General features: G+C 56.6%; 107 protein-coding genes, 3 tRNA genes and 2 riboswitches (1 of these 112 cut by a window edge). Of the genes, 58 read left to right on the top strand and 52 right to left on the bottom strand.

All coding sequences use genetic code 11. The features are described from left to right. Both AC2FLG_RS17845 and AC2FLG_RS17840 read right to left on the bottom strand, forming a co-directional pair. Positions 1 to 469, bottom strand: partial view of a YjgN family protein gene (locus AC2FLG_RS17845; RefSeq protein ID WP_496707359.1) — the 5' portion only. It extends 506 nt beyond the left edge of the window; 469 of the gene's 975 nt are visible here — the first part of the coding sequence; its start codon is at positions 467 to 469; its stop codon lies beyond the left edge, outside the window. A gap of 227 nt (positions 470 to 696) precedes the next feature. Beyond that, positions 697 to 1,923 carry an argininosuccinate synthase gene (locus tag AC2FLG_RS17840; protein ID WP_496707357.1) on the bottom strand — a complete coding sequence of 409 codons (1,227 nt, stop codon included), beginning with the start codon at positions 1,921 to 1,923 and terminating at the stop codon, positions 697 to 699. A 141-nt stretch (positions 1,924 to 2,064) separates the two neighbouring features. On the opposite strand from AC2FLG_RS17840, the gene AC2FLG_RS17835 reads away from it, so the two are divergent. Next, the gene (locus tag AC2FLG_RS17835; protein ID WP_496703245.1) at positions 2,065 to 2,826 is read left to right on the top strand and encodes a hypothetical protein; all 762 of its coding nucleotides are present in this window, start codon (positions 2,065 to 2,067) and stop codon (positions 2,824 to 2,826) included. 57 nt (positions 2,827 to 2,883) lie between these two features. Then, positions 2,884 to 4,110: a threonine ammonia-lyase IlvA gene (gene ilvA, locus AC2FLG_RS17830; protein WP_496707356.1), complete on the top strand. Its 1,227-nt coding sequence runs from the start codon at positions 2,884 to 2,886 to the stop codon at positions 4,108 to 4,110. 125 nt (positions 4,111 to 4,235) lie between these two features. Here ilvA and AC2FLG_RS17825 read toward each other — a convergent pair whose 3' ends face one another. Then, on the bottom strand, positions 4,236 to 4,559 hold the full coding sequence (locus AC2FLG_RS17825; RefSeq protein ID WP_496702884.1) for an Hpt domain-containing protein: 324 nt from the start codon (positions 4,557 to 4,559) through the stop codon (positions 4,236 to 4,238). A 156-nt stretch (positions 4,560 to 4,715) separates the two neighbouring features. Here AC2FLG_RS17825 and AC2FLG_RS17820 point away from each other — a divergent pair, with 156 nt between their 5' ends. Then, positions 4,716 to 5,987: a PP2C family protein-serine/threonine phosphatase gene (locus AC2FLG_RS17820; protein ID WP_496690215.1), complete on the top strand. Its 1,272-nt coding sequence runs from the start codon at positions 4,716 to 4,718 to the stop codon at positions 5,985 to 5,987. Here AC2FLG_RS17820 and AC2FLG_RS17815 read toward each other — a convergent pair. Beyond that, complete coding sequence (locus AC2FLG_RS17815; protein ID WP_271950593.1) at positions 5,984 to 6,427, bottom strand: NUDIX hydrolase; 444 nt, start codon at positions 6,425 to 6,427, stop codon at positions 5,984 to 5,986. The two genes, AC2FLG_RS17820 and AC2FLG_RS17815, sit on opposite strands and share 4 nt — an antisense overlap. Before the next feature lie 76 nt (positions 6,428 to 6,503). Between AC2FLG_RS17815 and hslO the strand changes: the two genes are divergently transcribed. From hslO to AC2FLG_RS17775, 8 genes are all read left to right on the top strand, one after another. Next, entirely contained in the window at positions 6,504 to 7,481 is a 978-nt protein-coding gene (gene hslO, locus AC2FLG_RS17810) for an Hsp33 family molecular chaperone HslO (protein ID WP_496692610.1), read from the top strand. Beyond that, complete coding sequence (locus tag AC2FLG_RS17805; RefSeq protein WP_496707354.1) at positions 7,465 to 8,070, top strand: CoA pyrophosphatase; 606 nt, start codon at positions 7,465 to 7,467, stop codon at positions 8,068 to 8,070. Before hslO ends, AC2FLG_RS17805 begins: the two co-directional genes overlap by 17 nt. After that, entirely contained in the window at positions 8,070 to 9,221 is a 1,152-nt protein-coding gene (locus AC2FLG_RS17800; protein ID WP_496707406.1) for a CCA tRNA nucleotidyltransferase, read from the top strand. The genes AC2FLG_RS17805 and AC2FLG_RS17800 overlap by 1 nt, the downstream gene beginning before the upstream one ends. A gap of 190 nt (positions 9,222 to 9,411) precedes the next feature. Next, positions 9,412 to 11,250 carry an ABC transporter ATP-binding protein gene (locus AC2FLG_RS17795; protein WP_496707352.1) on the top strand — a complete coding sequence of 613 codons (1,839 nt, stop codon included), beginning with the start codon at positions 9,412 to 9,414 and terminating at the stop codon, positions 11,248 to 11,250. Further along, entirely contained in the window at positions 11,247 to 13,079 is a 1,833-nt protein-coding gene (locus tag AC2FLG_RS17790) for an ABC transporter ATP-binding protein (RefSeq protein ID WP_496707350.1), read from the top strand. The genes AC2FLG_RS17795 and AC2FLG_RS17790 overlap by 4 nt, the downstream gene beginning before the upstream one ends. Before the next feature lie 38 nt (positions 13,080 to 13,117). Further along, a complete protein-coding gene (locus tag AC2FLG_RS17785) occupies positions 13,118 to 14,347 on the top strand; it encodes a class I SAM-dependent RNA methyltransferase (RefSeq protein ID WP_496707348.1) in 1,230 nt (409 codons plus the stop codon). A 20-nt stretch (positions 14,348 to 14,367) separates the two neighbouring features. After that, positions 14,368 to 15,153, top strand: a complete 786-nt coding sequence (locus AC2FLG_RS17780) for an ion transporter (RefSeq protein ID WP_271950705.1) — start codon at positions 14,368 to 14,370, stop codon at positions 15,151 to 15,153. Between the two features lie 58 nt (positions 15,154 to 15,211). Continuing rightward, the gene (locus AC2FLG_RS17775) at positions 15,212 to 15,730 is read left to right on the top strand and encodes a L,D-transpeptidase family protein (protein WP_142637369.1); all 519 of its coding nucleotides are present in this window, start codon (positions 15,212 to 15,214) and stop codon (positions 15,728 to 15,730) included. On the opposite strand, the gene AC2FLG_RS17770 is transcribed toward AC2FLG_RS17775, so the two are convergent. From AC2FLG_RS17770 to cysQ, 7 genes are all read right to left on the bottom strand, one after another. Then, positions 15,714 to 17,159 (bottom strand): nodulation protein NodH, encoded by a 1,446-nt coding sequence (locus AC2FLG_RS17770; protein WP_496707346.1) that lies wholly within the window; start codon positions 17,157 to 17,159, stop codon positions 15,714 to 15,716. The genes AC2FLG_RS17775 and AC2FLG_RS17770 overlap by 17 nt on opposite strands. A gap of 6 nt (positions 17,160 to 17,165) precedes the next feature. Beyond that, complete coding sequence (locus AC2FLG_RS17765; RefSeq protein WP_496690220.1) at positions 17,166 to 18,866, bottom strand: DUF5927 domain-containing protein; 1,701 nt, start codon at positions 18,864 to 18,866, stop codon at positions 17,166 to 17,168. Next, the gene (locus AC2FLG_RS17760) at positions 18,863 to 19,849 is read right to left on the bottom strand and encodes a glycosyltransferase family 2 protein (protein WP_496692617.1); all 987 of its coding nucleotides are present in this window, start codon (positions 19,847 to 19,849) and stop codon (positions 18,863 to 18,865) included. Before AC2FLG_RS17760 ends, AC2FLG_RS17765 begins: the two co-directional genes overlap by 4 nt. A 146-nt stretch (positions 19,850 to 19,995) precedes the next feature. Next, positions 19,996 to 21,090, bottom strand: a complete 1,095-nt coding sequence (locus tag AC2FLG_RS17755) for a glycosyltransferase family 2 protein (RefSeq protein ID WP_496707345.1) — start codon at positions 21,088 to 21,090, stop codon at positions 19,996 to 19,998. Next, complete coding sequence (gene galE, locus AC2FLG_RS17750) at positions 21,050 to 22,033, bottom strand: UDP-glucose 4-epimerase GalE (protein ID WP_496707343.1); 984 nt, start codon at positions 22,031 to 22,033, stop codon at positions 21,050 to 21,052. The genes AC2FLG_RS17755 and galE overlap by 41 nt, the downstream gene beginning before the upstream one ends. 48 nt (positions 22,034 to 22,081) lie before the next feature. Further along, positions 22,082 to 22,882, bottom strand: coding sequence for a 3-deoxy-manno-octulosonate cytidylyltransferase family protein (locus AC2FLG_RS17745; protein WP_496692620.1), 801 nt, complete (start codon positions 22,880 to 22,882; stop codon positions 22,082 to 22,084). Continuing rightward, positions 22,882 to 23,679, bottom strand: a complete 798-nt coding sequence (gene cysQ / locus AC2FLG_RS17740) for a 3'(2'),5'-bisphosphate nucleotidase CysQ (RefSeq protein ID WP_496702870.1) — start codon at positions 23,677 to 23,679, stop codon at positions 22,882 to 22,884. Before cysQ ends, AC2FLG_RS17745 begins: the two co-directional genes overlap by 1 nt. 122 nt (positions 23,680 to 23,801) lie before the next feature. On the opposite strand from cysQ, the gene AC2FLG_RS17735 reads away from it, so the two are divergent. Next, positions 23,802 to 24,623: an ABC transporter permease gene (locus AC2FLG_RS17735; protein ID WP_496707342.1), complete on the top strand. Its 822-nt coding sequence runs from the start codon at positions 23,802 to 23,804 to the stop codon at positions 24,621 to 24,623. On the opposite strand, the gene AC2FLG_RS17730 is transcribed toward AC2FLG_RS17735, so the two are convergent. Then, on the bottom strand, positions 24,620 to 25,222 hold the full coding sequence (locus AC2FLG_RS17730) for an alpha-ketoglutarate-dependent dioxygenase AlkB family protein (protein WP_142637351.1): 603 nt from the start codon (positions 25,220 to 25,222) through the stop codon (positions 24,620 to 24,622). The genes AC2FLG_RS17735 and AC2FLG_RS17730 overlap by 4 nt on opposite strands. 211 nt (positions 25,223 to 25,433) lie before the next feature. Between AC2FLG_RS17730 and dnaK the strand changes: the two genes are divergently transcribed. From dnaK to radC, 13 genes are all read left to right on the top strand, one after another. Continuing rightward, positions 25,434 to 27,341, top strand: a complete 1,908-nt coding sequence (gene dnaK / locus AC2FLG_RS17725; RefSeq protein WP_281973405.1) for a molecular chaperone DnaK — start codon at positions 25,434 to 25,436, stop codon at positions 27,339 to 27,341. A 74-nt stretch (positions 27,342 to 27,415) separates the two neighbouring features. After that, positions 27,416 to 28,564, top strand: a complete 1,149-nt coding sequence (dnaJ, locus tag AC2FLG_RS17720; RefSeq protein ID WP_142637347.1) for a molecular chaperone DnaJ — start codon at positions 27,416 to 27,418, stop codon at positions 28,562 to 28,564. A gap of 165 nt (positions 28,565 to 28,729) precedes the next feature. Beyond that, positions 28,730 to 28,836: riboswitch (TPP riboswitch) on the top strand. A gap of 47 nt (positions 28,837 to 28,883) precedes the next feature. Next, the gene (thiD, locus tag AC2FLG_RS17715) at positions 28,884 to 29,687 is read left to right on the top strand and encodes a bifunctional hydroxymethylpyrimidine kinase/phosphomethylpyrimidine kinase (RefSeq protein WP_281973406.1); all 804 of its coding nucleotides are present in this window, start codon (positions 28,884 to 28,886) and stop codon (positions 29,685 to 29,687) included. Continuing rightward, complete coding sequence (locus AC2FLG_RS17710) at positions 29,684 to 30,661, top strand: FAD-dependent oxidoreductase (RefSeq protein ID WP_496707404.1); 978 nt, start codon at positions 29,684 to 29,686, stop codon at positions 30,659 to 30,661. The genes thiD and AC2FLG_RS17710 overlap by 4 nt, the downstream gene beginning before the upstream one ends. Then, complete coding sequence (thiS, locus tag AC2FLG_RS17705; RefSeq protein ID WP_496707339.1) at positions 30,645 to 30,839, top strand: sulfur carrier protein ThiS; 195 nt, start codon at positions 30,645 to 30,647, stop codon at positions 30,837 to 30,839. The genes AC2FLG_RS17710 and thiS overlap by 17 nt, the downstream gene beginning before the upstream one ends. A gap of 2 nt (positions 30,840 to 30,841) precedes the next feature. Then, complete coding sequence (locus AC2FLG_RS17700; protein ID WP_496707336.1) at positions 30,842 to 31,606, top strand: thiazole synthase; 765 nt, start codon at positions 30,842 to 30,844, stop codon at positions 31,604 to 31,606. After that, on the top strand, positions 31,603 to 32,199 hold the full coding sequence (locus tag AC2FLG_RS17695; RefSeq protein WP_496707334.1) for a thiamine phosphate synthase: 597 nt from the start codon (positions 31,603 to 31,605) through the stop codon (positions 32,197 to 32,199). The genes AC2FLG_RS17700 and AC2FLG_RS17695 overlap by 4 nt, the downstream gene beginning before the upstream one ends. Continuing rightward, on the top strand, positions 32,196 to 33,161 hold the full coding sequence (locus AC2FLG_RS17690; RefSeq protein ID WP_496707331.1) for a ThiF family adenylyltransferase: 966 nt from the start codon (positions 32,196 to 32,198) through the stop codon (positions 33,159 to 33,161). The genes AC2FLG_RS17695 and AC2FLG_RS17690 overlap by 4 nt, the downstream gene beginning before the upstream one ends. Before the next feature lie 19 nt (positions 33,162 to 33,180). After that, the gene (locus AC2FLG_RS17685) at positions 33,181 to 34,116 is read left to right on the top strand and encodes an ABC transporter substrate-binding protein (RefSeq protein ID WP_496707330.1); all 936 of its coding nucleotides are present in this window, start codon (positions 33,181 to 33,183) and stop codon (positions 34,114 to 34,116) included. Further along, entirely contained in the window at positions 34,113 to 34,787 is a 675-nt protein-coding gene (tenA, locus tag AC2FLG_RS17680; RefSeq protein ID WP_496702861.1) for a thiaminase II, read from the top strand. Before AC2FLG_RS17685 ends, tenA begins: the two co-directional genes overlap by 4 nt. After that, entirely contained in the window at positions 34,784 to 35,512 is a 729-nt protein-coding gene (locus AC2FLG_RS17675) for an ABC transporter ATP-binding protein (protein WP_496702859.1), read from the top strand. Before tenA ends, AC2FLG_RS17675 begins: the two co-directional genes overlap by 4 nt. After that, positions 35,509 to 36,243 (top strand): ABC transporter permease, encoded by a 735-nt coding sequence (locus AC2FLG_RS17670; RefSeq protein WP_271950546.1) that lies wholly within the window; start codon positions 35,509 to 35,511, stop codon positions 36,241 to 36,243. The genes AC2FLG_RS17675 and AC2FLG_RS17670 overlap by 4 nt, the downstream gene beginning before the upstream one ends. 35 nt (positions 36,244 to 36,278) lie before the next feature. Continuing rightward, positions 36,279 to 37,034, top strand: a complete 756-nt coding sequence (radC, locus tag AC2FLG_RS17665) for a RadC family protein (protein WP_282022167.1) — start codon at positions 36,279 to 36,281, stop codon at positions 37,032 to 37,034. Positions 37,035 to 37,037: 3 nt separating this feature from the next. On the opposite strand, the gene AC2FLG_RS17660 is transcribed toward radC, so the two are convergent. The 3 genes from AC2FLG_RS17660 to secA all read right to left on the bottom strand — a co-directional run bounded on the left by AC2FLG_RS17660 (position 37,038) and on the right by secA (position 42,364). Continuing rightward, on the bottom strand, positions 37,038 to 38,594 hold the full coding sequence (locus AC2FLG_RS17660) for a phosphate ABC transporter substrate-binding/OmpA family protein (protein WP_496703210.1): 1,557 nt from the start codon (positions 38,592 to 38,594) through the stop codon (positions 37,038 to 37,040). Between the two features lie 25 nt (positions 38,595 to 38,619). Next, positions 38,620 to 39,546 (bottom strand): hypothetical protein, encoded by a 927-nt coding sequence (locus AC2FLG_RS17655; protein WP_496707328.1) that lies wholly within the window; start codon positions 39,544 to 39,546, stop codon positions 38,620 to 38,622. 100 nt (positions 39,547 to 39,646) lie between these two features. Then, on the bottom strand, positions 39,647 to 42,364 hold the full coding sequence (gene secA / locus AC2FLG_RS17650; protein WP_496692629.1) for a preprotein translocase subunit SecA: 2,718 nt from the start codon (positions 42,362 to 42,364) through the stop codon (positions 39,647 to 39,649). Positions 42,365 to 42,540: 176 nt separating this feature from the next. Between secA and AC2FLG_RS17645 the strand changes: the two genes are divergently transcribed. The 3 genes from AC2FLG_RS17645 to AC2FLG_RS17635 are packed head-to-tail and all read left to right on the top strand — an operon-like array spanning position 42,541 to position 45,015. Next, complete coding sequence (locus AC2FLG_RS17645) at positions 42,541 to 43,389, top strand: peptidylprolyl isomerase (protein ID WP_496707326.1); 849 nt, start codon at positions 42,541 to 42,543, stop codon at positions 43,387 to 43,389. A 4-nt stretch (positions 43,390 to 43,393) separates the two neighbouring features. Beyond that, on the top strand, positions 43,394 to 44,620 hold the full coding sequence (argJ, locus tag AC2FLG_RS17640; RefSeq protein WP_496707325.1) for a bifunctional glutamate N-acetyltransferase/amino-acid acetyltransferase ArgJ: 1,227 nt from the start codon (positions 43,394 to 43,396) through the stop codon (positions 44,618 to 44,620). Then, positions 44,617 to 45,015, top strand: a complete 399-nt coding sequence (locus AC2FLG_RS17635; protein WP_496707323.1) for a (deoxy)nucleoside triphosphate pyrophosphohydrolase — start codon at positions 44,617 to 44,619, stop codon at positions 45,013 to 45,015. The genes argJ and AC2FLG_RS17635 overlap by 4 nt, the downstream gene beginning before the upstream one ends. Before the next feature lie 133 nt (positions 45,016 to 45,148). Here the strand turns inward: AC2FLG_RS17635 and AC2FLG_RS17630 are convergent. Next, positions 45,149 to 45,235: transfer RNA gene (locus AC2FLG_RS17630), tRNA-Leu, on the bottom strand. A 198-nt stretch (positions 45,236 to 45,433) separates the two neighbouring features. Here AC2FLG_RS17630 and AC2FLG_RS17625 point away from each other — a divergent pair. Further along, on the top strand, positions 45,434 to 46,417 hold the full coding sequence (locus AC2FLG_RS17625; RefSeq protein ID WP_496707321.1) for a complex I NDUFA9 subunit family protein: 984 nt from the start codon (positions 45,434 to 45,436) through the stop codon (positions 46,415 to 46,417). On the opposite strand, the gene AC2FLG_RS17620 is transcribed toward AC2FLG_RS17625, so the two are convergent. Beyond that, positions 46,418 to 47,221, bottom strand: a complete 804-nt coding sequence (locus AC2FLG_RS17620) for an undecaprenyl-diphosphate phosphatase (protein WP_142640289.1) — start codon at positions 47,219 to 47,221, stop codon at positions 46,418 to 46,420. 230 nt (positions 47,222 to 47,451) lie between these two features. On the opposite strand from AC2FLG_RS17620, the gene AC2FLG_RS17615 reads away from it, so the two are divergent. The 8 genes from AC2FLG_RS17615 (at position 47,452) to AC2FLG_RS17580 (ending at position 59,659) form a co-directional block, all read left to right on the top strand. After that, entirely contained in the window at positions 47,452 to 48,885 is a 1,434-nt protein-coding gene (locus AC2FLG_RS17615; protein WP_496707319.1) for an NAD(P)-dependent oxidoreductase, read from the top strand. Positions 48,886 to 48,908: 23 nt separating this feature from the next. Further along, positions 48,909 to 49,343, top strand: coding sequence for a GFA family protein (locus AC2FLG_RS17610; RefSeq protein ID WP_496707317.1), 435 nt, complete (start codon positions 48,909 to 48,911; stop codon positions 49,341 to 49,343). Continuing rightward, the gene (gene gltB, locus AC2FLG_RS17605; protein ID WP_496702848.1) at positions 49,340 to 53,872 is read left to right on the top strand and encodes a glutamate synthase large subunit; all 4,533 of its coding nucleotides are present in this window, start codon (positions 49,340 to 49,342) and stop codon (positions 53,870 to 53,872) included. The genes AC2FLG_RS17610 and gltB overlap by 4 nt, the downstream gene beginning before the upstream one ends. Positions 53,873 to 54,056: 184 nt before the next feature. After that, positions 54,057 to 54,971 (top strand): Hint domain-containing protein, encoded by a 915-nt coding sequence (locus AC2FLG_RS17600; protein ID WP_496707315.1) that lies wholly within the window; start codon positions 54,057 to 54,059, stop codon positions 54,969 to 54,971. A gap of 39 nt (positions 54,972 to 55,010) precedes the next feature. Continuing rightward, entirely contained in the window at positions 55,011 to 55,745 is a 735-nt protein-coding gene (mtgA, locus tag AC2FLG_RS17595; protein WP_496707313.1) for a monofunctional biosynthetic peptidoglycan transglycosylase, read from the top strand. A 58-nt stretch (positions 55,746 to 55,803) separates the two neighbouring features. Then, positions 55,804 to 56,469 carry an FtsZ-binding protein FzlA gene (fzlA, locus tag AC2FLG_RS17590; protein WP_496707311.1) on the top strand — a complete coding sequence of 222 codons (666 nt, stop codon included), beginning with the start codon at positions 55,804 to 55,806 and terminating at the stop codon, positions 56,467 to 56,469. A gap of 76 nt (positions 56,470 to 56,545) precedes the next feature. Then, on the top strand, positions 56,546 to 57,583 hold the full coding sequence (gene queG, locus AC2FLG_RS17585; protein ID WP_496707310.1) for a tRNA epoxyqueuosine(34) reductase QueG: 1,038 nt from the start codon (positions 56,546 to 56,548) through the stop codon (positions 57,581 to 57,583). A gap of 72 nt (positions 57,584 to 57,655) precedes the next feature. Beyond that, positions 57,656 to 59,659 (top strand): hydantoinase/oxoprolinase N-terminal domain-containing protein, encoded by a 2,004-nt coding sequence (locus AC2FLG_RS17580; protein WP_496707308.1) that lies wholly within the window; start codon positions 57,656 to 57,658, stop codon positions 59,657 to 59,659. A 21-nt stretch (positions 59,660 to 59,680) separates the two neighbouring features. Here AC2FLG_RS17580 and msrA read toward each other — a convergent pair whose 3' ends face one another. From msrA to AC2FLG_RS17565, 3 genes are all read right to left on the bottom strand, one after another. Further along, positions 59,681 to 60,190, bottom strand: a complete 510-nt coding sequence (gene msrA / locus AC2FLG_RS17575; RefSeq protein WP_496707306.1) for a peptide-methionine (S)-S-oxide reductase MsrA — start codon at positions 60,188 to 60,190, stop codon at positions 59,681 to 59,683. Further along, the gene (gene msrB, locus AC2FLG_RS17570) at positions 60,187 to 60,636 is read right to left on the bottom strand and encodes a peptide-methionine (R)-S-oxide reductase MsrB (protein ID WP_282022324.1); all 450 of its coding nucleotides are present in this window, start codon (positions 60,634 to 60,636) and stop codon (positions 60,187 to 60,189) included. The genes msrA and msrB overlap by 4 nt, the downstream gene beginning before the upstream one ends. 93 nt (positions 60,637 to 60,729) lie before the next feature. Continuing rightward, positions 60,730 to 61,608 (bottom strand): DMT family transporter, encoded by an 879-nt coding sequence (locus AC2FLG_RS17565; RefSeq protein ID WP_496703193.1) that lies wholly within the window; start codon positions 61,606 to 61,608, stop codon positions 60,730 to 60,732. Positions 61,609 to 61,747: 139 nt separating this feature from the next. On the opposite strand from AC2FLG_RS17565, the gene AC2FLG_RS17560 reads away from it, so the two are divergent. Next, entirely contained in the window at positions 61,748 to 62,944 is a 1,197-nt protein-coding gene (locus AC2FLG_RS17560) for a BCCT family transporter (protein ID WP_142640264.1), read from the top strand. Between the two features lie 223 nt (positions 62,945 to 63,167). On the opposite strand, the gene dxs is transcribed toward AC2FLG_RS17560, so the two are convergent. The 6 genes from dxs to AC2FLG_RS17530 all read right to left on the bottom strand — a co-directional run bounded on the left by dxs (position 63,168) and on the right by AC2FLG_RS17530 (position 68,424). Beyond that, entirely contained in the window at positions 63,168 to 65,096 is a 1,929-nt protein-coding gene (dxs, locus tag AC2FLG_RS17555) for a 1-deoxy-D-xylulose-5-phosphate synthase (RefSeq protein WP_496707303.1), read from the bottom strand. A 16-nt stretch (positions 65,097 to 65,112) separates the two neighbouring features. After that, positions 65,113 to 65,979 (bottom strand): polyprenyl synthetase family protein, encoded by an 867-nt coding sequence (locus AC2FLG_RS17550; RefSeq protein ID WP_496707301.1) that lies wholly within the window; start codon positions 65,977 to 65,979, stop codon positions 65,113 to 65,115. Next, a complete protein-coding gene (locus tag AC2FLG_RS17545) occupies positions 65,980 to 66,222 on the bottom strand; it encodes an exodeoxyribonuclease VII small subunit (protein ID WP_037313918.1) in 243 nt (80 codons plus the stop codon). It lies immediately after the preceding gene. Next, positions 66,219 to 67,145 carry a histone deacetylase family protein gene (locus AC2FLG_RS17540; RefSeq protein ID WP_496702834.1) on the bottom strand — a complete coding sequence of 309 codons (927 nt, stop codon included), beginning with the start codon at positions 67,143 to 67,145 and terminating at the stop codon, positions 66,219 to 66,221. The genes AC2FLG_RS17545 and AC2FLG_RS17540 overlap by 4 nt, the downstream gene beginning before the upstream one ends. A 68-nt stretch (positions 67,146 to 67,213) precedes the next feature. Then, a complete protein-coding gene (locus tag AC2FLG_RS17535) occupies positions 67,214 to 67,915 on the bottom strand; it encodes a response regulator (RefSeq protein WP_142640254.1) in 702 nt (233 codons plus the stop codon). After that, entirely contained in the window at positions 67,912 to 68,424 is a 513-nt protein-coding gene (locus AC2FLG_RS17530; protein ID WP_142640252.1) for a MarR family winged helix-turn-helix transcriptional regulator, read from the bottom strand. The genes AC2FLG_RS17535 and AC2FLG_RS17530 overlap by 4 nt, the downstream gene beginning before the upstream one ends. Positions 68,425 to 68,584: 160 nt before the next feature. Between AC2FLG_RS17530 and AC2FLG_RS17525 the strand changes: the two genes are divergently transcribed. Beyond that, a complete protein-coding gene (locus AC2FLG_RS17525) occupies positions 68,585 to 69,451 on the top strand; it encodes a branched-chain amino acid aminotransferase (protein WP_271951706.1) in 867 nt (288 codons plus the stop codon). Between the two features lie 1,250 nt (positions 69,452 to 70,701). Here the strand turns inward: AC2FLG_RS17525 and cobO are convergent. The 5 genes from cobO to AC2FLG_RS17500 form a co-directional block, all read right to left on the bottom strand. Then, a complete protein-coding gene (cobO, locus tag AC2FLG_RS17520) occupies positions 70,702 to 71,301 on the bottom strand; it encodes a cob(I)yrinic acid a,c-diamide adenosyltransferase (protein ID WP_496707298.1) in 600 nt (199 codons plus the stop codon). A 56-nt stretch (positions 71,302 to 71,357) separates the two neighbouring features. Next, the gene (locus tag AC2FLG_RS17515; RefSeq protein WP_496707296.1) at positions 71,358 to 72,293 is read right to left on the bottom strand and encodes a DMT family transporter; all 936 of its coding nucleotides are present in this window, start codon (positions 72,291 to 72,293) and stop codon (positions 71,358 to 71,360) included. Between the two features lie 54 nt (positions 72,294 to 72,347). Continuing rightward, complete coding sequence (locus AC2FLG_RS17510) at positions 72,348 to 73,010, bottom strand: HD domain-containing protein (protein WP_496707294.1); 663 nt, start codon at positions 73,008 to 73,010, stop codon at positions 72,348 to 72,350. Continuing rightward, positions 72,994 to 74,094: a chorismate synthase gene (gene aroC, locus AC2FLG_RS17505; protein WP_496707292.1), complete on the bottom strand. Its 1,101-nt coding sequence runs from the start codon at positions 74,092 to 74,094 to the stop codon at positions 72,994 to 72,996. The genes AC2FLG_RS17510 and aroC overlap by 17 nt, the downstream gene beginning before the upstream one ends. Positions 74,095 to 74,188: 94 nt before the next feature. Beyond that, complete coding sequence (locus AC2FLG_RS17500) at positions 74,189 to 74,629, bottom strand: 6,7-dimethyl-8-ribityllumazine synthase (protein ID WP_142640236.1); 441 nt, start codon at positions 74,627 to 74,629, stop codon at positions 74,189 to 74,191. A 128-nt stretch (positions 74,630 to 74,757) separates the two neighbouring features. Continuing rightward, positions 74,758 to 74,903, bottom strand: a riboswitch (FMN riboswitch). Positions 74,904 to 74,957: 54 nt separating this feature from the next. Here AC2FLG_RS17500 and AC2FLG_RS17495 point away from each other — a divergent pair. Then, positions 74,958 to 75,572, top strand: a complete 615-nt coding sequence (locus AC2FLG_RS17495) for an FMN-binding negative transcriptional regulator (protein WP_142640234.1) — start codon at positions 74,958 to 74,960, stop codon at positions 75,570 to 75,572. A 13-nt stretch (positions 75,573 to 75,585) separates the two neighbouring features. Here the strand turns inward: AC2FLG_RS17495 and AC2FLG_RS17490 are convergent, their stop codons facing one another. Beyond that, positions 75,586 to 76,029 carry a c-type cytochrome gene (locus AC2FLG_RS17490; protein WP_496692653.1) on the bottom strand — a complete coding sequence of 148 codons (444 nt, stop codon included), beginning with the start codon at positions 76,027 to 76,029 and terminating at the stop codon, positions 75,586 to 75,588. A 485-nt stretch (positions 76,030 to 76,514) separates the two neighbouring features. Between AC2FLG_RS17490 and petA the strand changes: the two genes are divergently transcribed. From petA to AC2FLG_RS17475, 3 genes are read left to right on the top strand one after another with little or no spacing between them, the layout of a single operon-like run. Next, a complete protein-coding gene (gene petA / locus AC2FLG_RS17485) occupies positions 76,515 to 77,099 on the top strand; it encodes a ubiquinol-cytochrome c reductase iron-sulfur subunit (RefSeq protein ID WP_142640296.1) in 585 nt (194 codons plus the stop codon). 11 nt (positions 77,100 to 77,110) lie between these two features. After that, positions 77,111 to 78,442, top strand: coding sequence for a cytochrome b (gene petB / locus AC2FLG_RS17480; protein ID WP_142640230.1), 1,332 nt, complete (start codon positions 77,111 to 77,113; stop codon positions 78,440 to 78,442). Positions 78,443 to 78,459: 17 nt separating this feature from the next. Continuing rightward, positions 78,460 to 79,272, top strand: coding sequence for a cytochrome c1 (locus AC2FLG_RS17475; RefSeq protein ID WP_496707291.1), 813 nt, complete (start codon positions 78,460 to 78,462; stop codon positions 79,270 to 79,272). Positions 79,273 to 79,351: 79 nt separating this feature from the next. On the opposite strand, the gene mtaB is transcribed toward AC2FLG_RS17475, so the two are convergent. Both mtaB and dapF read right to left on the bottom strand, forming a co-directional pair. Beyond that, positions 79,352 to 80,608, bottom strand: a complete 1,257-nt coding sequence (mtaB, locus tag AC2FLG_RS17470) for a tRNA (N(6)-L-threonylcarbamoyladenosine(37)-C(2))-methylthiotransferase MtaB (RefSeq protein WP_496707290.1) — start codon at positions 80,606 to 80,608, stop codon at positions 79,352 to 79,354. Then, entirely contained in the window at positions 80,605 to 81,447 is an 843-nt protein-coding gene (gene dapF / locus AC2FLG_RS17465; protein WP_496703180.1) for a diaminopimelate epimerase, read from the bottom strand. Before dapF ends, mtaB begins: the two co-directional genes overlap by 4 nt. Before the next feature lie 212 nt (positions 81,448 to 81,659). Between dapF and AC2FLG_RS17460 the strand changes: the two genes are divergently transcribed. Further along, positions 81,660 to 81,735 (top strand) — tRNA-Lys (locus AC2FLG_RS17460). Between the two features lie 440 nt (positions 81,736 to 82,175). Further along, positions 82,176 to 83,030, top strand: a complete 855-nt coding sequence (locus AC2FLG_RS17455) for an LAPAL motif-containing putative phage structural protein (RefSeq protein ID WP_496707287.1) — start codon at positions 82,176 to 82,178, stop codon at positions 83,028 to 83,030. Between the two features lie 604 nt (positions 83,031 to 83,634). Here the strand turns inward: AC2FLG_RS17455 and AC2FLG_RS17450 are convergent. Further along, a complete protein-coding gene (locus AC2FLG_RS17450; RefSeq protein WP_254429689.1) occupies positions 83,635 to 83,808 on the bottom strand; it encodes a helix-turn-helix domain-containing protein in 174 nt (57 codons plus the stop codon). Between the two features lie 145 nt (positions 83,809 to 83,953). On the opposite strand from AC2FLG_RS17450, the gene AC2FLG_RS17445 reads away from it, so the two are divergent. Further along, positions 83,954 to 84,682, top strand: coding sequence for a DUF8548 family protein (locus AC2FLG_RS17445; protein WP_496707285.1), 729 nt, complete (start codon positions 83,954 to 83,956; stop codon positions 84,680 to 84,682). A gap of 313 nt (positions 84,683 to 84,995) precedes the next feature. Continuing rightward, positions 84,996 to 86,561, top strand: a complete 1,566-nt coding sequence (locus AC2FLG_RS17440; RefSeq protein ID WP_496707283.1) for a reverse transcriptase domain-containing protein — start codon at positions 84,996 to 84,998, stop codon at positions 86,559 to 86,561. A 17-nt stretch (positions 86,562 to 86,578) separates the two neighbouring features. On the opposite strand, the gene AC2FLG_RS17435 is transcribed toward AC2FLG_RS17440, so the two are convergent. The 8 genes from AC2FLG_RS17435 to AC2FLG_RS17400 form a co-directional block, all read right to left on the bottom strand. After that, positions 86,579 to 87,295 (bottom strand): hypothetical protein, encoded by a 717-nt coding sequence (locus tag AC2FLG_RS17435; RefSeq protein ID WP_496707282.1) that lies wholly within the window; start codon positions 87,293 to 87,295, stop codon positions 86,579 to 86,581. After that, positions 87,280 to 88,062, bottom strand: coding sequence for a terminase large subunit domain-containing protein (locus AC2FLG_RS17430; protein ID WP_496707280.1), 783 nt, complete (start codon positions 88,060 to 88,062; stop codon positions 87,280 to 87,282). Before AC2FLG_RS17430 ends, AC2FLG_RS17435 begins: the two co-directional genes overlap by 16 nt. After that, positions 88,052 to 88,630: a hypothetical protein gene (locus AC2FLG_RS17425; RefSeq protein ID WP_496707278.1), complete on the bottom strand. Its 579-nt coding sequence runs from the start codon at positions 88,628 to 88,630 to the stop codon at positions 88,052 to 88,054. The genes AC2FLG_RS17430 and AC2FLG_RS17425 overlap by 11 nt, the downstream gene beginning before the upstream one ends. Before the next feature lie 2 nt (positions 88,631 to 88,632). Continuing rightward, a complete protein-coding gene (locus AC2FLG_RS17420) occupies positions 88,633 to 89,040 on the bottom strand; it encodes a hypothetical protein (RefSeq protein WP_496707276.1) in 408 nt (135 codons plus the stop codon). After that, the gene (locus tag AC2FLG_RS17415) at positions 89,024 to 89,662 is read right to left on the bottom strand and encodes a hypothetical protein (protein WP_496707275.1); all 639 of its coding nucleotides are present in this window, start codon (positions 89,660 to 89,662) and stop codon (positions 89,024 to 89,026) included. Before AC2FLG_RS17415 ends, AC2FLG_RS17420 begins: the two co-directional genes overlap by 17 nt. 97 nt (positions 89,663 to 89,759) lie before the next feature. After that, the gene (locus AC2FLG_RS17410; RefSeq protein WP_496707274.1) at positions 89,760 to 90,185 is read right to left on the bottom strand and encodes a hypothetical protein; all 426 of its coding nucleotides are present in this window, start codon (positions 90,183 to 90,185) and stop codon (positions 89,760 to 89,762) included. Further along, complete coding sequence (locus AC2FLG_RS17405) at positions 90,176 to 90,406, bottom strand: hypothetical protein (protein WP_496707273.1); 231 nt, start codon at positions 90,404 to 90,406, stop codon at positions 90,176 to 90,178. Before AC2FLG_RS17405 ends, AC2FLG_RS17410 begins: the two co-directional genes overlap by 10 nt. Further along, on the bottom strand, positions 90,399 to 90,668 hold the full coding sequence (locus AC2FLG_RS17400) for a hypothetical protein (protein WP_496707272.1): 270 nt from the start codon (positions 90,666 to 90,668) through the stop codon (positions 90,399 to 90,401). Before AC2FLG_RS17400 ends, AC2FLG_RS17405 begins: the two co-directional genes overlap by 8 nt. 835 nt (positions 90,669 to 91,503) lie before the next feature. On the opposite strand from AC2FLG_RS17400, the gene AC2FLG_RS17395 reads away from it, so the two are divergent. Beyond that, a complete protein-coding gene (locus AC2FLG_RS17395) occupies positions 91,504 to 91,779 on the top strand; it encodes an HU family DNA-binding protein (RefSeq protein ID WP_496707402.1) in 276 nt (91 codons plus the stop codon). A 530-nt stretch (positions 91,780 to 92,309) separates the two neighbouring features. On the opposite strand, the gene AC2FLG_RS17390 is transcribed toward AC2FLG_RS17395, so the two are convergent. From AC2FLG_RS17390 to AC2FLG_RS17380, 3 genes are all read right to left on the bottom strand, one after another. After that, the gene (locus AC2FLG_RS17390; RefSeq protein WP_496707271.1) at positions 92,310 to 94,652 is read right to left on the bottom strand and encodes a DUF5906 domain-containing protein; all 2,343 of its coding nucleotides are present in this window, start codon (positions 94,650 to 94,652) and stop codon (positions 92,310 to 92,312) included. 107 nt (positions 94,653 to 94,759) lie between these two features. Then, complete coding sequence (locus AC2FLG_RS17385; RefSeq protein WP_496707269.1) at positions 94,760 to 95,005, bottom strand: helix-turn-helix transcriptional regulator; 246 nt, start codon at positions 95,003 to 95,005, stop codon at positions 94,760 to 94,762. Positions 95,006 to 95,185: 180 nt separating this feature from the next. Then, positions 95,186 to 96,397 (bottom strand): tyrosine-type recombinase/integrase, encoded by a 1,212-nt coding sequence (locus tag AC2FLG_RS17380; protein WP_496707268.1) that lies wholly within the window; start codon positions 96,395 to 96,397, stop codon positions 95,186 to 95,188. A 1,097-nt stretch (positions 96,398 to 97,494) separates the two neighbouring features. On the opposite strand from AC2FLG_RS17380, the gene AC2FLG_RS17375 reads away from it, so the two are divergent. From AC2FLG_RS17375 to AC2FLG_RS17350, 6 genes are all read left to right on the top strand, one after another. Further along, a complete protein-coding gene (locus tag AC2FLG_RS17375; protein WP_496707266.1) occupies positions 97,495 to 98,451 on the top strand; it encodes a helix-turn-helix transcriptional regulator in 957 nt (318 codons plus the stop codon). Beyond that, a complete protein-coding gene (locus AC2FLG_RS17370; protein WP_496707264.1) occupies positions 98,444 to 98,737 on the top strand; it encodes a hypothetical protein in 294 nt (97 codons plus the stop codon). Before AC2FLG_RS17375 ends, AC2FLG_RS17370 begins: the two co-directional genes overlap by 8 nt. Continuing rightward, complete coding sequence (locus AC2FLG_RS17365; RefSeq protein WP_496707262.1) at positions 98,734 to 99,267, top strand: hypothetical protein; 534 nt, start codon at positions 98,734 to 98,736, stop codon at positions 99,265 to 99,267. Before AC2FLG_RS17370 ends, AC2FLG_RS17365 begins: the two co-directional genes overlap by 4 nt. A 258-nt stretch (positions 99,268 to 99,525) precedes the next feature. Further along, the gene (locus AC2FLG_RS17360; protein ID WP_496707261.1) at positions 99,526 to 99,780 is read left to right on the top strand and encodes a hypothetical protein; all 255 of its coding nucleotides are present in this window, start codon (positions 99,526 to 99,528) and stop codon (positions 99,778 to 99,780) included. Between the two features lie 11 nt (positions 99,781 to 99,791). After that, positions 99,792 to 100,892 carry a HigA family addiction module antitoxin gene (locus tag AC2FLG_RS17355; protein ID WP_496707259.1) on the top strand — a complete coding sequence of 367 codons (1,101 nt, stop codon included), beginning with the start codon at positions 99,792 to 99,794 and terminating at the stop codon, positions 100,890 to 100,892. 221 nt (positions 100,893 to 101,113) lie between these two features. Continuing rightward, positions 101,114 to 102,538 (top strand): RelA/SpoT-related domain-containing protein, encoded by a 1,425-nt coding sequence (locus AC2FLG_RS17350; RefSeq protein WP_496707257.1) that lies wholly within the window; start codon positions 101,114 to 101,116, stop codon positions 102,536 to 102,538. Between the two features lie 170 nt (positions 102,539 to 102,708). On the opposite strand, the gene AC2FLG_RS17345 is transcribed toward AC2FLG_RS17350, so the two are convergent. Next, positions 102,709 to 102,784, bottom strand: a tRNA-Thr gene (locus tag AC2FLG_RS17345). Between the two features lie 176 nt (positions 102,785 to 102,960). Here AC2FLG_RS17345 and AC2FLG_RS17340 point away from each other — a divergent pair. From AC2FLG_RS17340 to arsJ, 3 genes are read left to right on the top strand one after another with little or no spacing between them, the layout of a single operon-like run. After that, complete coding sequence (locus AC2FLG_RS17340; RefSeq protein ID WP_496707256.1) at positions 102,961 to 103,794, top strand: arsenate reductase/protein-tyrosine-phosphatase family protein; 834 nt, start codon at positions 102,961 to 102,963, stop codon at positions 103,792 to 103,794. Then, the gene (locus AC2FLG_RS17335; protein ID WP_496707254.1) at positions 103,791 to 104,789 is read left to right on the top strand and encodes an ArsJ-associated glyceraldehyde-3-phosphate dehydrogenase; all 999 of its coding nucleotides are present in this window, start codon (positions 103,791 to 103,793) and stop codon (positions 104,787 to 104,789) included. The genes AC2FLG_RS17340 and AC2FLG_RS17335 overlap by 4 nt, the downstream gene beginning before the upstream one ends. Continuing rightward, complete coding sequence (gene arsJ, locus AC2FLG_RS17330) at positions 104,786 to 106,045, top strand: organoarsenical effux MFS transporter ArsJ (RefSeq protein WP_496707252.1); 1,260 nt, start codon at positions 104,786 to 104,788, stop codon at positions 106,043 to 106,045. Before AC2FLG_RS17335 ends, arsJ begins: the two co-directional genes overlap by 4 nt. A gap of 411 nt (positions 106,046 to 106,456) precedes the next feature. Here arsJ and AC2FLG_RS17325 read toward each other — a convergent pair whose 3' ends face one another. The 5 genes from AC2FLG_RS17325 to AC2FLG_RS17305 all read right to left on the bottom strand — a co-directional run bounded on the left by AC2FLG_RS17325 (position 106,457) and on the right by AC2FLG_RS17305 (position 113,273). Further along, the gene (locus AC2FLG_RS17325) at positions 106,457 to 108,856 is read right to left on the bottom strand and encodes a trimethylamine N-oxide demethylase (protein ID WP_496707250.1); all 2,400 of its coding nucleotides are present in this window, start codon (positions 108,854 to 108,856) and stop codon (positions 106,457 to 106,459) included. Beyond that, complete coding sequence (locus tag AC2FLG_RS17320; protein ID WP_496707248.1) at positions 108,853 to 109,224, bottom strand: cupin domain-containing protein; 372 nt, start codon at positions 109,222 to 109,224, stop codon at positions 108,853 to 108,855. The genes AC2FLG_RS17325 and AC2FLG_RS17320 overlap by 4 nt, the downstream gene beginning before the upstream one ends. Position 109,225: 1 nt before the next feature. Beyond that, positions 109,226 to 111,208, bottom strand: a complete 1,983-nt coding sequence (locus AC2FLG_RS17315; RefSeq protein WP_271951749.1) for an ABC transporter permease — start codon at positions 111,206 to 111,208, stop codon at positions 109,226 to 109,228. After that, positions 111,208 to 112,236, bottom strand: a complete 1,029-nt coding sequence (locus tag AC2FLG_RS17310; RefSeq protein ID WP_496703169.1) for a quaternary amine ABC transporter ATP-binding protein — start codon at positions 112,234 to 112,236, stop codon at positions 111,208 to 111,210. The genes AC2FLG_RS17315 and AC2FLG_RS17310 overlap by 1 nt, the downstream gene beginning before the upstream one ends. Before the next feature lie 83 nt (positions 112,237 to 112,319). Then, on the bottom strand, positions 112,320 to 113,273 hold the full coding sequence (locus AC2FLG_RS17305; RefSeq protein WP_271951752.1) for an ABC transporter substrate-binding protein: 954 nt from the start codon (positions 113,271 to 113,273) through the stop codon (positions 112,320 to 112,322). A 239-nt stretch (positions 113,274 to 113,512) separates the two neighbouring features. Between AC2FLG_RS17305 and AC2FLG_RS17300 the strand changes: the two genes are divergently transcribed. Continuing rightward, positions 113,513 to 114,448, top strand: a complete 936-nt coding sequence (locus AC2FLG_RS17300; protein ID WP_142640206.1) for a LysR substrate-binding domain-containing protein — start codon at positions 113,513 to 113,515, stop codon at positions 114,446 to 114,448. Positions 114,449 to 114,700: the final 252 nt, after the last annotated feature.

The raw sequence follows: 114,700 nt of genomic DNA, 5'->3' as shown, positions 1-114,700 counted from the left end.
ACGGTGCGATTGGGCTGTCGAAATTCAGCGGCGTTTTCCCGAAGCTGTGCCCATTCACGTGAAACCGTTGGATCGAGCGGGTGACAAAGGGCCATGTGGTATAAAGCGTCAGCGCCGAAACAATGGGATAGAGGAAGTAATTGGCCGCCGCCGATCCGGTGGTTCCGTGGAAATTGAACCTCACATTTGACCAGCTGGACATGCGCGCCTGAAACCGCAAGGAGCGGACCAGTAGGTAAGGGATCAAGAACAGCAGCCCTAGAAGCATGATCAGGCCGACAAGCGGAATCGCTGCCAGAACAGAATAGGCAACGATGCCCGCAACTACGATGATCCGACCGATCAGGATCTGCAGGCCGGTTGCGTGATAATCAAAGCTGCGCCCAGCTACATAGGTGTTCTGATAAAAGTACTTCTTGGTCCGAACCTTGGCCCAGGCGCTGTAGATGCCCAGGGTCAGGATCGACAACAATAGGTTAACAATCCAGATGCCAAAATATTCTCTAGCGGAGCCTCGGAACTCAAAATCCCTGGGGGTTCCTTGCTGTCCATCTGTCTGCATGACCGCCTCAATAAAATAGATTGAATTCGGCTGACCCGGATTTGAATCAGCTCGCGGTATCAATCATCTCACAAGCAGGTAATTCTACGGCAAAGTTGCGACAGAATTCGTATGTTGCAACTTTGCCGTGTGTCTTACTTTGACAGCCGTTTGCCGCGTGCTGCCAGAAGTTTCAAGCGCAGGGCGTTCAGTTGGATGAATCCCGCAGCGTCTTTCTGATCGTAGGCACCAGCATCCTCTTCGAAGGTCACGTGCGCCTCGGAATACAGCGAGTGTTCCGACCAGCGGCCCACGGTCGATGCCAGACCTTTGTACAGCTTCACGCGCACGGTGCCGGTGACATGATCCTGAGATTTGTCGATGGCGGCCTGCAGCATCTCGCGCTCGGGCGAGTACCAGAAACCGTTATAGATCAGCTCTGCATATTGAGGCATCAGCTGGTCTTTCAGATGCATCGCGCCCCGATCCATGGTGATGGATTCGATGCCACGGTGTGCTTCCAACAGGATTGTGCCGCCCGGTGTTTCATAGATACCGCGCGATTTCATGCCAACAAAGCGACCTTCGACCAGATCGAGACGCCCAATGCCGTGCTTGCCGCCATATTCGTTCAGCTTGGTCAGGATGGTGGCCGGGCTCATCGCCTCGCCATTGATGCTGACCGCGTCACCTTTTTCGAACCCGATCTCGATGAATTCTGGTTTATTCGGCGCGTCCTCGGGGTGGACCGTGCGCTGATAGACGTAATCGGGCGCCATATCGGCGGGGTCTTCCAGAACCTTGCCCTCGGATGAGGTGTGCAGCAGGTTGGCATCAACCGAGAACGGCGCCTCGCCCCGCTTGTCCTTGGCGATCGGAATCTGGTTCGCCACGGCAAATTCCAGCAGCTTGGTCCGGCTGGACAAGTCCCATTCGCGCCAGGGCGCGATCACCTTGATGTCGGGGTTCAGCGCGTAAGCGGCCAGTTCGAACCGCACCTGATCGTTGCCCTTACCGGTCGCGCCATGAGATACGGCATCCGCTCCGGTCGCCTCGGCAATCTCGACCAGACGTTTCGAGATCAACGGGCGCGCAATCGAGGTGCCCAGCAGGTACAGGCCCTCATACTGCGCATTCGCGCGGAACATCGGAAAGACGAAATCGCGGACGAATTCCTCGCGGATGTCTTCAATATAGATGTTTTCGGGCTTGATCCCCAGCAGCTCGGCCTTCTGGCGGGCAGGCTCCAGCTCTTCTCCCTGACCCAGATCGGCGGTGAAGGTTACGACCTCACAACCATACTCGGTCTGCAGCCATTTCAGGATGATCGAGGTATCAAGGCCACCGGAATAGGCCAGAACAACTTTCTTGGGCGCGGACATCTGACTTCCCTTTATGCGTAGAACGACTGGCCCCTAGCGGGTTTTGAACGCGGGGGCAAGTTATCTGCGTTGACGCAGGTCGGGATTTGGGGTGAAACAGAAGGAAAGAAAACAAGGATTGGTTGAAGGGATAGATTTCAGATGTTGGGTTGGAAGATTTTTGCACATTCGGTGCGGATGGTTTTTGGGAATCTCAAACAGGTTTTGCAGATTACCTTCGGGCCATCTTTGGTTGCGACAGCGGTGATTGTCGCCCTGTTTTTTGTATTGGACGTTCCGCTGGATCAACTCAATACAACCACCGGAGAGTTGCCTGCAGGTGTTTCGAGCGGATCGGTGATTGGCTTCCTGGTGGGCTTTATGGTCGTGATATTTGTGACGATGTTCTGGATTGTGGTGTCGTGGCACCGCTTTGTCCTGCTTGAGGAATATCCAAGAGGTATTTTCCCAACCTTCCGGTTCGATAGAATTCTGGCCTATTTCGGGCGGGTTCTTCTGTTGGGTATCTTGATGGCTATCGCGTTCCTGCCGGCGGGCGCGGTACTTTCAGCGCTGGGCGGTGGAGCATTGTCAGTTGTGTTTGTCATTGTCCTTGTCGTCTTCCTCATCATCTGCTTCTACCGTTTGTCCATAATCCTGCCCGCAGCAGCGATTGGGCAACCGTTGACGCTTGGGCAAGCTTGGAACAACACCGCCGGTGCGGGTGGTGCGATCATCGTTCTATTGCTTGTAAGCTTTGTGTTCCAGGTCGTGGTCCAGTTGGTCTTTACAGCTCTCGCTTTCATCCCGGTTCTGGGTGTTTTGCTCTCACTGTTCTTTGGGGTTCTGGTTTTGCCGCTGATCAATGTCAGTATCTTGACCACCATGTACGGCGTGTTCGTTGAAAAGCGCCAGCTGACCTGAACTCGTACACATATGTATTCCTTGCTCTTTCAGCGATGATGGGGCAGGGAAACCGGCATGAGTGATTTCATGACCCGCGCCCGCGCTGCCGAACAGGCGATGCGCTCTGTGTTTCCGGTGACGCCTCTGCAGCGCAATGCCCATCTGTCTGATCGTTTCGGGGCCGATATCTGGCTGAAACGTGAGGACCTCAGCCCGGTGCGGTCCTACAAGATCCGCGGTGCGTTCAACGCCATGCGCAAACAGCAGGGGCAGAACCTGTTTGTCTGCGCCAGCGCGGGAAATCATGCGCAGGGCGTGGCCTTTATGTGCAAGCACATGGATGTGAAGGGTGTGATCTTCATGCCCGTGACGACGCCGCAGCAGAAAATCCAGAAAACTCGTATCTTCGGCGGCGACAATATCGAGATTCATCTGACCGGCGACTATTTCGATGACACGTTGGCCGCCGCGCAGGCGTGGTGCACCGAACAGGGCGGCCATTTTCTGTCGCCCTTTGACGATGTTGATGTGATCGAGGGGCAAGCCTCGCTTGCGGTTGAGATCGAAGCGCAGTTGGGTGGGTTGCCGGACCACATCCTTTTGCCAGTAGGCGGTGGCGGCATGTCTGCGGGCGTGGCTACGTGGTTTGGCGATCGGACCCATTGCCTGTTTGTGGAACCCAAAGGCGGTGCCTGTCTGCACGCGGCAATGGCAGCAGGACATCCGGTGGCATTGGATCGGGTGGACAATTTCGTTGACGGTGCTGCGGTTGGTCGGATCGGTGAAAAACCGTTCGAATTGCTGAAATCCCGTCATCTGTCGGATGCTCTGGTCCTGTCCGAAGACCGCATCTGCACAACCATGATTGAGATGCTGAATGTCGAAGGCATCGTTCTGGAACCCGCCGGGGCCCTCGCGATTGAGGCGCTGAGCGATATTCAGAGTTTTATCCGAGAGAAAACCGTTGTCTGCGTAACCTCTGGTGGCAACTTCGATTTCGAACGTCTGCCCGAGGTCAAGGAACGCGCGCAGCGCTATCTGGGGGTGAAGAAATACTTCATCCTGCGCTTGCCACAGCGCCCTGGCGCATTGAAAGAGTTCCTGAACATCCTTGGCCCCGAGGATGACATTGCGCGGTTTGAATACATGAAGAAATCGGCACGTAACTTCGGCTCGGTTCTGATTGGTATCGAAACCCGCAAGCCCGAAAACTTTGCCCGTCTGTTCGCGCATCTGGATGAAGCCGGGTTCACTTTTACGGATATCACCGAGGACGAGACCCTCGCCCAGTTTGTGATCTGAGCAAATGACCAGACTGCAATGTTGTCTTTCGCGGCGATGGATCAGCTGCGTTTGAAACAGGCAATATACAGGGCCGGGTTGTCACCCATCGCTAGTGTACCTGTTTGCTGCCTGTACGGCGCCGCTCAGAGCTCGTTCAATCCTGCCTGAAACTCCGTTGCTGAGGTCCGGAATGTGCCGACTATTTCGGCGATATCGACGGTTGCGGCCTGACCCTGTGCCGAATGGCGCTCACCATCTTGGCAGAGCCTGGCCAATGTCCTGAATCCCAGACTAAGCGCGCTGCCCTTCAAGGAGTGTAGATGCTGTTCGAAGTCGGACCGATCATCATCGACCTGCAAATGCTCCAGGCCTTGTTGCACCTCATCGAGAAAGATTTCCACTACCTCGTCAAACTCGTCGGCACCGACCTCGTCCCGCAGCTGTCTGACCCTGGACCAGTCGATCATGGCCATCCTTTCCCTAAAGATAACGACCCGATTATCACTACAGGCCGTTGGTAAATCCGTGGTTAAGATGGATGCATTTACGACCTTCACAGGATGTTAAACAGCCGTGCGCTAGGGTCGTCCCGTTCCGCATTATGTGGCAGAGCTGAGGGTCAGGTGGCAGAGGTCAGTCAGGCAGAAACAAAGGCAGAGCTGGATTTTGGTGCGATTCGCAAGGTGCTGGTCGTTGATGACAGTCGTCTGCAACGTCGCATCCTTGTGGCCTCGCTGAAGAAATGGGGCTTTGAGGTGCTCGAGGCCGATAGCGGAGAGGCCGCCATCGAAATCTGTGCTGCCATGTCCCCCGATCTGGTCCTGAGCGACTGGGTCATGCCGGGAATGAGCGGGCTGGAATTCTGTCAGGCATTTCGGGCGCTGGAGAATGACGAATACAGCTATTTCATCCTACTGACTTCAAAAAGCGAAAAGCAGGAGGTTGCGCGCGGACTGGATGCCGGGGCGGATGATTTTCTGATCAAACCTCTTGAGGCCGATGAATTGCGGGCGCGCATATCTGCGGGCGCGCGGATATTGGATATGCAGCGTGAGCTGTCTGATAAGAACCGTATGATCGAGACCGCGCTCGAAGAACTGAAAGTGGTCCATGATGCGATCGACAAGGACCTGATTCAGGCGCGTAAGATACAGGAATCTCTGGTCCCCGAACTCACGCGTGATTTCGGTAGGTCGCGTATCAGCATGTTGCTGAAACCTTGTGGGCATATCGGTGGCGATCTGGTGGGAATGTTTTCACCGGGGGTCAACCGTGTGGGGTTTTACAGCATCGATGTGTCCGGCCACGGCATCACCTCGGCGATGATGACAGCACGGCTGGGCGGGTATCTGTCCAGCAAACATTTCGATCAGAACGTGGCGATGGAAAAGCGGTTCGATAAATTTTACGCATTGCTACCACCTGATCAGGTGGCAGAGATGCTCAATTCCCGCCTTATGGCCGATGCTGGCGTCGAAGAGTATTTTACCATGGTCTATGCCATTATTGACCTGCGAAACGGACATCTCAAGATGGTGCAGGCAGGGCATCCGCATCCGCTGTTGTTGCGACAGGATGGTGGGACCGAGTATCTGGGGCAAGGTGGTTTGCCCATCGGACTGTTGCCGGATGTCACGTTTCAGCGAACCGATACCTACATGAAGCCCGGTGACAAGCTGTTGCTATATTCAGACGGGTTCACGGAATGCCGGATGGCGGATGGATCCCTGCTGGAAGAAGAGGGGCTGTGCAGAATGGTGACGGATTGTGCCACCGATCTCAGCGGGCCCGAATTTCTGGACGATATGTTCTGGCGGCTGACACAGGCCATGGATCCGGACCAGGGTATGGATGATGACGTATCTGCGGTTTTCTTTGAATACAGCGGGCCTTAAAGCCCCATCAGGTGTCCCGAAGCGAAATGTCGGTCGCCGCTGTTGCCCAGCATCTGCGCGGCATCCGCACTGTCCAGCCAAAGGGCTTCGTGGAATGGCTCTGAAGGTGGACCTATGCGGCGCACAGGGCGGGCTCGATATATCAAACAGACCTTTTCGGCCCACAGGTCATATTCGGGCATGTATGTGAAACGGCGAAAGGCGCCGACCCGCCGCGGGCTGGCAATCAACCAGCCGGTTTCTTCAAAGACTTCGCGATGCAGGGCGGTGATGGGCGATTCGCCTGGGTCAATACCGCCACCCGGCAACTGTAGATCAGGGCCGGGCTCTGTCTGGCAGGTCAGCAACAGATGTCGTCCTCGAGGCAACAATGCGTATACACCCACACGTCGTGTGTATTTGCGCCCCGCTTGTGGGGTTTCACCGAACCGTCTGATCATGTATGGCCCCTTACAACCCGAAATCTTCGACCTATATGCTGGCGGTATGCCAATCTGTGGCGTTTAAGGAAACCCCATGTCTCTTGGAACAAAAATCGCGTGGGACGACACCGTCCTGCCCTTTCAACTTGATATACCGGATATGCGCGGACGTGTGGCGCGGCTGGACGGAGTGTTGGATGGCATTCTGAAACAGCACGACTATCCCGAAAAGGTCGAGGCTTTGGTGGCCGAGATGGCCTTGCTGACTGCTCTGATCGGTCAGACCGTCGCGTTGCGCTGGAAGCTGTCGCTTCAGGTTCAGTCCAAAGGCGCCGTTCGGATGATCGCAACCGATTACTACGCTCCGCAGGCCGAGGGCGAACCGGCTCGCATCCGCGCCTATGCCAGTTTTGACCCTGACCGCCTGACCGATTCCACACCGTTTGATCAGGTGGGTGAAGGCTATTTCGCCATCATGATTGACCAGGGCGAGGGCACGCAGCCTTACCAGGGGATCACACCGCTGGCTGGCGGCTCTCTCAGCGCATGCGCAGAGGCGTATTTCGCACAGTCCGAACAATTGCCGACGCGGTTTTCACTGAGTTTCGGCAAATCAACTGAACCTGGCGTCGGTGAGCACTGGCGCGCAGGCGGCATCATGCTGCAACACATGCCCAAAGCGTCACCATTTGTAGCCAATGCAGAGGGTGACGGTCAGATTCTGTCGGCGGATGATCTGGTTGACGGTGAAGAAGGTGAAAATTGGGGGCGCGTCAACATCCTTCTGGATACTGTTGATGACCTTGAACTGATCGGCCCTTCGATTGCGCCAACCGACCTGTTGATCCGGCTGTTTCACGAAGAACAGCCACGTGTTTATGATGCGCAATCGGTTCAGTTCGGCTGCACCTGCTCGGAAGAGCGCGTGCGCCAAAGCCTGTCGATCTATTCGGCGCGCGACATCGAAAAGATGACAACCCCCGAGGGCCAGGTCACCGCCGATTGTCAGTTCTGTGGTGCCCATTACGTATTGGACCCCGTCACCGTTGGCTTCGATGCCGGTGAGGCCTGATCCAACAGAACAGCTGCGGGCGGCCCTGAGCCGCCCCGGCAACGGGTCCAGTGATTTCGATCTGAACCCTGATGCGGTTTTGCCAGCGGGGCGCAAGCTACGTCCAGCCGGGGTTCTGGTTCCGATTCTTGTAACGGATGAGTCCCCGCGCCTGCTTTTGACCAAGCGCTCATCGGCGCTGAAACACCATCCCGGCCAGATCGCCTTTCCTGGCGGAAAACAGGATGAGACCGATCCGGATGTAACCGCAACCGCCCTGCGGGAAGCACAGGAAGAGATTGGCCTTTCCTCGGATTTGCCTGAAATTCTCGGGCATTTGCCTACCCATGAAACCGTGACGTCTTTTGTCGTAACCCCGGTTGTCGCGATCCTACGAGACGGGTTCGACCCAATTCCTGAGCCGGGTGAAGTTGACGAAGTTTTTTCAGTCCCACTTGCGCATGTTCTAAACCCTGCGAATTATATCGTTGAGTCGCGTCGCTGGCGGGGCCAGCGGCGGTATTATTTCACCGTGCCCTATGGCCCTTATTACATCTGGGGGGCTACGGCCCGGATGTTGCGGGGCTTGGCTGCGCGGGTGAGTGAATGATGAAGCTATCAGAAAGCTGGGTTACAAACCCGGCAACCCAGACAGTCTGCGCCGTTTTGATCGATGCCGGTTTTCAGGCGCTTTTCGTCGGCGGTTGCGTCCGCAACGCGCTTTTGGGGGCGCCGGTCTCGGATCTGGATATTGCCACGGACGCTCCGCCCCAGCAGGTTCTGGATTTGATGCGGGCGGCGGGGTTGAAGGCCATTCCAACTGGGATCGAGCATGGCACGATAACCGTTGTCAGCCAAAGCATCCCGCATGAGATCACGACCTTCCGGCGAGATGTCGAAACCGATGGCCGCCGGGCTGTAGTGGCGTTCTCGAACAATGTTGATGAAGATGCCAGCCGGCGCGATTTCACCATGAATGCGCTGTACGCCCGCCCGGATGGGACGCTTTTGGACCCGCTGAACGGACTGCCCGATCTAAAGGCCCGAAAGGTCCGGTTCATAGGCAACGCCCAGCACCGCATCCGCGAAGACTATCTGCGCTCTTTGCGCTATTTTCGGTTTCACGCCTGGTATGGGGATATCGAAGCCGGGTTTGATCCCGAAGCGCTGTCGGCCATTGCAACCAATCTGGACGGATTGGCAAGCCTGTCGCGCGAACGGGTTGGGGCCGAGTTTATGAAATTGCTGACCTCGCCTGACCCTGCGCCTTCGGTCGCTGCCATGCGCAGCACGGGCGTTCTGGCACAGATATTGCCGGGGGTTGAGGATCGATCACTTGCCCCGCTGATCGCCTTGGAACAGCAGGCTGGGGCAAAGCCCGAGCCGGTCCGGCGGCTTTCCTCCATCGCCACGCCCGAGATTGCCCAGACCCTGCGTCTGAGCAAGGCCCAGATGCAACGCCTGACACGGATGCGGGATGAGGCCGCGGGAACCGCGGGCACTGCCGAGCTTGGGTTCCGTTATGGCGAAGAGGACGGCCTGCACGAAGTTCTGCTGCGTTGTGCTTTGTTGGAACAGCCCTGGTCCGAGGATAAGCGGCAAGCGCTCCGGGACGGGGCGGCAGCGGATTTTCCCGTGCGGGCCGCTGACCTGATCCCTGACTTTACCGGCCCGGCGCTGGGCAAGAAACTGGCCGAGCTTGAGGCGCGCTGGATCGCCTCGGGTTTCACCCTGACGCGCTCCGAGTTGCTGGTCGACTAAATTGAAGTCTCAAAAGGGGATGACAAGCCGGATCGTTTGTGTTTTCTTGCGCCTGTAACATGAATGGAGGGATGCGAATGTATTACGGGATCTGGTTCGGCTAAAGCCATAACACTTGACCCGTAGGGGTGGTGTTCTGGCGCCATCTTTTTTCGCATGACTTGTTATCTGCTCAATCGGAGCACTCTCTATGTTTCGCTATTTCGAAAATCTCGTCGACCCTTTTGTCGACTACGAAGAAACCGACACGCCGCCGACACGGCTGTGGCCCTTTATGTTGAACTATTCCCGCCCTTTTATGCGGGTGTTCTTATGGGCCGGATTGATTTCGGTCGTGGTGGCCGCGGTTGAGGTCGGTCTGATCTATTATATGGGTCGCGTTGTTGACTTGCTGTCCGCCCCGCCGGACGAAGTTTGGCAGACCCATAGTACGGAACTGATCCTGGTGGCGCTTTTTGTGCTGCTGCTGCGACCCATGCTGCATGTCGTTGACGTGCTGTTGCTGAACAACACGATCCTGCCGAATTTTGGCACTTTGATCCGTTGGCGCGCGCATAAGCACGTGTTGCGGCAATCGGTGGGCTGGTTCGAGAATGATTTTGCAGGCCGCATTGCCAACCGGATCATGCAGACGCCGCCCGCTGCGGGTGAGGCCGTGTTTCAGGTGTTTGATGCGATTTCCTTCTCGCTGGCATACCTGATCGGCGCAGCCATTTTGTTGATGACGGCTGATGCCCGGCTGCTGTTGCCGTTGTTGATCTGGCTCGTGCTGTATGGGTTTCTGGTGCATTGGACGGTGCAGCGGGTGGGACCGGCTTCGAAGGCGGCCTCAGACGCGCGCTCGGCCGTAACGGGCCGGGTTGTGGACAGCTATACCAATATCCATTCCGTAAAGATGTTTGCCCATGGGGCACAGGAACTGGATTATGCGCGCGAAGCGATCGAGGAAACCCGCCGTACCTTTCAGGCTGAGATGCGGATTTTCACCATCATGGATGCGGTTCTGGTTGCATTGAACGGGTTGCTGATCGTTGGTGTGGTTGGCTGGGCGATTGCTCTGTGGATGCAGGGCAGTGCTACGGTCGGTGTGGTCGCGGCGGCCACAGCCCTGACCCTGCGCCTGAACGCGATGACCGGATGGATCATGTGGGCGCTGACCAGTTTTTTCCGCCAGCTTGGTGTCGTTGCCGAAGGTATGGAGACGATCGCTCAGCCGATCGACCTGTTGGATGCGCCGCAGGCCAAACCCCTGCATCTGTCCAATGGCAAGATCGAGATTCGTAACCTGTCGCATCATTACGGTCGCAAGACCGGCGGGCTGGATCATATCAACCTGACCATCGAGCCGGGCGAAAAGATCGGTCTGATCGGACGGTCGGGGGCTGGGAAATCGACCCTAGTTAAGCTCCTACTTCGGTTCTACGATGTGGAGCAGGGGGCCATTTTGATCGACGATCAGGACATTGCTCGGGTCACTCAGGACAGCTTGCGCATCCATATCGGTATGGTGCAACAGGACAGCGCGTTGCTGCACCGCTCGGTGCGCGACAATATCCTCTATGGCCGCCCCGAGGCTTCCGAAGAGCAGATGATTGCCGCGGCCAAACAGGCCGAGGCGCATGAGTTCATCCTTGACCTGCAGGACCCGAAGGGGCGTACCGGCTATGATGCGCATGTGGGCGAGCGGGGCGTGAAGTTGTCAGGTGGTCAGCGGCAGCGGGTGACGCTGGCGCGGGTGATCCTGAAGGACGCGCCGATCCTGTTGCTGGATGAGGCGACCTCCGCGCTGGATTCCGAGGTTGAAGCGTCCATTCAGGAAACGCTCTATGGCATGATGCAGGGCAAATCCGTGATCGCGATTGCCCACCGCCTCAGCACCATTGCCCAAATGGATCGCATCCTGGTGATGGATGGCGGCCGGATCGTCGAGCAGGGCACCCATTCCGAATTGCTGTCACAGGGCGGGCTTTACGCCCAGTTCTGGGCACGGCAATCTGGGGGCTTCCTGAACACGGAGGCAGCTGAGTGAAACTTGCCGATCTCATAGATCCGTTCAAACCCACCGAAACGCCCCCGCCGCAAAGGCTGGGGGCGTTCATTCGCTGGTGCCTGTCCGGAGCTTGGCCGATGATCCTTGTCGCCTCCGTGTTTTCGGCCTCTGCCGGGGCGATGGAGGCCGGAACCGCCTGGATGCTGGGTCTGGTGATCGACATGGCAAACGAAAGCGGGCCGGATGGGGTTTTGACGGCGGGCAATCTTTGGATAATTGGAGGGGTCGCCGCATTTTTCATGCTGCTGCGACCGGCGCTGTTTGGTCTTTCGGCCTTTTCCAACAACTATATTGTCATGCCCAATATCCCGCCCCTGGTTCTGGCCAAGCTGAACCGGTGGACTTTGGGTCAGTCTGTGACCTATTTCGACGACGATTTTGCCGGGCGGATCGCTCAGAAACAGATGCAAACTTCGAACGCGATGGCCTCGGTCGTGTCCGAGACGATAAGCGCAATGGTTTTTGCGCTGGCGTCTCTGGCAGGGACTTTGCTTTTGTTAGGGTCTATTCATCTGCTGGTCATGCTGCCCTTCGCCGCCTGGTTGGCGGTGTATTTCCTGCTGATCCGCTGGTATTTGCCACGCATCCGGGCACGCTCAGCGGCGCGGGCCGGGGCGCGGGCGATGGTGTCGGGGCAGGTGGTCGACACGATCACCAATATCAAAACCGTCAAGCTGTTCGCCCATTCCGAGTTCGAGGATCAGGCAGCCCGAAACTCGATGGTCGATCTGCGCCACAAGATGCTGGCCTTTGGCAAGCTCTCCGCCAGTTTTAGGTTCATACTGATGGTTCTGGCCGGGGTGTTGCCCGTGCTGCTGCTGGGGGTGACCTTGCTGCTGTGGCGGTCCGGGTTGGCCAGCGCTGGTGATATCGTTGCGGCGGGCGCGATGTCCGTGCGAATTTCGCAGATGACAGGCTGGGTCAGTTTCACGCTGATGGGGCTTTATGCCAATGTCGGCGAGATCGAGAATGGCATGAAAACCCTGGCCAAACGCGACCGGGTTGAGGATGCAGCCGACGCCACCCGGCTGAGCGCGCCCCAAGGCCAGATCGAGTTTGACCATGTCAGCTTTGCCTATGGCGGTGATATTGGTGGCGTGACTGACGTGACCATGACCGTACATCCCGGCGAAAAGCTGGGTATCGTCGGGGCATCGGGTGCGGGGAAATCTACGCTCGTTTCGCTTCTACTCAGGCTCTATGAAGGGGAAAACGGCGCAATTCGGATTGACGGGCAGGACGTCAATCAGGTGACGCAGGACAGTTTGCGCAGTCAGATCGGGATGGTCACGCAGGAAACGGCGATGTTCAACCGCTCGGCGCGCGAGAATATCTTGTATGGTCGCCCCGACGCCTCAGAAGACGATATGATCGCGGCTGCGCAAAAGGCCGAGGCGCATGAGTTTATCCTTGGCCTGCGGGATGCCCATGGCCGCAAGGGCTATGATGCTCATCTGGGCGAGCGCGGCGTCAAACTGAGCGGCGGTCAGCGGCAGCGGATTGCGCTTGCACGCGCCATCCTGAAAAACGCGCCGATTCTGGTGCTGGATGAGGCAACCTCGGCCTTGGATTCCGAGGTTGAAGCCTCAATCCAGACCGCGCTGCATCGGGTGATGCAGGGCAAGACGGTGCTGGCGATTGCACATCGGCTGTCGACGCTAAGCGAGATGGACCGGATCGTCGTTCTGGATCAAGGGCAGATCGTTGAAATGGGAAGCCATGACGACTTGCTGGAACAGGGCGGGCTTTATGCCCGGTTCTGGGATCGCCAATCGGGCGGGTTTATTCAGGCCGCCGCCGCCGAATAAGGGTTTTGTTGTGGGTAAAGCCCAGCTATCAGGCCCTCATGACGCAGCATTACAGCATTTTACGCCTTGGTCATCAGGGCGACGGCATCGCCGCTGGACCGATCTACGCCCCCCGCACCTTGCCGGGGGAGGTGGTCAGCGGGACATTGGTTGGTCAAGTGCTGAGCGACATTCGGGTCGAGACCCCCTCGGACCAGCGGGTCAAAGCGCCCTGCCGTCATTACAAAGCCTGCGGTGGCTGCCAGCTGCAGCATGCCGCGGATGATTTCGTCGCGGATTGGAAGGTCGAGGTCGTGCGCAACGCGCTGGCCGCGCAGGGGCTCGAGGCCCCGATGCGGCCGATCTATACCTCGCCGGAACGCTCACGGCGACGGGCTACGATTGCGGTTCGGCGGACCAAAAAAGGCACCATGGCCGGGTTCCATGGCCGCGCCTCGGACACGATCACCGAGATTTCCGATTGTCATCTGCTTGATCCGGCCCTGATTGCAGCTGTCCCCGTGGCCGAGGCGCTTGCCCTTTTGGGTGGTAGCCGCAAAGGGGCGCTGGCGGTCACGCTGACCCTTTCTGATGGCGGTTTGGATGTCGCCGTCAAAGGGGGCAAACCGCTGGATGGTCCGCTTGAACTGGCGCTGGCACAGGCGACCGAGACACATGGGCTTGCGCGGCTCAGCTGGGACGGCGAGGTGATCGCCTCGCGTCACGCCCCGATTCAGCGATTTGGCGCGGCGGCTGTTGTGCCGCCTCCGGGGGCGTTTCTGCAGGCCACGAAGGATGGAGAACAGGCTCTATTACAGGCGGTTTTGCAGGCAACCAAGGGGGCCAAACGGGTTGTCGACCTGTTTGCGGGCTGTGGAACATTTTCACTGCCACTGGCCCAGGACGCCGAAGTTCACGCGGTTGAGGGCGAGGCCCTGATGACCGATGCTCTGGATCAAAGCTGGCGTCGCGCGCAAGGCCTGAAACGGGTCACGACCGAAGCCCGCGACCTGTACCGACGCCCGCTGATGCCTGATGAGCTGAAGAACTTTGACGCGGTTGTCCTGGACCCGCCCCGCGCCGGGGCTGAGGTGCAGGTGGCCGAGCTGGCGCAGGCGCTACCGGCAGTGATCGCCTATGTCTCATGCAATCCGGTCACCTTCGCGCGGGACGCAAAAAATCTGATTAACGCAGGCTATACCCTTGAATGGGTACAGGTGGTTGACCAATTTCGATGGTCGTCACACACGGAACTTGCCGCGCGGTTTGCACTGAACCCCGCATCATGACCAAACAGGAGAGTTTCAGAATGGGGCTTGCCCAGCGCCTGCATGATATCACTGAAAACCCGACCTTCGGTCGGTTCATCACAGGTGTCATCATCTTCAACGCCATCCTGCTCGGCATGGAAACCTCACCGACGCTGATGGAGGCCGCGGGCCCCCTGATCGTTGTGTTGGACAGCCTCTGCCTGACCATCTTCGTTGCCGAGATCGCGATGAAGCTGGTCGCCACGGGGCGGCGGTTCTTTACCAATGGCTGGAACCTGTTTGACTTCATCGTTGTTGGTATCGCCCTGATCCCAAGCGCCGGCGGCCTGTCGGTGCTGCGTGCGCTGCGGATCCTGCGGGTCTTGCGGGTGATCTCGGTCGCGCCACGGCTGCGCCGGGTGGTTGAGGGTTTCATCTCGGCCTTGCCGGGTATGGCCAGCGTTTTCCTGCTGATGGCGATCCTGTTTTACATCGGCGCGGTAATTTCAACCAAGCTGTTCTCGGGCACATTCCCGGACTGGTTCGGCGATTTGGGCCTGTCGGCCTATACGTTGTTCCAGATCATGACGCTGGAAAGCTGGTCCATGGGCATCGTGCGCCCGGTGATGGAGGTTTATCCCTATGCGTGGATATTCTTTGTGCCTTTCATCATGGTTACGACATTTGCAGTGGTGAACCTGTTGGTTGGTCTGATCGTGAATTCAATGCAGGATGCCCATCACGCCGAGGATGAGGTGAAAACCGATGCCTATCGTGATGAGGTGCTGGAAAGGCTGGAATCCATCGAACGCCGCTTGCTTGAGCAGTCGAACAGCAAAAAGTGATTTCAGTTTTCTGGATTTCTGGCATAATCACAAAAAAAAGCAGAAGCAGGCATTAAACATGGATCGTCGAGCATTTGGAATGGGTGCTGTGGCTACGCTGGGTCTTTCGGCCTGCGCCTCGGCCAACCCCAGATTTCTGGCCTATGATGGCCCCGAGGTGACCTCTATGGTCATCAACAAAAGCGCGCGGAAGCTTTATCTTCTGCACAATGAACATGTCCTCAAGGAATATAAGGTCGATCTTGGCTTTGCCCCCAACGGCACCAAAACAAAACGCGGCGACGGCCGCACGCCAGAGGGCACCTATCTGATCGACCGGCGCAATCCCAAAAGCCGCTATCACCTGTCGCTGGGGATTTCCTATCCGGATTCGAAGGATATCGCAGAGGCCAAGGCTGCGGGCGTTGATCCGGGCGGTGACATTTTCATCCACGGCGAGCCGAAAACCCGGTCCGAGAAAAAGCGTGCCAAGAAGCAATCGGATTGGACGGCAGGGTGCATCGCTGTCAAGAATGAAGAGATCGAAGAGATCTATGCGATGGTGAATCGCGGCACAGTGATTACGCTGCGCCCGTAACCGGCTTCCAGACGTCAAACCCGAATTGCATATAGTCGCGCTGGTAGGTTTCGGCCGCCAGCGCCTCAAGTTTGGTGTCATAGATATCGCTCAGTGAAAATGGGATATCTGGTTTGGTATTGCCGGGCGCGGGCGGGCTGTCATGACCCAGCCGCCGCGCCAGATCCGGCAGGGCAGCTGCAATTTCTTCCTCGCGCAGGATCAGATCCGGCAGGGCAAAACCGACTACGCCCTCCAACACCTGCGCCTGACTGCACCAAACGCCGTCAACGCGCACAGGGGTTTGTCCCGCCAGGTTTTGCCGCAGGAAGGTCAGAAAAGCCGAGAATGCCTCATAATGCTGTTCGATGGGGTAGTTTTCAGCGCGTAACTGTCCGGGGATCGGAAGCTTGAACCGGTTGCGCAGCATATTGCGGATTTTCAGATAGGCGCCGGGCTCGGTGCTGAGGATGTAGGAACAAAAGGCCGAATGTGCGCGTACCAGCGGGTGCCGCACCACGGTGAATTTGCGATGCCCCGGATGATCCTGTAACCACTGGCGGGTCTTTTTGCGGTTTTGATCAGTGATCAGGTCATCCGCACTGATTGAATCAAGCGCAGCCATCCATTGCTTCACAACCCCTTCAATGCCGCTCCGCACGGGCAGATACATTAACGGGGTTTTCGGCGTGGCGACATAGGTCGCAACGGCCGCGCCACGCCGGGGTTCAAAATTCGGAGTTCTGTGCAGGCTGAAACTGTCGATGCGCGACAAGGCCTGTTCGGTCTCATCAGGGTTTGTCACCTTGGACAAGGCCGGCTCAGGGTTTTGGGGTTTGAGCGTGTCGTCGATCGTGGTCAACCGACCCGATACCCCAAGCCAGGCCGCCAGGCCGTTCAGGCTGTCGAGCCGGTTCAGATCGTCGTAAGCGATGAAAAAGGCGGTTTGCCCGCTGGCCTGAAGATGATGCAGCAAAGTCAGTTGAAAGGCCTGTTGCTGGTCCAGATAGTTTTCGAACTCACGAAGGTTGAAGGCGATCTGCTCGGTGCGCCGCCGCTTGACGTTTTTCAGCTGCCATTGCTTGGTCTCGCGCGCAATCTTCAACGAGATATAGCTGTCCAGAGGGTTGCGCGTTAGAATGATCTTGGCGCAACTCGGATCATCTAAAACAGGCTCTAACACACGTGGATCATGGCCTTGGAAAAAGCGAAACCCGTTCATTTCACCCTCGGCTGATCGGATGGCGTTCAGCAGGGTTTTAGGGTCATTGTCGCGTTCTTCGAGAGTGACGCCCAACAGGCTGTCCCCCTTTAGCCTGCCAATGAAATGAGGATTGAAGGCCTCACCATGGCTGGAGACACCTTCCAATGCGTTCAGATTTGCCTCAAGCAGGTTCGATCCGGTCCGCATGGCGGCAAGTATTACGAAATAGTCGAATTTGGATGACATGAAACGCTATTGCACCAGATATGGTTTTCGATAAGGCCTGAGTTGCCGGCCAAAAATGTCATCGGCTGGAAAATCTCCCATAAGATAAGGGTGCATACCCTGGTTCTTTAGGTTTTGTAGGAACTTCCCGAACCCGGACAGGTCGACCATCGTAGGGGCTTGGGTCAGGTGGCTGGGGTTCTGGCATCCGGTTTCTTCCAGAATGGATTGCAGAGGCTCCATCGGAGATTCCACAAACTCGGCCAGCGACCAGGTGCGCACTTTGGCCTTGGTCCAGACCGAAGTTAAAACCTCAAGCTGTTTGGTCTCGATTTGTTGCAGGCGGGCGGCTTCGTTACGGATATCCGCGAAATTTCCATTCGAACGGAACAGGGGAATGGCCCAGGCGCCTGTGACAACTGAAATCTGCGCATTTCTATCGCGCGCCAGAAACCAGTTGATGTCCTGCGTATCCGTGGGGCCAAATTGAAAGCACTGCTTTTCGCCCCGAGTATTCCAGATCAGGTTCGACAAAAACGCCGTAGGATTATAGTCCCGCAGGCTGGCACAATCGCTTAGTGCGCCGTTGACCAAAGGCGCTCCGCCGGCGAATTCCGCACGTTCGGGACCGAAGAGGTGACCGTGGACCTTTGTTCCGGTGGCTTCCGATAGCCAGGGCTCGAAATCTGCGAACAGTTCGGTAAACCCCTGGAATACCGAATAGGGGAACGACGTCAGTCCGTTCTCGCTGCCGTGGCGGGGAAAGCGGCTTTGCATATACAGGCCATCCCGGCCTCGGGTCCTGCGCTCGACCGCTTTCGAGAACAACCGGTCGATCTTGCCCGGGTTGGGTTCTGTAGGCTTCATCGCCTGTGCCTGGTTGGTCAGAAACGCCTGATAAAGCCGATTGGCCTGGGGCCAGATCTTGCGTGCTACAAAACAGTCCGACCGTCGCAATAGCTGTAGATGATCGTCATAAAAGATATGCGGGCGACCTTGATAATCAAATTTGGACAGCGTCAGGGAGCGACTTTCGATATGTGTTGAATAAAGCCGGGTTAGGGTCTGAAAATAGCTTTCGTCGGGAATCCAGACGCGCCGGAAATAGCGGTCATATGTTTTGCGTTTGGGATCTTGCAGAATGGCCGACAGCGTTTGACGGGTCAGGCACCACCATTGACTGCCCATATGCGGCACCAGACCTTCGGGTATCGACCGTCGGATCCCGATGGTCCGCTGTAGCTTTACGTAAGCGTCGAACAATTTGCGCTGTTTACGCCACGAGAACGGAAATCTCAGAGTAAATCGTTCCTGATCCAGTCCGCCGATCGTCCAGCTTACATCAGCTGTTGTCGCGCTTTCGATAAAGTCGACACGGGGCCGTTCCGCTAGATATGTGACCAGCTCATCGACGGGCCGTAGCGGCAGGCAGGCGCCCGAGGCCAGAAAGATATGGTGTACATCGGGAAAGGCCTTCAGCATCAGTTCAGCCGCTGATTGCGAGGCTGCAACAATGCCCCAACCGCCCCAGTTGCAGGTGTGGCGCTCCGAGAACCGGATCAGAGGTTCGTCCGCACAGGAGGCTACAAAGTCATCAAAAACAGTGTCCGCAACCTTGCGGTCGACATGGATCACCACCGGGCAGCCGGATGCCGCCCAATGGCGCGCGACCTGTTGCGCCCTTGGAAGCGCGGCATGCACCAGCATGATGACGCCAAGGCTGCTCATGCCCAGTTCCCTTTCGACATGAGGCCAAGAATCTCAAGCTGTCGCCAGTTTATATAAGCCTCGGACCAGTCGCACCAAAACACCGGACGGTCGTTCAGCCCTTCCGCATAGGCGCGATATTCGCCGGACCCGCGATAGTGTTGACGCCGCTCCATCTCTTCATGTGCCTTGTCGCCCAAGGTGTTGATCAGCTTGGCATGCAGCAACGCCCCGCTGGTTTTTTCGCCACCCCAATCGTCATAGACTTGGTTCAACCCGCGTGGCAGCAGCGAATGGGTCGAACTGACATAGACATACCGACGGTCCCACTTGACCAGCGGTATCTTGTTCAACGCAGGCGCCTTTTCCGGAGCTTGGCGGAAAAAGACACGGGCGCGCGGTCCACCCTGTATCCAGAGATTCCCGTATTCAGGGTTTTTGCTGATCACATAATTCCCGGCATCGAACCAACGGGCAATCTCGAAGGGGTCCTGCCCTTCACGATAGGGTTCGGCATCTACCGGGCCCTGCGGGTACATGTCGATCAGCATGGTGCCGAAACTGCGGACGGCACAGCCATCAAGCCAGTCGGTCAGGGCACGAATGGGCCGCGTGTCGCAGAACGGATAGATGAAGAACTCATCCGGATCGACCGTCAGAACCCAGTGCCCATCGGCGTATTTGCGCAGCAGATAGTTCGACCAATCAGTGCCATATGTGGCCCGCTTATAGCTGCCGTTGGACTGCCAGACCGATACGTCCGGCTGACTACTCAGAAACTTGCGGGTGCCGTCGTCGCTGTTGTTGTCCACAAACAAAAAGCGATCAACGCCAAGTTTTCGGTAATATTCCAGAAAATAGGGCAGGCGGATTTTTTCGTTTCGCACCACGCTCATCAACAGGATGTCACCGGGTTGAATGGCGTTGGTTTTGTCGGAAACCGCTTCTAATTCGCGCCGTTTGCGAACGCAACGCAACAGGCGGCGCTTGCGCCGCAATCTCATTCGGTATGAATCCAACAGGCTCACGCGACTGCCCAACCTTTGTTTATACGCGAGCATACCCGGGGCCTGAACAAGCCAGAGTGGAGCCGGGCTAATGCCATTTTATGCCACTTTACCATCTAATGAAGCAACGCATTTAAAAGTAGTTAGTCCGAAACGTTGTTTTTCCAGTCAGTTTTGCCCATCAAGCCAAGCTCACACAGTTGGCGCCATCCGATATATTCCACCGATTGTGGATCCCACATGATCGGGCGGTTAATTATGCCATCATAATAGTTGTCGAACTCTGCCGGGTCGTGAAAATGCTGCGCTCGGGTTTTCTCGATTCTTGATTTGATGACCACCTCGGGCAGGAACTTTGTGTGCAGTAGCACGCCCGAAGGGCCGTGGCTCCCCGGTCCGTCATAGGTGGCGTTCAAATCTCGGGGCAGGGCGGAATGGCAGGAGTTCACGTAAGCATAGTGCCGCGACCAGCGTACCAGCGGTATTTTGTTTAAAGTTGGTGACCGCTCGGGCCGGTCAGCAAAAAACACGCGTTCCCGTGCACCGCCCTGAACCCAGAGATTGCCCAGCGGCGATTGCCGTTTGGCGCGCAACGGGCCTGGATCAAACCAACCCAAAACTCCGGTCGGGTCGGTCCCGGGGTCATAGGGCTGTGTGCCGAGCTGATCTTTGGGGTACAGGTCCAACATCAAGGCTCCGAAAGCGTCGCGCCCCTGCGCCTCTAGCTGTTGGGTCAAATCCTGCAGCGGATGGCTGTCCCATTCGGGATAGATAAGCAACTCATCCGCATCCACCATCAAAATCCAATGGCCGTGACCAAATCGCATCTGTAGCCAGGTCAGCCAATCCAGCCCGTATCGTGAGGCGCGATAGCTGGCATCGGTTTGCCACAAGGATACATCCGGTTGATCTTTAAGATATGCGACCGAGCCATCATCGCTGCCGTTGTCCACGATCAGAAAATGATCAACGCCCAGCGACCGGTAGTGATGGAAATACCAGGGCAGGCGCGTGATTTCATTTCGCAGGGTGGTAAAGACCAGTATCGCACCCGGGCGTATCTGGTCGGTTCGGTCGACCAGTTGGGTTAACTGATGGCGGCTGCGAAAGGATCGCCACAACAGCCGCCTGCGTTTCAGGCGCAAGCGATAGCGTTGCACCCATCCGATTGGCGGCAGGGTATCGCTCACGCGGCCCTCATCTGTCGTAATGCCCGTTCTGATGCCAGCGCCAGGCATCGGCAATCATCGTCTCTAACACGGACCTATTGGGGGACCAGCCCAGTTCTTGCCCGGCCCGGTCCGAGCCCGAAACCAGCTTGGTGCAATCTCCGGCGCGGCGCGGACCGATAGTATAGGGCACCGCGCGATTGGTGACGGATTTCGACTGTTCGATCACCTCCATCACTGAAAAGCCGGACCCGGTGCCCAGATTGAAAACGCGACTGCCTTTGCCCTGTTCCAGCCAGCGCAGCCCCAGAACATGCGCGTCAACCAGATCGCAGACATGCACGTAATCGCGGATACAGGTGCCATCGGGCGTGTCATAGTCGGTTCCGAACACAGTCAGCCCGTCGCGCTTGCCGTCAATCGCATCCAACATCAGCGGAACCAGATGGGTCTCGGGGCGGTGGAATTCGCCTACCTCTCCGTCCGGATCGGCGCCAGCCACGTTGAAATAGCGAAAAATCACGTGGTTCATCCCGTGAGCGGCATGGAAATCACGCAGGATATCCTCGATCGCGCGTTTGGAGGCGCCGTAAGCGTTCAGTGGATTTTGCGGGGTGTTTTCGTCGAGGACCACCTTGTCATGTTCACCATAGGTGGCGCAGGTCGACGAAAACACGAAATCCAGACATCCAGCCGCCACGGCGGCCTCGATCAGGGTCAGCGAACCGGTGACATTGTTCGCCCAATATCTTCCGGGTTCGGACATCGCCTCACCCACCTGGCTGAGCGCGGCGAAATGCATCACGGCAGCGGGCTGATACTTGGCAAAAACCTCATCCAACCGCGCCCGGTCCAGCAGATCACCCTGTGCGAACGGGCCAAATTTGACCGCGTCCTGCCAACCGGTGATCAGGTTGTCATAGGTGACAGGTGTGTACCCGGCCAGCGCCAGCGCCTTGCAGGCATGGGATCCGATATATCCGGCACCGCCGGTTACAAGGATATGTGTCATATCAGATCCCGTTATTCCGGTTTTTCAGGGTGCGACAGCCTGCGGCACTCAGTCCAGCCCCATCGCGGCCATCATCTCTTCAAGTTTGGGAACGTCCTGCGGATTGTTTAGTTCCCAGAACTGGCGGCCTTTGGATTCGACTTCAACACACAGAACCTTACGCCCGTTTTCCATGAAACGCAGCTGTTCCAGCCCTTCCAGTTGCTCTAATGGACCGACAGGCCAGGACGGATAAGCCGCCAGCGCGTCAGGGCGGTAGGCATAGACGCCGACATGGTGAAACACCGGCGTTTCCTCCCCGCCCGCATAAGTCTGTGAAGTAAAGGGCACGACCTCTTTCGAGAAATACATCGCGCCGTGATCAGCGGCGAAAACGGCGGTTGTTCCACCGACGCGCCCGTGTTTGCGGTCATTCAGCAGGCTGTTGAGCGCATCGCCGTCGCAGCGCAGAACCGGAGTGGCCACCCCAGCCTTGGGTGCGGCACGCAGACCGGTGATCAGATCTTCGACGAACCAATGCGGGGTCAGCGGTGCATCGCCCTGCAGGTTCACCACGATGTCATAGCTTGCCCCCAGCACATCATGCGCTTCGGCGCAGCGTTCGGTGCCATTGCCACAGGTTTCCGAGGTCATCACAACCTCGGCCCCGAACCCTTCGGCCACCTCGCGAATGCGGTCGTCATCGGTGGCAACCACAACGCGGTCCACGCCCGAGACCGAACTGGCAGCGCGCCATGACCGCTCGATCAGAGTCATTGCATTGCCACTGGCCCCGGTGAGCGGCACCAGAGGTTTGCCCGGATAGCGGGTCGAGGCGTAGCGGGCGGGAATGGCGATCAGAACGGACATCAGGCCTCCTTCAGGTCTACACCCGGAGCGTAGGCGATAAAGAACGGGTTTGCATAGCCGTCCTTGCCATAGGTCAGCGGCGCATGATTGTCGAACCGGACAACTTTGCCGCCCGCACCTGTCAGCACGGCGTGACCTGCTGCGGTATCCCATTCCATCGTGCGGCCAACGCGGGGATAGATATCTGCCTCGCCCGTCGCAATCAGGCAGAATTTCAGCGACGAGCCCGCGCTTTTGCTGTCCTGCACTTGATATTTGTTGATGTAATCGTCGGTCGCCTGGTCACGATGTGACTTCGAGGCCACGACCAAAAGCGCGGAATTGTCTGGATCAGAGACCGAAATCGGAGCCACGGCGCCGGGTTGATCCTTGTCCAGCGCGCCGGTTTCCTCGACCGATTGCCCGTCGGCCAAAGTATAGAACATCCGGCCGCGGGCTGGCGCATAAACCACGCCACGCGTTGGGGTGCCGTTTTCGACCAGCGCGATATTAACGGTGAAATCGCCGCGCCGGTTGATGAACTCTTTGGTGCCATCCAGCGGATCAACGATCAGGAACGTATCGCCTTTTTCAGAATGCGAGGCGGCCTGTTCCTCAGTCACCAGCAGGATATCGGGGAACGCTACGCGCAGACCGGCCGAGATCAGCGCATCGGCGGCCTCATCTGCTTCGGTCACGGGGCTGGCATCGGATTTGACCTTCACGTCAAACTCATCCGAGTTATAGATGTCCATGATCGTATCGCCCGCTTCCAGGGCCAGACGTCGGATGACGGGGATGAGGGCATCATAGGTCACAAAAAAGCTCCGTTCCTGTGATTTGTTGATTGAATAACCTGACGGCCTTATGCTGTGCTGGTTACGGAACGGCAAGAATTTCGTGCCAGATTGCAGGCAATAATACAGGAAAGACGCTTCGGGTGTTTTATTACAAGCGAAACCGGTCGCTTATAGGCGGTGCGTTTACGACGGCGGAACTGGTGTTTCACGCCGTGGTCCGGAATGTCCGATCTCAACACAGCAATGCTGTGCTTTCGGTGCTTATCAATATTTTCCAGGTTCTGGTGCTGGTGAGTGTGTTTTACGTGATCATGTCCCTTCTTGGCGCGCGCGTTGCCAAAATCCGGGGTGAGTTCATTCTGTATCTGCTGTCTGGGGTTTTCCTGTTTCTGACGCACATTAAAGCCGTCGGTTCGGTTTCCGGAGTGGACACGGGTAATAACCCGATGATGCTGCATTCGCCGATGAACATGATGGTCGTGCTTATGGCTACCGCTTTCGGGTCGCTGTATACTCAGGTTTTGACAATCGTCATCATCCTGTTTGTCTACAGCGTATCGGTTGCTCCGCTGGAGATTCAGGAGCCCGGTGGCGCCTTTGCCATGCTGATGCTGGCCTGGTTCACGGGCTGTGCGGTCGGCGTGGTGTTCATGGCGATCAAGCCCTGGTTTCCGACCACTGCCACGATCATGAGCACGATTTACCGGCGCCTGAATATGGTGTTCTCGGGAAAAATGTTCGTCGGCAATGCGCTGGGCGGGTTCATGTTGACCATGTTCGCCTGGAATCCGTTGTTTCACATTATCGACCAGTGTCGGGGTTTCGTTTTTCGAAATTACTATCCGCGCAATACCAACTGGGAATATCCTGTCTGGGTCGGGTTGGCTCTGTTGTTGATCGGCTTGCTTGGAATTTTCTTTACCCGCCAGCATGTGTCGCAAAGCTGGAGCGCACGCCGTTAACCCGCCACGCGCAAGGTCAGGTTGATCCGCCCGCCTTTTGGCAACAGTTTTGAAGACCCGAAACGAATGCGATCTACCCCGTGATAGGTTAGGCGCGCGGGTCCGCCCATCACAACAACATCGCCCGAGCCAAGCCAGATCGATTCCGTTTTGCCCCCTCGGGTCGTGTTGCCAATGCGGAACAACGCGTCGTCACCTAATGAGATCGAAAGGACCGGCCAGGAAAAATCGGCCTCGTCCTTATCCTGATGCAGGCCCATTCGCGCCCCTTCGCCATAGTAGTTGACCAAGCAACAGTCGGGGTCACGTTCGGGGCTGGCAAGATCGCGCCAGATATCCAGAATGCAGTCTGGAATGGCGGGCCATTCCATACCCTTTGGATGGTGCGGCTGGTACCTGTACCCGTTCTTGTCAGTGACCCAACCCAGCGCCCCGGCCGAGGTCATGCGAACAGACATTTCCTTGCCCGAAGGGGTGGTCGGGCGGAACAAAGGTGCTGATTTCAGAATCGGACGCAACAGCGTGATCAGCTGTGCCTGGGCAGCTCCGTCAAGGTAAGCTTTCCTGATTTCAAAACCGCGTAAAAGCAGCCGCGCCATTCCAGATTCCTCAATCCTTGCCAAAACCTTGCTAAAAAGGCTGCAGATTCCTGAAAACCTGCATTTGTGAATGCTTGCAGGCCCCTGTTCCCGTCCTTATATACGCCGGGACGCGCGATGGTGTAGGACCATTGCGCAAATCAGATCGGGGCCAGATGCCATAACGGGTCGGGCCTCGGGACATCGCCTTGAAGAGAAAGGGATTGAACATATGGGAAAAGTAATCGGGATTGACCTCGGCACCACCAACTCGTGCGTTGCCATCATGGACGGCTCGCAGCCGAAGGTCATCGAAAACGCCGAAGGGGCGCGGACCACGCCCTCGATCGTCGCCTTCACCGAAGATGAGCGACTGGTCGGTCAGCCTGCGAAACGCCAGGCGGTCACCAACCCTGACAACACGGTTTTTGGCGTCAAACGCCTGATCGGTCGTCGTGTGGATGATGCCGAAGTCGAAAAAGACAAGAAAATGGTACCATACGCCATCGTTGATGGCGGCAATGGCGACGCGTGGGTCGAAGCCCGCGGTGAAAAGTACTCCCCAAGCCAGATTTCGGCCTTCACTCTGGGCAAGATGAAGGAAACCGCTGAAAGCTACTTGGGTGAGGAAGTCACACAAGCCGTTATCACCGTTCCGGCCTATTTCAACGACGCACAGCGTCAGGCGACCAAAGATGCCGGTAAAATCGCCGGCCTGGAAGTGTTGCGGATCATCAACGAGCCGACAGCTGCCGCTCTGGCCTATGGTCTGGACAAGGAAGAAACCCAAACCATCGCGGTTTATGACCTTGGTGGCGGTACCTTCGACGTAACCATTCTGGAAATCGACGACGGGTTGTTCGAGGTTAAATCGACCAATGGCGACACCTTCCTGGGTGGTGAAGACTTTGACATGCGCATCGTCAACTACCTGGCGGATGAGTTCAAAAAGGAACACGGTGTCGATCTGTCCCAGGACAAGATGGCGCTGCAGCGTCTGAAAGAAGCTGCGGAAAAAGCCAAGATCGAACTGTCCTCGACCTCACAAACCGAGATCAACCAGCCGTTCATCTCGATGGGCGCCAACGGCCAGCCGCTGCACATGGTCATGAAACTGACCCGTGCCAAGCTGGAATCGCTGGTTGGTGATCTGATCAAGAAGTCGATGAAGCCCTGCGCGGCTGCTCTGAAAGATGCTGGCCTGTCGGCTGGCGATGTAGATGAGGTTGTTCTGGTCGGTGGTATGACCCGGATGCCGAAAGTGATCGAAGAGGTCACTAAATTCTTCGGCAAAGAGCCGCACAAAGGTGTGAACCCGGACGAAGTGGTTGCCATGGGCGCCGCCATTCAGGCCGGTGTTCTGCAGGGTGACGTCAAAGACGTTGTTCTGCTGGACGTGACACCGCTGTCGCTGGGTATCGAAACGCTGGGTGGCGTGTTCACCCGACTGATCGACCGCAACACCACGATCCCGACGAAAAAGTCTCAGGTCTTCTCGACCGCCGAAGACAACCAGAACGCCGTGACCATTCGCTGTTTCCAAGGGGAACGTGAAATGGCTGCGGACAACAAGATCCTGGGTCAGTTCAACCTCGAAGATATCCCGCCAGCACCGCGCGGCATGCCGCAGATCGAGGTGACTTTTGACATTGACGCCAACGGCATCGTCTCGGTTTCGGCCAAGGACAAAGGCACTGGCAAAGAGCAGAAGATCACCATCCAGGCATCGGGCGGCCTGTCCGACGAGGACATCGAAAAGATGGTCAAGGACGCCGAAGAGAACGCGGAGGCCGACAAGGAACGCCGCGAGCTGGTCGACGCAAAGAACCAGGCGGAAAGCCTGATCCACTCGACAGAAAAGTCGATGGAAGAACATGCCGACAAGGTTGATCCAACAACCATCGAAGCCATCGAGCTGGCGATTGCCGCGCTGAAAGACGAGCTGGAAACCGAGAATGCCGACAAGATCAAGTCGGGCATCCAGAACGTTACCGAAGCGGCCATGAAGCTGGGCGAAGCCATCTACAAAGCGCAAGCTGAAGACGGCGAAGATGAACCTGCCGCTGCGGATGCTGCACCGGGCGAGGATGACATCGTCGATGCCGAGTTCGAAGATCTGGACAACGACAAGCGTAGCTAACGGGTAACCGGGCCAATTCGGGCCGGTCCGGTCACCGGGCCGGCCCGATTACGTTGAGGCAGAAGGAAATACTGATGTCAAAACGCGACTATTACGATGTGCTCGGCGTATCCAAGGGTGCATCAGCGGACGAGATCAAGAAAGGCTTTCGCAAGAAGGCCAAAGAATTACATCCCGACCGCAACAAGGACAATCCGGAGTCAGAGGCACAGTTCAAAGAAGCGAACGAGGCCTATGACGTCCTGAAAGATGCTGAACGCAAGGCGGCTTATGACAGGTTCGGTCATGCTGCATTCGAAAATGGCATGGGCGGCGGTGGCCGACCTGGCGCTGGCTTTGGTCAGGGCGACTTTTCCAGTGCATTTTCGGATGTGTTCGACGACCTGTTCGGCGATTTCATGGGCGGCCAACGGGGCGGGGGCGGTGGACGTCGTGCCGCACGCGGTTCGGATCTGCGCTATAACCTGCGCGTCTCGCTGGAAGAGGCGTATTCAGGTCAGCAGAAAACCATCAATGTCCCGGCAGCGGTTGCCTGTTCGTCCTGCGACGGATCTGGGGCTGAAGGCGGTGTTGAGCCCACAACCTGTCCGACCTGTTCGGGTATGGGCAAGGTGCGTGCGCAACAAGGCTTTTTCACAGTAGAACGCAGCTGTCCGACCTGTTCGGGCCTGGGTCAAATCGTCAAGAACCCCTGCAAATCCTGTCAGGGTGCGGGCCGTGTTGAAAAAGAACGCGCTTTGTCCGTTAACATTCCAGCCGGTGTCGAAACCGGCACGCGCATTCGTCTGGCCGGTGAAGGCGAGGCTGGAATGCGCGGTGGCCCTCCGGGTGATCTATACATCTTTGTAGAGGTCTCAGATCACAGGCTGTTCGAGCGTGACAGCGTGAACCTCTATTGCCGCGTGCCGGTCAGCATGGCCAAAGCCGCGCTTGGTGGTTCGATCGAAGTTCCGACCATCGACGGTGGCCGCGGGCGTGTGCAGATTCCAGCGGGCAGCCAATCGGGTCGCCAGATGCGCCTGCGCGGCAAGGGCATGCCAGCCCTGCGCGGCGGCGGTGTTGGAGATATGTTCATTGAGCTGGCCGTGGAAACTCCGGTAAACCTCACCAGCCGCCAGAAAGAGCTGCTGCGCGAGTTCGACGACCTGGGTGAAGATAATCACCCGGAATCCAACAGCTTTTTCTCCTCCGTCAAATCCTTCTGGGACGGGATGAAGGGCTGAAGTCTTTTCCCAAAAAGGGGGCGCTGCCCCCCGCGACTCCCCCGAGGTATTTAGGGCCAGATGAAGCAGGTGATCCGCATTTCATCTGGCCAAAAATACCTCGGAGCGCGAGGCAGAGCCTCGTAATTCTTCGCTTGATTATTGTCGCCGCGCCTGAAATGGTCCGCGCAACCGTTGGGGTGCCTTGTTCGCAAGGCTGAGAGGTGCTGCTGCATCAACCCATCGAACCTGATCCGGGCAATACCGGCGGAGGGAACGGTCTTATGAATACAGACGTTTTCCATCCTCCGTTGTTGCCCCTAGAAGATGGAGCAACGACATGGCAGCTATTGCCCTGACCATTGCAGGGTCCGACAGCGGAGGCGGGGCCGGAATTCAGGCGGACCTCAAGGCGATGTCTGCGCTGGGCGTTTATGGGGCCAGCGTTATTACGGCGGTGACTGCGCAAAACACCCTGGCCGTGACAGCCGTTCATGGCATTCCTCTGAGTGTGATCCGCGCGCAAATCGACGCCGTGCTGAACGATCTGGATGTCGGGGCGATCAAGATCGGCATGCTGGCAACACCCGAGATTATCGAGACCGTTGCAGATGCCCTGTCGGGCTATGCCGGGCCCATAGTTTTGGACCCTGTCATGATAGCGAAATCCGGGGATGCACTGCTGGCGGGTGACGCAATCCGGACCCTTATGGACCTTCTGATACCACGCGCGACTGTTCTGACGCCCAATTTGCCCGAGGCTGCGCGCCTGCTTGGACAGTCCGAAGCGCAGTCTCCGGATGAAATGGTGGTTCAGGGACAGGCCATTTGCGCAAAGGGGGCCGCGTCTGTTTTGATGAAAGGCGGGCATGGTCAGGGCGAGATATGTCATGATCTGTTGGTCGACGGTTCGGGATTGGTGGATGAATTCACAGCGCAGCGCCGGAACACAAAGAACACCCACGGGACTGGGTGTACATTGTCCTCGTCAATTTCCGCCGGGTTGGCCAAAGGTCTGAGCTTGCGGGATTCCGTGGCAGAGGCACATGCTTATTTGCAAGGCGCTATCGCCCAGGCTGATGGGCTGTGCGTGGGTCAGGGCCATGGTCCGGTGCATCATTTCCATCGGGTCTGGCCAGCGTGACGATCTGGTCTGTCATAGGGGCAGGCGTGGCCGGTTTGGCTGTTGCGTCCGAATTGGCCCATCGCGGCGCACGGGTGCAAGTCTTTGACCCCGCCGGCCTGCCGGGTCCGCATGGCTGTTCTTGGTGGGCCGGGGGAATGCTGGCCCCGTGGTGCGAGTTCGAAAATGCCGAAGAGCCGGTCTTGCGCCTGGGGCAGGGTGCTTTTGACTGGTGGGCGACCCGGACCAAGGTTCATCAGCGCGGTACTTTGGTCGTTTGCGGTGCGCGCGACTTGCCGGATTTGCGTCGGTTTGGTCGTCGAACGCAGGGGTATCATGAGGTAGATCAGCGGGAACTAGCCGCATTAGAGCCTGATCTACATGGTTTCGGCAACGGTCTGTATTTCAAGGGCGAAGCCCATATAGACCCACGCATGGCGCTAAAGGATGTCTTCGACAATCTTATCGCGCGGGGCGTTGCCTTTCATCGCGAACCCGCCCCTGCTGGGTTGGAAAACGCGATTGACTGCCGTGGTCTTCAGGCGCGGGACGCCTTGTCTGATCTTCGGGGCGTAAAGGGTGAGATGCTGGTGATCCGCTGCCCTGATGTGACGCTGACCCGGCCCGTGCGCCTGTTGCATCCCCGGATGCCGCTTTACATCGTGCCGCGTGGCGATGGCATCTACATGCTGGGCGCGACGATGATTGAATCCGAGGATAAAACCCGCATCACCGCGCGCTCGATGTTGGAACTGCTCAGCGCGGCCTATGCGTTGAACCCCGCTTTTGGCGAGGCCGAGGTGCTAGAGATCGGCGTCGATCTGCGCCCGGCTTTTCCCGACAATCTGCCTCGGATCCGGCGTCGGGGCAGGACGATTTACGCGAACGGGCTGTACCGCCACGGGTACCTGCTGGCACCGGCGCTGGCCCAGGGCGTTGCCGATCTGGCGCTTGAACACAAACATTCGGAGATGGTCGATGAAGATCGTGCTTAATGGCGAGCCGCGCGAGGTGCGGGCCGAGACCTTATCGGAATTGCTGATGGAATGCGGCTACTCGGGCCGTGTCGCCACTGCGGTGAACGAAGATTTCGTGCCCTCGGGGCTGCGTGTTGCCCATGCTTTGGCAGAAGGGGATCGGATCGAAATCGTCGCGCCGATGCAGGGGGGCTGAGGATGAAATCCTTTTACGGAACCACATTGGCCAACCCGCTGATGCTGGGCACGGCGCAATATCCCAGCCCGGCTATTCTGGAGCAGGCCTTTCGCGAAAGCGGGGCGGGTGTTGCCACTGTCTCGCTCAGACGTGAATCCGGTGCAGGGCAGACATTCTGGCAGATGATCCGCGATCTGGGCGTATCGGTCCTGCCAAACACCGCCGGATGCCACACGGTCAAAGAGGCAGTGACCACCGCCCATATGGCGTGTGAGGTCTTTGATACCAAGTGGATCAAGCTGGAACTGATCGGCCATACCGACAGCCTGCAGCCGGATGTGTTCCAGCTGGTCGAAGCCGCGCGCATTCTGACCAGCGACGGGTTTCAGGTCTTTCCCTATACGACCGACGATCTGATTGTTGGCGAACGGCTGCTTGCCGCCGGGTGTGAGGTGCTGATGCCATGGGGCGCGCCGATTGGGTCAGGGCGGGGGCTGAACAATGAATATGCCCTGCGGGCGATGCGGGCAGAATTCCCGGATGTGCCCTTGGTGATTGACGCGGGTATCGGTCTGCCCAGCCACGCGGCCCACGCGATGGAGCTGGGCTATGACGCCGTTCTTCTGAACACCGCCGTGGCCCGTGCCGGAGACCCCGCGTTGATGGCCCGCGCAATGGCCCGCGCGATCGAGGCCGGGCAACTGGCCCATCAGGCCGACCCGATCGAGGCGCGCGATATGGCGGAACCTTCGACTCCGGTTATTGGAAAGGCATTTCTGTCATGACACTCGACCGGTTTTATCCGATCTTCGATCATTCGGACTGGCTGCGCCGGATGCTGCCGCTGGGTGTGAAACTGGTGCAGCTGCGGGTCAAGGACCAGCCCATGGATGTGGTGCGTGACCAGATTGCCAAGTCGCGTGACCTGTGCCGCGCAAATGGGACAGTTCTGGTGGTCAATGACTATTGGCAGGCGGCCATCGATGCCGGCTGTGACTGGGTGCATTTGGGGCAAGAGGATCTGGATGAGGCCGATTTGATTGCCATCCGCAAGGCGGGTTTGAAACTGGGCGTGTCCACCCATGATGATGATGAGTTAGAGCGCGTGCTGGCCATGGACCCCGACTATGTGGCGCTTGGCCCGGTCTATCCCACCATCCTGAAAAAGATGAAATGGCAGCAGCAGGGTCTGCCCCGCGTAACAGAATGGAAAGCGCGTGTTGGAGATACGCCGCTGGTTGGCATTGGCGGGATGAGCGTCGAACGTGCGCCGGGTGTCTTGCAGGCGGGTGCGGATATCGTCTCGGTTGTGACCGATATCACCCTGAACGCGGACCCCGAGGCGCGCTTGCGCCAGTGGATCGAGGTCACCAGATGAGCCGATATGCCCGTCAGACGCTGTTGCCAGAGGTTGGGGCAAAAGGGCAGGGCCGACTGTCCTCGGCGCGTGTCTTGGTGGTAGGGGCAGGCGGGTTGGCTGCCCCGGCCCTGCCATTGCTGGCCGGGGCAGGGGTCGGGCAGATCACGATCCTGGATCGGGATCAGGTTGAGCTGTCCAACCTGCATCGGCAGACCTTGTTTTCTGAGACGGATTGCGGACACCCCAAGGCCGAGCGTGCGGCGGTGCGGTGCAAGGCGATCAATGGGGACATAGACGTCAGCGGCAAAAAACAGGCTCTAACAGGCGAAAATGCCAGTAACTCGGTCGCTCAGGCGGATGTGATCCTGGATTGTGCAGACAGCTATGCGGCCAGCTATATCCTCTCGGACACTTGCTTGGCGCAGGGCAAGCCGCTGATCAGCGCCTCGGTGCTTGGGCTGTCGGGCTATGTCGGAGGTTTCTGCGGCGGCGCGCCGTCTTTGCGGGCGCTGTTCCCGGATGCGCCGGACAGCGGGGCCAGCTGCGCCACCGCTGGTGTTCTGGGTTCGGTCGTCGGGACGGTCGGCGCGATGCAGGCACAGATGGCGTTGAACCTGATCCTTGGACTGACGCCCTCGGTGCTGGGTCAGATGGTTCAATACGATGGTCGGACACTCCGTAGCACGGCCTTCCGCTTTGACGATGCGCCCGAGCCGAACAGCTGTTTCCGGTTTCTCTCGGCCGGGCAACTGACGACAGATGACCAGATCATCGAGCTGCGCAGCCCCGAGGAATCCCCGCGCCCGGTACATCCTGATGCGCAACGGATATCGCCGGATGATCTGAATCAGATAGATCCTAATAAGGGCAAAAGGTTGGCATTGTGCTGTGCTACCGGATTGCGCGCCTGGCGCGCTGCCGAACGAATTCAACCGAATTGGCCGGGCGAGATTGTTCTTGTCGCGGCTTCAACCTCGTGAACAGAAGGAACCGCGAGATATGAAAAAACTGATCGCTGCAATCGCCCTGCTGGCTGCCGCGCCGGCCTGGGCCGAGGATAAGATGACCGTCTTGTTGGATTGGTTTGTGAACCCTGACCATGGTCCAATTATCGTCGCACAGGAAAACGGCTATTTTGCCGACCAGGGGCTTGAGGTTGAAATCATCCCGCCTGCGGACCCCTCCGCGCCGCCGCGCTTGGTGGCTGCCGGTCAGGCCGAGCTGGCGGTATCCTATCAGCCGCAGCTGCACCTGCAAATCCATGAGGGATTGCCGCTGAAACGGGTCGGCACGCTGGTTGCCACCCCGCTGAACTGCCTGCTGGTGCTGGATGATGGCCCGATCAAGTCGCTGGCCGATCTGCGGGGCAAGAAAATCGGTTTCTCGGTCGCCGGTGTCGAAGAGGCGATCCTGACAACCCTTCTGGGTCAGCATGATATCGGTCTGGATGAGATTGAGATGGTCAACGTCAACTTCTCGCTGTCGCCGTCGCTGATGACCGGTCAGGTGGATGCGGTTATCGGGGCGTTCCGGAATTTTGAGCTGAACCAGATGGATATCGAAGGTGTCGCGGGTCGTTGTTTCTATATCGAAGAGGAAGGCATCCCACCCTATGACGAGCTGATCTATGTCGCCAATCCCGACACGATGGATGCCGACAAAATCGCCCGATTCTTGGCCGCGACCGAGAAAGCGACCCAATATATCGTCAACAACCCGGAAAAAAGCTGGGAAATCTTCGCGGCCACCTCGACCGAGCTGAAGGATGAGCTTAATGCCCGCGCCTGGGTCGACACGCTGCCCCGGTTCGCACTGCGTCCGGCGGCGTTTGATGCGGGTCGCTATGCGCGGTTCGAGGAGTTCCTGAAGAGCAGCGGCATGATCGACAGCCTGAACCCGGTCAGCGACATTGCCATCGATGTGACCGCGCAATGAGCAATTACGGCAAAGCTTTCGCATTGATGCGGGATGCCGCGCAGGGGCCGTGGCGGGATTACACTCGCCACACCTTTGTGGAAGGGATGAAAGACGGAACGCTGCCGCGCGCGGCGTTCCTGCATTACCTGCGACAGGACTATGTGTTCCTGATCCATTTTTCCCGTGCTTGGGCGCTGGCGGTTGTCAAATCCGAGACTCACTCCGAAATGCTGGCGGCCGTGGCCACGGTAAATGCGTTGGTTGCCGAGGAAATGCAGCTGCATATCGGTATCTGCGAGGCCGCCGGGATTTCCCAGGAGGAGCTGTTCGCAACCCCTGAACGCGCCGAAAACCTGGCCTATACGCGCTTTGTGCTTGAGGCCGGGTATAGTGGCGATTTGCTGGACCTGCTGGCGGCTTTGGCCCCCTGTGTGATGGGCTATGGCGAAATCGGCACGCGGTTGGCCTCTGAAGCTACATCCGAGGTCTATCGTGATTGGATCGATACCTATGCCAGCGACGACTACCAAGGCGCGTGCAAAGCGGTTGGAGAACTGCTAGATCAGGCTCTAACACGGCGTATTGGTGAGAACTTTGCAGCCTCGCCTCGCTGGGACCGCCTGTGCCAGACCTTCCGCACCGCAACCGAGCTAGAAGTCAACTTCTGGCAAATGGGCCTGACCCCATGACACGGGCGCCCGATCTGAGCATCAACGGCACGGCTACGATTGACGGGGCGACGTTGTTCGCGCCGCTTACCCTGACCCTTGGGGCCGGGCAGTGGACTTGCCTGTTGGGCGGATCGGGCGTCGGTAAAACCACAATTCTACGTCTGATTGCCGGGCTTGATACAGGTGCCGTGTTCACCGGGCAGATCACCGCCGGTGACGGTGCTCCGATGCAGGACCGCGTGGCCTATATGGCGCAGGATGATCTGCTGCTGCCCTGGGCAACGGTTGCACAGAATGTCTCGTTAGGTGCGCGGCTTCGGGGCAAGTCGGTCGATCTGGAGCGGCGCAACCGTCTGATTCAGCGCATGCGATTGCAGGATCATATGACCAAGAAACCCGCCGAACTGTCGGGCGGCCAACGCCAACGCGTCGCTTTAGCCCGCACGCTCATGGAGGATCGCCCGATTGTTCTGCTGGATGAGCCGTTCTCGGCGCTGGATGCCCGCACCCGTGCCGATATGCAGGATCTTGCAGTCGAGGCATTGCAGGGCCGGACTGTTCTGCTGGTCACCCATGATCCGGGTGAGGCCGCCCGGCTGGGCCAATCCATCATGGTGATGACACAGCAGGGCCTGACCCCCTGTGAGCCGCCGCATGCACCTGCCCCGCGCCATGTGGACGACCTTGAGACGCTTGAGACGCAAGGTGCGCTGTTGCGCTTGCTGCGCGAGGCGGTTGCATGAAATATCTCTCAGCCCTTGCAGCCACCGTGTTTGCGATTGCGATCTGGCAGGGGATCGTCTGGACGACCGGCTTGCCTAAGTTCATCCTGCCAAGCCCCGCCGTGGTGGCCGAGACTTGGTGGCAGAACCGTTGGCTGATCGCCGAACACACTTGGATCACTGCGGTCGAAGTGGTGATTGGATTGGCCTTTGGAACGGTTCTGGGTGTGGTCACTGCGCTGCAACTGGCCAATTCGCGGGCGGCGCGCGTGCTGGTACAGCCGATGCTGGTGTTCACGCAGGCTCTGCCGGTTTTTGCGCTGGCCCCGTTGCTGACGCTTTGGCTGGGCTATGGTCTGTGGTCCAAGGTCGCGATGGCGGTGCTGATCATCTATTTCCCGATCACCTCGTCTTTCTTCGATGGGCTGATGCGGACGCCGCAGGGCTATCTGGACCTTGCGCGCACGATGCAGGCCAGTCCGCGTGCAGTGCTGTGGTATATCCGCATTCCGGCGGCGATGCCCTCGCTGGCGTCGGGGATGAGGCTGGCCGCCGTCTATGCGCCGATCGGGGCGGTGATTGGTGAATGGGTCGGCTCGTCCCAAGGGTTGGGATATTTGATGCTGTTGGCCAATGGCCGTGCAAAGACTGATCTGATGTTCGCCGCGATGCTGACCTTGGGGGTGTTTTCCATCGTGTTGCATATGGTTGTCCGCCGCGCCACTGCCCGCATGGCAGGTGAGGTGCGTTAACCATCTGGAAACCGATTCTGCGTCAGGCTGAGAGCATGACACAGGACGCCTTTTCCGAAGCCCCAATGCTGTTCGATACAGACGAAGCCCCCGCGCAGCCGCTGCCGACGGGTCGGTTACCCTCCTACATCAAAGATCATCGCAAGCGGCTGCGCGAACGGTTCCTGTCTGGCGGGTCCGCCGCCATGCCGGATTATGAGCTGTTGGAACTGGTCCTGTTCCGTTCAATCCCCCGGCAGGATGTGAAACCGCTGGCGCGTGCGCTGATGGAAACGTTCGGCGATTTCAATCGGGTGCTGACCGCCCCCGAGGAACGGCTGCGCCAAATCAAAGGTGTCGGGGATACTGTGATCACTGATCTGAAAATCCTTGAGGCCTGCGCCCATCGTATGGCCCGCGCGCGGGTGATGCGGCGACATGTGATTTCCGGATGGGACGCATTGCTGGACTATTGCCACACCACCATGGCCCATCGTGAGACCGAACAATTCCGTGTGTTCTATCTGGATCGCAAAAACGTGCTGATCGCTGATGAGGAGCAGGCCAAGGGCACGGTGGATCATGTCCCTGTCTATCCGCGCGAGGTTGCCAAACGGGCGCTGGAGCTGAATGCCTCGGCGTTGATACTTGTGCATAACCATCCGTCAGGTGACCCGACCCCGTCGCAATCGGATATCGACATGACCAACCGAATTCAGGATGCCTGCCTGGCACTGGGCCTGACGCTGCATGACCATCTGATCATTGGAAAGTCGAACGAGTTGAGCTTCAGGTCCGAAGGCTATCTGTGAGTGCTATTGAACCCAGACCTCGACCCGGCGGTTGACCTTTCGGCCCCATTCCGTGTCGTCGCAGGCCATGGGCATGGCCTCGCCAAAGGCGTCGACCGTGATTTCGACGCTGTCCCCGATAGCGGTTTCAATCTCGGCCAATACGGCATTGCGAACGGTTTTTGCCCGCAACAATGCGATCCGCGCATTGGTTGACGCTGCCCCTTCGCCATCGCTGAAGCCGACAAACCTAAGCTTTCGGGCATCGAGGGTCCCGGATTCCAAAAGAAGGGCAAGATGTCGGATATTGGACCGTGACTGCGCATCCGGGCGCGAGGAACCGGGCTCGAACCGGAAGGACAGTGACAGGCGGGACATGGGTCTGAAAATCTCGACCAGCCGCTGAAGTTCCTCCAAACCAACTTCTGATCCGCCCGACGCGATTGCATTGGCAAGTCGATCCCCTTGCACCCCAAGACCCATAGTCTCGGGGGTTTGATCGACAAAGCCAGCTTCGCGTATTGCCATCTGCGCCTCGATTCCTTGGGTGTAGGCCAGGAATTGACGTGCAAAACGCGGCAATCGCCGGTCCGGCAGGTATAGAAACATAGGCGAGGTCAGCGGATAATCTTCGGTCTTGATTGACTGCCGAGTTGCCGCCAGCGCATGACCGCACCCGCCGGTCAAAGGCAGGGCACGCGCGGTGCTGGCTTCGGCTTGGCTTGCGACACCTATTGAAAAGGGATCCGCAGCAACGGTACGCACCAGATCAGTACTGCGGTCATGCCGAATGGCCGCCTCGGAAAGGGCTGTGCCGGAGGGTCCCAGAAGCCTGTCTTCGACATTCTGGGCCAGACCCGAACCGGCTTCCGGAAGGTGCAGTGAAATTGGCGCATCGGGTCCGCCCAACTCGGCCCAACTCGTAATCTCGCCCGAAAACACCCGGGTTAATTCCGCAAGCGAGATTTGCTGTAACGGGTTCGAGTTGGCAACGATTGGTACCAAAGCGTCAAGCGCGATGACGCGGGCCCGGCGGGTGCGAGTCAGATCGCCAAGGCCTACCGCTTGTGCGGCTTGCTCCTCTTCGGGTCGGATTTCGCGCAACGCCAGAACAATATCAGCCTGGTTTTCTGCCTGCGCCCTAAATCCGCGCTCAGTGTTCCCTGCGTCAAAGAAGAACCGACCCAGCGGTGCTGCCCGCCCGGGTTGGTGCAGTTCGTAAGAAAATGTGTTGGCGGTCAGCCTGTTTGGGGTCGCCGACAACCCTTGCTGCTGTGCGAAGCCAACAATCAGCGCTGGTAGAACCTTTTCCGCCATGACCGAAGATCCGGCAAATCGGATTTCAGCCACAAAATCGGTCAGGCTTGGGCAGGCAGGTCCGGTACAGGTCACACCGGACCCATCAACTGTCAGCGTGCCGAATTGTGTTGCCACGCGATAGAACTCGCCGTCAAATCCCAGCAGGTCACCGGTGATTTCGACCTTGCCGTCATGCGACATAAGCGAGATGTCTTGCGCCTGTGCGCCCGACGCGATTGTAACGGAAGCCAGTGCAGCCGCTGCCACACGAAAGAATTTCATAAGATGCCCGAGCCTGCCTGCGGATTTAGTTTGCGGCGATTGTCAGGTCTTGGAAGAGATTATTCAACACCAGAAACTCTCCGGTGCGGGAGCATTCAGGAAAACTCAGCGTCCTGTCTTTTGATCTCAACCGATCATCCCGCAATTCAAGCGACTGGATGTTCAGGTCGCGCCCGCAATTTTCTGAAGTCACCTCGGTTTCGACAGTGATTTCTATCGACCCGTTTTGGTTGGAAAGACCAGCAGGGAACGAATAGATTTCGATGTTTTTCATGTCCCCGGTTCCGGTATTGCCCAGACGCACTACCTGTCCGGCGCCTTCGGTCGGGGTCTCGGCCGAGACATGGCCATTGCCGCCATAGCTGGCCCCGAATTCCAGCGCATGAATTTGCAGGTCAGTTTCACCCTGCCATTGCAGGGCAATGCGTTCGTAATTGGCAATGTCAGCGATATGGGTGGTTGCGACTGTTCCATGCTGGTCTTCAAACGAGATCAGAAAGATCGCATATTCTGACAGGGCCGGGATTGTCATGTCCATGCGCCCTACTGCGTCGGTGCGCTGTGTGACTGTCAGACCGCTGTGGTGAATTTCCACGGATTCATTACTGTGGCAGGGGGCGTTGACGACCAGCCGGGCGGCAGCACCGGGAACGGCAGTAGCGCGCGCACTGAGGGTGCAGTCAATGGGATTGACAGGTTCTGACCGACTGGACTCGATAAAACGGTTGTCGGACCCGGTCTCTTTGCTTTTTCCGTGAACCGGTGCAGATGAGGTCAGAACGACTTCGCTTAACCCGGGGATGATTGAAGCCTGATCCGTAACTGATGCCACATCGACAGAAGCCCGCTCCCCTCGCGGTTGCGCAGGGGTTCCGTTCTGCATGAGGTAGCCAATGGCCAATGCACAAGCAACGGTGCCGCCAGTGGTTACGTAGTTCTTAATTACAAACAAGACACCCTCCCCAGTTGAAGGAGCGATTCGCACCCTGCAGTTGAATCACGGCTAATATGTGGCCGTGAGGCGGACTCATTGTGTCTCGATTGTGGTGACGTTAGGTCAACCGGCCATGGCAATGCTTAAACTTCTTGCCTGAACCGCAGGGGCACTTGTCGTTGCGCGACGGGTTTCCCCAAGTTGCCGGGTCGTCTTCGACAAATCCAGGCCGCGCATCACCCGAGGCTTCGGCCTCGGCCACCGCTTCGGCGTGACCAGTGGCCTGATCTACCGCCTGCTGCGCCCGTGCCTGCTGCGCTTGCATCTGGGTCAGCATTTCGCGCTGCTCCTCTTCGGTCAGCGGTCGCACGCGGGACAGCTGCTGGGTCACGGTTTCGCGCAACGAATCCAGCATGGATTCGAACAGCTGGAAGCTTTCGTTCTTGTATTCGTTCAGCGGGTCGCGCTGGGCATAGCCGCGGAAGCCCACGACCGAGCGCAGATGTTCCAGCGTCAGCAGATGTTCGCGCCATTTGCTGTCGATCGTGTTCAGCAAGACCTGCTTTTCGATGTTGCGCATGTTCTCGGGGCCGAACGCGGCCACTTTTTGCGCCATCATCTCGTCAGCGGCGTTGATCAGCCGTTCGCGCACCTGCTCGTCATCCACGCCTTCCTCAGCGGCCCAATCCTGAACCGGGGCGTCAATGGTCAATTTTTCCTTGACCGCTGCGTGCAAACCCTCGGTATCCCACTGATCAGCATAGGATTTCGGCGGCATATATTCGTCGATCAGATCGTCGATCACCTGTTCACGCATGTCTGATACGATTTCGGACAGATCGTCGGCGGACATGATTTCGCGCCGTTGGCTGAATACCACCTTACGCTGGTCGTTCATCACATCGTCGAATTTCAGGACGTTCTTGCGCATGTCAAAGTTGCGACCTTCGACCTTGGATTGCGCCCGCTCCAGCGATTTGTTCACCCAAGGGTGGACGATGGCCTCACCTTCTTTCATGCCCAGCGTGGTCAGAACCTTGTCCAACCGTTCCGAGCCGAAGATGCGCATTAGGTCGTCTTCGAGGCTGAGGTAAAACACGGTGCGGCCCGGATCACCCTGACGGCCGGACCGGCCCCGCAGCTGGTTGTCGATACGGCGGCTCTCGTGCCGTTCGGACGCCATGACATACAGCCCACCGGCAGCCAGGACCTTTTCTTTTTCTTCAGCATGGCGGGCTTCTTCCGCGGCACGCAGCTCGGCCGGATCTGCCTCGGGGTTTTCGGCCAGCGCCTGCAGAACCTTCATTTCCACATTGCCGCCCAGCTGAATATCAGTACCGCGACCGGCCATGTTGGTGGCGATGGTTACTGCGCCATATCGGCCCGCATCGGCAACGATCTGCGCCTCTTGCTCGTGTTGGCGGGCATTCAGAACATTGTGCTGGATACCCTCTTTGGTGAGCATCTGGCTGAGCAATTCGGACTTTTCGATGGACGTGGTGCCCAGAAGGACCGGTTGTCCGTTTTTCTGGGCTTCCTTTGTCTCATCGATCATGGCGCCGTATTTTTCGGCCGCGGTACGAAAGACCTGATCGTCCTCATCCAGACGCGCGATCGGTTTGTTGGTTGGTACTTCGACAACGCCCAGACCGTAGATTTCGGCAAATTCCTCAGCCTCGGTCAGCGCGGTGCCGGTCATGCCGCCCAGCTTGTCATACAGGCGGAAGTAGTTTTGGAACGTCACGCTGGCCAATGTTACGTTTTCGGGCTGGATCTGCACGTTTTCCTTGGCTTCGATGGCCTGATGAAGACCTTCCGACAGGCGACGACCTGGCATCATGCGACCGGTGAACTCATCAATCAGAACGACATTGCCGTCCCGCACGATGTAATCTTTGTCACGTGTAAACAGCTTATGCGCGCGCAAGCCCTGGTTCACGTGGTGAACGACTGTGGTGCTTTCAGGATCATACAGCGAATGGTCTTCTGGGATCAGGCCGTTGGCAATCAACTGTTGCTCCAGAAACTCGTTACCCTCATCCGTGAAGGTCACGTTCCGGGACTTTTCGTCCAGCGTGAAGTGATCTTCTCCCAATGACGGAATCAGCGCATCAATCGCGGTATACAGGTCCGACCGGTCCTCGGAGGGCCCGGAAATGACCAGCGGCGTCCGCGCCTCGTCAATCAGGATCGAGTCGACCTCATCCACGATCGCGAAATTGTGGTGTTTCTGGTAAATTTGATCCAGTTCCGCCTTCATATTATCGCGCAGATAATCAAAACCCAGCTCATTGTTGGTGGCATAGGTCACGTCACAGGCATAAGCAGCCTTTTTCTCGGCATCGGGCTGCCCTGACCAGATGACACCGGTGGTCATGCCCACGGCGGCAAACACCTTGCCCATCCATTCCGAGTCGCGCTTGGCCAGGTATTCGTTCACCGTGACCACGTGCACGCCCTTACCGGTCAGCGCGTTCAGATAGGCGGGGAGGGTCGCAACCAATGTCTTGCCTTCACCCGTTTTCATCTCGGAAATATTGCCCTGATGCAGGAAGGCGCCGCCCATCAACTGCACATCAAAGGCACGCAGGCCCAGCGCGCGTTTTGCCCCTTCGCGTACGTTGGCAAACGCCTCGGGCAGCAGATCATCCAGGCTTTCGCCTTCCAGCGCACGTTTGCGCAGCTCGGCGGTCTTTGCGATCAGGCCGTCATCCGACAGATTCTCGAACTCGGGTTCCAGCGCGTTGATCTGTTCGATCAGGGGGCGGGTCGCCTTGATCTTGCGGTCGTTCGGTGTTCCGAACACCTTTTTGGCGAGCGTTCCGAGTCCCAGCATGTTCACTCCAGCGGATCTGTTCTTGTCTTGGTTTTGACAGGCTTGCCCACCTTGCGCGCAACCCATAGATACGGGGGGTGAAAGGCGGCCCTGTCCAAGGCTTCAAAGCGATGTAAGCGGCAGGTTCCAGAGTGTCAACGCTGCGCCCTGCCGTGGCAAAGAAATAGGATGATTCCATGCCCAAAGGCCTCACTTTTCTGCCATCGCTGGCCCTTGCAACGGTGATGGCGCTGCCATTGGCCGCCGAAACCAAGCCCGATGCCAGCACGGTGGTCGCCCGCGTAAACGGCGAAGAAATCACTCTGGCGCATGTGATCGCAACAGTTGCGACACTGCCCCCCAACTACCAGCAGGTCGAAGATGATGTTCTGTATGATTTCATCATCGAGCAGCTGATTCAGCAGCAGTTGCTGGGCCAGGAGCAAGAAGGGCTGAGCAATCTGAACGCCTTGGCCATCGAGAACGAGACGCGGTCGTTGCTGGCGGTTCAGACCGTAAATGCCCTGATCGACGAAGTTGTAACGGCAGAAACCATTCAGACCGCCTATGATGCGCGCTTTGCCGAGTTTGAAGGCGAAGATGAGTTTAATGCCAGCCATATTCTGGTCGAGACCGAGGATGAGGCCAAAGACCTTAAGGTTCAGTTGGATGATGGCGCCGACTTTGCCGAGCTGGCCAAAGAAAAATCAACCGGTCCTTCCGGCCCGAATGGCGGGGTGCTGGGTTGGTTCGGCAAGGGGCAGATGGTTCCCGAGTTTGAAACCGCCGTTGTCGCGCTTGAGAAGGATCAGGTGTCGGACCCGGTGCAGACACAGTTCGGCTGGCACGTGATCATTCTGAATGACAAGCGCAAATCCGAAGCGCCCGCACTTGATGCGGTACGCGACGAGCTGGCACAGGATCTGCAAAGTGAAGCTATTCAGGCCCGTATCGGCGAATTGACCCAGGCTGCACAGATCGAACGTCCTGCACTCGAAGATGTGAACCCGGGCATCGTGCGTCAGTTGGACCTGATTCAGGAGTAACCCCGTGGCCTCGATCACCAAAGTCTCTCCGCTGGCCCCGGCGGCGTTTCCCGAATTGCCCGCGATTGACGGTGTGCGCTTTGCGACCGTCGAAGCCGGCGTACGCTATCAAGGCCGCACTGATGTGATGCTGGCGGTCCTTGATCCAGGCACATCAGTGGCTGGGGTCTTTACCCGCTCGGCCACGCGCGCGGCACCCGTGCTGGATTGTCAGGACAAGATCGGCGGGCCAAGTGACGGGCCGGCGGCGATCCTTGTGAATTCGGGCAATGCCAATGCATTTACCGGGCATTATGGCCAAAGCTCGGTCGCCGAGGTGACGCAAGCAGTGTCCAAGACCACAGGCGTACCGGTCGAACGGGTTTTTACCTCGTCAACTGGTGTGATCGGTGAACCCTTGCCGCATGACCGCATCGTGGCGCAGCTTGAGGCCCTGAAATCCGGCCTCAGTCGCCACGCAATCGAAGATGCAGCGCGGGCCATCATGACCACGGATACCTTTCCGAAAGGAGCTTCGGCGCAGGTCGAGATTGATGGGAAAACGGTCTCTATTGCGGGGATTTCCAAGGGTTCTGGCATGATCGCGCCTGATATGGCGACGATGCTGGTTTATATCTTCACCGACGCCCAGGTCGAGCAATCCGCGCTGCAGCAGATGCTGGGTGTGCAAACCGACCGCACTTTCAACTGCATCACCGTCGACAGCGACACTTCGACGTCGGACAGCCTGCTGCTGTGTGCTACTGGGGCTTCGGGGGTGGATGCGACAGACAATGCCGCCTTTGCCGAGGCTTTGGAAACCGTGATGCTGGACCTTGCCCAACAAGTGGTACGCGATGGCGAGGGCGCCACGAAATTCGTAGAAATTCGTGTGACCGGGGCCGTCACCGATGCCGACGCCAAGGTGCATGGATTGGCGATTGCCAATTCACCACTGATAAAAACCGCCATTGCGGGCGAAGACCCGAATTGGGGCCGCGTCGTCATGGCCATCGGAAAATCGGGTGCAGCTGCCGACCGTGACCTGCTGAGCATTTCTTTCGGAGACATCCTTGTGGCCGAAAAAGGTTGGGTCAGTCCCGATTACCGCGAGGAAGACGCCGCCGAATACATGAAAGCTCAGGACCTTGTAATCGGCGTCGATCTGGGGCTGGGCGCGGGTAAATCCACCGTTTGGACCTGCGACCTGACCCATGGCTATATCGAGATCAACGCGGATTACCGGTCGTGAAAACAGTTCTGGTTTCTGCGGTCGCCCTGATAGACATTGAGGGCCGGGTGCTGCTGGCGCAGCGCCCCGAAGGCAAATCCATGGCTGGCCTTTGGGAGTTTCCCGGCGGCAAGATCGAACCCGGCGAAACGCCCGAGGTCGCCCTGATCCGCGAACTCTACGAGGAACTGGGCATCAACACCTGGGCCTCATGCCTCGCCCCGCTGACCTTTGCCAGCCACAGCTATGACGATTTCCACCTGCTGATGCCGCTGTTCGCCTGTCGCAAATGGGAGGGCATTCCGCAATCGAACGAAGGTCAGGCCCTGAAATGGGTCCGCGCCAACGACCTGCGCAACTATCCCATGCCCGCCGCAGATGTGCCGTTGATCCCGATTTTGCGGGATTGGCTTTAGGGTCCCGGTTCGATCTTGTATGGACGCTGGAATTCAGCGCGCGATTTAAACCTATTGCAGCGCTTAGGCGCAGGCAAGAAACGGAAAAGCGCACGAGCGCAATCGCTTGAAAAGTAGGGAGATGTTTGGAGTTTGGTGCCCAGGAGAGGACTCGAACCTCCACGTCCATACGGACACTAGCACCTGAAGCTAGCGCGTCTACCAATTCCGCCACCTGGGCAGGTGTCGTGGAGGGGCGTTTAAGCCTACTGGCGGAAGGCGTCAACCGGATTCGGAAAGTTTTTTGAAAGTTTTTTGACCACCGCTTTCAACCGTCTGTGCCGCGTTGCTTTTTCGTGGCTGCGCGGCGTTATTGCGCCTTGTTTGAAAGGGCATTGGGCGGTAGATCGGATCAGGACCCAATAGCAGGAGCCCTCAAATGTCCAAACTGGTCACGATTTATGGCGGATCCGGATTTGTCGGCCGGTATATTGCGCGACGTCTGGCGAATGAAGGCTGGCGCGTTCGGGTTGCGGTGCGCCGTCCGAACGAAGCGATGTTTGTTAGACCCTACGGTGCGGTGGGGCAGGTCGAACCTGTCCTGTGTAACATCCGCGATGACGCTTCGGTTGCTTTGGCGATGCGGGGGGCTGATGCGGTGGTGAACTGTGTTGGTGTGTTGAACGAGATTGGCCGGAATGAATTCGATACCGTTCAAACCGAAGGGGCTGAACGCGTTGCACGTCTAGCAGCCGCTGAAGGTGTAACCCGTATGGTCCATATCTCGGCCATTGGTGCTGATGCCGAGGCGGGGAGCGAATACTCTCGTACCAAAGCGCAGGGCGAGGCCGGTGTTCTGGCGCATATGCCGGGTGCAATGATCCTGCGCCCTTCGGTGATTTTCGGAACCGAGGATCAGTTCTTCAACCGTTTCGCTGCGATGACCCGGATGGGGCCATTTCTGCCGCTGGTCGGGGCCCAGACGCAATTTCAGCCGGTCTATGTGGATGATGTCGCTAAGGCTGCGGTGCAGGGCGTGCTGGGGCAGGCCAGCGGGGGTGTCTACGAACTGGGCGGACCCGAAGTGAAAACCTTCCGTGCGTTGATGCTGCAGATGCTGGATGTGATCAACCGCCACCGGATTATCCTTGGGATTCCCTTTTGGGTGGCCCGGATCATGGCGGGAATGCTGGACATAATGAAATTTGCGAGCTTTCAGTTGTTTCCGAACAATATCCTGACGCGTGATCAGCTCAAGAATCTGCGTCACGACAATGTTGTCTCAGATAGCGCGCTTGACTTTGCCGATCTGGGGATCGAGCCGGCGACGCTGGAATCGGTCCTGCCGGATTATCTGTGGAAGTTCCGCCCCTCGGGTCAGTATGATGACATACAGAACTCGGCCAGCAATATGCGGACCTGATCAGCTGTAGGCGATGACCAGAAGGATTGCGCCCACTACTACGCGGTAGATCACGTATGGCGTAAAGCTGACGCTGCGCAACAGGCGCATCATTAGCGACAAGGCAAGCAGCGCGGAGAGAAACGCAAAGAACGCAGCAACAGCACTGTCGAACGCCAGTTGGGCATTTGCCTGGCGGATGACCTCTGTGGACAGCAGCGCTCCGGATGCCAGAATCGTGGGTATGGACATCAACATCGCGATGCGTGCACCGTCTTCGCGGCTGTATCCAAGCTGGCGCGCCCCGGTGATCGTGATCCCGGACCGGGATGTTCCGGGGATCAACGCCAGAACTTGCCAAAGGCCCATGATCATCGCATCGCGCAGGCCCCAGTCAGAGGTTTCTTTGCTTTGCGGCCCTTTCTGGTCCATCCAGTAGAGCAATATGCCGAACCCCAGCATCGTCCAGCCGATGACCGTCATTGAGCGCAGAGACTGGCTGAGCCCGGTTTTGAACAGGATCGCTCCGACAATGACGGTTGGGATCGTGGCCAGAATCAGCCCCAGGGCCAATCGGGCTTGTGGTGTATCGGTGCGCCCCAAAAGAGCCTGCGGCAGTCCGGAAATCGCCATTTTCACATCAGACCAGAAATACAGAATTACGGCGCCCAGAGTGCCCACATGCACAGCGACATCGATGGCCAACCCCTGATCGTCCATACCGGTCAGGCTGGGTAAAAGTATCAGATGACCCGAAGATGAGATCGGCAGAAATTCGGTAATTCCCTGAATGACTGCTGCAAGAATCAACTGAAAAAGACTCATTTACCTGCCCGTGCTGCCGTCACGTGTTCTTTGTGATCCCTGCGTATAAGCGCGGTAAGGAAAAGAAAAGGATGCAAATAGGTCCGAATCGGAACTAAAATCCTGTATTTCTCACTGGCCATCGGTGGAATCCCGCAAAGTTTTTGAAAAAAGGTCAGCACACTTGACTTTTAATCCCCCTACGCATCTTTTAAAGAGGCGCGACCAAGCCAATTCATGGAGTCTGACCCGTGGCCAAGCAACCGATGCTGAAATTTGTGCAGATCGACCGAGTAATGCCGGAAAAACGGGCCGCCGATGCCCGCACGGAAGACTTTGACGAAATCTATGCCGAATTCGCTGCTGCCAAAGCTGAAGAACAGGCCAGCCGCTGCAGCCAATGCGGTGTGCCTTATTGTCAGTCGCATTGCCCGCTGCACAACAACATTCCCGACTGGCTGAACCTGACCGCAACGGGCCGTCTGGAAGAGGCCTATCATACCAGTCAGGCCACCAACACCTTCCCCGAGATTTGTGGGCGCATCTGCCCACAGGACCGCCTGTGTGAAGGGAATTGCGTGATCGAACAATCCGGGCACGGCACTGTTACCATTGGCTCGATCGAGAAATATATCACCGACACAGCCTGGGAAAAGGGATGGGTCAAGCCGGTCGTACCGGGTGCTGAGCGCCGCGAAAGCGTCGGCATCATCGGCGGCGGCCCTGGTGGACTGGCAGCGGCGGACATGCTGCGCCGTGCGGGTATTCAGGTCTCCGTGTATGATCGCCATGACCGGGCAGGCGGACTGCTGATGTATGGAATTCCGGGTTTTAAGCTGGAAAAAGACGTTGTTCAGCGCCGCAATGACCTGTTGGCTGATGGCGGGGTTGAGTTTGTTCTGAATTGCGACGTCGATGCCGCCAAGTTCGAAGAAATCCGCGCCAGGCATGATGCGGTGATCATTGCGACAGGCGTGTACAAATCGCGTGATCTGTCCATGCCTGGCAGCGGTTTGACGGGTATTGAAAAGGCCATCGACTTCCTGACAGCCTCGAACCGCAAAAGCTTTGGCGACGAGGTCGAAGATTTCGACAATGGCCGTTTGAATGCCGAAGGCAAAAAAGTTGTCGTGATCGGTGGCGGTGATACCGCGATGGATTGCGTGCGGACTTCGATCCGTCAGGGTGCGACCTCGGTCAAATGCCTGTATCGCCGCGACCGCGCGAACATGCCCGGATCGCAGCGCGAAACGCAGAATGCCGAGGAAGAAGGCGTCGTATTCGAATGGCTAAGCGCACCAAAGGGCTTTACCGGCGATGATCAGGTTTCCGGCGTTATGGTCCAGAAGATGCGTCTGGGTCAGCCCGATGCCACTGGTCGTCAGGCCCCCGAGTTGATCGAAGGCGCGGATTATGTCGAAGACGCTGATCTGGTGATCAAGGCGCTGGGGTTCGAGCCCGAAGACCTGCCCACCCTGTTTGGCCAGCCTGACCTGCCCGTGACCCGCTGGGGCACTGTAAAAGCAGCATTCGAGACCGGCGAAACCGAGATGGACGGGGTCTATGCCATCGGTGACATCGTGCGCGGTGCCTCGCTGGTGGTCTGGGCGATCCGCGATGGGCGCGACTGCGCCGACGCGATCCTTGACCGTTTCAACAACACGGCTGCGGTTGCAGCCGAATAAGCCCCGCGACAGGAGGGACAGAGATGCCCGAATTGCAAGGCCAATGTATGTGCGGCGCGGTCACAGTGACTGCCACCCCGGCGAAAGAATCGTTGGGCGCGTGCCATTGCGACCAGTGTCGCCGCTGGACTAGCTCGATGCTGATAACGTTTCCCGCGCAAGAGGGGTATGCGGCCCTTGGGCCGGTTAAGACCTTTACGTCCTCGGACTGGGCGGAACGTGCATTTTGCGCCGATTGCGGATCGGCCCTGTGGTACCGGATTACGCTGCCGGGTGAAATGCACGGGCATACCCAAATGGCAGCAGGCCTGTTCGACGAAACTGACAACCCGCTGCAACTGGAACTTTATATCGACAAAAAACCCGACGGGTACGCGTTCGCAGGCGAGCGCAAGCAGATGACCAAAGCTGAGGTCGAAGCCATGTACGCCCTGCCGGAAGAAGGAGACAGCCAATGACCAAATATGATGCCGATTGGGTACGGGCCGAAGAAGCCAAACGTCAGTTCATGGCCGAAAACGGTCTCTATTCCGAGGAAGAAGAGCATTCGTCCTGCGGTGTGGGTCTTGTGGTCTCAGTCGATGGCAAGCCGTCACGCAAGGTTGTGGATGCTGGCATCGCCGCGCTCAAGGCGATCTGGCACCGCGGCGCGGTAGATGCGGATGGCAAAACCGGCGACGGCGCGGGTATCCATGTGCAGATCCCGGTTCCTTTCTTCTATGACCAGATCCGTCGCACCGGGCACGAGCCCAAATTAGATCAGCTGATCGCGGTTGGTCAGGTCTTTCTGCCCCGCACCGATTTCGGCGCGCAGGAACAGTGCCGGACCATCGTGGAATCCGAAGTGCTGCGAATGGGTTATTATATCTATGGCTGGCGCCACGTTCCGGTTGATGTCACCTGCCTCGGCGAAAAGGCCAACGCGACCCGGCCCGAGATTGAGCAGATCCTGATCTCGAATTCCAAAGGCGTGGACGAAGAGACATTCGAGCGTGAGCTTTATGTTATCCGTCGCCGCATTGAAAAGGCTGCCGCAGCGGCCGGGATTTCCGGGCTGTATCTGGCGTCACTGTCCTGCCGGTCAATCATCTACAAGGGCATGATGCTGGCCGAGCAGGTTGCGGTTTTCTACCCCGATCTGATGGATGAACGGTTCGAATCCGCCTTTGCCATCTATCACCAGCGCTATTCGACCAACACTTTCCCGCAATGGTGGCTCGCCCAGCCCTTCCGCATGCTGGCCCATAACGGTGAGATCAACACTCTCAGGGGCAACGTCAACTGGATGAAAAGCCATGAAATCCGCATGGCCAGTGGCACCTTTGGCGATTACGCTGAGGATATCAAACCGATCATCGCTGGTGGATCGTCGGATTCTGCCGCATTAGACTCTGTATTCGAAGTTCTTGTACGCGCAGGCCGCTCGGCCCCGATGGCGAAAACCATGCTGGTGCCCGAAAGCTGGTCCAAGCAAGCGGTGGAACTGCCGCAGGCCTGGCGCGACATGTATTCTTACTGCAACTCGGTGATGGAACCCTGGGATGGCCCTGCCGCGTTGGCCATGACCGATGGCCGCTGGGTCTGTGCCGGTCTTGACCGGAATGGATTGCGTCCGATGCGTTATGTGGTCACTGGAGATGGTCTTGTAATTGCAGGCTCCGAGGCCGGGATGGTCCCGATTGATGAGGCCAGCGTGACCGAAAAAGGCGCGTTGGGCCCGGGCCAAATGCTGGCCGTGGATATGAAAAAGGGCAAGCTGTATCGCGATACGCAGATCAAGAACAAGCTGGCCCGCGCACTGCCATTCGGCGATTGGGTCGGCAAGATCAACGATTTGGACGAGTCTCTGGCTGGAATCACCGAAGCGCCGATCTATGCGGGCGAGGAGCTGCGCAAGCGTCAGATCGCGGCCGGATATTCGATCGAGGAACTGGAGCAGATTCTGGCGCCAATGGCCGAAGATGGAAAAGAGGCACTGGCTTCGATGGGGGATGACACGCCATCGGCTGTTCTGTCGAAACAGTACCGTCCGCTCAGCCATTTCTTCCGCCAGAACTTCAGCCAGGTGACCAATCCTCCCATCGACTCGTTGCGCGAATATCGTGTGATGTCGCTGAAAACCCGGTTCGGAAACCTGAAAAACGTGCTGGATGAAGACAGCAGCCAGACCGAAATTATCGTGCTGGAAAGCCCGTTTGTGGGCAATTCCCAATGGGAAGCACTGGCAGAAAACTTCAATGCCCCATTGGCAGAAATAGACTGTAGCTTTGAAGCCGGACAAGGGGCGCTGGGCGCAGCTTTGGCCCGTATTAGAGCCGAAGCCGAAGAGGCCGTGCGCTCGGGCGCGGGGCATTTGGTGTTGTCCGATATGAATTCAGGTCAGGGTCGCGTGGCGATGCCAATGATCCTGGCAACAAGCGCGGTGCATTCGCATCTGACCCGCAAGGGTCTGCGCACCTTCTGCTCGCTGAACGTGCGGTCGGCGGAATGCGTTGATCCGCATTACTTCGCCGTTCTGATCGGGTGCGGGGCCACTGTAGTCAACGCCTATCTGGCCGAAGATTCTCTGGCCGATCGTATTGATCGCGGGTTGCTGGATGGCAGCCTGACCGAGAACGTCGCGCGGTACCGCGAGGCGATTGACCAGGGCTTGCTGAAAATCATGGCCAAGATGGGGATTTCGGTGATCTCATCCTATCGTGGCGGATTGAACTTTGAGGCCGTGGGCCTCAGCCGTGCCATGGTCGCCGAGTTCTTTCCCGGTATGACCAGCCGGATTTCCGGCATCGGTGTTACGGGTATTCAATCCAAGGCCGAAGAGATCCATGCCAAGGGCTGGGAAAGCGGTCTGGATGTTCTGCCGATCGGTGGTTTCTATAAGGCGCGGAAGTCGGGCGAAACCCATGCGTGGGAAGCGACCTCGATGCATATGCTGCAGATGGCCTGCAACAAAGCGTCGTATGAGCTGTGGAAGCAGTATTCGGCCAAGATGCAATCGAACCCGCCGATCCATCTGCGCGACCTGATGGATTTCAAACCGCTGAGCAAGCCGATCCCGATTGAAGAGGTGGAATCTATCACCTCGATCCGCAAACGGTTCGTGACGCCGGGCATGTCGCTGGGGGCGCTGTCGCCCGAGGCGCACAAGACGCTGAACGTTGCGATGAACCGGATCGGGGCGAAATCCGACAGCGGCGAGGGCGGCGAAGATCCGGCGCATTTCGTGCCGGAACCCAATGGTGACAACCCCTCGGCCAAGATCAAACAGGTGGCTTCGGGCCGGTTCGGTGTAACCGCCGAATACCTGAACCAGTGCGAAGAGCTGGAAATCAAGGTTGCCCAGGGTGCCAAACCCGGTGAGGGCGGACAGTTGCCAGGCATGAAGGTCACCGACCTGATTGCGCGCCTGCGCCATTCGACCAAGGGTGTAACACTGATCTCACCGCCGCCGCACCACGATATCTATTCGATCGAGGATCTGGCGCAGTTGATCTATGATCTGAAACAGATCAACCCGCGCTGTAAGGTGACGGTCAAGCTGGTGGCGTCCTCGGGTGTTGGCACGATTGCTGCAGGTGTAGCCAAGGCAAAAGCGGACATTATCCTTATTTCGGGTCACAATGGCGGCACCGGCGCATCACCGGCGACCAGCATCAAATATGCCGGTCTGCCGTGGGAGATGGGCCTGACCGAGGCGCATCAGGTTCTAGCGATGAACAACCTGCGCGACCGTGTGACCTTGCGGACCGATGGTGGGCTGCGCACTGGTCGGGATATTGTCATGGCGGCGATGATGGGGGCCGAGGAATACGGAATAGGCACCGCCGCCCTTATCGCGATGGGCTGTATCATGGTGCGTCAGTGCCAGTCGAACACCTGCCCAGTTGGCGTGTGTACTCAGGACGAAAGCCTGCGCGCCAAATTCACCGGTAACGCGGATAAGGTCGTCAACCTGATCACCTTCTACGCGCAAGAAGTGCGCGAGCTGCTGGCCAACCTCGGTGCGCGGTCGATTGACGACATCATCGGTCGGGCCGATCTGCTGGCGCAGGTCAGCCGCGGTTCGGCGCATCTGGATGATCTGGACCTCAACCCGCTGCTGATCACCGTCGATGGTGCCCATAACATCGTCTATAATCGCGACAGAGACCGGAACGCGGTGCCCGATACGCTGGACGCGGAAATCGTGCGCGATGCCGCCCGGTTCCTGAAAGACGGCGAGAAAATGCAGCTGTCTTACGCAGTGCAAAACACGCACCGAACCGTTGGGACGCGGGTTTCCAGCCATATCGTGCAAAATTTCGGGATGCGGAACACGTTCCAGTCGGATCACCTGCACGTGAAGCTGCAGGGCTCTGCTGGTCAGTCGCTGGGGGCGTTTGCAGCGCCGGGACTCAAGCTTGAAGTTTCGGGTGATGCCAATGACTATGTCGGAAAGGGCTTGTCTGGTGGTATGATTGTTGTGCGTCCACCGCAGGTCAGCCCGCTGAAGGCGGATGACAACACCATCATTGGCAACACGGTTCTGTATGGGGCCACGGACGGGTATCTGTTTGCAGCAGGCCGCGCCGGAGAACGGTTCGCGGTGCGCAATTCAGGCGCCAAGGTGGTGATCGAAGGCTGCGGCTCGAACGGGTGCGAATATATGACCGGCGGGGTCGCCGTGATCCTGGGCAGTATCGGCGCCAATTTCGGAGCGGGCATGACAGGCGGCATGGCTTATCTGTACGACCCCGACGGCAAGGCGCAGGCGCTGATGAATATGGAAACGCTGGTGACATGCCCCGTGACCATTGGCCATTGGGAAGATCAGCTGAAATCGCTGATCGAAACCCATCAGGCCGAAACCATTAGCCGCAAGGCTGCGGATATCCTGCAGCACTGGGAGGTCGAGAAGGCGAACTTTATCCAGGTCTGCCCGAAAGAGATGCTGAACAAGCTCAGCCATCCGTTGGCGGTCGAGGCAACAGCGGTTCCTGCAGAGTAATCTGAGGACCAATGAAAATGGCAACCCCGCGTGTCTTTTAAACCACGTGGGGTTTTCTTTTATTGGTCCTAGGTGGTCGTTTGCTTGTCGAAACGGGCCCAATAAGCCTAGATTTCGTCACTTTTTGTTCGGAAGTTGCGGTTAGGCTGCTGTGCAGTCGTGCGAACGCGTAGGAGTCTGTTAGATGCCAACCACCTATCTTGATCAGTTTTATTCGTTTGACCCCGCGAATCCGCCACCGGGCGGTACATCGGTAGTTGTTGATAAATTCAACCTCACCGATGTGGATGACGATGGCGAGATCGACGCGCCCAGCGGGGATACGGTAAACGGCCAGGATGTTACTTCGTCGTGGCCGGGTGATGTTGTTACGATTAACGTGACAGGCGTTGGCAATGTCACCTATACCGGCACGACCTTCTATCTTGCTGACGGAACCCGTGTCTTTACACCAACAGACGGGCAGGTTCTGCAACCGGGCACGTTTGTCTCATCAACCTTTGTCAACACGCAGGGGCCGCTAGATGTTGGCAATCTTGGCCCGCCCTGTTTCACCCCCGGAACGCTGATCGAAACGCCTGATGGCCCGCGTCTTATCGAAGATCTGAAGCCCGGCGATATGGTCATCACATCGGACAACGGTGCGCAGCCGCTGCTTTGGGTGGGGCGGACCACGGTTGAGGCCGAAGGCAAGCTGGCGCCGATCCGGTTTGAGGCTGGCGTGCTAGGGCTGGAACAGCCTTTGATCGTGTCGCCACAGCACCGGATGCTGGTCTCGGACTGGCGGGCGCCGTATTTGTTCGGCCATTCCGAAGTGCTGATCGCAGCGCATTGCCTGGTCAACGGGGATTCTGTTACGCGTGTTGAGGGTGGTCAGATCGACTATATTCATCTTCTATTTTCGCGCCATGAGATCGTCATTGCAAATGGGGCCAAAAGCGAAAGTTATTACCCTGGGCACGCGCTCTCTCAGTCTGACGCCGAGACAAAGGCTGAAGTTCTGGCCCTGTTTCCCGAATTGCAGACCCGCGACGCGGTCCTGCCAGAAACCGCCCGCCCCGTGATACGCCCGCGCGAGGCGCGCGCTTTGGCGATTTAATCCGTTCCAAACATCGTCGCCGCGTCGTATAGCAACAATATGGCAAAGAAAGCAGCGCGCAAATCGAGCAGTAAGAAAAGCAAGGCGTCGAAGGCAAAGAACCAGACACAATCGCGGATTCGCCGCTGGGTGACCCGCGCGGTATTGGGTCTGGTTGCGTTTGTTGTGGCGCTTGTGGTGCTTTTTTCTGTGGTGAATCCCCCGGTAACCCATACGATCTGGTCTGAATGGCGGCGGCTGGGCAAGGTTCAGCGCGATTGGGTGCCGATTGAACAGATCTCGCCCGTCATGGCGCGATCCGTGGTGGCGGCAGAGGATGCCAATTTCTGCCTGCACTGGGGGTTTGATGTCGATGCCATTCGCGATGCTTTGGAGGAAGGCGGTACACGTGGCGCCTCAACCATCACGCAGCAAGTGGTGAAGAATGTGTTCCTGTGGCAGGGGCGCAGTTGGGTGCGTAAGGCGCTTGAGACATCTCTCACCCCCGTGGTCGAGATTTTCTGGAGCAAGCAGCGCATTCTCGAGGTCTATTTGAACGTGGCCGAGACTGGCGAAGGTGTGTTTGGCGTTGAGGCCGCAGCCCAGCGCAACTTCAATGTGACCGCGGCCCAGCTGTCGCCAGTTCAGGCCGCACGTATTGCCGCAATCCTGCCTTCTCCCAGAAACAGGTCCGTTCGGGATCCGTCGGTCCGCACACGCAGACGGGCTGCCTCGATCCTCGATGGGGCGGCCACCATTCGCGCAGATGGTCGCGCGGATTGTTTCGAGGATTGAAACCCAAGGCCCTGCAAGGCTAAAGCTTGAGTGTATTCACTGGTTCGATTGGAAGCCCATGGCGCGTTTGTTTCATGTTCCCTTGTCCCCCTTCTGCCGCAAGGTGCGCCTGTCACTGGCGGAAAAGAAGATTGAGGTTGAATTGGTCGAGGAGAAATACTGGGAGAAAGATCCCGATTTCCTGCGCCGCAACCCGGCCGGAAAAGTCCCGGTTCTGCGTCTGGACGGAAAGATCATGTCCGAAAGCAACGCTATTTGCGAATATATTGAGGAAACCCGGCCCGATCCTGCGCTGATGCCCAAAACGCCCGAGGCGCGATATGAAGTGCGCCGGTTGGTATCCTGGTTTGATGACAAGTTCCATCACGAGGTGACATCCAAACTGGTTTATGAGCGCGTGAACAAGAAAGTTACCGGTCAGGGCTATCCTGACAGCAAAAATGTCAAGCAAGGTGCCAAGGCCATCAAATATCATCTGGATTACATGGCCTGGTTGCTGGATCACCGCCGTTGGCTGGCCGGGGATCAGATGACATTGGCCGATTTTGCGGCTGCGGCGCATCTATCGGCGCTGGACTATATCTCGGACGTAGATTGGAATCGGTCTCAGGCAGTTAAAGACTGGTATGCCAAGATCAAATCCCGACCTGCTTTCCGGTCGATTCTGGCGGATCAGGTTCCTGGGTTCAGGCCGCCCACCCATTACGCAGATCTGGATTTCTGATAGGGTCGCACAAGGGGGGCTGTTTGCCCCCCATCGCGCCTTGGGGCGCGATTCCCCCGAAGGTATTTAGGGCCAGATGAAGAGCGGATCGGGTTTAAAGGATAGGCTGGTGGCACAGGCGCTGAGCGAGGGCTTTGTGTCTTGTCGCATTTGTCGCCCGTGGGATGTCCCCGAAGTGCCCGCCCGGCTGGAGGCGTTCCTGCAGGCCGAATATCACGGGCAAATGGGATGGATGGCCGAGCGGACCCATTGGCGAGGCGATCCGGCAGCGCTCTGGCCCGAGGCGAAATCGGTGATCATGTTGGCAGAAAGCTATGCGCCCGAACATGATCCAACCGAGATTCTGGATCACCCCGAGAAGGGGGCGATCTCAGTCTATGCGCAGAACAAGGACTATCACGACCTGGTCAAGAAGCGGCTCAAAAGGTTAGCCCGCTGGTTGATAGCCGAGGCTGGTGGCGAGGTGAAGGTATTTGTCGATACCGCCCCGGTTCCGGAAAAGGCCTTGGGTCATGCTGCGGGGTTGGGATGGCAGGGTAAGCACACCAATCTTGTAAGTCGCGATTGGGGAAATTGGGCCTTTATAGGGTCTGTTTTTACAACTCTGGACCTACCTTCGGATCAAGCAGAGGTGGATCACTGTGGATCCTGCCGGGCCTGTTTGGCCGCCTGTCCGACAGACGCATTCCCGGCGCCTTATCAGTTGGACGCGCGGCGCTGCATTTCTTACCTGACAATCGAACACAAGGGTCCGGTTGATCATGACCTGCGCGCGAAACTCGGCAATCGGATCTATGGTTGCGATGATTGCCTTGCCGCCTGCCCCTGGAACAAATTCGCAGTCACGGCAAGTGACATGCGCTATGCAGCGCGTGAGGATCTGAAGGCTCCTCGGCTGGCGGAATTGGCTGGCCTGGACGATCCGGTATTTCGAACGAAATTCTCGGGCTCTCCAATTAAGCGGATTGGACGGGACCGGTTTGTGCGAAATGTGCTGTACGCCATTGGCAACTCGGGCCTGCAGGGGTTGATACCGATTGCACAGGGTTTGACAGAGGATCCGGATTCAGCCGTGGCAGATGCCGCGCGCTGGGCAGTCAAACAACTCTCCTAGGTGCCGCAAACAGGCTGGACGTGTCGGTGCAAACCGCTAAACCCAATCACAGCGAACAGGAAGGAGAACCCGATGGCGCTGGCTTTGGGGGTTGATACAGGCGGAACCTATACGGATGCGGTGCTGGTCCGGGATGAGACTGAGGTGATTGCTTCAGCCAAGTCTCTGACAACGCGGGCTGATCTGGCGATTGGTGTCGGCAAGGCGATTTCTGCGGTGCTGACGCAGGCCCAGGTGTCGCCCGAGCAGATCTCGATGGCGTCCTTGTCAACGACATTGGCCACGAATGCGCTGGTCGAAGGGCAGGGTGGCCGGGTTGCTCTGATCTATATCGGGTTCAGGGAGAGTGATCTGGAAAAGCATGGTCTGCGGGATGCTTTGAATGGGGATCCAGCTTTGGTTGTGGCGGGCGGTCACACGCATGCTGGAACAGAGGCCAGGCCATTGGATGTTCAGGCGATTGAGGCCTTTTTAGACTCTAATTCTGGTATCTCCGGCTTCGCGGTGGCCGGGCAATTCGCCACCAGAAACCCGGCGCATGAACTTGAGGCCGCCCGCATTATTACTGATCGGACGGGTGCGCCGGTGACATGTTCGCACCATCTGTCGACCAAGTTGAATGGCCCAAAACGTGCGGTGACAGCGGTATTGAATGCAGGGTTGATTGGCATGATCGACCGCTTGATCGGACGGGCACAGGATCAGCTTGTGACGCTAGGAATTTCAGCGCCAATGATGGTGGTTCGTGGCGACGGAGCGTTGATGAGCGCCGAACAGGCGCGGGATCGACCGATTGAAACGATTTTGAGCGGCCCTGCGGCCTCGATCGTCGGGGCGCGCTGGCTAACGGGAGCCGAGAACGCGCTGGTATCAGATATCGGAGGTACCACGACCGATGTCGCCTTGATCCGGGATGGCAAGCCCGCCATTGATCCAGAAGGTGCCAGGGTTGGCGGCTTTCGCACCATGGTGGAGGCCGTCGCCATGCGGACCCACGGGTTGGGCGGGGACAGTCAGGTACATGTTGTAACCGAAGGGCTGGGCGGCGGCATCTTCCTGGGACCGCGCCGTGTTTTGCCCGTATCTCTGATCGCGTCAGAAGCGCCCGACGAGGTTCACACGGCCTTGGATGCGCAGTTGCGGGCCCCAACCGTGGGTGAACATGACACCCGGTTCGCACGTCTGGTACCGGGTGTTCATGCCGAAGGTCTGGGGGCAAGGGAAACCGCCCTGGTGGATCGCTTGGGGCAGAAGGTCCTGCCGCTGTCTGAATTGCTTAAAACGCGGATGGAGACAGGCGCACTTACTCGTTTGGTGGATCGTGGAATCGTTCAGGTATCCGGCGTGACACCTTCGGATGCCAGCCATGTCCTGGGCCGTTTGGATGCCTGGGACGCAGAGGCTGCACGCAAAGCGTTGGAACTAGTGGCGCGAAAACGGATTGGCACCGGTGATATGCTGGCTGCAACACCGGATCTGTTGGCGCAGATGATCGTTGATCAGCTGACCGAACAGACCTCTTTGACCTTGTTAGAGACCGCTTTTTCAGAAGAAGCCGAAGATTTCGGCGTTCCGGCACCCGATCTGGCCCGGCATGTTTTGACGCGGAAAGGTCTGGCCGGGCATCGCGGTTTGGTGGCGCTGGACGCGGCACTGAATGTGGATGTGATCGGTCTTGGGGCGTCGGCCCCCAGCTATTACCCCGCAGTCGGGGAAAGATTGCGATGCCGCATGATTCTGCCGGGACACGCGGGCGTGGCCAATGCGATTGGAGCAGTTGTTGGCAGGCTGACACTGCGCCGGGCCGGGACCGTCACGGCGCCATCCGAAGGGCGGTACAGGGTGCATCTTGAAGACGGGCCTCAGGACTTTAGCGATTCTGACGAGGCGATGGCGCTGCTGGAATCCATCCTGAGGGCTGAGGCGGAAGGAGAAGTGCGCGGGGCCGGTGCCGAGGATATCCGAGTGATCGTCGACCGGGATATCCGCACCGCCCGTATCGAAGCGCAGGAGGTCTTTGTTGAGGCAATGATCACTGTCGAGGCCAGTGGACGGCCGCGGGTGGCGTCGGACTAGCCCCTGATCCGGGGCTAATCCTTACTCGGCCGCGTCGCGTTTGGGCAGAACCCAATCCGGGCGCGGGAAATGGCAGGTATAGCCGTTCGGGATGCGTTCAAGATAATCCTGATGCTCGGGTTCGGCATCCCAGAAATCGCCAACGGGTTCCAGCTCGGTCACGACTTTGCCGGGCCAGATGCCACTGGCATTCACATCGGCAATGGTGTCCAGGGCGACCTGTTTCTGGGCGTCATCGACATAATAAATGGCCGAGCGATAGCTCATCCCCATGTCGTTCCCTTGCCGGTTCACCGTAGTCGGGTCATGGATCTGAAAGAAAAACTCAAGCAGATCGCGATAGGTGGTCACGGTAGGATCGTAAAAAATCTCGATCCCCTCGGCATGGGTGCCGTGGTTGCGATAAGTGGCGTTGGGCACGTCTCCACCAGTATATCCGACGCGAGTGCTGAAAACGCCCGGGCGTTTGCGGATCAGATCCTGCATGCCCCAAAAGCAGCCCCCGGCAAGAACGGCGCGATGTTCGGTCATTCGATCTCCTCCACATGAATCAGGAATTCGCCATAGCCTTCGGCTTCCATCTGATCGCGATGGACGAACCGCAATGAGGCTGAGTTGATACAGTATCGCAGCCCGCCATGTTCGCGGGGGCCGTCGGGAAATACATGCCCCAAATGGCTATCGCCATGTTTCGAGCGAACTTCGGTCCGGATCATACCCAGCGAGGCATCGTGAACCTCTTCAACATGCTCATGTACGATCGGCTTTGTGAAACTGGGCCAGCCGCAGCCGGATTCGTATTTATGCGCCGAGGCGAACAGAGGTTCACCCGAGACGATATCCACATAGATGCCGGGCTCTTTGTTGTTCAGCAGTTTGCCAGTGCCGGGCCGTTCGGTGCCGCTGTTTTGCGTGACGTGATATTCCTCGGGCGACAATGCGGCGATGGCCTCAGGGGATTTGGTGTAACGGGTCATGGCTCCTCCGGTCGCTTTGGTGGTTCGCTTTATAGATGGGGTTTGGCGGCGGAAAGCAAAGGGGGTTTTGCGTTCCTCGCGCTTATGTGTGGGTCAGGCCGGTTTTGCAGCGGGTTGGCGGGACAGTTGCACCGCCAGAATGCCCAGAGTGGTGATCAGCACCCCGACCGCATCCAGCGGCCCCAGTTTTTCCCCCAACAAGATCGCGGCGATGGTGACACCAAAGACCGGGTTGAGAAAGTGAAACGTGGCCGCCCGGGTTGCGCCGATCCGATCCAGCAGCAGGAACCAGATGAACGTGGCCAGAAGGCCGGGAAACAGAGTTGTATAGGTGAAGGCCAGGACCAGCGGCACCGTCAAGTGGATATGAATCGTTTCGAATACCGGTGCTGCAACAAACAGAATGGCCGATCCGACCAGCATCTGTAAGCCAACCACCATCATGAAATTCCCGCCCGATGTCGCCCCACGCACTGCGAGCGTGGCAAATGTCAGCGCAAGCGCTCCAATGCCACAAAGCATGACGCCGAACAGATCAACGCCGTCGCCGATCCGACTGCTCATGATCAGAGCAACACCGGCGAACCCGGCACACAGGCCTACAATTCCAACTGGCCGTAATCTGTCGCCCATAAACAGCCAACTGGCCAAGGCAACCAGCAATGGCATGGTCGAGGCGATGATGGCGGCAACAGAGGCCTCGATTGTTTGCATCGCATAGAAGTTTAGGCCCAAATAAAGGGCATTTTGACATATCCCGAACAGGATGGTGGCATACCATTGTGACCGCGTCAGCCGCCAGCTTTGGCCCATCGCCCGTGCAATCACGACGCCAATCAAACCCGAGATCAGAAACCGCAGAGCCAGGGAAAACAACGGCGATGCGTCCGCCACGATGATCCGGGCCGAGGTGAAGGCCGAAGACCAGATAAACGCAAATGTCAGCCCCATGGCCATTGCGCGAAAATCCATCGCGACCCCCTGTTCAGATTTTCGCGCACTGTTGACCGAATAAGCGCGCGCCGCAAGCAGTGCTGTTTTTATTGATTGATCAGCCAATAAACTATAACAGCGTCATGAACTGACATTAATGGGAGGATTGTCGGTGCTATTGGAGTACATACTATCATTTGGCGTCTTGCTGGCGTTGGGCCTTGTGGCCTTCTTTGTGGTGAAGTGGTGGAATCTGCGGATTGTCGGCGTGACGCCGGTTCATCTGTTCACCTTCATCGCGATCCTGTTCACATCCGGGTTGGATGTCGGCCTGATCATGTTTCCGCTGACCGAATTCGGCGGCTATGCCGAAGACCCCGCCTATGCGTTTGCCAACCCACTGGCGATCGAATTCGGGTTCTGGGGCTTTCTGATCTGGGCGTTCTACTTTCTGACTGCGTTCTATTTCTGTGTCATCGAGCCGCGCGTGAAGTTCTTTGAAATCCCGCTGGTCAAGCTGATCAACAATGTGGTCATCATCGGCACCTGCGCTTTCACCGCCAGCCTGTTCCTGATCTACCTGCCCGGCTACCTGCCCGAGGTCGGAGACGGCGAGTCAGTGGTCACCACCTTCTATGTCATCGTGTTTGTCGTCATTCTGGCAGCGGCCTATTCTTCGACCGACCTGAAATACGTGCGTATCCTGTCGGTGGGCTCGACCTTTTTGTTCCTGGCACTGATCCTGGGCATGTGGGTTGCTGCGGGCATGGGCGTGAATGGCTTTGTGGAAACCGGAAGCAATGTTGGTGCCTATTTCACCAACCTGCACAAGTTTGTCCTGCCGCTGACAGATTATCACGCCTTCTACCTGTTCTGGTGGTTTGCCTGGTCGATCATGATCGGCCAGTTCACATCTCGCTTTGTAGGTGGGCTGAAGACCTGGCAGCTACTGGCTGCTCTGCTGATCTTTCCGTCGATCCCCTTGGCGATCTGGTTCACCGTTCTCTACTATTACCACCTGAACGGCATCAGCACCGCAGGCATCACCAACATTGCGATGGTGATTGTGGGCGTGACCTTCGTGATCAACTCACTGGATTCGTTGATTAGGCTCTATACGGACAACCTGAACATGACAGTCGCCCGCTTTGGTAAAGCGATCTATGTGGCGGGCAATGTTGTGCTGCTGTTCGTCCTGACCTTGCTGTTCCAAAGCCAGTGGTTGCAGATCCAGTGGATCGGCGCAGTTGTTGTCGGCCTCTATCTGGCCTGTGTGGTTTATATCCTGATCACCAAACGCAAAGAGGTGCTGAGCATAACTGGGATGCCCGAAGACCGTGATCTGGATTTCCACAAGGTCGAGACGGTTCACTGATCAACATCGAGAAAAAGCTAATACGGGCGCCTCGGTGCCCGTATTTTTTTGGCCGCGACTGTGTAAGCAATGCGGAAAGGGTCAAAAAGGCCAAACAAAGCGACACGTGTGAAATCACAAACTTGCAATATCTTTTACTTATGTTGGCTTAGTTCAATCTTCACTCACTGAAGAGCTATCTTGAGGCACGCTCTTCCTTGGAGTTGATAACCTTAATGGTCCCTCAGGCGCGTTTTTCACCAATCGTGGCCACACCCAGAACAGACAGGACCTTGGCCTCGATCTGTTCGGCATTCATACCGGCAACCGCATACATATCCGCCGGGTTTGCCTGATCAATGAAGATATCCGGAAACACCATCGAGCGGTATTTAAGGCCCTGATCAAACACACCCTCATCGGCCAGTAGCTGCGCCACATGGCTGCCGAAACCGCCAATCGCACCCTCTTCGATGGTGATCAGCGCCTCATGATCGGAGGCCAGATCCAGGATCAGGTCGCGGTCCAGCGGTTTGGCGAAACGTGCATCGGCTATGGTAGGGGTTATGCCGCGCGCCGATAGGGCCTCGGCGGCTTTTTGTACTTCGGCCAAGCGCGTACCGAAAGACAGCAATGCCACGCGCGCGCCCTTCTGAATTATCCGGCCTTTGCCGATTTCAAGCACTACACCACGCTCGGGCAGGTCCACGCCCACGCCTTCACCGCGGGGATAGCGGAAGGCGATCGGGCCTTCGTCGTGGGCGACGGCGGTGGCCACCATATGCATCAGCTCGGCCTCATCTGCGGCGGCCATCACGACCATGCCCGGTAGGTTGGCCAGATAGGCAATGTCAAACGATCCGGCATGGGTCGCCCCATCAGCGCCCACCAGACCAGCGCGGTCGATGGCAAATCGCACGGGCAGGCGCTGAATGGCCACATCATGCACGACCTGATCATAGCCGCGCTGCAGGAAGGTCGAATACATAGTGCAGAACGGCTTCATCCCGCCCGCAGCCAAAGCCGCCGAGAACGTCACACCATGCTGTTCCGCAATCGCTACATCGAAACAACGTGACGGGTAGCGTTCGGCAAACAGGTTCAACCCGGTTCCATCGGGCATGGCGGCGGTGACGGCGACGATCTTGTCGTCCCGCGCGGCTTCTTCCACCAGGGTCTTGCCGAAGACCGACGTATAAGAGGGCGCGTTTGACGGCGCCTTCTTTTGCTCACCCGTCACAACATCGAATTTCGCGGTCGCGTGACCCTTGTCGCGGGCCTGCTCGGCGGGGGCATAGCCCTTGCCCTTTTTTGTCAGCACATGGATCAGGATCGGGCCGGTGGCCCGCGCCTTGACCGTGCGCAGCACCGGCAACAGCTGATCCATGTCGTGTCCGTCAATCGGGCCGAGATAGGAAAAGCCCAGTTCTTCGAATAAAGTACCCCCTACGGCCATGCCCTTGAGCATTTCCTTGGCGCGTTTGGCGCCTTCGCGGAACGGCTCCGGCAACAAGGACACCGCGCCCTTGGCGGCGGCCTTCAGATCGTGGAACGGTTCTTCGGCATAAATGCGCGACAGATAACTGGACAGGGCGCCAACCGGCGGTGCGATGCTCATTTCATTGTCGTTGAGGATAACGATCAGGCGCTTTTTCAGGTGGCCCGCATTGTTCATCGCCTCAAACGCCATACCCGCCGACATTGAACCATCGCCGATCACCGCAATCGCATCGCCTAGGCCTTCGGGCGTCACGCCACCCAGATCGCGCGCCACGGCAAAGCCAAGGGCCGCACTGATCGAGGTGCTGGAATGCGCCGCGCCAAACGGGTCATAGGGGCTTTCGCTGCGCTTGGTGAACCCGCTCAACCCACCGGGTTGGCGCAGAGTACGGATCCGGTCGCGCCGCCCGGTCAGGATTTTATGCGGATAGCACTGGTGCCCGACATCCCAGATGATTTTGTCACGCGGCGTATCGAATACCGCATGCAGCGCGGTGGTCAGTTCCACCACGCCCAGACCCGCACCCAGATGCCCGCCGGTGACCGATACGGCCGAGATCGTCTCGGCCCGTAATTCCTGCGCCACCTGATGCAGCTGCGCGTCCGAAAACTGCCGCAGGTCGGCCGGGCGGTTCACAAGATCCAGCAGAGGAGTGTTCGGGCGGTCAGACATATGGCGCGTTCCTGGCTTAGCTGTCCCGGGCAATAACGAAGCGGGCGGCGTCCTTCAAGGTTTCAGCCGACGCGCCATAGCCTTCCAACGCGGCGCAGGCCTGTTCCACCAGCTCCGCGGCACGGGTTCTGGCGGCGTCGAGGCCCAGCAGAGACACAAACGTGGCCTTTCCCGCCTCGGCATCCTTCTGAAGGCGCTTGCCCGCAATTTCGGCGTTACCCTCTATATCCAAGATGTCATCTGCGATTTGAAAAGCAAGACCAAGGGATTGGGCATATTGGCGCAAGGGCGCAAGATCAGCTTGGGCCAGACGCGCGCCGGCGCATGCAGACCACTCGATCAGCGCTCCGGTTTTTCCTGCCTGCAAATGGGTGATTTCTTCCAGCGTCAGCGGAGAGTCTGCCGATTCCGCCGCGATATCCAGCGCCTGGCCCAGCACCATGCCCTGCGCGCCGCTTGCTTGCGCCAGAGACAAGGCCAATTCCGCGCGAATTTCGGCGGGGCCAATTTCGGGACGGGTGCAAAGTTCGAATGCCAGCGTCTGCAACGCGTCGCCTGCCAGAACCGCGATGCCCTCATCCCATTTCACATGAACTGTCGGGCGCCCGCGACGCAAATCGTCGTCATCCATGCAGGGCAGGTCATCATGCACCAGAGAATAGGCGTGCAACGCCTCGATCCCCGTGGCAGGCCAGATCGCCCGCGCTGTATCCACATCATGCAGCCGCGCGCTTTCCAGCACCAAAAACCCGCGCAGACCTTTGCCGCCTTGCGTGGCATAGGCCATCGCCTGTGTCACATCCAGATCGTCCAGCGCACCCAGAACCAGATCAAAATGGTCCTGAATCAGCGTCGCATCCTGCGCCAGTCTTTCGCGAAACATTTACTGACCTTCGACAGGAGTCGTCCCGGTCGGTTGACCATCAGCGTCCAAGGTGATGGCGGCGACCTTTTCCTCGGCCCGTTTCAGCTCATCCTCGCAGCGTTTCTTCAGCGCCGCGCCGCGTTCATACAGGGCGATAGACTGATCCAGCGCCACATCGCCGCGCTCCAGCTGGCCGACAACGGCCTCAAGCTCTTTCATCGCCTGTTCGAATGTCATCTGGTCAACGGGTGTATCTGTCATCGGGCTGCCTTCATCAACTCTTCCACATGGGCACGTGTGGCCTCGGCCAAGGCTTTCAGATCATACCCGCCTTCCAAAGTCGAGACGATACGTCCCGCGCAATGCTCATCGGCAATCTTGCACAATTCGGTAGTGATCCAGGCGAAATCTTCGGTGGCCCAGTTCAGATTGGCCAGCGGATCATCCTGATGGGCGTCAAACCCGGCAGAGATTATGATCAGCTCGGGTTTGAAGGCGCGCAGTCGCGGGAAAGCCAATGTTTCGTAGGCGGCGCGCATCTCGGCGCCGCCAGTTCCGGGGGACAGTGGAATATTCAGGACGTTGTTAAAGGCGCCGGTCTCGTCGGCGCGGCCTGATCCCGGCCACAAGGGCATCTGCTGGCTGGTGATCACCAACGCGCGCGCCTCATCCCACAGCAGGTCTTGCGTGCCATTGCCATGGTGTACATCGAAATCCACCACAGCGACGCGACGCAGACCGTGATGATCCAACGCGTGTTTCACCCCCAATGCGGCGTTGCCGAACAGGCAGAACCCCATGGCGGTTTCATTCTCGGCGTGATGGCCGGGGGGGCGAATGGCACAGAACGCATTTGGGGCTTCTCCGCCCAGCACTAAATCCACGGCTTTTACCACAGCCCCTGCAGCCCTATAGGCCGCATCTACAGATCCCGGCGACATGAATGTATCGCCGTCCACTTGCCGGAATCCCTCTGTCGGGCGACTTTTGCGGATGTCGCGAATATGGCTTTCGGGGTGAATACGCAGCAGGTCATCATCGGCTGCAAGCGGCGCAGTCACACGATCCAGGTCCAGCCTATCCAGCGCATGAAGGATATGTTCCAGTCGCGCGACTTGTTCCGGATGCCCCTCGGGTGTCACGTGCCCAAGACAATCCGCATGGGTCAAAAGGGCAGTTTTCATCACAATCCCCTGTTCATCTGGTCAAAATACCTTCGCCGAAGGCAAAGAACCGCCACGCAGCGGCTCAATCAATCCGGTGCCAGCATGTACCCGGCCCCGCGCACGGTCTGCAGGTACCGGGGTTGTTTCGGGTCTTGCTCGATCTTGCGTCTCAGCCGTGTGATCTGCACATCCACGGCACGCTCCTGCGCCTGACCCTTATCACGGCCCAGATCCTCGACCAGCTTGGCGCGACTGATAGGGGCGCCGGGTTGGGCCGAGAAGATCTTCATCAGCTGGCTTTCCGTTGCGGTTAGGCGGACCGTTTCTTCGCCCCGCCACATCTCACCGCGCTCAACATCATAGCGGATCGGGCCGAGATGCAGAATCTTGGTTGCGGCATCCTGTGCCGGGGTTTCCGGCATCCGGCGCAGGATCGCATTGATCCGCAACAAAAGCTCTTTGGGCTCGAACGGTTTGGCCAGATAATCATCGGCCCCCGCCTCAAGCCCGGCGATACGGTGTTCGGTTTCGCCCCGCGCCGTCAGCAACAGGATCGGGGTGGTGTGGGTCTCGCGCAGGGCTCTGGTCAGGCTGACACCATCTTCGCCGGGCATCATCACATCCAGAACGATCATGTCGAAATCCAGCCCCGACAGCACCCGACGTGCATGGGCCGCATCCCGCGCCGCGGTCACCAGAAACCCGTTTCGCATCAGGAATTTCTTGAGCAGATCGCGAATACGCTCGTCATCGTCAACGATCAACAGATGGGCGTCCATATCACTCATGAGGTCGTATCCCGCAATTTGGTATAGGCATGACGCATATCAGCATCCATCATTGCTTCAAGCACTTTGCGAAACCCAGACACCGCTTCTGGGCCTGCGTCCTTATAGGCCGCGCGCATCCGCACGCGCTGGGCCTCGGACAGCCTGGTTTCAAGCGCCCTCCCGGCTTCGGTCAGAAACAGGTGCCGTTCGCGCTTGTCCACTGTACCGACCCTGCTTTCGACCAACCCATCGTCAATCAATGTCCGAAGGACCCGGTTCAGAGACTGTTTCGTCACCCCAAGAATAGCAAGCAGGTTATTGACGGTCGTCCCCGGCGCGCGATTTATGAAGTGGATAGCACGGTGGTGTGCCCGCCCATAGGCCAGCTGTGTCAGAATGCGATCCGGGTCCGCCGTGAACCCGCGATAGGCGAAAAACATCGCCTCGATCCCCTGCCGCAGCTGTTCATCCGTAAGAAACAACAGGCTTTCTCCGCCAAAGGCCTGGGCGGGGCGGGTATCTGACATATTCTGCCTCATTCGTTACACAGGTCCGAGTTTATGTCAGCGTTGTTGACATTCCAAGAGCGGACAGGTATCGAATCGCAGTTTTTGCGCAACTTTATGTCCACTTCGGACCTATATTGCGCAATAATCGGAATATTCAACCCAGGCAGGGAGGTTTCGCATGGCGGGGTATGATGATCGTGACGGTGTCATCTGGATGGATGGAGAACTTGTGCCCTGGCGCGAGGCGAATGTCCACATTCTGAGCCATGCGATGCACTATGCGTCTTCGGTCTTTGAGGGCGAGCGAGCCTATAACGGCAAAATTTTCAAAAGTCGGGAGCATTCTGAACGGCTGGTCGCCTCGGCCGAGGCGCTGGACATGCCGATGCCCTATACGATCGACCAGATCGAAGCGGCAAAGGAAGACGCGCTGAAGGCAAGCGGGTTGCAGGATGCCTATGTCCGTGCGCTGGTCTGGCGTGGTTCGGGCGAGGATATGGGCGTGGCCTCGGCCAAGAACCCGGTCCGCATGGCCGTAGCGGTCTGGCCCTGGGGTGCCTATTACGGCGACGCCAAGATGCAGGGCGCCAAGCTGGATATCGCGGAATGGAAGCGGCCCAGCCCTGAAACCATCCCGGTCCATGCCAAGGCGGCCGGGCTGTACATGATATGCACCATTTCCAAGCATAAGGCCGAGGCCAAGGGCTGCTCGGATGCGCTGTTCATGGACTGGCGTGGTTATGTTGCCGAGGCGACCGGGGCCAACGTGTTCTTCGTCAAAGACGGTGAGGTTCATACCCCGCTGGCCGATTGCTTTTTGAACGGCATCACCCGTCAAACCGTGATCCAGATGCTGAAAGACAAAGGCATCACCGTGCATGAGCGCCGCATCAAGCCCGAAGAGATGGCCGATTTCGAACAATGCTGGCTGACCGGCACCGCCGCCGAGGTCACGCCTGTGGGCCAGATCGGCGACTATACGTTCGAGGTCGGTGACCTCACCCGCGAAATCGCCGCAGATTACGAAAAACTGGTGCGGGCATAACCCGCAACCAAATTGAAACCCCGCCTTGGCGGGGTTATTTGCTTTTGGGCAACCGTCAGCTGCTACGGTTAGGTGTGTGAGTGCGTAAACTACCTTACAATGACCGAATTGAGCCCATAGTTACAGGTGCTGCACCTTGTCTTAGTGTTGGGTAAGGAGCTTTATGCGTTCTGGGTGCGAGGGGCATGGGATTCTCGAAGACACTCGCGGAAACTGAGGTTACGAAGTGGTCAGGTAGGGTATACCCGACTAGTACCATAATGATATGTACCCCTAGGGTGAGCATAAATCAGGCGCGCTGCCTTTGGTTGAGTGAGTGCTCTCTATGACAAAGCAACAAGCTAGGCTTTTGGGGATCGCGTCATCAATCGTGTGGTTTTGCTCCGGGTGTGTGGCTCTGTCAGAAAACGCCCCGGTTGACGTTTGGGAGCATTGTCGCGCTAACGATAGCTGCACGATTGAGTATGACCATTTATCCACGCAAGAAGGCGAGCCGTACTTGTTCATCGGATACGTCATGGATTCTGAACAAGCTCGATGGGGCCAGTTTCGAAGGGCAATTCAGGCATATCCAGATGTACAGAGCTGCCTCACAGAAGAAGAACAAAACAAAGAACGACCAAACCTACTTAAGTTTGATTGGGACAGAGTTGGTACGGGGCAAGGAGCCGCAGTCTGTGTGTTTCGGATAGCTAGAAGCCTGTCAAATCAAGATAGGATTCAAAACTGGTTTATATACCATCAATTTAAGATTGCGGGACCTCACAGGTCTCGAAGCGAAAACTTCGTGCCGACTAGAGACAATGAACCGGTTGCATCAATGACCGGCTATTGGACAGTAGAGCAGTACCGTAAACATACACCGTCAATGATTAGAACCTTAACCGGGTTTGATACGGTGATTAGGTACGAAGTGATATTGAAATTTTCTGATAATAATCAAACAGTTAGTGCATCGGTGCTTGCGACAACTAATTAATTTTAGGAAGCGAAACCCTTAGCAAAACTCCTACTTAACCGTGAATCAAGTCGAGTTGACCGGATCGGGCGGTTTTCATAATTCTTGTAAAGCGAACACTCAGGCAGCTCATAAAATGCTCCAAGCGTTCTTCTGAATTGGGAATGCTGTAGAGTTCATAGTCTGGGCGTTCAGGCCTGTGCGCAGTCAAGGGCAGTTTTGTCAGCTCATCAGACTATGCACTTGCATTCCTTCAACCCGGACTACTCGCTCTGCAAAGCAGACTCTAATCCTAGAAATCCACGCCGCGCTGAGCTTTGATTCCGGCCTGAAACGGGTGCTTTTCTTCGGTCATCTCAGTGACCAGATCAGCATAGTCACGCAGCGCCTGCGGGGCGTCGCGGCCGGTCAGGAACACGCTGGTCTTGTCGGACCGCGCCTTCAATCCGCCAATCACCTGATTCACCGTCAGATATTCATACCGCAGGGCAATATTGATCTCGTCCAGCACGACCAGATCATACTCACCGCTTTCCATCAGTGCCCGGGCCTTGTCAAAAGCGGCGTTGGCAGCAGCGATATCGCGTTCGCGGTCCTGAGTGTCCCAGGTAAAGCCTTCGCCCATCGTGTGCCAGGTGACCAAGTCGCGCTCTTCAAAGAACCGCCGCTCACCGGTTTTCCACTTGCCCTTGATGAACTGTACGACGGCGACTTTCTGACCCCATCCCAGCGCTCGGATCACGACACCAAACGCGGCCGAGGATTTGCCCTTGCCCTTGCCGGTATTGATCAGCACCAGACCACGGCCCGGGTCGACGGCCTCGGACACTTTTTTGCGGTGCTTGGCCTGCACCTGCTGCATCTTTTCTTTGTGATCCTGCGCGTCGCTCATTCGGGCACCTCTGTGATTGTTGGGCCCAAACTAGGGCAAGATTGAAAAAGGTAAAGTCACGCTTTGTGATCGGTCAGGGACCGGGCCTTGCCGCGTTCCAGCCCCAGCTGGTGTTCGCGCCAGATCACGACCACATTGCCCGCAATCACCAGCGTCGCACCCAACAGGATCGCAAGCGTCGGCAGCTCATCAAACCAGATATAGCCGATGAATATGGCAAACAGCATGGTGGTATAGTCATAAGGGGCCAGCATCGAGGCCTGACCAAAGCGATAGGACGAGGTGACCAGAATCTGTGCAACACCGCCGATCAACCCCATTATGATCATAATTAGAGCCTGATTAAGCGTCGGCATGGTCCAACCCCAAAACGCGGTCAGAGCTGAAAGCAGGGTAGCGGTCATCGAGAAATAGAACACGATCGCGGCCGGGTGATCCACCTTGACCAGCTGCCGGATGTGGATCTGAACAAAGGCACGGGCGAGTGTGGCCGCCAGCACGCAAAGCGCCCCGATTGTGGCTGCCATCTCCATCTGGGTGGTGCCCAGCCTGGGCCAAACCATAATCAGCACGCCCAACAATCCCAGCGCGACGGCACCGATGCGGATCATGCGAATGCGCTCGCCCAGAATCAGCGCGGCTAGGATCAGGGTGAAGATCGGCGTGGCATAGCCTATCGCTGTTACCTCGGGGAGTGGCAACAGGCTGAGACCCGTAAAGGTCAAACCCATGGCGCTGGTGCCCAGAACGCCGCGCCAGAAATGACCCATCGGCTTTTTGACCACAAAGCCTTTGGCCAGCTCTCCGCGCCAGATTAACCAGACGATGATGACCGGAATGGCGAAGAGCGACCGGAAGAACACCAGTTCACCGGGGGGGAAGTCCTCGGACAGTGCTTTGACCAGCGCCGACATTGAGGTGAACAGAACCAACGCAGCCAGTTTCAGGCCCACGGCAAGCATGGGTCGGTGGGAAGTCAGGGATTGTGCCATTGGCCGGGAACCTGAGCCTTTGACTGCGAAAGATCAACGATTGGATTGTACCAATCAGGCAGATTTCCACGTGTCGGGCAGGGGTTGGCCGATCTCTTCGCTGAACGCCTCAAGAAACCGGATCATCCGTGCCACACGCGCCTGTGCCAATTCGCGCCCGGTGGGCGTCAGCATGTCTGCCGGCAGGCTCAACAGTTTGACCTTCCAGTGATCAATCGAGAATTGCTGATCATTCAGATCGCGGGCAGTGGCAAAAGCATCCTCGGGATCATACAAGTCGCGACCCAGAGCACCTGACACAGCGAAGTTGCGCGCAATACCGATGGCCCCCAGCGCATCCAGCCGATCTGCGTCGCGAAGGATGCGGGCCTCGGGCGTTTCAGGCAGTATCCCGGCCGAGAAACTATGTGCGGCGATGGCGTGTTGAGTGGCATCGATTTCAGGCTGAGAAAACCCCAATTTCGCTAAAATAGGCTCTGATTCAGCCGCAGATTGGCGTGAGGCGAGGTGACGATCAGGGTCATCTTTGGGCAAGTTGACCAGGTCATGAAGATAGCTTGCCGCAAGCAGAACCCGAATATCTGCTTGCGTGTCCGCGATGGCCTGTACATTGATCCAAACGCGATCCAGATGCGCCAGATCATGGGCAGGATCTGTTTTCATGCGCTGCGCGACGATGCCGCGCAGCCGGGTGCGCAGCTCAGCCGATATGGCCACGGTTCTCGCCGATCTGACCCCGGTGCAACAGCAGGTGGTCAAGGATTACGCAGGCCATCATCGCTTCGCCAACCGGAACCGCACGGATGCCGACGCAAGGGTCATGGCGGCCTTTGGTGATGATCTCGGTCTCTTCTCCGGACTTGGTGATCGTTTTGCGCGTGGCCAGAATCGACGAGGTCGGTTTGACCGCAAAGCGTACGACTATATCCTGCCCGGTCGAAATCCCGCCCAGTATGCCGCCTGCGTGGTTCGAGCTGTATTGCGGGCCATTCTGCCCCATGAAAATCTCATCGGCATTGGCCTCGCCCGTCAGTTCAGCGGCGGCCATGCCTTCGCCGATCTCAACACCTTTGACTGCGTTGATCGACATCATCGCTGCGGCAAGATCAGTGTCTAACTTGGCATAAACTGGCGCACCAATCCCGGCAGGGACACCTCGCGCAACGACCTCAACCACTGCCCCGACCGAATTGCCGGACTTGCGTAACCCGTCTAAATAGGCGGCCCAATCTTCGGCGGCTGTCGCATCGGGCGTCCAGAATGGGTTCTGTTCAATCTGTGACCAATCGAAATTCGTGCGGTCGATCTTGTGCGGGCCAATCTGAGTCATGTACCCGGTGATCTGGACATTCGGCGCGATCTGCTTGATGGCTTCGCGGGCCAGGCCCCCGGCGGCAACGCGCGAGGCGGTTTCGCGCGCCGAGCTGCGGCCACCACCACGATAATCGCGGATACCGTATTTTTGCCAATAGGTGATATCAGCATGGCCAGGGCGGAACTTTTCCATGATATCGCCGTAGTCTTTTGACCGCTGATCGGTGTTCTCGATCATCAGCTGGACCGGAGTTCCGGTCGTCTGCCCTTCGAACACGCCGGACAGGATTTTCACCTGATCGGGCTCGCGCCGCTGGGTGGTGTATTTATTCTGTCCTGGTTTACGCTTGTCCAGCCAGTGCTGGATCACCTCTGCGTCGATGGTCACCCCCGGCGGGCAGCCATCAACAGTGGCACCCAAGGCGGGACCGTGGCTTTCACCCCAGGTGGTGACGCGGAAAAGATGGCCAAAGCTGTTCATCGACATAAGGCGTGCTCCTTCTGAGCATCGTGATTAGCGGGCAAGGCCCGTAGCCTCAAGCGGATTTGCGGTTGGGGCCCAGCACCCCAACCCTTTCCGGTCAGGCCGCCGAGGACAGCTGCGTCCGCATGGCGGTGATTTTCAACGCCGCCTGTGCCGCCTCGCGCCCCTTATCCACGAAATGCGCGCGGTAGATGGTATTGTGGTGGTCCGTCTCTTGATACTGGTGTGGCGTCAGCGAAACAGACAGAACCGGAACACCGGTATCCAGACCTGCGCGCATCAACCCGTCGACCACAGCTTGCGCCACGAAATCATGCCGGTAGATGCCGCCATCCACCACAAAGGCCGCGCAGGTCACAGCTGCATAGCGCCCAGTCTGGGCAAGATCGCGGGCCAGCAGGGGCATTTCGAATGCACCTGGAACGTCGAACACGTCCACTTGATCGGCGGGTATCAATTCCAGAAACCCGTCGAGTGCACGGTCGACAATATCGGCATGCCAGCTGGCCTTAACAAACGCATAGCGGGTGTGTGTCATCAAGATCTCCTTCCGGTTTGGTGGTCTGCTGGCGGTTGCGAAAACCGGTTCCCACTTTTCGCGGCCAGCACGACATGACACGTCACCCAAGGCGATCACGAGCAGGCGTGCGGGGTTACCGGCACACTGCACGTTCTCTTTCATCCGGACTGTAACCGTCGGCTCTGGCCTCTCACCAGATCTGCTGACACCCCGAAAAGGGGCCGCTCGCGGGCTTACGGGTCATCGCCCGCATACCGCCGGTGGGGAATTCCGCCCCGCCCTGAGAACGAGGCGCACCTTGCCAATAGGTGCGCGGTTCTGCAAGAGCTTTTGCAGGAGGACCGCCATGCACCCCAATCCCGCCTTCCGCGCCGAGGATCGTGACAGTCATATTGCTTTTGCGCGCGAGCGCGCATTTGGTGTTTTGGCTTTGTCAGCGGACCAGGGGCCTTTGCTTAGCCATGTGCCGTTTCTGTTGTCAGAAGATGGCGCAGAAGCCTCGCTGCATCTGGTGCGGTCCAATCCGATCGTCCGGGCATTGAATGAACCGCGCACGGTTCGAATCGCTGTATCGGGGCCTGACGGATATATCTCGCCCGACTGGTACGGGATTGAGGATCAGGTGCCCACTTGGAACTATGTGGCGGTGCACCTGACCGGAACGCTTTCGCTTCTTCCGCAGGACGCATTGCGCGATTTACTCGATCGTCAGTCGGATTTTTATGAGCGCCGGTTGAACCCCAAGCCACCCTGGAGCGCCAGCAAGATGAGCGCTGAGGCTCTGGACAAGATGATGCGCATGATTGTGCCCTGCAAGTTGCAGGTAGATGACATTCAGGGCACCTGGAAGCTGAACCAGAACAAGCCGGACGATGTCCGTCTAGCCGCCGCAGATCATGTGGCGGTAGACGGGTTCGGAAGCGAGACCACTCACCTCGCCGCGCTCATGCGGTCTAGGTGAGCGGACGGGCTGGTCAGTTGCTGAAGGTCGCCAGATAAGCGGCGACATCCTCAGCCCCTTTTTTCAGTTTGACGCTCATGTTCGGACGGGCGGTTTCGTCATCCAGATAGTCCCTCAGGAAAACAATCGGGTCCTGCGAATATTCGACGATGTTTTCCTGTGTCCAGACCAGCCCTTCCTGGCCTGCACGGATCATGTCATCGGTGTACATCCCGATTGGTAGGCGTTCGCTTCCGTTCAGGTAATCGGTTTCTGTTCCGGCCACCCGGCCTACGACCCCATAGAGATTCGGCCCGGTGATGCCGCCTTTGACCAGAACTTTTCCATCTTTGATAATTGCATGGCACGAAGAGCACCGATTGTAGAGGCTTTCCCCCTTTGCCGGATCGCCGGCGGCGAAGGATTGCGATGAAAGAGTCAGGGCGAAGGTCAGAGTGGCTGTAAAAAGCTTTGGCATGGAAAAATCCCGTTAAGGTTGGTCCTGTTACAGGCCCTTGGGACATTCCAGCCAAATGTTCAATCGAATTGAGACTCATCTAGTGTGTTGAAAAATATCTATTTTTAACTCATTATTTTTACCAAGGTAGATTCAATCGAAGTGGATTTTTGCGTGGCAAAATCAGGTCAGAATTTTGCAGATTTTCGCCGATCAACAGTCTTCGGTTCTGTGTTGTGAGGGTGTTTTCGTTGCCTGGTTGCCATCCGAATCACTCCCTGTACCACCCGCGCGGCAGGGCAAACGTTCACGGGTAATCCGGCCCATCCCTTGAAAAAAACGCCTTTCGTTGTGACATGAATGCCAAGATGCGGCGTAGTGCGCGCCTATGACCGCTGGACGAACCGATTTCTCCCGGATAGATAGCCGCGATGAGACGCCGCTTTGATGCGGTGCTGATGCATGTTTGCCCGGTATTGCCGGGCGCCGGAATCGGAGAAAACCTCGTGTCCCACGCAGAAGACCACGAAGGCACCCGCAGAGATTTCCTCTACTACGTCGCAGGCGGCGCAGGTGTCGTTGCGACGGGTGCAGCCGTATGGCCCCTGATCAACCAAATGAACCCCTCGGCAGACGTTCAGGCGCTGTCCTCGATCCGCGTGGATGTGAGCGGTGTCGAGCCCGGAACCCAGCTGACCGTCAAATGGTTGGGCAAACCCGTGTTCATCCGTCACCGCACCGGTGTCGAAATCGACGAAGCGCAGAAGCAGGACGCCGATGGCGTGGATGCCCTGCCTGACCCGCTGGCCCGTAACTTCAATCTGAATGCTGATGCACCGGCCACGGATGCAAACCGCGTGATGCCGTCGCCGGAAGGCGAAGCGGCCGGTGCCTGGATCGTCCAGATGGGCGTCTGTACTCACCTCGGTTGTGTCCCGCTGGGCGATGCTGGTGACTTTGGCGGCTGGTTCTGCCCCTGCCACGGCTCGCATTACGATATGGCTGGCCGTATCCGCAAAGGTCCTGCACCTGAAAACCTGCCCGTTCCGCCCGCTGAGTGGACGGACGCCAGCACCATCAAACTCGGCTAAGGGAGACCCAGATGTCCGGAATTCCCCACGATCACTATGAGCCGAAGACAAGTGGCGAGAAGTGGCTGAACAGCCGCCTGCCCATCGTCGGCCTGATCTATGACACCCTGATGATCCCAACCCCCAAGAACCTGAACTGGTGGTGGATCTGGGGCATCGTCCTGGCGTTTTGCCTGGTCCTGCAAATTGTCACCGGTATCGTACTGGTGATGCACTACACTCCGCATGTTGATCTGGCCTTTGCTAGCATCGAGCACATCATGCGCAACGTGAATGGCGGCTATATGCTGCGGTATCTGCACATGAACGGCGCATCGCTGTTCTTTGTCGCGGTATACATCCACATCTTCCGTGGCCTGTTCTATGGCTCGTACAAAGCCCCGCGCGAGGTTACGTGGATCATCGGGATGCTGATTTATCTCTGCATGATGGGCACTGCCTTTATGGGCTATGTTCTGCCCTGGGGTCAGATGTCCTTCTGGGGTGCGACCGTGATCACCGGCCTGTTTGGTGCGATCCCGTTTGTGGGTGACGCGATCCAGACTTGGCTGCTGGGCGGACCGGCTGTGGACAACGCCACGCTGAACCGCTTTTTCTCGCTGCACTACCTGCTGCCCTTTGTAATTGCGGCGCTGGTCATCGTGCATGTCTGGGCTTTCCACACCACCGGCAACAACAACCCGACAGGTGTTGAGGTTCGCCGCGGTTCGAAAGCCGAGGCCGAGAAAGACACGCTGCCCTTCTGGCCTTACTTCGTGATCAAGGACCTGTTCGCACTGGCGGTCATCTTGGTTGTGTTCTGGGCGATTGTTGGTTTCATGCCGAACTATCTGGGCCACCCGGATAACTACATCGAAGCCAACCCGCTGGTAACACCGGCACATATCGTGCCCGAATGGTACTTCTTGCCGTTCTACGCGATCCTGCGTGCCTTTACCGGCGAGGTCTGGGTTGTTCAATTCGCCAGCTTCATCACCGGCGGCATCATTGACGCCAAGTTCTTTGGTGTCCTGGCGATGTTTGGTGCGATCCTGGCTATGGCTCTGGCGCCGTGGCTGGACACGTCGACCGTACGTTCGGGTAAATACCGGCCGATGTTCAAATGGTGGTTCTACCTGCTGATCGTCGACTTCTTTGCCCTGATGTGGCTGGGTGCGATGCCCGCAGAAGAGCCCTATGCGACCTTCTCGTTAATCGCATCGGCCTACTGGTTCGGCTATTTCTTCGTGATCCTGCCGGTTCTGGGTGTCATCGAAAAACCCGATGCACAGCCGGAAACCATCGAAGAAGACTTCAACGCGCATTATGGCAAGGCTGACGCCGATGCCACGCCGGCCGAGTAAGAAGAGGGACCGGAAACATGTTCAAGAAACTTGCAATCGGTGCCGCGTTTGCTATCGCACTTGCTCCTGTCGCGTCTAACGCGGCAGGCGGAGGCGAACAGCATATCGAGGACTTCCAATTCTCATTCGAAGGTCCGTTCGGAACCTGGGATCAACACCAGCTGCAGCGCGGCCTGCAGATCTACACCGAGGTTTGTGCGGCCTGTCATGGCCTGCGCTATGTGCCTCTGCGTGATCTCGAAGCGCTGGGCTATTCGGAAGAAGAAGTTATCGCCTACGCTTCTGAGTTCGTCGTGTACGATGAAGAGCCCAACAGAAGCGCGCTTTTTGATCCTGAAACGGAAGAGCTTCGCGCTCTGAAAACGACAGATCATTTCCCGATCAACAACTCACAAAATGCACCCGACCTGAGCCTGATGGCCAAGGCGCGTGCCGGTTTCCACGGCCCTTACGGTCTGGGGATCAACCAGTTCTTCAAAGGTATGGGGGGTGCGGAATACATCGCCTCTTTGCTGGACGGTTATACCGGTGAGGAAAAAGAAGAAGCGGGTACGATCCTGTATGAAAACACCGCCTTCCCCGGTGGTTGGATTTCAATGGCGGCCCCGCTGTTTGATGAGCGGGTCGAGTTTGCTGATGGCCACGCAAATGACGTCGAGCATATGTCGGAAGACGTTGCAGCCTTCCTGATGTGGACGGCTGAACCGAAGATGATGGAGCGTAAGTATTCGGGCTTTGTCGGTGTAGTCTTCCTGACGCTTCTGTCGGTCCTGTTGTACCTGGTCAACAAGCGTCTGTGGGCAGGCGTTAAAGGCAAGAAGAAACACTAAGCGCCTTTTCAGAAAAGTTAGAAACCCCCGCGCCACTGGCAGCGGGGGTTTTTTGTTGCAAGCGGGTGGAAGGGGCGGTTCAGGCGCAGAGCTGTGTTGCGGAGCGGCCGGTGATGGTGGCGGTCACGACTTGCCCTTCGGATTGAGCGGTTTTGAACGTGACTTCGGTGAACTGCTCGGTCCGGCCCATATGGGGGTTTTCCATCAGGATGTGATGTATCTTGCCAACCTGGGCGGTCAGGTGCTTGGCAATCTGCACCTCGCCAGCGGCGCGCAGACGGGCGGCGCGGGTTTTGATGACATTGCCATTGACCTGCTGCGGAATGCGGGCAGCGGGTGTACCTTCGCGTTTGGAGTAGGGGAAGACATGCAGCCATGTCAGATCGCAATCGGCAACCAGCCTTAGCGAGTTTTCGAAATGGGCCTCGGTCTCGGTCGGGAAACCGGCGATGATGTCAGCGCCAAAGGTCATCTCGGGGCGCAGCTTGCGGGCCTCTTGGGTAAAGCGGATCGCATCGTCACGCAAATGGCGGCGTTTCATCCGCTTCAGGATCAGATCGTCGCCATGCTGCAGCGACAGATGCAAGTGAGGCATCAGGCGGCGTTCTGTGGCAATGGCCTGCATCAGGTTTTCATCGACCTCGATCGAATCGATCGAGCTGATCCGCAGGCGCGGCAAATCCGGCACCAGTTTGAGGATGCGCATAACGAGATCACCCAGCTTTGGCTGGGCAGGCAGGTCAGCCCCCCATGAGGTCAGGTCGACGCCGGTCAAAACGACCTCATTATAGCCCTTATCGACCAGACGCTTGATCTGGTCCACAACAACGCCCGCGGGGACGCTGCGCGAATTACCGCGGCCATATGGGATGATGCAGAAGGTACAGCGGTGGTCACAGCCATTCTGAACCTGTACATAGGCGCGGGACCGAGTGCCAAACCCGTCGATCAGGTGGCCAGCGGTTTCGGTAACCGACATGATGTCATCAACCTGGACGGCCTCGGTTTCACCAATGAAATCCGCCGCCATACCTTTCCAGGTTTCGGGTCGCATCTTTTCCGTGTTGCCAATGACGGCATCGACCTCTTCCATCTGGGAAAAGGTCTGCGGTTCTGTCTGCGCAGCGCAGCCGGTCACAATCAGCCGGGCATTCGGGTTTTCGCGGCGCAGTTTGCGGATTTCCTGCCGGGCCTTGCGCACTGCCTCGGCGGTCACGGCGCAGGTGTTCACCACCACCGCATCGGTCAGACCGGCCTGTTGTGACAGCTCTTTCATCGCCTCGGTCTCATAGGCGTTCAGGCGGCAGCCCAGCGTGGTGAATTTGGGCGGGTTCATCCCAGCGACCTTAGGAATTCCGGCGTCAGCAGGCCCGAGAAGACATGGGCCGTGGGGCCGGTCATCCAGACGCCATCGTCGCGCCAGTCGATCCAGATTGTGCCGCCGTCCAACTCGATCTGCACCTTGCGTCCGGTCAGGCCGCGCCGGGCTGCGGCCACGGCGGTTGCACAGGAGGATGACCCAGAGGCCAGGGTGATGCCCACGCCGCGTTCCCACACCCGCATGCGGATGTGATCTGGCCCGATGATCTGCGCGACCTGCACGTTGGTCCGCTGCGGGTAGAGCGGGTGGTATTCATAGCGCGAACCGAACTCTGCCAGCGGGATCGCCTCGGCATTTTCGACGAAAAAGGTGCAATGCGGGTTGCCCATGCCAGTGGCGGTTGGGGCGCCCTCAATCGGCAGCTCCAGCGTGTCCACGTCTTCGGCCAGCGGGATATCCTGCCAGTTCAGCTGCGGCGGCCCCATGTTTACCGAGGTCAGCCCGTCCCCCGCATCGCTTGCGTATAGCGTTCCCCGCTCGGTGGTCAGGGTAAGGGTTTGTTTGCCGGTTTCCTCCATCAGAAACCGCGCGATACAGCGGGTGGCATTGCCACAGGCGGCCGAGGTCGAGCCATCGGCGTTATAGAACACCAGATGCGCATCTGAGGCGCCTTTTTCGATGACGGCGAGCTGGTCGAAACCAACCCCAAACTGCCGATGCCCAATGGCTTGAGCCAAGGCTGGTGTCACCCCGACCTCATGCGCGCGCGCATCCACAATGACAAAGTCATTGCCCAGCCCATGCATCTTCATAAAGGGCAATCCGGTGTTCTGAATTCCTTGCATGGCGGGCATATAACGTTGCTGCGGATGGGAATCCACCCTGTGGCGCAGATTCGTGAAAAAAGGGGTTGACCCCCTTGCGCCACCTGCCTAAGTAGGCCGCCTATCGGGACGCCGTTTCGAAAGAAACTACAGGCGTAACGAGGTGTGAAATAAGGCCTTGAACCCAGTCGGGAAAATGCCTTACAGAGCGCCACGGATCCAAAGGATCCAAACAAAAGAGTGGGCCGTTAGCTCAGTTGGTAGAGCAACTGACTTTTAATCAGTGGGTCGCAGGTTCGAATCCTGCACGGCTCACCACTTTAACCGATTGATCGGAAACGAAAAACCGCTGAGCTAAAGCTTGGCGGTTTTCGATTTTTGCAACAAATTTGCAACGTCTAAGCGTTGATTTACCAATCCTTTTTTGTTGAAAACCGCGCCGGATTAGATGGGAAACCTAGCCAGCTTTTTCAGCTATGGAACAGTTCGAATGAAACGGTCCAGTGTGCCGATCAGCAACTCAGGCCAATTGGCTCACTCCGCAACGTGATTACAGGGCGTTGACTTGGATGGCTGGCACGAGATGTAACTCCTTGCGTTAGCGGTCTGCGAATTGTTGCAATGCATGGTTGAACTGTGTCTAGTGACAGAAAGTGCAATAACCGTTGGTTTACAAATAGATGATTGAGCAGCCCGTAACGATTTACTTCGATCTTGAGCCTAATGCCCGACCGACAATCGGGGCGATAGGACGTGCTATGGTTGAATTTGAGAAGATGGCTGGTGAGGCCATCTACTTGATGGAGCCAGGCGTTGAATTTTCGCTGGTCTACGAGACATCGGGCGAGGGAAGCCTCCGCATCATAACTCTGCTTAGAGGAGTCGTGACGCGCGATAGATTGAAGACACTTGCTATCATTTTGACAACAACACTATTCAACAACGCAGTGGGACACTTTCAAGGTAAAGCGATGGATGAGGTGGTTGAGGCTTTGGCTGACGAGAACACGACCTTAACCGATGAGGACATTGCCCGGATTGCTGAAGCCGTATCGAAAATTGAGCGTTCAGAAACTGTCAAAACACCTCGGAGAGAGTTTTTTAAGGCAGTCGAACAAGATCAGGCGATCTCGGGGGTTGCCGCTGTACCAAATGACAAAGACAAAAGGCCCGAAGTAATCGTGCCACGAGATGAGTTTCTGGAGCGCGCTACTCGCCATCCTGCGATAGAAAGCGAAGATGTGGCTGAGCCACGCGTGGTCCCGGAACGGTTGGAAGTGGTTCTTGTTCAGCCTCCGCTAATCGACAGCAATCGACAGTGGAGGTTGTTCGCGAATGGGCATGAGTTTGGAGCAAAAATGCTTGATGAACGCTTCAAGCATCAAATCCTTGAGGGTGCAACTGATCTGCGATTGGCTGGTGGAGTGATATTAGATGTTACGCTTGAGGTAACCCAAGTCAATGAGGGTGGCTTGTGGTACAACAAATCTTACTCTGTGACAGAAGTTCATAGTTGGCGACAAAACCCACAACAGGCTGACCTACTGCTCGCGCATCGCAGCGATGACGACGAGCAAGACGATCAGAACGACAACAAGAATGGGCCACGCTGATTGGAACCCGACCCAATTGATGAACACCTGAAGGAGCACAACGGTAACGGCAATCGCGAGAAGTTCCGCGACGAGTTTTATTAGCCGTTTGACATAATCCTCGTTCAAAATGTTGCACCCTGTTGTGTGTTTACTCCAGCATTTGTCAAACTCACTGCAGAAAAGTAAACGCTCTTTCGGTCTAATGGTGTTTCGTCCTGAAGTTACTGGAGTCCAGGAAGGCCCACTCCCACACTATGGTTTCCGCATCTTATCGCGTCGGCCCCTTTCACAGTCGTAGCACGTGTCGTCACCGGGTATTCTACGCTCCCCATGACATTTTCGACACGTACGGTCAGGAGCAATGTAATATGCTTCTCCTCGCGCCCATGCCTCTGCCCTTGCTGGGTTAGGAGATGGTACACCTAGATCACCACGGTGGTAGGCGTGCCATACCGCAATATTGGATACGCCAAGCAGCTCAGCAATTTCCACACATTCGTGGGATTGGCTAAGATGTTTTTTCTCGCGATATAGGCTTCTCGAGAGTTCAAGCGCTCTGGGAAACTCCCTCAAGTCGACCAGAGTTTTTCGTCTGTTGATGGCCACGCCTGTTAATCCTCGGTCAGTCCAGCAAAGCACCGACCTTGACACCCAGTGCTTTTGCCAGCTTGTCCACGACGGTGATCGTGGGATTGCGGGCTCCGCGCTCAAGATCGCTGATATAGGTTCTGTGCAGCCCAGCTTCATGAGCAAATTCTTCCTGTGACCAGCCTTTCGACTGGCGCAGTCTGCGCATGTTTAAGCTTAACCGAGAACGAATGTCCATGCGGCAGTCAGGCCGCAAATGTCGTCAATCAGTCTACAGACGATCAGTGACATTATTCTTGACTGGCGATACCTTGGGCGCCTACCTATGTCACTGATCGTCGACAAATTGGGCTTTGATCTTGAACTTAGTCTCAATATCATTGGTTACAGACCTAGCGGACCACATTGAGAAAACTGAACTTGAAGTGCCAGCCTTGGCGGGCGAATACCGTTATGCCTCCCTTCCCCTTTGTGTCATTGATGCAGTTTTCTCAATAAGCGCTCGCTACGCCAGCACGCAAAGAACCGTAGAACGGTTTTGTGAATTTTCCGGTTGGACACTCTTTGCTGCCGCTCGTGAGGGGCGAGGTCTAGGTGAACATGGAGTAAGAGAGTTCGTTTCAATTTGTGAGAAGATCGGCTCCAAGGAAATGGCCGTATCCGTCTATGAAAACCGCCAGCGAACGTCGTCCCGGTCAGGCATTTTGAAAGCTGAGGCGGTTCATTTGTTTTGTCGCGCTCTAGTAGACGCTGAGATTGATGGCTTCACGGACTTGGATCAAGAACGCAGGGAGTATGCTGAGTCCATTATCTTGGGGTTGCCGGGGCAATCCAGTGGCATCGCTTTCGACTATTTTATGATGCTCGCTGGTGATGATGATCTTGGCAAGCCAGATCGGAGAGTTCAGGGGTTCATCGGCGAAGCACTAGGAATGCCAAATCTTCCTCAACCTCGTCAGACTTCTGTCTTGCTTAGATTGGCTGCTAAGGAATTGCGGAGCAGAGGGCAAAACTGGACATCGCTGACGCTGGATCGTGCCATTTGGGAGTATCACCGCACTAACGCGAATTTGGGTCGGTGATTGTCCTCTAGTACTGCTGTTCTGATAGCCGCGACTGTATTGAGCGTTCTGCGTAGAATGTTAACTTGCTGCATCATTAGAGTAGCTGCGTACAATCTAAGATTGACACTTCCCGAAGGCTTTGATTTTTGTCTGATATGGCGTGAAGCCTAGGTGGGGCGTGACCTACCTGGCCCTTATGGGGTCGATGACGACCTTTTCGGGAAACTGAATTGGCGACAGTGGTTCGAGAGATCTACTGGATGGTATCGGCGACCAAAGGTTGCCGTTTCCCCTTACTCTATGCGCCCCACCGAAATTTAAGAGAGAAATAATGCGCAACGAATTAAGGTCAGAAATCAAACGCTTGAGTAAAAAAGCATTTGATAAAGAGCGTCAGCAGGCGGAAAAAGAAACTAAGTATCGGGAAAAGTTCGAACGCCGAACCGGCCTACCAGCAGCGTTGCCGTCTGTACGGTCACGAACTCCGCTGCATCGTCATTTTGACCCGCGACATTGCAAGCGAAATGCCAACGTTATCGCGACGGCGATTTGGCACAAGATTCTGCGAGAAGAATACGATCCCGAGCCCGCCGTTCATTTCCAGATTCCCAAGCCCGACGGTTCCAAGCGCGAAGTCACGGCTTTTGGAATACCAGACGCTGCGGTGGCAAACGTTTTGCTTAGACGGACAATAAACAGAAACAAGAAACGGCTGTCCCCGCACTCATATGCGTACCACCCGGATAAGAACGTCTTTGATGCTATTTTGGCGTTGAGAGATTTTGACAAAGGAGGGAAACTGTTCGCCGTACAAATCGACTTCGAAAAGTACTTTGACAACATCCCCGCGAACTATCTGAAAAAGAAGATCGCTGACCGGACAACGGTTAGCTTGACACCCCATGAGCGGCACATCTTTGAAGCCTTTCTACATCACCGATATGGGGATTCCGAAGGTCACCGAACTTCGACATTCAAGCGCAAAGTAAAGGGGACGCCACAAGGTTCGTCAGCTTCTCTGATATTGGCGAACCTCGCAAATCATGACCTCGACAGAAAATTGTCTGCCGAGTCAGGGAAATTTGTACGGTTCGCGGATGACGTCGTGGCGATTTGTGGCAGCTACGAAGAAGCGCAGCGGCTGGAGCGATGCTTTGATCGGCATTGTGCGGAAAGCGGGTTGATCGTTAACCGCAAAAAGTCACCCGGCATTGCGGTGATTTCTGACTACCAGCATGAAGTTCGGACCATCAATGATTTTACGTACCTAGGCTATGGTTTCAAAGACGCCGGCCTCACGCTTCCCAAAAAGACTGAGAAGAAACTACAGCAAAAGGTATCCCGGCTGATCAATGTTTATCTAATAAACGCGCTAAATCACGGCTTCAATCGCAGAAGAGCCAATAGAAGACGAGGCTACGATTGGGATTTGCTGGGCCTGATATATGAGCTTCGCAGAGGTTTTTATGGCGGTCTCAAGGAGCAAGATATCCAAGACTTTCTCTATGATCAGGGGCAACTCAGGACAATGCGCGGCCTGATGGGTTTCTACTGCCTGATTGAAGACCCTACGGTACTCAAAGCGCTGGACGGTTGGACGGTCAACATGGTCCGCCGGGCTTGTGTTCAAAGAAGGCAAATGCTGCGAAGCCGGTATGGTAGAAACTGCCCAACCCCGTCAAACGAAGAACTCATTCTCGGCAATTGGATTTCTCCGTCGGCATGGCGCGAGGAAGCGGATGACGATGATGGCGTCGAAGTTCAATTCCCTAGTTTGGTGAGAGGTTGGCGGGCCGCAAGGAAGCACTTTTTCACCTTTGGCTTGGAAGGTGTTCAGGCTCCCGGCTATGACTCCTCCTTCGACGTCTCAGCGTTGTTTGATGCGTTTGACTATTAAACTGGTCAGGAGGGTTTTCAGTACATACCGACAAGACTGCTGACCTGTATCGCCCGCCCGGCCAAATATTGCGATGCGAAAGCCGCCACAATCAACCCGATCCCAAGATCGCCGTGACCTGACGCGTTGCGGGATTGGGTGATGATTTGATTTCCCGCTGCCGTTGTCTGGGTTGTGAACGAGGCTAGGTCTTCCTCAATCTCATCCCGCAGTGGCAGGTCATGCGCGAACTTCAACTCACCCGATGCGAACAGCACGGCAAGGTTTTCGATCATCAGGGTTTTGGACGCGTTGCAGTAGCGGCCTTTGGTGGTGTAATCCGAGCCGCCCGTCATCTGAATGGCCGTGTGCGGGACGCTCTGTTCGAACAGCATGTCCGATACGACCCGACCCAAGCTGGTCCCGTCGATGACCAAATCAGACTTGCCACCGAATGGAGGGGCATTGCGCAGCTTGATCAGGTGATCCACTACATCCACATATGACACCCCACGGAACTTGTCGGCATAGACAATCGTGCGGTCACGTTGCCCTAGGGTGACTTGGTGTCCATCGTAGATGGGCAATTGCTGATCCTTGATCACACAGACAGTACTAAAGTCATTGGCCTGTCCAAGGTCGGCCCCGATCCAATACCGCACATAGCCTTTCACTCTGGGAATGGCCGGGTCTTGGTTCGTTTCGTTCACCACGTCGCCATTGGGGCGATAGATCAGGTTCAAATCCTCGGGCATACCGCGCCCTCCATGCTGGTCGCGTTTTCTATGATAGACAGATCGAAATAAGACATGCCGTCGGACAGGAATTCGCACATGACCTCCTGCCTGAACCGTGTGGCCGATAGCTGGGCGCGGAGCCGTTCGACACGGGGCGCAAGGCGGGGGATCGACGTTCCCGGCACCTTGATCCGATGCACGCTGTCATTCGGTTCGAGAAACAGGCTGGCGAACAGGTTTTTCTTTCCTGCGGGCGTGCTGGCGTAGAACGTCTGCCCATTGTCTTTCAGCATTGGCAGCAGAGCGACAACAACGTCTTCGCCACCGTTTGCACCGGGGAGATAGGCCATCTCGTCCACAAGCAGCAGATCGGCGGTGTAACCCCGGATCGTCGCCCCGGATGCTGGCACGGCGATGAACCGCCCGCCATTGCTGCATTCAATCTCCGTCTGTGTCGCGCGCTCTACCACGAGATCGGTCGCGCGCAGGTATAGTTGCACTTTGCGTGTTATCTCGCGTGTCTGACGTTCGGCGGGCGCGAGACATATGGTCGTGCCGCCGCGCTCTAGTTCACGAACGCCGCGCGTTGCCAGAACGCAGGATTTGCCCGCCTGTCGGCAAACCAGCAGCGCGACGGTCTGGGCGGCTGATGTAATCGCTTCGACCTGCCAAGGGTCCGGCAAGGCGTTCGGGATTTCCTGTTGCAGGAAATGCGCCATCTTTGCCGCCGGGTCGAGATCACGTTCGAGGCCAAGGCACCAGTCATGAAAGGCGTCAAACGGCATCGCCGCTCTCCTGGCTGACAGACAGAACGTGGTGGCGCATCCGGCGCAGCAACGGCTCGCGGGCGGCGGGCACCTCGTCACATACCTCTTGCAGGATGGTGCGGAGCGTGACCCATTCCTTGGACTCGGCCAGAGACACGTTGACCGTCAGGTTTTGGGCCAGCTTGCCCTGCATGGTCGCAATGTCGCGCAGGACTTTCCGTAATCCTTCCATCGCGGCCAGCGCAAACCCGTCATCTTCGTTCTGCTCTGCCTTGGTGATCAGCTTTTCAACACGTCGCGCCAATGACTCATAGGTCATGGCGATATCCATGCGGTCTTGGTTGATGATCTCGGTGTCCGCCTCGATCCCCTGAATGCGAGTTTCAGCCATGATCTCGCGGCGCATTTCTTCGGTGATCTTGTCGTCCCGATACCGTTGTACGGTCGAGTAATCGACTCCAAGGCGGCGGGCGATCTCAGCCATAGATCGTCGCCCAAGCACAATGTCCTTGATGATCTCGTTCTTGTCGGGCCGCATGTCGATGATCGCCCGACGGCCCGAATTCTTGTTTCCACCCTGCGCCATAATCAGGACTCACCTTGAACGCTGGTTGAGCCGGTGATCGGGGCATCGTTATCGTGCCCGTACCAAGTGATACGCTCGCGCAACCGAGCCCATTCCTCAACGGAGACACACATCAAATGATCATAAACGCGCTTTGCGAACTGTTTACTGACACTCGACCGCACGAGGTCGTTGCGCAACTCTGCAAACCCGAGGCCATGCAGGTGCAATTTCATCATTTGGGCAAGCGTGGCGACGACAGCATCGCGAGAGTTGCCTGACGGATTGAGTTTAACGAGTTCGGTTTCCAACTCATCGCCCCAGACAATGTATAGGTTGCGGAGGACGAACACCTCTTCCTCCGCTTCAAAACCGTAAACAATGCGGCACGCCCATTCGTGGCAGGCACGATCCTCAGGTGTCACTTGCATTGGCCGCATTCTCCATCAGGCGCAGTTTGGTCTGCATGTGTTCCGGCAGATCGCCGGGTTCCCGGAAGGTGCGCGTCGTGTAACCTTCGCTCTCGGCCCGCAGGCGGCGCTGAATGAGGCCGTTGCCTGTTTCGTGATCTGCGCGGACGTACCGGACGCGATTATGCTCATCATCGAGGGTGATGGTGTGCAGCTTGGCTACGGTTCGGGGTTGTCCGATGTTGCGGGTTGTGGGATCGCCATTGCCATCATTGAAAATGGTCAGGTTGGTCCCGGCCTTTTCGGCGGCGGCTTTCGCTTCGCGATACTTCACGGGATCACGGGCTTCTTCGCGGGTGAGAGAGTGCGCGGGGCGGACTCCCTTGGGATACCAGTTGCCATCTGCCGCGCGTTGAAAGCCAGCCTCTTGCATCTTCCGCTCGTGCTGTTCCTCTTGCACGATATCCACGATGGATTTCTTGGCCGGGGTGTTATCCCGTTTGCCGTCTTTGATTTGATCGAGCAGACGGGAGTTATGCTCATACAACCCGTCCATTCGCTTCTGCTGGTCAGTCACCGTGGTGGTGAGCGTTTCAACCTGCTTAATCAGGGCTTGCAGGGCAGCCGTGGTTTCATCTGTCATAGTTTCGCACCTTCTGTTCCAAAAATTGAGCGTGACGCAATTCGGGACGCCACGCTCAATCTGGTCTGGACAGATAGGAGCGATGCGTCGGCGTTGCTCAGACCAACAATCGGTCCTGCTCCCGGGTCTTCTCAACCGAAGAAGAAGGTCTTTTAGGCGGTGATTTCAGGTGCTTCCAACGCGCCCGAACTCGCTCGACCCCTTGGAGATGTTTTCGGAAAGAGGACGCGTTTTTGTCCGAGACAATGGGGAATTCCTCACCTTCCATCATCCGGCGAATACGGGCGGCAAGTACGTCACCCTCCCAGCCGATGAGAGAGCAAAGATCCTTTCGGTGGCGCGCAAACGCGCCCTGATGATCTGTCAGAAATGAAATGGCCTGATCTTGTTCCAACTGCGTGATACCGGCACTGGCAGCGTTCTTTTGTATCGGCATGAACAGATCACGATAGGCCTGCATGATGATTGCCACAACGAACGCCTCTTCGGGCGTCTGCGGGCGGTCTGTGCCCGTCAGCCCCATGGACACCCCGGATAGACTGTTCCGGGCGTCACGTGCCGCACAATCGCGGCATATACGATGCTCTCGGCTGAACGGCGTTGCCAGTCGGCTGGCTGTTCCGACCAGACGACATAGACAATTCGCGGGGCCGGATCGTTACCGATCTTGAACACCCCGCACGTCGGCAGTTGGGCATCTGCCAACGCGCTTTGGGTTCGGGGCAGTGAATGCCAATCAGACATTGGCTCGCAGTCCGTTCACAACTGTCGTGATGTGCCGCCAAGGAAGGTCAAAATTGCCCTGAATGGCTTGAACGCTCAGTCCTGTTTCGTGAGGCACAAGCCGGTAGTGGCGATTGATCGCCTCGGCATCGGGGTTGGTCAGGAAACGTTCCAGATCGTCAGCCAATCGGTCCGCGTCGTTGACCTTCAACATGGAACGGCTGGAAATGGTGGTGAGGCTCAGGATGGCGTTGCCATCTTCTATACGCGCGCTGATCTTCATTGCTTTGTCCTTCGGTGATGAAGCGCGCCCGAGGGGAAAAAGGAATATCGAACCACCCTCAGACACGCGGTTTGTCAACGGGTCCGACAGATGATGCGTATCACCTCGCTTTTGGGCGATGTTCCGAAGAAAAAGGTGGAGATGCGGGAGATTTAGGTGGTGCCGGTATCGGAGGTAAGAAGGCTCAATGCTTTTGAATAGTCAAAACTGAATTTCGCTTGCTTTTTCGTCATTTTTTTTGCTTCCTAGCCGATATTACGCTTTGGAGAGAATGATTTGTCATCTAAGCCTATTAAGGTCCCAGTGCGGCACACCGAGATAGTTGACCTTGACAAGGCTATGTACTCTGTCTCTGATACCGACTTCGAACGACTAATAAAGAACTTATCGAAGGACCCCTATTTGGGTTCAAGCACCGATGGTACCAACCATGAGTACCTTTTCAGTTCACTCAACGTTCACTACATTGTTTACCATGACCACGATGGAGTTAGCGTGTTGATCTCTGGCATACGGCCGCCTGAAGCAGTATCTTGGAAGGGAAAAGCGCTAAAGGTTGGTCGAAAAACGATCGATTTAGTAAAGGAAATCAAAGGGCTGTTCGACATCTTCGACGGTGGGAAATAAGATGAAACGAAATTCCTTGACCTTAGAAAAATACAAGCAACTGACCGATGAGGAACGTGAAGTACTGCGGCAGGAAGAAGCAAATGCTTATTTGCAACAGCGCCTAAACGCTCTGAAAGGAAAAAAGAGAAAACCCAAGTTGGTACAGTCTGCTTCTACGCCGGCGCGACGCTTCGTTAAAGGTCGTGTTCGCTCATCTGCGAAACCAATGACCAAGACACAGCTTGTTGCCGCTCTCGCTGAGGAAATGGGTACTGACAGAAAATCCGCAGTTGCCGCACTTAATGCGATCACTGGTCTTATTACTAGGGAAATCTCCGGTGGTGGAGCAGTGACTTTGCCCGGCGTTGGAAAAATATATTGCCGAGAGCGTCCAGAACGCCAAGTTCGCAACCCTGCAACCGGGGAGCAACTTAAAAAAGAGGCCGAAAAAATAGTCAAAATAACCATCGCAAAAGCATTGAAAGATGCTGTTGAAGGGTAACCCAAATTTAAGTTTTGGGCGACTAAGCAAGTTACACTGGATGCATGACGTATAGTTTGAGCTTTTTTCTGGCGCCGTTGCAAACAACGTTGCATTTTTGGGCGGCTATTTTTGCAACCAATTGAAATAACTGATTTTTCCTGCCGGGGATAAACTGATTAGTTATCAGTTGGGCGACCAATACCGCCCAATTGCGTTTGGGTCGTAACGAGCGGGCGGAGATTTCGGAAAGAGTTAATACAAGGTCTCAGTCGGAGCGCATTCCAGCGCACATGTAATCCATGTGTTTTGCCACGTACCTATGATAACCAATTGTTTTTATGTCGATTTCACACATAGCACACAAAGAACACATAGAAATGAAATACACTTGTGCAATCACTTCATGCCCGCAAGGATACTAGCATTCGCCGCGCTTTTACAAAGCTGAGTTCATGTGTGTTTGTGCGCTATGTGAGAATGTTGTTTGCTATCAATAAATTAAACGGCGCACAAAGAACACATAGCATCCATGTGCGCCGCTTGATGGCTCAAAACGGCGTTTCGTCTCGCACCCATCTTTGCGCCAGATACTTTTCAACCGCATCAGGATCACCGCCATTGGGATCGGTGTCATACCCGGGGTTAGGTGGCTGGTAGACGCGCCATTCGCCGTCTTCTGGGTAAGTGTTACCTGTTTTGCGGGCGACCAACCGACGGAATTCGCACAACGGTGGCAATACCACACCCGGCCTATCGGTCGAATAAACCGGCGTCACTGTCAGGATACCATTGCTATCGGTCCCACGATGTACAGTCTCAATCCAAGTGCAGTTGCGGCCAGCAGTTTGTGCGCCGAACTTGTCGCGCATCTGGTTAGAGAATTTCCTTGGATGGTCTTTTCGCGACGCTCCTCGCGCATAACATTCCCTCGCGAGCGTTGCGGTTGATACTTTGCCCGTGCCGCTGAGGTCATCGGGCAAAACACCGGTTTCCGCGATCTCGTCCATCAAAGCCAACAGCGGATCAGAAGCGACCTTGTCACGCGATTTAGCTTCGGTGACGTGTCCGTAGCGGATTAGGTCGTGATCGACTTCAAACTGCAAAAGGTAGTCGAGAACAACACCCGGATTGTTGTCAATAAGATGGTAGTATGGCTCCCACCAAGCAATCGCTTCCCGCGAATGGCTATCAAAGCGAGTAGGCACCTCGATAACTGTCCAACGGCGGTCGTCATGGTCGATGTGAACGGCTTGATCGTCATTAGTCGTCGCAATGATGCGATGAACATTCTTGCCATCGAACTGAGCCAGATACTTTTGCTCATAAGACCATGTGTCTGAGGTGATGAATGATTTTGCAATTGCCGCCTGTCGCGACGACCCTGCAAACAAAGATTCCTCACACAGCACAAAAGTTGATCCAAACAGACCACGATTGAAGCGTGCAAACATACGATCAGATTCCGCTATTTGCTGAGCGTGTGAGGGGCCAACCAGTTTACGTACTGCGCGTCCTAGGAACGATTTACCCGCTCCTTGACCACCGCGCAGCGCAAGTGCGCTGCCGGGATGGTGTGACCATGGTCGCTGAACGCCGTCAGCGATGTAGGTCATTACCCATTGCGCCAACGACGCATCGCCTGAACATAGTACATCTTGGATGTACTCTTCCCAGAGCTTTGCATCTCCACTTTGGGGTTGGCACGTCCAACCCTTAAACACATTGAAGCCGGGGCCATTATAGTCAGGTGGTTCAATAACTATGCCGCGATGCTCGGCTCGGTCGATGTCATGCAGCCAGAGTTTTGATATTGGCGTGCGATGTTTGCCCATCATGACCATTTGGGGTGCAGTGGCATCAAGAAACGCATTCTTGGCGTAGCATTCGCCCTCTTCACGGTTCAAGAATTCAACCTGACCGTTGACTCGCATTACGGCCCATTCGCGATTGAATTTCTCAACCAACCGATAGTGAAGAGGTGTTGGCGTACCTTTCTCGCGTTTTTTCGCGGAACGCAGCAGGTTCACGATTTCTGCTTCGGGTAGTGCGCCATCAACGAACAGATCGTGGAAACCCGCATCGCCATTTAGCCGCCGAATTTCCGCATCCATTTCCGTATCAGGCCAGCCGCGCGCCTGCATCGACATAGCGACCCTCATTAATAGATCGTTCCGTCCAGCAGGATTGTCAGGCACCTTGTAGCCGATTTCCGAAGTATCGAGTGTTGGTGTAGCATTAACGATATCAGTCACGATCTGTGCAGGTGTTCTACAGTGTCTATCGATGTGATCGAGCAACTTTGACGTGCTGATCTCGTCGAGAGCACCTTTCATACTTTCATGATCTATCAACCAAGCGAACTCGCGCTTCTGGCCGTTTATTGGCAACCAGACCGCCGTTGGTTCATTGTCAGGCGCAACCACCGTTTGCGTTTCCTTTGGAAACACTTCGGTTTTTTGTTGCACCTTCTTTGGCAATCGTTTGCGTAACGCGACTAGATACTGATGCATCAATTTCGCGGGCACGGGTTCGTCAACGAACACAACAATGTGCAAACCGCGCGACTTTGTTCTGAATGCGGCAGATCGTGCGTGTATACGTTCACGGAGGGCGAAAACGTCGTCTTCGGGCATGTCGTAGCAATCAACATCGAGCACGCCCCAAGTGCACGTACTGTCGACGCGCACAGGAGCAACGCCAACGGGCGTTTCACCAGCGATGTGACGGGCAACCAATTGGGCGGTCAGCGGACCCGCCAAAGTTTGCGTTTTACCATTCACTTTGCCTTTGTCGTTGGTGGCTACTTCGCCACCCATTTCGATATGCCGTTTTTCATATCCGCCAAAAAGACGGAGCATTATATCGGCGGGATTGTTTAGATGTTTGTCCATTCCATTTCAGGTTGGACCCGCATCACAAGTTCAGAGACGCCGCGACCTCGATTATAAGTGAGTTATCCAACTTACTTGCAGCATCACTGATCATGTGGGGCGGGTCGTTAAACCTGCCCCACTTCTTTTTGTTTCGCCCAAGCCATCACCGAATCACGGTCATACCGTACAGTGCGTTCTGACCAGTAGATTGCGGGGGGCGTGTCACCAGCCTTCTTCCATTCGTAGAACTGGCGTTCCGAGATATGGAGGAATTCGCACACCTGCCGGGGTGTCATCAGTTGTGGGGGGATAAGCCGTATTTCCAGCTCATTGATGCGCTGTTCGAGCGCGCGTAGTTCGGACGTAGCCATTATACACGGATTCCTTCTGTCCAATTATGAACAGACAGAAGCCTCCGTTGATACTCGCTGGTTCGGCTCATCACCTAGGACCGCTTCCAGCGCGGCGCTTCCCAGGCTAGTCTCACGCCCACCATAGTGGTGCGCGGCGTCTCACGACGCGGCATTAGGCGCGCAATGAACATGGTGCGCTTAGGCGCTGAGTTCAAGTTTGAAATCAGGTGCTTTCTTTATGCGTAGCAAAATTACGTTCTCAATGTCGGCTACCAAATCCTCAATGGCGAGGTCTTCTTGATAATGCATCGCCATGTCGTCGTCGGCGTCTTTGGATGTAATGTCACCCCGGAGAAATGCGACCGCATATGATGGAACTCGAGCGGGGCCACATGCCGACGTAAAATGGTGGCGTGCATCATGTTGGCGTAACACTGGTGCACCTTCCATGATAGGCTCGCCGTTTTTGTCAGTGCGTCCGCTGTCTCGGCCAATGGCGGGATGCCTGAGAACGTCGAGATGGTCTAAGTAACCCGTTTTGGACGACGCCGGGAACACTTGCTCAGAGCCGCCGCCTCGGATCGATAAGAGTGCGCGAACCACTGTTTCGCAAATCGGTAGAGTCCGGTCTTCGCCATTTTTCAGCTTCGGTAGGCGAATGGTTTTGCGTTGCAGGTCTACCTGATCCCAACGTAGCGAGCGGACATCATCTGCGCGGATACCGGTGAAAAGCATCACGACCCAAGCAATCCGTCTCAGTGGATTCTTTACCGCCATGATCGCCTCCCACATGGGCGACCAATCACGTCTGTCGATGGTTTCATCAGAGTCGCACAAGACTTTCCAAAAGGTGTCCCGAGACCCCACCTGTTTCAGTTTGATCTTGCCGCGCTGGATTGGTGTCGGAATATCGAGCATGGAATAGGCGTTGTTAATGCCCGCTTTGACATGATGTCGAGTAGAGACCGATGGGATCGCGTTTAAACAACGACGGACATCTAGTAGCGAAACCTGCGTTGGGCTCTTGCTGAGGATGTCTGGCGCATACCGTTCCAGCTTCCGCTCCATGTCGGTCAGGTGGGTTTCCGACGCCCGCTCATTCGCCAGTGCGTCGGCAACATACTCGCGCCAAGCGTCGCGCACCTTGCGTATAGCGGCGGTTGTCTCATTGCCGTGGTGGGCCGTTTCTTTTGACGCTTGTTTGAGCGCCTGCGCCGCCGTCATGGCCGGGAATACGCCGAGTTTGACTGACTTGGTTTTGCCGTTCACCCGAGCTTTGAGATACCAAGTTGAGCGCCGTTTACCGACGTTGAGATATAGGCCGGGGAAGGCATCGCCCTTGTGGCGATACATGCCGGGGGTGGCTTTCAGAAGCTGAGAGTCTCGACGAAAATCAATTGCTGTGGTCATCTGTCTGGTCCAATTTTTGCAACATTTTTTGCAACAGACCATTTCACTAAGACGCATTCCGGCGCACTGTCAACCGACTGATGTTCGTTGCAAAAAGATGATAACCAATTGTTTTAGATGACAAACTGCACCAAGGTGCGCCAACCGTATAAATCTAGTGAGGTGACTTTTAATCAGTGGGTCGCAGGTTCGAATCCTGCACGGCTCACCACTTTTTACATAGCACCAAGGCGTTACGCAGGATCAGATTGATGCGAACGTATAACCACACCGCATGTGCGATGATCTGCCGAGGAGATCCGTGGCGATTGTAGCTGATCGGCGGTGGCTGCTTCGATGTCACCTTCGTCCAATTACGGGTGTGAGAATCCAAACGGCAAGTTGACGGGACAAAGCCCTTCGAGGTGCGGAAATCACTTTACGTTCAAGTGGTTGCGATTTCTGCTGACCTCTGAAAGTAAATGGTGCCTCAAGAGGGACTCGAACCCCCGACCTTGTCCTTACGAATTTTGAAGTCCAGGTGTTGGACGTGACCGGACAGCGCCTCCAATTACCGGATAACACCCTATGATCATTGGACTATCTTCGTACGTGATCTCGGACGGCGTCGGACAGCGCCGGAGAACGTTTGACGTACATCCCCTACTAATCCCCTACTAATGACCCCGCCCCATCGACGGGTGTCGAGACAGGCGGCCAAGCTGCGTGTCCCACTTCGAAGGAGTTGGCGAGCAAGCATCAAACCTCAAGTTTGCCTGAGGACGACGAACGAAAGATGGCAAGCCCGGTGGACACTGCAAACGCAGGGTGCCCCGCGGCATCGGCGCGGCGTGTGGCTTTGACTGCCTACGAACCGACGTAAGTTGCTGGGTTTGGATCTACGACACAAGCAACACAAAAGTCTCACATTGGGAATTTCGAACGGGTAGCAGACTGGAGAATCGTCCTGGCAACGTCTCAGACGCTAACTCTATGAAACATTTTGCTTCCGTAAGCAGAACTTTTGCTCAAAATTCTCGAGTAAATTACGCAGTCTTTTCTCTTATACTCACAATTTCAGAGACATATATTGGGCTTAGAAGATTTGGAGGACGAAATTGCCCATCAATCCTGATACACTAAAGAAGCTTCGCGGTGATCTGTCCCAAGAAGACCTGGCCGAAAAAGCGGGTGTATCCCGCAAGACCATTAGCCGGATCGAGAACGGAGAGGCTGACCCGGAAAAGATCCGCACTGTCACTTCAGAGCGCCTTGCAAAGGCGCTTGGCACAACGCCCGAGGAGCTGGCAGCCGACCCCAACAAAAATAGTATAAACGAAGCGTCAATGCGTCGTTGGGGTTATCGAAAGATCAACACTTACCTGCAAGGCGATACCGCGCTTTCTCTCGCACTTGTGGAGCAAAGGTACGGCATTTCGGCCAAGAGGCAGCTTGATATGGCGCCGCTGTTTACCGCGCTTCTCGCGGAGATGAGTCTGCACGAACGCCGCCAGAAACTTGAAGACCTCTCGAACGCTTTCGAAGAGTATTCTGCCAATCTGCCAGCGCACCTAAGCCACGGTGAAGTAGCGCGCAGCGACTTCGAAAACGCGTACTATGACGAGAAGGACTCTATCGCGTCGAGAGACCTCTTTGGGCGACTCATTCAGAAATCGGCAGTGGAACACGGCTACGCTGTATGGCCGTTTGATCCAGACGAACGAAACCCATTCGTCGATTTTCTGAAAGAGATGGCAAAAAACCTTGGTTTGACCCTCAGGGACAGCTTAGACGATGAGCCACAAATACTCGAAGACGGTCTGCCCGCAACCGCGTGTGTATTCCACGAGGAAGTTCAAAAAATCTGCGGTGAAAATGACTGGGCCCGGCTTGCTCTTCAACATGGTTATGCCCGCATCCGCGAGATACCTGATGAGCTGAGCGGCTCCGAGAAGATCAGTGATAGAGCAGCCTGGTTAGAGTCGAAATACCCGGCAGCGCTCCGCCGTGAGAAAGAACAGGAGATGGCTGAGTTAGGCCTTACGCTGCATGGCTTGGGAGGTGACAATGCTTGACCTGATCAAAAGCCGCCATGCTGAGAAGCGTTTGAACCAACGCGGCCTCCGACCGCACGATGTGGACCTGCTTCTCAACTCCGCAACCCAAGTTTCGCCAGACGCATACCTCCTCATGAACAGCGATGTGGACCGAGAGATCCTTCGCCGAAAGCGAGAAATCCAACAGCTTGAAAAGCTGCGCGGGATGAAGCTTGTCGTTGAGGGTGAGACGTTGGTGACCGCCTATCGTTCAAAACTAAACGATCAGAGACGTACCATACAAAGAGGGAGGGAAACCAAATGAGCATTGGTCAGAATTTCCTGGTGGAGTTGTCGCAATCCACTGTGGCACTTTTAATGGCGCAACGGCAGCATGACACAGAAACGATCGACAAGATCATCCAGCGGTACCTCAACTACGTCGGCAGCGATGAACGGCAGAGCAAGACACCCCCAAGAGCTACGCATATCAGAGCGCCACAACAAAAACTGTCCGCGAAGTCCGAAGGCTACAAAGGCGAGGTACTGGGCAAGCCGATACGCTCCGAAACGCTGGCCTCATTTTTCGCGGCAGTTGTCGACACTATCTATGACGTTGCACCAGAGGCGATAGCGCAATTAGCGCAAATGCGGGCGAGAACGCGTGCATATGTTGCCAGAACACGCACTGCAGTTCATCCAGGGCGGATTGATCTTCCTACAAAAAAGACATCATCCGGATGGTACATTAGCGAGAACATAGGCAGGAAAGACTTGGTTAGAGCTCTTGAGGCGCTTTGCCAGGCTGCAGACCTGTCTTATGGACACGACATTCGCTTCGGTCACGACACGTGACGAACGGGGAGCATGCAATGTGACGAACCATGGCTTCTTTTTCCGGTTCTGATATGAATCCCGATGAGGTGCTCCGCCGCCTGCGCGCCAGTCTATCTGAGCATCTAGTAGGGGTTGCAGCACTTGAAGATGTGAGATAAAGCATTACCTAATAGGTAATGAAAAAGGCCTTGAGCGGTGGAGATCTACTTCAAGAAGAGCAGACTCAGAAAGGTCTTCGAGTCGGAATCCGCCTTGAATCGCAAGTACGGCAACCGAATGGCTCGAAAGATCATGATGCGGCTTGCCGTACTCGAGGCCGCTTCATGTCTCGCAGAGGTACCCACAACAAAACCTGAGCGGTGTCACCAACTGTCGGAGGATCGTGATGAGCAATTCGCGGTCGATCTGGTCCATCCGCACAGGCTGATATTCGAAGTAAACCATGACCCCATTCCCCGAAAGGAAGATGGCGGGATCAACAAGGAAGACGTTACAGCGATAGAAATCATTGAAGTGATTGACTATCACTGATGGAGGGAAAAATGACCGCGACTGATTTTCAGTTTAACCCTGATTATGCCGTTCCGCCGGGGTGGATTCTTGAAGAGCGACTGGAGGCTCACGAAATCTCGCACGCGGAGTTTGCTCGGCGTTGTGGCAGGTCTGCAAAACTGATCAGCGAGATTGTTTCCGGAAAGGCGCCATTGGAGCCAGAAACAGCCCTGCAATTTGAAAAGGTTCTCGGGGTATCTGCGAATGTATGGCTTGCTCTTGAAGCGAAGTACCAGCTCAAGTTAGCACGCAACGCGGAAGCAACCGCCGCAAGCTCAATGGAAAACTGGGCAAAATCATTCCCAGTGAGTGACCTTGTCAAGCGCGGATGCTTTAAGAAACCAGCATCATGGTCGGATGCAGTCTCTGAACTCTTGGGATTCTTTGGGGTTGGTTCTGTAGACGCTTGGCTCATAAAATACAGTGAGAAGAGCGTGGCTTATCGGCACTCCACCGCATTCGATAGCGACGTAGCATCGCTATCAACCTGGTTTAGATTGGGTGAGTTGTCAGCCGGGAAACAAGAGTGTGCGAGCTACAGTGCCTCAACATTCAAGGCTGCGCTTTCCGAGATTAGAGTGCTGACCCGAACAAACATTGATCAGGCCATTCCTCAAGCGACAAGTCTCTGCAATTCCGCGGGAGTAGCCCTAGCGCTTGTGAAACCCTTGCCAAAAACGGCATTGAGTGGCGCCGCTTGGTGGCATTCTCCCAACAAGGCGGTAATCCAGTTGAGCGCTCGACACAAAACCGATGATCACCTTTGGTTCAGCTTTTTCCACGAGGCAGCGCACATACTGCTGCATGGGAAAAAGCACAATAAACTAAAGAACGTGTTCGTCGATGGCCGCGACGGCGACGGTGATCCCATTGAGGATGAGGCAAACACATGGGCGTCCGATTTTCTGATTCCAAGAAAGGAATGGGACAAGTTTTTGGCTCAAAGCCCGCGCAGTTCCGCTGAGGTGCGTAGTTTTGCGAAAGATCAGGGCATCGCACCAGGAATTGTTGTGGGACGATTGCAGAGATCGGGTGTCATTCCCTGGTCCCATCTCAATGGCCTGAAAGTCAAACTTGAATGGGTCCATTAGTGAACTCGATGCCAATACCAAAGGCAGCGAGTTCCTGCTTCCAACTCCAACTTGCATTTCTGCAAGCACGGGGTTTAGAGCCGCCGCATCGCGCAAGTCCCATCATGTTACGCTGCGCCCAAAAAGCTGCGGCAGCTACAGCGTTCATCCGAACACGAACTTGACGCCTTAACATCTTCGTTCAATCATCAAAGACGTCGAAAACTTGGAGTTTCTTGAAGATGAGCGATGCGCATGTTGCTGAATATCGAAACTGCAGGAAAAATTTCGATCAGTTGTGTACCGAAGTAAGACGAATACTCGTCAGTTCTTTCTCGCAAAACAACTTGAGGACACACTCAATTGAGGCGCGTGCCAAGTCCATCGAGAGCTTTGCACGCAAGGTAGAGAAAACAAACGAAGACGGAACACCCAAGTACACTCAACCGCTTACCGAAATTACTGATCTGGCGGCAGTGAGAGTAATTACGTACACAATTGATGACATTAGAGAAATTACAAAATTCATAGATAGTCATTTTGACATAATAGAGAAAAGAGATGTAGGTGAAGAAAGGGCTGAGAAGGGTCAATTTGGCTATCAGAGTATTCACTACCTTGTCAAAATGACCGAAGATCGACTGGCGTTGCCAGAGAACTCCCTATATCAAAATTTGATTTGTGAAATTCAAGTGAGAACAGTGCTTCAACATGCATGGGCAGAGATGGAGCACGACATCCAATACAAGGGAAGTGCAAATATTCCCAAATCAGTGAGGCGAAAGTTTTTAGCGCTTGCAGGCTTGCTGGAAATTGCAGATCGAGAATTTGCTTCGATTCAGCGTGAGGACAAGAGCCTTAAGTTGAATGTCCTATCTGACTTGCAGCGAGACCTAACGCTAGATCAGATCGAGAGCACCAGCGGAAGCAAGCCAAAGGCCACAAAAGCTAGACCCTCTCAACCGGAAGCCGATTCGGGATTGCAAGTCAGAGATCTACTGGCAGCCGGGAAGCTCAAGGAAGCTATCGAGGTGTACGACAAGAAAATTGAAATTGAGCCAACTAGCTATACGCTCTTCATTGGTCGAGCTAGAGCGCTCTTCCTCTCAGGAGAAACTGAGCAAGCTTTGAAGGATATCGATCGCGCCGACGAGCTACAGCAGAACAATCCCATGATCGCAGGGCTTCGCTCCAAAATTGTGGAAGGCAGTCTGACTGCACCGCGGCAAGAGAATGTCGACGACTATAAGTCAAAAATGAACCTTGGTGATAGTTCACTTGTCGATGGCCGACCGGAAGCTGCATATCGACTCTATCTTGAAGCCCAATCACTGGGAGCTTCGTGGCCCTTTACGACGTTTAAGTTGGCGCTGGCTAGTATGGTCGCTGGGGACCTAACTGGAGCTGAGCTTCACTTGGATGAGCTTAGGATCCATCGTGGAACACCGATGGAGATTAACATTGCAGCGCTAAGAACAATCTTGTCGGCAATCAAGGGCGCAGATGATTATGCGGAAAAGATCGAACATCTTGAATCCCTTAGGAAAGAAATGGAAGATTTTAACATTGACTATTCTCCGTTGAACCTGCTGCAAAAAATAAATGGAAAGCGTTTCTGGGGTGAAAGAAAGGCGCAGGTTGAGCAGGTGCTTGAGATCTTGAGGTAAATCCCGAATTGAAAGTTGCGTAGTTTGCCGGGCTGAGAGGGAGAATGCGCCAAAACGAGCTTTGCCTGGGTCCAAAAGGCGGATACACCCAACATCCACACTCGTTTGAGCGTTACCACTTGAAAGGCAAGGCGTTCGGTGCTGGATTTTCTGTTTTTTTCAGGAGGTTGTGGTGCCTCAAGAGGGACTCGAACCCCCGACCTTGTCCTTACGAAGGACCTGCTCTACCAGCTGAGCTATTGAGGCAAGCGAGGCTCGTTTAAACCCTCGTGAGGGTGCTTGCAAGCGGTGAAACCCCGGGTTTCATGACCTCAGAAGCACCTGTTTCCGCATTTTTTTATCACCGTTCATTGAGGGTCCGGCGCGCACTGGAAATCGGAACCGGGTTGACTGCAGTTATATATTTCTATATTTCATGAAATATGGAAATTATAGCAACAGAACAACTGGCGACTTTGGGTCACCCGCAACGGCTTTCAGTGTTTCGCATGTTGATGCGACGCTTTCCTGACGCTGTCCCGGCCGGAGAGCTTGCCTTGGGGCTGGGGATCAAGCCCAACACATTATCGAACTATCTGAACGCGTTGCGACAGGCGGGGCTGGTCCGGCAGAATCGGTCTGGTACCTCTTTGCTCTACTCGATCGAGATGCAGAATGTGCAGCAGATGCTGGATTACCTACTGAACGATTGCTGCCGCGGACGCCCCGAAATCTGTATCCCGTCAGGCTGGGAAAGCGACAGATCAGCGGACCGAAAATATAACGTTCTTTTCCTGTGCGTTGGCAATTCCGCCCGTTCGATATTTGCTGAATCTATCCTTCGCGCGCTGGCGGGTGAGCGTTTCAACGCATATTCTGCTGGAACGCAGCCTTCATCCGGGCTCAACCCTATAGCGGTGCAGGTCCTTAAGGACAAAGGGCATGATGTATCCACCCTGCGCTCGAAACATATGTCAGAATTTGCCGCCCCCGACGCGCCCGAGATGGATTTCGTCTTTACCGTCTGCAATCAGGCCGCGAACGAAGATTGCCCGGCCTGGGATGGGCAGCCGATCAGCGGACATTGGGGGGTGGTCGACCCGGTCAAGGCAACCGGCACCAAGGCCGAGAAGAGCCTGGCCTTCCAGAACGCCTATGGTGCGCTGAGGCGTCGGATTGAGGCCTTTGCCGCTCTGCCGGTCGAAAGCCTCGACCGGATCGCCTTGCAATCTGCCGTCGATGATATCGCCCGAACACCCGATGAGGACACATTATGACTACCTTCGCCGTGAATGGCCTTGGCCGGATGGGCAAGCTGGCCCTGAAACCCCTGTTGGAGAAAGGCGCGAAGATCGCCTGGATCAATGACGGGGTCGGTGATCCGGAAATGCATGCGCATCTGCTGGAATTCGACACGGTTCATGGCCGTTGGGATGCCGATTTTGACTATGACAAAGACAGCGTCACCATAGAGGGTATGCGCTTGCCGTTTGTCGGTACCCGCGACCTGAACGCGCTGCCACTGGATGGGGTCGACGTGGTGATTGACTGCACTGGCGCCTTCAAAACCGAGACCAAGCTGGCGCCATATTTTGATGCAGGCGTCAGGAAGGTTGTCGTCTCGGCACCGGTCAAGGATGGCCCGACCGCCAATATCGTGATGGGCGTGAACGAAGGCACATATGATCCGAGCGCGCATCACATCGTGACGGCTGCCTCTTGCACCACCAACTGCCTGGCGCCGGTGGTCAAGGTGATCCACGAAAATCTGGGCGTTCGGCACGGGTCGATGACCACGATCCATGATGTGACGAATACGCAGACCATCGTGGACCGACCCGCCAAAGACCTGCGCCGCGCGCGCTCGGCCCTGAATTCGCTGATCCCAACCACCACCGGCTCGGCCACGGCAATCACCTTGATCTACCCCGAGCTGACAGGCCGGTTGAACGGCCACGCGGTCCGGGTGCCGCTGCTGAATGCCTCGCTGACCGATTGCGTGTTCGAAGTGGAGCGGGAAACAACCGTCGAAGAGGTCAACGCGTTTTTCAAAGAAGCCGCCGATGGAGATTTGAAGGGTATTCTGGGTTATGAGACCCGCCCTCTGGTCTCGACAGACTATACCAATGACCAGCGCTCCTCGATCATCGATGCCCCGTCGACCATGGTGGTGAACGGCACCCAGGTAAAGATCTACGCCTGGTATGACAATGAGATGGGATACGCGCACCGTCTGGTCGACGTCGCCCTGATGGTCGGAGCAGCCCTGTGACCCAGAAGCCCGAAGGGTTGTCCGCCTATATCGCGGTCACTGCGGCCTATTGGGCATTCATGCTGACCGACGGGGCCCTTCGTATGCTGGTGCTGCTGCATTTTCATACGATGGGCTTCTCTCCAGTCCAGCTGGCTTATCTGTTTGTACTGTATGAAATCGCCGGCATCGGCACCAATCTGGCGGCGGGCTGGCTAGCGGCTCGGTTTGGGTTGACCTCGACACTGTATGCGGGGCTTGGCCTGCAGGTGGGGGCGTTGCTGTTGCTGACACAACTAGACCCTAATTGGGCCATTCCAGCTAAAGTGACCTTTGTCATGATCGTTCAGGGTGCCAGCGGCGTGGCCAAGGACCTGGCCAAGATGTCTTCGAAATCCGCCGTGAAACTGCTGGCCCCGACCGAGGATGGCGGCCTGTTTCGCTGGGTTGCCCTGCTGACCGGGTCCAAGAACGCGGTCAAAGGGCTGGGCTTTTTGCTGGGCGCAGGTCTGCTGGCCACGTTTGGCTTTAACTGGGCTGTCCTGGCCATGGCCAGCGTTCTGGGCGTCATCTTGATTTCGGTGATTTTGTTCATGCCGCCGGGCCTGCCCAAAGGGCGTAAAGGCGCAAAATTCTCTGAGGTTTTTTCGAAATCCCCCAATATCAACTGGCTGTGCCTGTCCCGCATGTTTCTGTTTGGCGCGCGCGATGTGTGGTTTGTGGTCGGGATTCCGATCTATTTCTATGCGGTATTGTCCGACGGGTCCGAAACCGGGAACCGAGCGGCCTTTTTCATGATCGGGACATTCATGGCGGCCTGGATCATCCTATACGGCGCAGTTCAGGCCAGCGCCCCGAAGATCCTGCGCGCCTCTGACCGGTCCGAGCCCCAATTGATCCGCGCCGCGCGCGATTGGGCCGTAACCTTGTTCTGCGTGCCTGCCGCCCTGACCGTCGCTGTGGCTTTGTCCTCGGGGTCCGCCACTTGGTTGACCATTACGCTGGTGATCGGCTTGCTGATCTTTGGAGTGATCTTTGCCGTGAACTCCTCGCTGCACTCCTATCTGATCCTGTCCTTTTCTCAGGCCGAGCGGGTCACGATGGATGTCGGTTTCTATTACATGGCCAACGCGGCCGGCCGATTGCTGGGCACAGTGCTGTCTGGCCTCACTTACCAGATCGGTGGTTTGGCAATGGTTCTGGGAACAGCCGCAACAATGGTCGCTCTGTCCGCGATGGCCTCGGACAGGATGCAGGACCGTTTGGCGGTGGGTTAGCATTCTCACCAAGTTTGCTCGCGAATGCGGCATGGACGTCATTATATTTGCGGATGAATTCTGTGACGGGACAAGTGGAATTAGCCCCTACATGTTACGCTATCCGGCAGAAACGCTTTACTGGCGATGCCGCAGGGCATTTCAGCGGATCCAATTTGTTGTTTCAAAATCTCAGTGGCACACTCGGGAAGCGCGCAAAGCCACGCGTTCGAAAGCTCACTGAAGCAAAAGACTATTTTGATTGGTACCCAAGCAATAAGGCTTGCAGTGGTTCGTGGCCGACCGCTCAGCCTTAACAATCCGATATCACTGCCCAGAGGCATTTGACCTGGAATGCTACCACTCGAGTTGCATGAGATCCGATCATCAGCATTCCTTGGTCGGGTGGAAGTTAATGTCACACCACCGTGGCTATTCTGCAGCGTTCGGAACCGTCGCTTCTGCGTACATTCCCTTCACACGTTCCTTTGTTGGATCGAAATGCGGGAATGGCACGATCTTGGCTTTCAACCGCTTTTGTTGGCCGTCCAGCTGCCCGATTTCGATGTCCGCTCCAACGATGGCATGGGTAACCGAAATCCGACCCAAAGCGATGACCTTGCCGAGGATGGGTGATTTCATCGCGCTGGTAATCTCTCCGACCTGCGCTTTCCCAACGCGCACGCAGTCACCGGGTGAGGGGACAGTACCCCCTTCGATCTCAAATCCAACCAGTTTGCGGTGTGGGTGGGCCTTGCGCTCCTCTATCGCCGCCCGCCCGATGAAGTCGTCGGTCTTTGATTTCAGCGGCACAGTAAAGCCGATGCCGGCCTCGAACGGATCGGTCTGATCGTCGAATTCTGACCCGGCAAAGATCAGACCGCCCTCGATCCGCAACATGTCCAATGCGGCCAGGCCCAGAGGCGCAATGCCATACTCTTGGCCCACCTCCCAGACACGATCAAAGATTTCGACGGCATCCTTGGGATGGCAGAAGATTTCATATCCCAGCTCGCCGGAATAGCCCGTCCGGGAGATCACAACAGATGTCCCCTGCACATTATCAACCCGCGCGACCGAAAGCCGGAACCACGGCAGTTCTTCGATCGTCGGTTGCTGAGGCGGGGTCCAGAAGATTTTCGAAAGGATTTCGCGGCTATGCCGTCCCTGAACCGCAATGTTGTGCAATTGATCAGTTGAATTGCGCACCCAGACATTCATATTGCGTTTGAGGGCCTGTTCCTGCAGCCACAATCCGCTGGTATCATTCCCGCCGATCCAGCGGAAATTCGTCTCACCCAAACGATAGACGGTGCCATCGTCGATCATGCCGCCGTGCTCATAGCACATAGCCGTATAGACGACCTGACCAACGCTCAGCTTTTTCATGTTGCGGGTCACGCAAAGCTGCATCAGTTCTTCGGCGTCAGGTCCCACGACTTCGTATTTGCGCAGCGGGCTGAGGTCCATGACAGCAACCTTGTCCCGGCAAGCCCAATATTCGGCAATCGCGCCATGATTGGTCATCGTGTTGGGCAGCCAATAGCCGTTATATTCGACGAAATCACGGGTGTGCCGTGCAAAGCAGTCGTGAAACGCAGTTTTCTTGGTTTCTTCCACATCCGCCTCCGCAGATTTTCTATAGCCGTAGGATCTTTTGAAATCCTCGGTCGCCTTGTAAGTTCGCACCTGAATATCGGTTGGATTCCAGCCATTTGCTGGATCAATGTCGCAGGGACAGCCGGTGCTGACGCAGACCAGATCGGTCAGCGCGCGCAACAAGACGAAGTCACCGGGGCGCGACCAGGGGTCGTCCATGCCAATGGCGTTGGTGTCGTCCAGCATCGTGTTGAAAAAGAAGTTGATCGCAGGCCAACCACCACGTGGTTTGATGCCATACTGATCCAAGTCTTTATTGATATTGTCCGAGCAGTTCACGTGGCCGGGGTAACCGAGATCTTCATAATACCGCGCCGTACAGGCAAGGCCAAACGTGTCATGGCGTCCGCACGTATCCTGTACGATCTCTATCAGCGGTTCCTGATCTACTGACCAATACTTCGAAAAAATCCCCGGTTTCGGATACAAGCTGCCCATCAGGCTACGCGTTGTTGTGGGATCAATCTCGCGTTCGATCCCCTGATCCAGTGCTCGACGGCTGAAGGCCTGAAAATCCGAGCACTCACGCCCGCGAATATCGACAATCTGGATGAACTCGCCGGCCTTGACCTCGTACGAGTGGGCATTGCCCGGCTGAATATTGAAATCCTTGACCGGATTGGCCAGCGGTTCGGGTGGTCCCACATCGGGTTTTTCCAAACCGGGTGCAGAGCGCTGAATGTACAGGATGATATCTGTGGGAGGGTTGTTATCTTCGGGACGCATTGCCTTGCCGGGTGCAGCCACGATCAGAAGGCCATCACGTTCAGCGACGAAATGCACCATGTCACCGGGGCGCGACCCGTCGGTAAACGCCCGGATCGCGTCACCTTTTCCGATGTCAAATCCAGCAACTTCCAAAGCGCGCAGCACTTTCTTGCCAGACGGCGATCCATTTGCCAGCGTCGTAATCAAACCATCCGGACGTCCATGTCCCTGCGCGCCAAGCATGGCCGCATCAGAACTCCGGTCAGGAGAAAAGAAGACCATCTCAGCCGGTTGCATCCCATCGCGGTCCAGCAGCGTGATGGTATCGCCTTTGGACACCGGTACCGCGCGCGACCCCATTCCGGGGATCGGGTGGCGTTCCGTTCCATGCGGCAGGATCGGAAGGCCGGGGACCAGAACCCCGCTGCGTTCGAATGGAACTTCGAAGGCCGGCTTCACATTCATAGTGTGTTTTCCTGAATGGCTTCGGTTGCACCGCGATGGGTGACCACCAAGAGGCATCCCGCCTCGGTTCGCGAATAGTGGCTGAACCCGGCAGCAAGGCTGACAAAATCGCCGCTGCGATATCGAAACCCGTCGTGGTCGGTCAGATCGCCCTCAAGCACAAAGAACTCTTCCGGCCCGTAATGGACATGAGGGTTCGAACGTGTGCCTGGCGCCATCTTCATCAGATAGCTGCCTTGTCCGGTTTCTTCATCGAAACTGATATTCTTCCACCAGACCTGCGCATCGGGCAGGCCGTCCATCCGCATCCGGACAAATCCGGGGTCATCGAAGCGGATAACGGTGCGAGCGCTCTGCTGTTGTTCCATCTTAGTCGAGCCCCAACCGCTTTTTGCGCTGATCAGCCCAACTGCTGATCGCCATGTCGAAGGTAAGCGCCATCAGCGAGACATTCATGCCGAGCACAAAGTTCTTGCCCAGTTCGGTACCTGCCAGAGTTCGTTGAAGTTCCTGCCCCAGATCCTGCGTTCCGATGAAGGCCGCGATAATGACCATGAAGAAGGCGAACATGATGGCTTGATTAAACCCGACCGCCATAGTTGGCAGCGCCAGAGGGAACTGAACCGACATAAGTTTTTGCCGGCGGGTCGAGCCGGACATATCTGCTGCCTCGGTCATTTCCGGCGGCACGTTGCTGAGGCCAATAATGGTGTACCGGATCAGCGGGACGGCGGCGAAGATCAGAATCGAGAACACAACCGCGACATCATTGACCCCGAACAACATGATCGCAGGGATCAAGTAAATGAAGCTGGGGAAGGTTTGCGCAGTGTCGCAAGCCAGCAAAATGCTCTTGGACCAACGCGCGGACCGTGCTGCGACAACGCCCAGGGGGATACCGATCATGGTTGCCAGCGCAACGGCCGAGATCACGGTATACAAAGTAATAACCGACCGATCCCACCAGCCCGAGAACGCGACAATCGTAAAGAAGACTGCTGCGTAGATGCCGGGCTTTCGGCCACCAACCCAATAAGCAAAGGAAACAACCAGAAGGATGAACGCGGGAGTTGGAATGGCGAGTAGCGTATTCCGGAATGGAATCAGAACCTTGACGTTCAGAAACCAGCGCAACCATTCGGTTGTCCCTTTGATCATGTCGATGGCCAGGAACGACTTGATAACCACGTCGATTTCCTTGCCCTGGCTTAGATGCTGCTTGCGGCCAATTTCGGCCAGGATCGGGAAGACCTGAGACAGCAGAGTGAACCCAACAAACAGACCCAGTGCGACCAGCGAAATCTGGTGGCGCTTCCACCATGGGGTGCCGCGTTCGAAGTGCACTGGCTGTTTGACGACCCAGGCCTTTGACATCCGATCCAACGTGACAGCCAGAAGGACGATGGTTACGCCAATCTCGAAAGAACGGCCCAGCTTGAAACTACCCATCATCGCCAGCAGTTTCGCGCCAAGACCGGGCATTCCGATAAAGGCGGTCAGAACAACCATCGCAAGACACAACATGATCACCTGATTGACGCCGACCAGAACCTCGGTCCGCGCGGCTGGAACGTAGACGTGGCGCAACATCTGCCATTTGGTACATCCAGACATCTGGCCTGCTTCGATCACTTCGGGGCTGACTTTTTTCAAGCCCAGAGTGGTCATCAGGATCATCGGCGGGATGGCAAAAGTAATTGTTGCGACGGCCCCAGCTGTCGGTCCGACCTTAAAAAAGATCACTGCTGGCAAGAGATACGTAAAGAAGGGCAGGGTTTGCAGCACGGACAGCATGGGTTTCAGCATCCGCTCGAACCAGCGGTATTTCCAGGCGGCGATGCCCAGTATCAAGCCCAAAAGAAACGCCAGCGGTGCGGCAACCACGATGACAGACATCGTCTGCATGGCGATCTTCCACTGTCCGATCGCGGCCGTCCAGATGAAGGTTCCCGCGCCTAATGCGGCCAGACGCCAACCACCTACGGCGTAGCCGACGACGGCTGCCACTGCGGCGATTGCGGACCATGGGATCGGGCCTAGATTGGGCCAACGGCGCTTGCCTTCCAGAAGGTTCGCTGACGTATCCAGCAGGAACTCGAGCGGACCTTCGGCGATAAATCGTGTGACATAGATCAGGCCAAGATCATTTTGGATAAAGTAGAAGACTGCATCCAGAACCTGCGCCGTCGGCGGAATCGCGGCTTCGGGGATGCGGTTTAGCCATTCGGGCAGAACTCCGACAGCTTTGGCAACGATCAGCACGAAGGCGGCGGCCAGCAGTGTAGTCAGGACTCTGGTTTTTCCCCACGTCCCGTCTGAAGTGTCCGGTACTTCGGTGGACAGCGCCGCCATCATTCAGCTCCAAGCAGAACATTCAATGCGGCGTCACGTTCCAAAACACCGGTGACAACGCCTTTGTCATCCGCCACCGGCAAAAGAATGCGGTTGTCGTTGACAAGAACCCGCGCCAGTTCGTGAATGGTTGATCCACCATTGATTGGTGCGCCCTCCAAGGCATGACCGTTCACAGGTTTTGCCAGGCCTTTGGCATGTACGACCCGGGCCTTGTCGACATCTTCGGTAAACTTGGCCACGTACTCGGTGGCAGGGTTCATCACAATCTTGTCGGGGGTGTCACATTGTTCGACCGCGCCGTTGCGCATGATTGCAATCCGGTCTGCCAGACGTAGCGCTTCGTCAAAATCATGCGTGATGAAAACGATGGTTTTGCCCAGCATCTCTTGCAATCGCAGGAATTCATCCTGCATTTCGCGGCGGATCAGTGGATCAAGCGCCGAGAATGGCTCGTCCAGAAACCAGATATCGGGTTCAATGGCGAGCGACCGGGCGATTCCCACTCTTTGCTGTTGGCCGCCGCTCAATTCCCGTGGGAAGTATTCTTCCCGACCTTCAAGGCCCACCAACTTGATGACTTCCAGCGCGCGTTCGCGCCGATCATGACGATCTTGTCCGCGCATTTCCAACGGAAAGGCCACGTTGTCCAAAACCGTGCGATGTGGCAGCAGTCCGAAAGACTGAAACACCATGCCCATCTTGTTTCGGCGCAATTCAATCAGATCGCGCTCGCTCAGGCTCATGATGTCCTGACCTTCAACCTCAATCGTTCCGCCTGTAATGTCGTGCAGGCGAGAAAAGCAACGTACCAGCGTCGACTTGCCTGACCCTGACAAACCCATGATGACCAGCATTTCGCCACGGCCAACCTCAATCGAGACATCCTTGACACCGGCGATATACCCATCTGCACGGATTTCATCAAAACCGCGGCCAGCGGGCATGGACTTCAGGTAGCTCTCTGGCGAGTGCCCAAACAGTTTCCATACATTTTTGGCTGAGATGACAGGCGCTGTGGCGGACATGGCTGCCTAACTTTCTTGTTGAGCGCGGCCTTGCATCGATCAGATGGTCAAGGCCGCGCCAGTTTCGGTGGATGTAGCCGGGATTATGAGCTGCAGGAACTGATCCAAGGATCGACGACAGCGCGGTTGGCGTCCAGCCATTCTTCGGCGGCTTCTTCCGGTTCAAGCTCATCAGTATCGACCAGCTTCGCCATCTCGGCAATCTGCGGATTGGTGAAAGAAATCTCTGTCAGGGCGCAATACGCGGCCGGCCATTTGTCTTTCATACCATCCCAGGCTGCCTTTTTCAGGTAACCTTTGGCGGGGTTGCCGCAATCATACAACGCATTCGGGTTAGGACCCTTGGCTGGGTCTTTGTCGCATCCGTCTTCCCATGCTGGGAACTCAACGAACTCACCAGGCCAGACGGCTTCGGCAAAGTTTGGCGTCCAGTTAAAAACCAGTACCGGCGTTTTGTCGGCCTCAGCCGCGCCAATCTCGGCCCAAAGGGCTGCGGCGGAACCCGCATTGATCACGGTAAAGTTCAGATCAAGTGCTTCGGCGCGTTCTTTACCATGCTTCAACCAGTCAACTGGACCATCCAGATACCGACCCTTGTCGCCGGTTTCGGCTGTCGCGAACAGGTGTGCGCAGTCGTTCAATGCATTCCAATCTGGCAGGCCCGGGCAGGATTCCTTGGTCCACATGGGATACCACCAATCCTCACGTGTAACGGCGTCATGATCGCCTGCGTCATGCAGGCCACCTTTTTCCAATGCCGCCCTGTAGGACGCGCCAAACGCGCCTTCCCAGACTTCCATCTCCAACGCCACATCGCCCAGGCGCACCGATTCATAGACCGCCTGGCTGTCGGTGGTGACGTATTCGACGTTGTTGCCCATCTCTTCAAAGATCAGGCCGACAACGTTCGACATCACGATCTGGCTGGACCAATTGTGAATTGGGATCACGATCGGGTCGCTGCTGTCTTCTGCAGTCGCCCCTGTTCCCGCTACTGCTGCCAAAGTTGCAGCAGAAAGGAGGTTTGTAAGTTTCATGTTTGCTCCCTGAGTGATGTTCATTTTTTAGGTTGTGGACTCTTCCGGCCCCGAATTTGTGCATTCTGCGCAGAATCGCCCCAGACGCAGAACAGAAATTTGAGGGTCTTTGGCTATAAATTCTTGAGGCTAACCCGACTTTTTGCTATCTTAACAATTAGTTGCCTGATCGATTGCCAGCAGATGAGGCCAAATGTTTTTCGATCGCTATAACGTCCAGTTCGGGAATCCGCTCTGAAATGCCAAAGAAAACTTCAGTCACAGGGAAAGTCCTTCCACCGCTCGACTATTTGTTGGCGTTTGAAGCTGCCGCAAAGGCGCAGAGCTTTGCGCAGGCCAGTAAGGTTCTGAACATCTCTGAAACGGCGATCAGCCGCAAAGTGCGGTTGCTAGAGCAACACTATGATGTGCCGTTGTTTGTGCGAGGGCACCGATCTGTTTCGCTTACCCAACAAGGGGCCATCCTGCTGGCAACCGTGGAGAAGTCGCTGGACCTGATGCGGGATGTCAGCCGGGATATGCTGGCCAAACATCAGGCCAACACGGTATCGATCTCCGCCACCAACTCTGTCGCTTCTCTTTGGCTGATGCCGCAACTTCGCAAGTTCAACAAATCAAATGGCCGCATCCGTATTTCGCTGGTCTCTTCTGACAGCGACGCAGAGTGCCTGTCGGATTCGATGGACTTGACGATCCTGCGTGGAGATGGCGATTGGCCGGGATACGAGGCACAGCTTTTGTTCGGAGAAACCGTATTTCCGGTCTGCAGCCCAGAGTATCTCAAGAGCAACCCCAAGGCGGCAGATATATCTGCGCTGCCGGAACTGGACCTTATTGAAGTGGCCAGTGGCCATGCAGAGTGGATGACATGGCGCACTTGGTTCAGTGGCAATGGGGTATCGACCTCCTCGATGGAACAGGCAGTGGAGTTCAATACCTATCCATTGTCAGTGCAAGCAGCTGTCGATGGACTGGGAATTGCATTGGGTTGGGCCCATCTTGTTGATCCTTTGCTTGAAAGCGGCACTTTGGTCAGACCGGTTCAGGGCGCATCAGTGCGAACACAGTCCGGATACTACCTGTTAAAAAGGCCTCTTCACAAAGCTTTCCCAGAGCAGCGCATCGTTGAAGATTGGTTGCTTGGTCTCAGCGCGGGTCGGAAAAGATACGCCTGATCGCTGTGGCCAGCCTCTGTTTCCTAATGATGAATCGAGTAGCACTTTCAGGGAGTGTTAAACTCGCATATTGACCCTAGGGAATAAATATTTACTTTAAAGAAAAATATATGCGAATCTGGTTCGGCTCCTTGCCGTTCTGGTTGGAACACTATTGGCCTATTTTATGCAGGGAGACCGAAACCCAATGAGCTATAAATCTGACATCGAAATTGCGCGTGAGGCGAAGAAGAAGCCGATTCAGGAGATTGG

This window comes from Ruegeria sp. CDSA193, assembly GCF_059611885.1.
The sequence above is the reverse complement of the archived record's forward strand: the minus strand, read 5'-3'. Positions and strand labels throughout refer to the sequence as shown.

Coding starts and splice junctions, on each gene's coding strand:
- AC2FLG_RS17780 (WP_271950705.1), top strand. CDS start 14,368: ATGGGGCTTGCCCAGCGCCTGCATGATATCACTGAAAACCCGACCTTC.
- AC2FLG_RS17685 (WP_496707330.1), top strand. CDS start 33,181: ATGAAAAAACTGATCGCTGCAATCGCCCTGCTGGCTGCCGCGCCGGCC.
- AC2FLG_RS17730 (WP_142637351.1), bottom strand. CDS start 25,222: ATGGCGCGGCTGCTTTTACGCGGTTTTGAAATCAGGAAAGCTTACCTT.
- AC2FLG_RS17300 (WP_142640206.1), top strand. CDS start 113,513: ATGCCAAAGAAAACTTCAGTCACAGGGAAAGTCCTTCCACCGCTCGAC.
- AC2FLG_RS17315 (WP_271951749.1), bottom strand. CDS start 111,208: ATGGCGGCGCTGTCCACCGAAGTACCGGACACTTCAGACGGGACGTGG.
- dnaK (WP_281973405.1), top strand. CDS start 25,434: ATGGGAAAAGTAATCGGGATTGACCTCGGCACCACCAACTCGTGCGTT.
- AC2FLG_RS17400 (WP_496707272.1), bottom strand. CDS start 90,668: ATGAAGATCAGCGCGCGTATAGAAGATGGCAACGCCATCCTGAGCCTC.
- AC2FLG_RS17545 (WP_037313918.1), bottom strand. CDS start 66,222: ATGACAGATACACCCGTTGACCAGATGACATTCGAACAGGCGATGAAA.
- AC2FLG_RS17700 (WP_496707336.1), top strand. CDS start 30,842: ATGAAATCCTTTTACGGAACCACATTGGCCAACCCGCTGATGCTGGGC.
- AC2FLG_RS17420 (WP_496707276.1), bottom strand. CDS start 89,040: ATGCAAGTGACACCTGAGGATCGTGCCTGCCACGAATGGGCGTGCCGC.
- AC2FLG_RS17690 (WP_496707331.1), top strand. CDS start 32,196: ATGAGCCGATATGCCCGTCAGACGCTGTTGCCAGAGGTTGGGGCAAAA.
- AC2FLG_RS17335 (WP_496707254.1), top strand. CDS start 103,791: ATGACTACCTTCGCCGTGAATGGCCTTGGCCGGATGGGCAAGCTGGCC.
- AC2FLG_RS17530 (WP_142640252.1), bottom strand. CDS start 68,424: ATGTCAGATACCCGCCCCGCCCAGGCCTTTGGCGGAGAAAGCCTGTTG.
- AC2FLG_RS17490 (WP_496692653.1), bottom strand. CDS start 76,029: ATGCCAAAGCTTTTTACAGCCACTCTGACCTTCGCCCTGACTCTTTCA.
- AC2FLG_RS17425 (WP_496707278.1), bottom strand. CDS start 88,630: ATGGCGCAGGGTGGAAACAAGAATTCGGGCCGTCGGGCGATCATCGAC.
- AC2FLG_RS17325 (WP_496707250.1), bottom strand. CDS start 108,856: ATGAATGTGAAGCCGGCCTTCGAAGTTCCATTCGAACGCAGCGGGGTT.
- AC2FLG_RS17385 (WP_496707269.1), bottom strand. CDS start 95,005: ATGGCTACGTCCGAACTACGCGCGCTCGAACAGCGCATCAATGAGCTG.
- AC2FLG_RS17670 (WP_271950546.1), top strand. CDS start 35,509: ATGAAATATCTCTCAGCCCTTGCAGCCACCGTGTTTGCGATTGCGATC.
- AC2FLG_RS17500 (WP_142640236.1), bottom strand. CDS start 74,629: ATGACACACACCCGCTATGCGTTTGTTAAGGCCAGCTGGCATGCCGAT.
- AC2FLG_RS17765 (WP_496690220.1), bottom strand. CDS start 18,866: ATGAGCAGCCTTGGCGTCATCATGCTGGTGCATGCCGCGCTTCCAAGG.
- AC2FLG_RS17440 (WP_496707283.1), top strand. CDS start 84,996: ATGCGCAACGAATTAAGGTCAGAAATCAAACGCTTGAGTAAAAAAGCA.
- AC2FLG_RS17390 (WP_496707271.1), bottom strand. CDS start 94,652: ATGGACAAACATCTAAACAATCCCGCCGATATAATGCTCCGTCTTTTT.
- AC2FLG_RS17840 (WP_496707357.1), bottom strand. CDS start 1,923: ATGTCCGCGCCCAAGAAAGTTGTTCTGGCCTATTCCGGTGGCCTTGAT.
- AC2FLG_RS17475 (WP_496707291.1), top strand. CDS start 78,460: ATGTTCAAGAAACTTGCAATCGGTGCCGCGTTTGCTATCGCACTTGCT.
- AC2FLG_RS17755 (WP_496707345.1), bottom strand. CDS start 21,090: ATGCCTGGCGCTGGCATCAGAACGGGCATTACGACAGATGAGGGCCGC.
- AC2FLG_RS17405 (WP_496707273.1), bottom strand. CDS start 90,406: ATGTCTGATTGGCATTCACTGCCCCGAACCCAAAGCGCGTTGGCAGAT.
- AC2FLG_RS17350 (WP_496707257.1), top strand. CDS start 101,114: ATGAGCGATGCGCATGTTGCTGAATATCGAAACTGCAGGAAAAATTTC.
- AC2FLG_RS17540 (WP_496702834.1), bottom strand. CDS start 67,145: ATGAAAACTGCCCTTTTGACCCATGCGGATTGTCTTGGGCACGTGACA.
- AC2FLG_RS17305 (WP_271951752.1), bottom strand. CDS start 113,273: ATGAAACTTACAAACCTCCTTTCTGCTGCAACTTTGGCAGCAGTAGCG.
- AC2FLG_RS17815 (WP_271950593.1), bottom strand. CDS start 6,427: ATGATCAGACGGTTCGGTGAAACCCCACAAGCGGGGCGCAAATACACA.
- AC2FLG_RS17415 (WP_496707275.1), bottom strand. CDS start 89,662: ATGACAGATGAAACCACGGCTGCCCTGCAAGCCCTGATTAAGCAGGTT.
- AC2FLG_RS17800 (WP_496707406.1), top strand. CDS start 8,070: ATGAAGCTATCAGAAAGCTGGGTTACAAACCCGGCAACCCAGACAGTC.
- AC2FLG_RS17760 (WP_496692617.1), bottom strand. CDS start 19,849: ATGAGATTGCGGCGCAAGCGCCGCCTGTTGCGTTGCGTTCGCAAACGG.
- petB (WP_142640230.1), top strand. CDS start 77,111: ATGTCCGGAATTCCCCACGATCACTATGAGCCGAAGACAAGTGGCGAG.
- AC2FLG_RS17835 (WP_496703245.1), top strand. CDS start 2,065: ATGTTGGGTTGGAAGATTTTTGCACATTCGGTGCGGATGGTTTTTGGG.
- msrB (WP_282022324.1), bottom strand. CDS start 60,636: ATGACCCGTTACACCAAATCCCCTGAGGCCATCGCCGCATTGTCGCCC.
- ilvA (WP_496707356.1), top strand. CDS start 2,884: ATGAGTGATTTCATGACCCGCGCCCGCGCTGCCGAACAGGCGATGCGC.
- AC2FLG_RS17320 (WP_496707248.1), bottom strand. CDS start 109,224: ATGGAACAACAGCAGAGCGCTCGCACCGTTATCCGCTTCGATGACCCC.
- AC2FLG_RS17770 (WP_496707346.1), bottom strand. CDS start 17,159: ATGTCATCCAAATTCGACTATTTCGTAATACTTGCCGCCATGCGGACC.
- tenA (WP_496702861.1), top strand. CDS start 34,113: ATGAGCAATTACGGCAAAGCTTTCGCATTGATGCGGGATGCCGCGCAG.
- AC2FLG_RS17515 (WP_496707296.1), bottom strand. CDS start 72,293: ATGGCACAATCCCTGACTTCCCACCGACCCATGCTTGCCGTGGGCCTG.
- AC2FLG_RS17410 (WP_496707274.1), bottom strand. CDS start 90,185: ATGGGGCTGACGGGCACAGACCGCCCGCAGACGCCCGAAGAGGCGTTC.
- AC2FLG_RS17600 (WP_496707315.1), top strand. CDS start 54,057: ATGCCAACCACCTATCTTGATCAGTTTTATTCGTTTGACCCCGCGAAT.
- AC2FLG_RS17745 (WP_496692620.1), bottom strand. CDS start 22,882: ATGTCCGTTCTGATCGCCATTCCCGCCCGCTACGCCTCGACCCGCTAT.
- AC2FLG_RS17825 (WP_496702884.1), bottom strand. CDS start 4,559: ATGATCGACTGGTCCAGGGTCAGACAGCTGCGGGACGAGGTCGGTGCC.
- AC2FLG_RS17525 (WP_271951706.1), top strand. CDS start 68,585: ATGGCGGGGTATGATGATCGTGACGGTGTCATCTGGATGGATGGAGAA.
- AC2FLG_RS17450 (WP_254429689.1), bottom strand. CDS start 83,808: ATGCGCAGACTGCGCCAGTCGAAAGGCTGGTCACAGGAAGAATTTGCT.
- galE (WP_496707343.1), bottom strand. CDS start 22,033: ATGACACATATCCTTGTAACCGGCGGTGCCGGATATATCGGATCCCAT.
- AC2FLG_RS17455 (WP_496707287.1), top strand. CDS start 82,176: ATGGTTGAATTTGAGAAGATGGCTGGTGAGGCCATCTACTTGATGGAG.
- AC2FLG_RS17775 (WP_142637369.1), top strand. CDS start 15,212: ATGGATCGTCGAGCATTTGGAATGGGTGCTGTGGCTACGCTGGGTCTT.
- mtaB (WP_496707290.1), bottom strand. CDS start 80,608: ATGAACCCGCCCAAATTCACCACGCTGGGCTGCCGCCTGAACGCCTAT.
- AC2FLG_RS17535 (WP_142640254.1), bottom strand. CDS start 67,915: ATGAGTGATATGGACGCCCATCTGTTGATCGTTGACGATGACGAGCGT.
- thiS (WP_496707339.1), top strand. CDS start 30,645: ATGAAGATCGTGCTTAATGGCGAGCCGCGCGAGGTGCGGGCCGAGACC.
- dapF (WP_496703180.1), bottom strand. CDS start 81,447: ATGCCCGCCATGCAAGGAATTCAGAACACCGGATTGCCCTTTATGAAG.
- cobO (WP_496707298.1), bottom strand. CDS start 71,301: ATGAGCGACGCGCAGGATCACAAAGAAAAGATGCAGCAGGTGCAGGCC.
- AC2FLG_RS17370 (WP_496707264.1), top strand. CDS start 98,444: ATGCTTGACCTGATCAAAAGCCGCCATGCTGAGAAGCGTTTGAACCAA.
- AC2FLG_RS17360 (WP_496707261.1), top strand. CDS start 99,526: ATGGCTCGAAAGATCATGATGCGGCTTGCCGTACTCGAGGCCGCTTCA.
- fzlA (WP_496707311.1), top strand. CDS start 55,804: ATGGCGCGTTTGTTTCATGTTCCCTTGTCCCCCTTCTGCCGCAAGGTG.
- AC2FLG_RS17580 (WP_496707308.1), top strand. CDS start 57,656: ATGGCGCTGGCTTTGGGGGTTGATACAGGCGGAACCTATACGGATGCG.
- aroC (WP_496707292.1), bottom strand. CDS start 74,094: ATGTCGATGAACAGCTTTGGCCATCTTTTCCGCGTCACCACCTGGGGT.
- AC2FLG_RS17310 (WP_496703169.1), bottom strand. CDS start 112,236: ATGTCCGCCACAGCGCCTGTCATCTCAGCCAAAAATGTATGGAAACTG.
- hslO (WP_496692610.1), top strand. CDS start 6,504: ATGTCTCTTGGAACAAAAATCGCGTGGGACGACACCGTCCTGCCCTTT.
- AC2FLG_RS17395 (WP_496707402.1), top strand. CDS start 91,504: ATGACCAAGACACAGCTTGTTGCCGCTCTCGCTGAGGAAATGGGTACT.
- AC2FLG_RS17675 (WP_496702859.1), top strand. CDS start 34,784: ATGACACGGGCGCCCGATCTGAGCATCAACGGCACGGCTACGATTGAC.
- AC2FLG_RS17795 (WP_496707352.1), top strand. CDS start 9,412: ATGTTTCGCTATTTCGAAAATCTCGTCGACCCTTTTGTCGACTACGAA.
- thiD (WP_281973406.1), top strand. CDS start 28,884: ATGGCAGCTATTGCCCTGACCATTGCAGGGTCCGACAGCGGAGGCGGG.
- AC2FLG_RS17355 (WP_496707259.1), top strand. CDS start 99,792: ATGACCGCGACTGATTTTCAGTTTAACCCTGATTATGCCGTTCCGCCG.
- dxs (WP_496707303.1), bottom strand. CDS start 65,096: ATGTCTGACCGCCCGAACACTCCTCTGCTGGATCTTGTGAACCGCCCG.
- msrA (WP_496707306.1), bottom strand. CDS start 60,190: ATGACCGAACATCGCGCCGTTCTTGCCGGGGGCTGCTTTTGGGGCATG.
- AC2FLG_RS17435 (WP_496707282.1), bottom strand. CDS start 87,295: ATGCCCGAGGATTTGAACCTGATCTATCGCCCCAATGGCGACGTGGTG.
- queG (WP_496707310.1), top strand. CDS start 56,546: ATGAAGAGCGGATCGGGTTTAAAGGATAGGCTGGTGGCACAGGCGCTG.
- AC2FLG_RS17495 (WP_142640234.1), top strand. CDS start 74,958: ATGCACCCCAATCCCGCCTTCCGCGCCGAGGATCGTGACAGTCATATT.
- AC2FLG_RS17625 (WP_496707321.1), top strand. CDS start 45,434: ATGTCCAAACTGGTCACGATTTATGGCGGATCCGGATTTGTCGGCCGG.
- AC2FLG_RS17785 (WP_496707348.1), top strand. CDS start 13,118: ATGACGCAGCATTACAGCATTTTACGCCTTGGTCATCAGGGCGACGGC.
- AC2FLG_RS17610 (WP_496707317.1), top strand. CDS start 48,909: ATGCCCGAATTGCAAGGCCAATGTATGTGCGGCGCGGTCACAGTGACT.
- dnaJ (WP_142637347.1), top strand. CDS start 27,416: ATGTCAAAACGCGACTATTACGATGTGCTCGGCGTATCCAAGGGTGCA.
- AC2FLG_RS17565 (WP_496703193.1), bottom strand. CDS start 61,608: ATGGATTTTCGCGCAATGGCCATGGGGCTGACATTTGCGTTTATCTGG.
- AC2FLG_RS17430 (WP_496707280.1), bottom strand. CDS start 88,062: ATGCCGTTTGACGCCTTTCATGACTGGTGCCTTGGCCTCGAACGTGAT.
- AC2FLG_RS17340 (WP_496707256.1), top strand. CDS start 102,961: ATGGAAATTATAGCAACAGAACAACTGGCGACTTTGGGTCACCCGCAA.
- AC2FLG_RS17695 (WP_496707334.1), top strand. CDS start 31,603: ATGACACTCGACCGGTTTTATCCGATCTTCGATCATTCGGACTGGCTG.
- gltB (WP_496702848.1), top strand. CDS start 49,340: ATGACCAAATATGATGCCGATTGGGTACGGGCCGAAGAAGCCAAACGT.
- AC2FLG_RS17550 (WP_496707301.1), bottom strand. CDS start 65,979: ATGTTTCGCGAAAGACTGGCGCAGGATGCGACGCTGATTCAGGACCAT.
- AC2FLG_RS17805 (WP_496707354.1), top strand. CDS start 7,465: ATGCCGGTGAGGCCTGATCCAACAGAACAGCTGCGGGCGGCCCTGAGC.
- AC2FLG_RS17380 (WP_496707268.1), bottom strand. CDS start 96,397: ATGACCACAGCAATTGATTTTCGTCGAGACTCTCAGCTTCTGAAAGCC.
- AC2FLG_RS17365 (WP_496707262.1), top strand. CDS start 98,734: ATGAGCATTGGTCAGAATTTCCTGGTGGAGTTGTCGCAATCCACTGTG.
- AC2FLG_RS17660 (WP_496703210.1), bottom strand. CDS start 38,594: ATGAAATTCTTTCGTGTGGCAGCGGCTGCACTGGCTTCCGTTACAATC.
- AC2FLG_RS17620 (WP_142640289.1), bottom strand. CDS start 47,221: ATGAGTCTTTTTCAGTTGATTCTTGCAGCAGTCATTCAGGGAATTACC.
- mtgA (WP_496707313.1), top strand. CDS start 55,011: ATGGCAAAGAAAGCAGCGCGCAAATCGAGCAGTAAGAAAAGCAAGGCG.
- AC2FLG_RS17645 (WP_496707326.1), top strand. CDS start 42,541: ATGCCCAAAGGCCTCACTTTTCTGCCATCGCTGGCCCTTGCAACGGTG.
- radC (WP_282022167.1), top strand. CDS start 36,279: ATGACACAGGACGCCTTTTCCGAAGCCCCAATGCTGTTCGATACAGAC.
- secA (WP_496692629.1), bottom strand. CDS start 42,364: ATGCTGGGACTCGGAACGCTCGCCAAAAAGGTGTTCGGAACACCGAAC.